The sequence below is a fragment of the Ochrobactrum sp. PL_is483 genome, from assembly GCF_055816855.1.
Map to the genome: position 1 here is coordinate 1 of NZ_JBVPGS010000024.1, position 115,343 is coordinate 115,343.

At 56.7% G+C, this 115,343-nt stretch carries 99 protein-coding genes, 1 tRNA gene and 6 pseudogenes (1 of these 106 running past the window's edge); 69 read left to right on the forward strand and 37 right to left on the reverse strand.

Going from position 1 to position 115,343, the window contains the following annotated elements:
* Positions 1–325: 325 nt before the first annotated feature.
* Both AC0TNJ_RS03540 and AC0TNJ_RS03545 read left to right on the forward strand, forming a co-directional pair.
* Positions 326–493 (forward strand): annotated as a pseudogene (locus AC0TNJ_RS03540) (transposase); the annotation flags it as partial.
* A gap of 105 nt (positions 494–598) precedes the next feature.
* Positions 599–703: pseudogene (locus AC0TNJ_RS03545) on the forward strand (IS110 family transposase); the annotation flags it as partial.
* 898 nt (positions 704–1,601) lie between these two features.
* Here the strand turns inward: AC0TNJ_RS03545 and AC0TNJ_RS03550 are convergent.
* On the reverse strand, positions 1,602–2,390 hold the full coding sequence (locus AC0TNJ_RS03550; protein ID WP_473770251.1) for a cyclase family protein: 789 nt from the start codon (positions 2,388–2,390) through the stop codon (positions 1,602–1,604).
* Positions 2,391–2,863: 473 nt separating this feature from the next.
* Here AC0TNJ_RS03550 and AC0TNJ_RS03555 point away from each other — a divergent pair, with 473 nt between their 5' ends.
* The 6 genes from AC0TNJ_RS03555 to AC0TNJ_RS03580 all read left to right on the forward strand — a co-directional run bounded on the left by AC0TNJ_RS03555 (position 2,864) and on the right by AC0TNJ_RS03580 (position 8,606).
* Positions 2,864–3,355, forward strand: a complete 492-nt coding sequence (locus AC0TNJ_RS03555) for a MarR family winged helix-turn-helix transcriptional regulator (RefSeq protein ID WP_473770252.1) — start codon at positions 2,864–2,866, stop codon at positions 3,353–3,355.
* A 353-nt stretch (positions 3,356–3,708) separates the two neighbouring features.
* Complete coding sequence (locus tag AC0TNJ_RS03560) at positions 3,709–4,878, forward strand: pyridoxal phosphate-dependent aminotransferase (RefSeq protein ID WP_473770253.1); 1,170 nt, start codon at positions 3,709–3,711, stop codon at positions 4,876–4,878.
* Positions 4,879–5,034: 156 nt separating this feature from the next.
* Positions 5,035–5,832: an ABC transporter substrate-binding protein gene (locus AC0TNJ_RS03565; protein ID WP_473770254.1), complete on the forward strand. Its 798-nt coding sequence runs from the start codon at positions 5,035–5,037 to the stop codon at positions 5,830–5,832.
* 114 nt (positions 5,833–5,946) lie between these two features.
* Positions 5,947–6,621: an amino acid ABC transporter permease gene (locus tag AC0TNJ_RS03570; RefSeq protein ID WP_473769150.1), complete on the forward strand. Its 675-nt coding sequence runs from the start codon at positions 5,947–5,949 to the stop codon at positions 6,619–6,621.
* A 54-nt stretch (positions 6,622–6,675) separates the two neighbouring features.
* The gene (locus AC0TNJ_RS03575; protein WP_473770255.1) at positions 6,676–7,794 is read left to right on the forward strand and encodes an aminotransferase class V-fold PLP-dependent enzyme; all 1,119 of its coding nucleotides are present in this window, start codon (positions 6,676–6,678) and stop codon (positions 7,792–7,794) included.
* A gap of 128 nt (positions 7,795–7,922) precedes the next feature.
* Positions 7,923–8,606, forward strand: coding sequence for a GntR family transcriptional regulator (locus AC0TNJ_RS03580; RefSeq protein WP_473770256.1), 684 nt, complete (start codon positions 7,923–7,925; stop codon positions 8,604–8,606).
* 78 nt (positions 8,607–8,684) lie between these two features.
* Here the strand turns inward: AC0TNJ_RS03580 and pcaF are convergent, their stop codons facing one another.
* From pcaF to AC0TNJ_RS03615, 7 genes are read right to left on the reverse strand one after another with little or no spacing between them, the layout of a single operon-like run.
* Positions 8,685–9,890 carry a 3-oxoadipyl-CoA thiolase gene (gene pcaF, locus AC0TNJ_RS03585; RefSeq protein ID WP_473770257.1) on the reverse strand — a complete coding sequence of 402 codons (1,206 nt, stop codon included), beginning with the start codon at positions 9,888–9,890 and terminating at the stop codon, positions 8,685–8,687.
* Positions 9,887–11,866 carry a 3-hydroxyacyl-CoA dehydrogenase NAD-binding domain-containing protein gene (locus AC0TNJ_RS03590; RefSeq protein ID WP_473770258.1) on the reverse strand — a complete coding sequence of 660 codons (1,980 nt, stop codon included), beginning with the start codon at positions 11,864–11,866 and terminating at the stop codon, positions 9,887–9,889. Before AC0TNJ_RS03590 ends, pcaF begins: the two co-directional genes overlap by 4 nt.
* A 7-nt stretch (positions 11,867–11,873) precedes the next feature.
* Complete coding sequence (locus tag AC0TNJ_RS03595; protein WP_473770259.1) at positions 11,874–12,269, reverse strand: RidA family protein; 396 nt, start codon at positions 12,267–12,269, stop codon at positions 11,874–11,876.
* A gap of 36 nt (positions 12,270–12,305) precedes the next feature.
* Positions 12,306–13,481, reverse strand: a complete 1,176-nt coding sequence (locus tag AC0TNJ_RS03600; protein ID WP_473770328.1) for an acyl-CoA dehydrogenase family protein — start codon at positions 13,479–13,481, stop codon at positions 12,306–12,308.
* A gap of 2 nt (positions 13,482–13,483) precedes the next feature.
* Complete coding sequence (locus AC0TNJ_RS03605; RefSeq protein WP_473770260.1) at positions 13,484–14,335, reverse strand: enoyl-CoA hydratase family protein; 852 nt, start codon at positions 14,333–14,335, stop codon at positions 13,484–13,486.
* Positions 14,332–15,132, reverse strand: coding sequence for an SDR family NAD(P)-dependent oxidoreductase (locus tag AC0TNJ_RS03610; RefSeq protein ID WP_473770261.1), 801 nt, complete (start codon positions 15,130–15,132; stop codon positions 14,332–14,334). The genes AC0TNJ_RS03605 and AC0TNJ_RS03610 overlap by 4 nt, the downstream gene beginning before the upstream one ends.
* Positions 15,133–15,159: 27 nt before the next feature.
* Positions 15,160–17,484, reverse strand: coding sequence for a bifunctional salicylyl-CoA 5-hydroxylase/oxidoreductase (locus AC0TNJ_RS03615; RefSeq protein WP_473770262.1), 2,325 nt, complete (start codon positions 17,482–17,484; stop codon positions 15,160–15,162).
* 266 nt (positions 17,485–17,750) lie between these two features.
* Between AC0TNJ_RS03615 and AC0TNJ_RS03620 the strand changes: the two genes are divergently transcribed.
* Genes AC0TNJ_RS03620 through AC0TNJ_RS03630 form a run of 3 tightly spaced genes read left to right on the forward strand, consistent with a single transcriptional unit; the run spans position 17,751 to position 22,817 of the window.
* Positions 17,751–19,904 (forward strand): thiamine pyrophosphate-dependent enzyme, encoded by a 2,154-nt coding sequence (locus tag AC0TNJ_RS03620; protein WP_473770263.1) that lies wholly within the window; start codon positions 17,751–17,753, stop codon positions 19,902–19,904.
* Between the two features lie 10 nt (positions 19,905–19,914).
* The gene (locus AC0TNJ_RS03625) at positions 19,915–21,465 is read left to right on the forward strand and encodes an indolepyruvate oxidoreductase subunit beta family protein (protein WP_473770264.1); all 1,551 of its coding nucleotides are present in this window, start codon (positions 19,915–19,917) and stop codon (positions 21,463–21,465) included.
* 44 nt (positions 21,466–21,509) lie between these two features.
* Positions 21,510–22,817: an MFS transporter gene (locus AC0TNJ_RS03630; protein WP_473770265.1), complete on the forward strand. Its 1,308-nt coding sequence runs from the start codon at positions 21,510–21,512 to the stop codon at positions 22,815–22,817.
* A gap of 54 nt (positions 22,818–22,871) precedes the next feature.
* Here the strand turns inward: AC0TNJ_RS03630 and AC0TNJ_RS03635 are convergent, their stop codons facing one another.
* The 10 genes from AC0TNJ_RS03635 to AC0TNJ_RS03680 form a co-directional block, all read right to left on the reverse strand.
* Positions 22,872–23,378, reverse strand: coding sequence for a MarR family transcriptional regulator (locus AC0TNJ_RS03635; protein ID WP_122002269.1), 507 nt, complete (start codon positions 23,376–23,378; stop codon positions 22,872–22,874).
* 205 nt (positions 23,379–23,583) lie between these two features.
* A complete protein-coding gene (locus AC0TNJ_RS03640; protein WP_473770266.1) occupies positions 23,584–24,399 on the reverse strand; it encodes an alpha/beta hydrolase in 816 nt (271 codons plus the stop codon).
* 34 nt (positions 24,400–24,433) lie between these two features.
* Positions 24,434–26,062: a benzoate-CoA ligase family protein gene (locus tag AC0TNJ_RS03645; protein ID WP_473770267.1), complete on the reverse strand. Its 1,629-nt coding sequence runs from the start codon at positions 26,060–26,062 to the stop codon at positions 24,434–24,436.
* Between the two features lie 128 nt (positions 26,063–26,190).
* The gene (locus tag AC0TNJ_RS03650; protein ID WP_473770268.1) at positions 26,191–26,889 is read right to left on the reverse strand and encodes an ABC transporter ATP-binding protein; all 699 of its coding nucleotides are present in this window, start codon (positions 26,887–26,889) and stop codon (positions 26,191–26,193) included.
* On the reverse strand, positions 26,889–27,644 hold the full coding sequence (locus tag AC0TNJ_RS03655; RefSeq protein ID WP_122002069.1) for an ABC transporter ATP-binding protein: 756 nt from the start codon (positions 27,642–27,644) through the stop codon (positions 26,889–26,891). The genes AC0TNJ_RS03650 and AC0TNJ_RS03655 overlap by 1 nt, the downstream gene beginning before the upstream one ends.
* The gene (locus AC0TNJ_RS03660) at positions 27,634–28,647 is read right to left on the reverse strand and encodes a branched-chain amino acid ABC transporter permease (protein ID WP_473770269.1); all 1,014 of its coding nucleotides are present in this window, start codon (positions 28,645–28,647) and stop codon (positions 27,634–27,636) included. Before AC0TNJ_RS03660 ends, AC0TNJ_RS03655 begins: the two co-directional genes overlap by 11 nt.
* Positions 28,644–29,570, reverse strand: coding sequence for a branched-chain amino acid ABC transporter permease (locus AC0TNJ_RS03665; protein ID WP_473770270.1), 927 nt, complete (start codon positions 29,568–29,570; stop codon positions 28,644–28,646). The genes AC0TNJ_RS03660 and AC0TNJ_RS03665 overlap by 4 nt, the downstream gene beginning before the upstream one ends.
* A 120-nt stretch (positions 29,571–29,690) precedes the next feature.
* The gene (locus AC0TNJ_RS03670; RefSeq protein ID WP_473769164.1) at positions 29,691–30,860 is read right to left on the reverse strand and encodes an ABC transporter substrate-binding protein; all 1,170 of its coding nucleotides are present in this window, start codon (positions 30,858–30,860) and stop codon (positions 29,691–29,693) included.
* A gap of 115 nt (positions 30,861–30,975) precedes the next feature.
* Positions 30,976–31,422, reverse strand: a complete 447-nt coding sequence (locus tag AC0TNJ_RS03675) for a cupin domain-containing protein (RefSeq protein WP_473770271.1) — start codon at positions 31,420–31,422, stop codon at positions 30,976–30,978.
* A gap of 20 nt (positions 31,423–31,442) precedes the next feature.
* Positions 31,443–32,711: a flavin-dependent oxidoreductase gene (locus AC0TNJ_RS03680; RefSeq protein WP_473770272.1), complete on the reverse strand. Its 1,269-nt coding sequence runs from the start codon at positions 32,709–32,711 to the stop codon at positions 31,443–31,445.
* 214 nt (positions 32,712–32,925) lie between these two features.
* On the opposite strand from AC0TNJ_RS03680, the gene AC0TNJ_RS03685 reads away from it, so the two are divergent.
* Positions 32,926–33,882 carry an AraC family transcriptional regulator gene (locus tag AC0TNJ_RS03685; RefSeq protein ID WP_473770273.1) on the forward strand — a complete coding sequence of 319 codons (957 nt, stop codon included), beginning with the start codon at positions 32,926–32,928 and terminating at the stop codon, positions 33,880–33,882.
* Positions 33,883–34,232: 350 nt separating this feature from the next.
* Here the strand turns inward: AC0TNJ_RS03685 and AC0TNJ_RS03690 are convergent, their stop codons facing one another.
* The gene (locus tag AC0TNJ_RS03690) at positions 34,233–34,724 is read right to left on the reverse strand and encodes a GNAT family N-acetyltransferase (RefSeq protein ID WP_473770274.1); all 492 of its coding nucleotides are present in this window, start codon (positions 34,722–34,724) and stop codon (positions 34,233–34,235) included.
* 444 nt (positions 34,725–35,168) lie between these two features.
* Between AC0TNJ_RS03690 and AC0TNJ_RS03695 the strand changes: the two genes are divergently transcribed.
* From AC0TNJ_RS03695 to AC0TNJ_RS03705, 3 genes and pseudogenes are all read left to right on the forward strand, one after another.
* Positions 35,169–35,699 carry a DUF2087 domain-containing protein gene (locus AC0TNJ_RS03695; protein WP_473770275.1) on the forward strand — a complete coding sequence of 177 codons (531 nt, stop codon included), beginning with the start codon at positions 35,169–35,171 and terminating at the stop codon, positions 35,697–35,699.
* Between the two features lie 122 nt (positions 35,700–35,821).
* The gene (locus tag AC0TNJ_RS03700; protein WP_473770276.1) at positions 35,822–36,553 is read left to right on the forward strand and encodes an alpha/beta fold hydrolase; all 732 of its coding nucleotides are present in this window, start codon (positions 35,822–35,824) and stop codon (positions 36,551–36,553) included.
* 82 nt (positions 36,554–36,635) lie between these two features.
* Positions 36,636–36,785: pseudogene (locus tag AC0TNJ_RS03705) on the forward strand (IS3 family transposase); the annotation flags it as partial.
* An 83-nt stretch (positions 36,786–36,868) separates the two neighbouring features.
* Here AC0TNJ_RS03705 and AC0TNJ_RS03710 read toward each other — a convergent pair.
* Positions 36,869–37,723, reverse strand: a complete 855-nt coding sequence (locus AC0TNJ_RS03710) for a MurR/RpiR family transcriptional regulator (protein ID WP_473769171.1) — start codon at positions 37,721–37,723, stop codon at positions 36,869–36,871.
* 153 nt (positions 37,724–37,876) lie between these two features.
* Here AC0TNJ_RS03710 and AC0TNJ_RS03715 point away from each other — a divergent pair, with 153 nt between their 5' ends.
* From AC0TNJ_RS03715 to AC0TNJ_RS03750, 8 genes are read left to right on the forward strand one after another with little or no spacing between them, the layout of a single operon-like run.
* On the forward strand, positions 37,877–39,460 hold the full coding sequence (locus AC0TNJ_RS03715; RefSeq protein ID WP_473770277.1) for an ABC transporter substrate-binding protein: 1,584 nt from the start codon (positions 37,877–37,879) through the stop codon (positions 39,458–39,460).
* A 3-nt stretch (positions 39,461–39,463) separates the two neighbouring features.
* Positions 39,464–40,390, forward strand: a complete 927-nt coding sequence (locus AC0TNJ_RS03720; RefSeq protein WP_473770278.1) for an ABC transporter permease — start codon at positions 39,464–39,466, stop codon at positions 40,388–40,390.
* Entirely contained in the window at positions 40,387–41,241 is an 855-nt protein-coding gene (locus AC0TNJ_RS03725; RefSeq protein ID WP_122002056.1) for an ABC transporter permease, read from the forward strand. Before AC0TNJ_RS03720 ends, AC0TNJ_RS03725 begins: the two co-directional genes overlap by 4 nt.
* A 2-nt stretch (positions 41,242–41,243) precedes the next feature.
* Positions 41,244–42,197: an ABC transporter ATP-binding protein gene (locus AC0TNJ_RS03730; protein WP_473770279.1), complete on the forward strand. Its 954-nt coding sequence runs from the start codon at positions 41,244–41,246 to the stop codon at positions 42,195–42,197.
* Positions 42,194–43,156, forward strand: coding sequence for an ABC transporter ATP-binding protein (locus AC0TNJ_RS03735; RefSeq protein WP_473770280.1), 963 nt, complete (start codon positions 42,194–42,196; stop codon positions 43,154–43,156). The genes AC0TNJ_RS03730 and AC0TNJ_RS03735 overlap by 4 nt, the downstream gene beginning before the upstream one ends.
* The gene (locus AC0TNJ_RS03740; protein ID WP_473770281.1) at positions 43,153–44,634 is read left to right on the forward strand and encodes a M81 family metallopeptidase; all 1,482 of its coding nucleotides are present in this window, start codon (positions 43,153–43,155) and stop codon (positions 44,632–44,634) included. The genes AC0TNJ_RS03735 and AC0TNJ_RS03740 overlap by 4 nt, the downstream gene beginning before the upstream one ends.
* Before the next feature lie 52 nt (positions 44,635–44,686).
* The gene (locus AC0TNJ_RS03745; protein ID WP_473770282.1) at positions 44,687–45,949 is read left to right on the forward strand and encodes an NAD(P)/FAD-dependent oxidoreductase; all 1,263 of its coding nucleotides are present in this window, start codon (positions 44,687–44,689) and stop codon (positions 45,947–45,949) included.
* Between the two features lie 58 nt (positions 45,950–46,007).
* Complete coding sequence (locus AC0TNJ_RS03750) at positions 46,008–47,102, forward strand: serine hydrolase domain-containing protein (RefSeq protein ID WP_473770283.1); 1,095 nt, start codon at positions 46,008–46,010, stop codon at positions 47,100–47,102.
* Positions 47,103–47,175: 73 nt separating this feature from the next.
* On the opposite strand, the pseudogene AC0TNJ_RS03755 reads toward AC0TNJ_RS03750, so the two are convergent.
* A pseudogene (locus AC0TNJ_RS03755) lies at positions 47,176–47,453 on the reverse strand (integrase core domain-containing protein); the annotation flags it as partial.
* 479 nt (positions 47,454–47,932) lie between these two features.
* On the opposite strand from AC0TNJ_RS03755, the gene AC0TNJ_RS03760 reads away from it, so the two are divergent.
* The 6 genes and pseudogenes from AC0TNJ_RS03760 (at position 47,933) to AC0TNJ_RS03785 (ending at position 57,679) form a co-directional block, all read left to right on the forward strand.
* The gene (locus tag AC0TNJ_RS03760; protein ID WP_473770284.1) at positions 47,933–48,859 is read left to right on the forward strand and encodes a helix-turn-helix domain-containing protein; all 927 of its coding nucleotides are present in this window, start codon (positions 47,933–47,935) and stop codon (positions 48,857–48,859) included.
* A gap of 278 nt (positions 48,860–49,137) precedes the next feature.
* Positions 49,138–49,425, forward strand: a pseudogene (locus tag AC0TNJ_RS03765) (BapA/Bap/LapF family prefix-like domain-containing protein); the annotation flags it as partial.
* A 30-nt stretch (positions 49,426–49,455) separates the two neighbouring features.
* Positions 49,456–52,647: a beta strand repeat-containing protein gene (locus tag AC0TNJ_RS03770; protein WP_473770329.1), complete on the forward strand. Its 3,192-nt coding sequence runs from the start codon at positions 49,456–49,458 to the stop codon at positions 52,645–52,647.
* Positions 52,648–52,979: 332 nt separating this feature from the next.
* Positions 52,980–54,203 (forward strand): TolC family outer membrane protein, encoded by a 1,224-nt coding sequence (locus tag AC0TNJ_RS03775; protein WP_473770285.1) that lies wholly within the window; start codon positions 52,980–52,982, stop codon positions 54,201–54,203.
* 35 nt (positions 54,204–54,238) lie between these two features.
* Complete coding sequence (locus tag AC0TNJ_RS03780; protein WP_473770286.1) at positions 54,239–56,407, forward strand: type I secretion system permease/ATPase; 2,169 nt, start codon at positions 54,239–54,241, stop codon at positions 56,405–56,407.
* Between the two features lie 81 nt (positions 56,408–56,488).
* On the forward strand, positions 56,489–57,679 hold the full coding sequence (locus AC0TNJ_RS03785) for a beta-barrel domain-containing protein (RefSeq protein WP_473770287.1): 1,191 nt from the start codon (positions 56,489–56,491) through the stop codon (positions 57,677–57,679).
* A 252-nt stretch (positions 57,680–57,931) separates the two neighbouring features.
* Here the strand turns inward: AC0TNJ_RS03785 and AC0TNJ_RS03790 are convergent, their stop codons facing one another.
* On the reverse strand, positions 57,932–59,413 hold the full coding sequence (locus AC0TNJ_RS03790) for an amidohydrolase family protein (RefSeq protein ID WP_473770288.1): 1,482 nt from the start codon (positions 59,411–59,413) through the stop codon (positions 57,932–57,934).
* Between the two features lie 179 nt (positions 59,414–59,592).
* Here AC0TNJ_RS03790 and AC0TNJ_RS03795 point away from each other — a divergent pair, with 179 nt between their 5' ends.
* The 9 genes from AC0TNJ_RS03795 to AC0TNJ_RS03835 all read left to right on the forward strand — a co-directional run bounded on the left by AC0TNJ_RS03795 (position 59,593) and on the right by AC0TNJ_RS03835 (position 71,250).
* Positions 59,593–61,173 (forward strand): ABC transporter substrate-binding protein, encoded by a 1,581-nt coding sequence (locus AC0TNJ_RS03795; protein ID WP_473770289.1) that lies wholly within the window; start codon positions 59,593–59,595, stop codon positions 61,171–61,173.
* Positions 61,174–61,254: 81 nt separating this feature from the next.
* The gene (locus AC0TNJ_RS03800) at positions 61,255–62,745 is read left to right on the forward strand and encodes an amidohydrolase family protein (protein WP_473770290.1); all 1,491 of its coding nucleotides are present in this window, start codon (positions 61,255–61,257) and stop codon (positions 62,743–62,745) included.
* Positions 62,746–63,029: 284 nt separating this feature from the next.
* Positions 63,030–64,598: an ABC transporter substrate-binding protein gene (locus tag AC0TNJ_RS03805; RefSeq protein WP_473770291.1), complete on the forward strand. Its 1,569-nt coding sequence runs from the start codon at positions 63,030–63,032 to the stop codon at positions 64,596–64,598.
* A gap of 66 nt (positions 64,599–64,664) precedes the next feature.
* A complete protein-coding gene (locus AC0TNJ_RS03810) occupies positions 64,665–65,633 on the forward strand; it encodes an ABC transporter permease (RefSeq protein WP_122002617.1) in 969 nt (322 codons plus the stop codon).
* Positions 65,634–65,654: 21 nt separating this feature from the next.
* On the forward strand, positions 65,655–66,605 hold the full coding sequence (locus AC0TNJ_RS03815; RefSeq protein WP_473770292.1) for an ABC transporter permease: 951 nt from the start codon (positions 65,655–65,657) through the stop codon (positions 66,603–66,605).
* A 5-nt stretch (positions 66,606–66,610) separates the two neighbouring features.
* Complete coding sequence (locus tag AC0TNJ_RS03820; protein ID WP_473770293.1) at positions 66,611–67,804, forward strand: amidohydrolase family protein; 1,194 nt, start codon at positions 66,611–66,613, stop codon at positions 67,802–67,804.
* A complete protein-coding gene (locus AC0TNJ_RS03825; RefSeq protein WP_473770294.1) occupies positions 67,804–69,297 on the forward strand; it encodes an amidohydrolase family protein in 1,494 nt (497 codons plus the stop codon). Before AC0TNJ_RS03820 ends, AC0TNJ_RS03825 begins: the two co-directional genes overlap by 1 nt.
* Complete coding sequence (locus AC0TNJ_RS03830; protein WP_473770295.1) at positions 69,290–70,273, forward strand: ABC transporter ATP-binding protein; 984 nt, start codon at positions 69,290–69,292, stop codon at positions 70,271–70,273. Before AC0TNJ_RS03825 ends, AC0TNJ_RS03830 begins: the two co-directional genes overlap by 8 nt.
* Positions 70,270–71,250: an ABC transporter ATP-binding protein gene (locus tag AC0TNJ_RS03835; RefSeq protein WP_473770296.1), complete on the forward strand. Its 981-nt coding sequence runs from the start codon at positions 70,270–70,272 to the stop codon at positions 71,248–71,250. Before AC0TNJ_RS03830 ends, AC0TNJ_RS03835 begins: the two co-directional genes overlap by 4 nt.
* Positions 71,251–71,292: 42 nt before the next feature.
* Here AC0TNJ_RS03835 and AC0TNJ_RS03840 read toward each other — a convergent pair whose 3' ends face one another.
* Entirely contained in the window at positions 71,293–71,970 is a 678-nt protein-coding gene (locus tag AC0TNJ_RS03840) for a GntR family transcriptional regulator (protein WP_473770297.1), read from the reverse strand.
* A gap of 133 nt (positions 71,971–72,103) precedes the next feature.
* Between AC0TNJ_RS03840 and AC0TNJ_RS03845 the strand changes: the two genes are divergently transcribed.
* From AC0TNJ_RS03845 to AC0TNJ_RS03860, 4 genes are all read left to right on the forward strand, one after another.
* Complete coding sequence (locus AC0TNJ_RS03845; RefSeq protein ID WP_122002612.1) at positions 72,104–72,730, forward strand: flavin reductase family protein; 627 nt, start codon at positions 72,104–72,106, stop codon at positions 72,728–72,730.
* A 30-nt stretch (positions 72,731–72,760) separates the two neighbouring features.
* Positions 72,761–73,495: an aspartate/glutamate racemase family protein gene (locus AC0TNJ_RS03850; protein WP_473770298.1), complete on the forward strand. Its 735-nt coding sequence runs from the start codon at positions 72,761–72,763 to the stop codon at positions 73,493–73,495.
* Between the two features lie 100 nt (positions 73,496–73,595).
* The gene (locus AC0TNJ_RS03855; protein WP_473770299.1) at positions 73,596–74,273 is read left to right on the forward strand and encodes a GntR family transcriptional regulator; all 678 of its coding nucleotides are present in this window, start codon (positions 73,596–73,598) and stop codon (positions 74,271–74,273) included.
* Positions 74,274–74,519: 246 nt separating this feature from the next.
* On the forward strand, positions 74,520–76,271 hold the full coding sequence (locus AC0TNJ_RS03860) for a thiamine pyrophosphate-binding protein (protein ID WP_473770300.1): 1,752 nt from the start codon (positions 74,520–74,522) through the stop codon (positions 76,269–76,271).
* Here AC0TNJ_RS03860 and AC0TNJ_RS03865 read toward each other — a convergent pair.
* Positions 76,262–77,188 carry a LysR substrate-binding domain-containing protein gene (locus AC0TNJ_RS03865; RefSeq protein WP_473770301.1) on the reverse strand — a complete coding sequence of 309 codons (927 nt, stop codon included), beginning with the start codon at positions 77,186–77,188 and terminating at the stop codon, positions 76,262–76,264. The genes AC0TNJ_RS03860 and AC0TNJ_RS03865 overlap by 10 nt on opposite strands.
* Before the next feature lie 114 nt (positions 77,189–77,302).
* Here AC0TNJ_RS03865 and AC0TNJ_RS03870 point away from each other — a divergent pair, with 114 nt between their 5' ends.
* The 8 genes and pseudogenes from AC0TNJ_RS03870 to AC0TNJ_RS03905 all read left to right on the forward strand — a co-directional run.
* On the forward strand, positions 77,303–77,767 hold the full coding sequence (locus tag AC0TNJ_RS03870) for an Lrp/AsnC family transcriptional regulator (protein ID WP_473770302.1): 465 nt from the start codon (positions 77,303–77,305) through the stop codon (positions 77,765–77,767).
* Positions 77,768–77,846: 79 nt separating this feature from the next.
* Positions 77,847–78,629 carry a transporter substrate-binding domain-containing protein gene (locus tag AC0TNJ_RS03875; protein WP_473770303.1) on the forward strand — a complete coding sequence of 261 codons (783 nt, stop codon included), beginning with the start codon at positions 77,847–77,849 and terminating at the stop codon, positions 78,627–78,629.
* 46 nt (positions 78,630–78,675) lie between these two features.
* Entirely contained in the window at positions 78,676–79,356 is a 681-nt protein-coding gene (locus AC0TNJ_RS03880) for an aspartate/glutamate racemase family protein (protein ID WP_473770304.1), read from the forward strand.
* A complete protein-coding gene (locus tag AC0TNJ_RS03885; protein WP_473770330.1) occupies positions 79,356–80,012 on the forward strand; it encodes an amino acid ABC transporter permease in 657 nt (218 codons plus the stop codon). The genes AC0TNJ_RS03880 and AC0TNJ_RS03885 overlap by 1 nt, the downstream gene beginning before the upstream one ends.
* Before the next feature lie 39 nt (positions 80,013–80,051).
* Positions 80,052–80,822, forward strand: a complete 771-nt coding sequence (locus AC0TNJ_RS03890) for an amino acid ABC transporter ATP-binding protein (RefSeq protein WP_122002603.1) — start codon at positions 80,052–80,054, stop codon at positions 80,820–80,822.
* A gap of 26 nt (positions 80,823–80,848) precedes the next feature.
* Complete coding sequence (locus tag AC0TNJ_RS03895) at positions 80,849–82,105, forward strand: NAD(P)/FAD-dependent oxidoreductase (protein ID WP_473770305.1); 1,257 nt, start codon at positions 80,849–80,851, stop codon at positions 82,103–82,105.
* Positions 82,106–82,123: 18 nt separating this feature from the next.
* A complete protein-coding gene (locus tag AC0TNJ_RS03900) occupies positions 82,124–82,849 on the forward strand; it encodes an aspartate/glutamate racemase family protein (protein WP_473770306.1) in 726 nt (241 codons plus the stop codon).
* A 75-nt stretch (positions 82,850–82,924) separates the two neighbouring features.
* Positions 82,925–83,104 (forward strand): annotated as a pseudogene (locus AC0TNJ_RS03905) (transposase); the annotation flags it as partial.
* Positions 83,105–83,382: 278 nt separating this feature from the next.
* Here AC0TNJ_RS03905 and AC0TNJ_RS03910 read toward each other — a convergent pair.
* Entirely contained in the window at positions 83,383–84,522 is a 1,140-nt protein-coding gene (locus tag AC0TNJ_RS03910; RefSeq protein ID WP_473770307.1) for an AraC family transcriptional regulator, read from the reverse strand.
* Positions 84,523–84,648: 126 nt separating this feature from the next.
* Here AC0TNJ_RS03910 and AC0TNJ_RS03915 point away from each other — a divergent pair, with 126 nt between their 5' ends.
* From AC0TNJ_RS03915 to AC0TNJ_RS03955, 9 genes are all read left to right on the forward strand, one after another.
* The gene (locus AC0TNJ_RS03915; protein WP_473770308.1) at positions 84,649–84,855 is read left to right on the forward strand and encodes a hypothetical protein; all 207 of its coding nucleotides are present in this window, start codon (positions 84,649–84,651) and stop codon (positions 84,853–84,855) included.
* Between the two features lie 106 nt (positions 84,856–84,961).
* Positions 84,962–85,975, forward strand: coding sequence for a UDP-glucuronic acid decarboxylase family protein (locus tag AC0TNJ_RS03920; protein WP_473770309.1), 1,014 nt, complete (start codon positions 84,962–84,964; stop codon positions 85,973–85,975).
* Positions 85,976–86,105: 130 nt separating this feature from the next.
* Positions 86,106–87,092, forward strand: a complete 987-nt coding sequence (gene galE, locus AC0TNJ_RS03925) for a UDP-glucose 4-epimerase GalE (RefSeq protein WP_473770310.1) — start codon at positions 86,106–86,108, stop codon at positions 87,090–87,092.
* Between the two features lie 44 nt (positions 87,093–87,136).
* A complete protein-coding gene (locus AC0TNJ_RS03930) occupies positions 87,137–88,936 on the forward strand; it encodes a glycosyltransferase family 2 protein (protein ID WP_473770331.1) in 1,800 nt (599 codons plus the stop codon).
* Between the two features lie 13 nt (positions 88,937–88,949).
* Positions 88,950–90,377 (forward strand): UDP-glucose dehydrogenase family protein, encoded by a 1,428-nt coding sequence (locus AC0TNJ_RS03935; RefSeq protein WP_122002596.1) that lies wholly within the window; start codon positions 88,950–88,952, stop codon positions 90,375–90,377.
* Between the two features lie 34 nt (positions 90,378–90,411).
* On the forward strand, positions 90,412–90,918 hold the full coding sequence (locus tag AC0TNJ_RS03940) for a DUF995 domain-containing protein (protein ID WP_473769476.1): 507 nt from the start codon (positions 90,412–90,414) through the stop codon (positions 90,916–90,918).
* A gap of 13 nt (positions 90,919–90,931) precedes the next feature.
* Complete coding sequence (locus AC0TNJ_RS03945; protein ID WP_473769202.1) at positions 90,932–91,873, forward strand: glycoside hydrolase family 26 protein; 942 nt, start codon at positions 90,932–90,934, stop codon at positions 91,871–91,873.
* 120 nt (positions 91,874–91,993) lie between these two features.
* The gene (locus AC0TNJ_RS03950) at positions 91,994–92,542 is read left to right on the forward strand and encodes a DUF995 domain-containing protein (RefSeq protein ID WP_473770311.1); all 549 of its coding nucleotides are present in this window, start codon (positions 91,994–91,996) and stop codon (positions 92,540–92,542) included.
* A gap of 96 nt (positions 92,543–92,638) precedes the next feature.
* Positions 92,639–93,208: a DUF995 domain-containing protein gene (locus AC0TNJ_RS03955; protein ID WP_473770312.1), complete on the forward strand. Its 570-nt coding sequence runs from the start codon at positions 92,639–92,641 to the stop codon at positions 93,206–93,208.
* 124 nt (positions 93,209–93,332) lie between these two features.
* Here the strand turns inward: AC0TNJ_RS03955 and AC0TNJ_RS03960 are convergent, their stop codons facing one another.
* Genes AC0TNJ_RS03960 through AC0TNJ_RS03990 form a run of 7 tightly spaced genes read right to left on the reverse strand, consistent with a single transcriptional unit; the run spans position 93,333 to position 101,657 of the window.
* A complete protein-coding gene (locus AC0TNJ_RS03960; RefSeq protein WP_473770313.1) occupies positions 93,333–94,127 on the reverse strand; it encodes a carnitinyl-CoA dehydratase in 795 nt (264 codons plus the stop codon).
* A 1-nt stretch (position 94,128) separates the two neighbouring features.
* Positions 94,129–94,917 (reverse strand): enoyl-CoA hydratase-related protein, encoded by a 789-nt coding sequence (locus AC0TNJ_RS03965; RefSeq protein WP_122002590.1) that lies wholly within the window; start codon positions 94,915–94,917, stop codon positions 94,129–94,131.
* The gene (locus AC0TNJ_RS03970) at positions 94,917–96,974 is read right to left on the reverse strand and encodes an acetate--CoA ligase family protein (protein WP_473770332.1); all 2,058 of its coding nucleotides are present in this window, start codon (positions 96,972–96,974) and stop codon (positions 94,917–94,919) included. The genes AC0TNJ_RS03965 and AC0TNJ_RS03970 overlap by 1 nt, the downstream gene beginning before the upstream one ends.
* Positions 96,971–98,131: an acyl-CoA dehydrogenase family protein gene (locus tag AC0TNJ_RS03975; RefSeq protein WP_473770314.1), complete on the reverse strand. Its 1,161-nt coding sequence runs from the start codon at positions 98,129–98,131 to the stop codon at positions 96,971–96,973. Before AC0TNJ_RS03975 ends, AC0TNJ_RS03970 begins: the two co-directional genes overlap by 4 nt.
* A gap of 37 nt (positions 98,132–98,168) precedes the next feature.
* Positions 98,169–99,818, reverse strand: coding sequence for a 5-guanidino-2-oxopentanoate decarboxylase (locus AC0TNJ_RS03980; protein ID WP_473770315.1), 1,650 nt, complete (start codon positions 99,816–99,818; stop codon positions 98,169–98,171).
* Positions 99,815–101,011 carry a pyridoxal phosphate-dependent aminotransferase gene (locus tag AC0TNJ_RS03985; RefSeq protein WP_473770316.1) on the reverse strand — a complete coding sequence of 399 codons (1,197 nt, stop codon included), beginning with the start codon at positions 101,009–101,011 and terminating at the stop codon, positions 99,815–99,817. The genes AC0TNJ_RS03980 and AC0TNJ_RS03985 overlap by 4 nt, the downstream gene beginning before the upstream one ends.
* A 1-nt stretch (position 101,012) precedes the next feature.
* Positions 101,013–101,657: a TetR family transcriptional regulator C-terminal domain-containing protein gene (locus tag AC0TNJ_RS03990; RefSeq protein WP_473770317.1), complete on the reverse strand. Its 645-nt coding sequence runs from the start codon at positions 101,655–101,657 to the stop codon at positions 101,013–101,015.
* Positions 101,658–101,844: 187 nt separating this feature from the next.
* Here AC0TNJ_RS03990 and AC0TNJ_RS03995 point away from each other — a divergent pair, with 187 nt between their 5' ends.
* From AC0TNJ_RS03995 to AC0TNJ_RS04020, 6 genes are all read left to right on the forward strand, one after another.
* The gene (locus AC0TNJ_RS03995) at positions 101,845–102,618 is read left to right on the forward strand and encodes an ABC transporter ATP-binding protein (RefSeq protein ID WP_473770318.1); all 774 of its coding nucleotides are present in this window, start codon (positions 101,845–101,847) and stop codon (positions 102,616–102,618) included.
* 22 nt (positions 102,619–102,640) lie between these two features.
* Entirely contained in the window at positions 102,641–103,423 is a 783-nt protein-coding gene (locus AC0TNJ_RS04000) for a transporter substrate-binding domain-containing protein (RefSeq protein WP_151660699.1), read from the forward strand.
* A 64-nt stretch (positions 103,424–103,487) separates the two neighbouring features.
* Complete coding sequence (locus AC0TNJ_RS04005; protein ID WP_473770319.1) at positions 103,488–104,210, forward strand: ABC transporter permease; 723 nt, start codon at positions 103,488–103,490, stop codon at positions 104,208–104,210.
* Between the two features lies 1 nt (position 104,211).
* Positions 104,212–105,021 carry an ABC transporter permease gene (locus AC0TNJ_RS04010; protein ID WP_473770320.1) on the forward strand — a complete coding sequence of 270 codons (810 nt, stop codon included), beginning with the start codon at positions 104,212–104,214 and terminating at the stop codon, positions 105,019–105,021.
* Positions 105,022–106,194, forward strand: coding sequence for a M20 aminoacylase family protein (locus tag AC0TNJ_RS04015; RefSeq protein WP_473770321.1), 1,173 nt, complete (start codon positions 105,022–105,024; stop codon positions 106,192–106,194).
* Positions 106,195–106,199: 5 nt separating this feature from the next.
* The gene (locus AC0TNJ_RS04020) at positions 106,200–106,985 is read left to right on the forward strand and encodes a dimethylarginine dimethylaminohydrolase family protein (RefSeq protein WP_473770322.1); all 786 of its coding nucleotides are present in this window, start codon (positions 106,200–106,202) and stop codon (positions 106,983–106,985) included.
* Positions 106,986–107,077: 92 nt separating this feature from the next.
* On the opposite strand, the gene AC0TNJ_RS04025 is transcribed toward AC0TNJ_RS04020, so the two are convergent.
* The 4 genes from AC0TNJ_RS04025 to AC0TNJ_RS04040 form a co-directional block, all read right to left on the reverse strand.
* Positions 107,078–108,049, reverse strand: coding sequence for an amino acid ABC transporter permease (locus tag AC0TNJ_RS04025; protein WP_473769215.1), 972 nt, complete (start codon positions 108,047–108,049; stop codon positions 107,078–107,080).
* A 13-nt stretch (positions 108,050–108,062) separates the two neighbouring features.
* Complete coding sequence (locus tag AC0TNJ_RS04030) at positions 108,063–109,346, reverse strand: NAD(P)/FAD-dependent oxidoreductase (protein ID WP_473770323.1); 1,284 nt, start codon at positions 109,344–109,346, stop codon at positions 108,063–108,065.
* Between the two features lie 74 nt (positions 109,347–109,420).
* On the reverse strand, positions 109,421–110,248 hold the full coding sequence (locus AC0TNJ_RS04035) for a transporter substrate-binding domain-containing protein (RefSeq protein WP_473769217.1): 828 nt from the start codon (positions 110,246–110,248) through the stop codon (positions 109,421–109,423).
* A 197-nt stretch (positions 110,249–110,445) separates the two neighbouring features.
* Complete coding sequence (locus AC0TNJ_RS04040) at positions 110,446–110,832, reverse strand: RidA family protein (RefSeq protein WP_473769218.1); 387 nt, start codon at positions 110,830–110,832, stop codon at positions 110,446–110,448.
* 268 nt (positions 110,833–111,100) lie between these two features.
* Here AC0TNJ_RS04040 and AC0TNJ_RS04045 point away from each other — a divergent pair, with 268 nt between their 5' ends.
* On the forward strand, positions 111,101–112,564 hold the full coding sequence (locus AC0TNJ_RS04045; protein WP_473770324.1) for an MDR family MFS transporter: 1,464 nt from the start codon (positions 111,101–111,103) through the stop codon (positions 112,562–112,564).
* A 321-nt stretch (positions 112,565–112,885) separates the two neighbouring features.
* Here the strand turns inward: AC0TNJ_RS04045 and AC0TNJ_RS04050 are convergent.
* A tRNA-Gly gene (locus tag AC0TNJ_RS04050) sits at positions 112,886–112,960 on the reverse strand.
* 387 nt (positions 112,961–113,347) lie between these two features.
* Between AC0TNJ_RS04050 and AC0TNJ_RS04055 the strand changes: the two genes are divergently transcribed.
* The 3 genes from AC0TNJ_RS04055 to AC0TNJ_RS04065 form a co-directional block, all read left to right on the forward strand.
* Positions 113,348–113,869: a prolyl-tRNA synthetase associated domain-containing protein gene (locus tag AC0TNJ_RS04055; RefSeq protein WP_473770325.1), complete on the forward strand. Its 522-nt coding sequence runs from the start codon at positions 113,348–113,350 to the stop codon at positions 113,867–113,869.
* A gap of 192 nt (positions 113,870–114,061) precedes the next feature.
* The gene (gene trxA / locus AC0TNJ_RS04060) at positions 114,062–115,024 is read left to right on the forward strand and encodes a thioredoxin (RefSeq protein WP_122002635.1); all 963 of its coding nucleotides are present in this window, start codon (positions 114,062–114,064) and stop codon (positions 115,022–115,024) included.
* A 99-nt stretch (positions 115,025–115,123) separates the two neighbouring features.
* Positions 115,124–115,343, forward strand: partial view of an LON peptidase substrate-binding domain-containing protein gene (locus AC0TNJ_RS04065; protein ID WP_473770326.1) — the 5' end (the start) only. The gene runs 476 nt beyond the window's last position; 220 of the gene's 696 nt are visible here — the first part of the coding sequence; the start codon lies at positions 115,124–115,126; the stop codon falls past the right edge of the window.

The following is a 115,343-nucleotide window of genomic DNA, read 5'->3' on the forward strand; positions in this document are numbered from 1 at the left end:
CGCAACACTGACCCCGCGCTCTCGCACCAACTTCACTGCCTCAAGCTTGTACTCGCGGCTGAATTTCCTTCGTTGCATTCATGCGCTCCAGTTTCATCGGAAACACCTTAACTCGGTGTCCACGAAACCGGCAGCAGGCCATATCGCCGCTCAAGGCCCAGCCAATCTCTCGGCTGTAGTGGGCATTCTGGCCGATGAGACCAATGACCTCCCTGCTGGCGTGGGAGAGATTGGTCAGCTTTACCTCGACCAGATCAGGCTGCTAACCGAGAAGATCGACGGGCTGATGCTGAAGCTTCGAGACGCAACCAAGGCAAATGAAGACATGCGTCGCCTTTGCACCGTTCCCGGCGTCGGACCCGTAACCGCCAGCGCGATCCTCGCATTTGCTCCAGATCTTCGCGCATTTAAGAGCGGTCGGAATTTGCTGCCTGGCTTGGCCTTGTGCCCAGGCAGCACTCCACGGGGGCCGCGTCTGGGTGGTGTCAGCAAGATGGGGCAAACCGATATCCGAAAGCTACTCATCGTCGGAGCCATGAGCCTGATCCGCTGGATCGTGCGCAAGGGCGTGTTACCGGACAACTGGTTAGGAGGCATTCTGGGCCGAAAGCCTCGAATGGTGGCTGCTGTCGCGCTCGCCAATAAGATGGCGCGCATCATTTGGGCAATGATGACCAGGCAGCAGAATTACAGAATGGCGTGATCCGCTGCCTTTCGCGAAAGACAATGTGGTGATGCCGGGGGCCAAAAGCCCCGGTAGGAAGATCGACTGACGGGACGATGCGGAAAGGACTTCGATGTTCACAATGGGGTAAACCAGTCCCGGCGCTCGAGCAAGAAGCTCTCTGAACCGATGTGGTCCCTATTCTTCGAACTGCATCCCGGCCTGTGGCTAATCCGGCCACATCGAGAGGCCTGGCACACGACCGATAGAATTCCTCGTTCGCGGACAGCCGTCAAAAAATCTTCTTACCAAACCGAGGGCATCCACACACGCCCCGCCGCGATCCGTTCCACAGACTTGGAAGCTCCGCTTCGCGAGGTCGATCGCAAGGATTTGCACTTGTGTCATCTGCCTTTCCTCCGTGAGCGCTACCATGCGCTGGGCAGGCATCATACCCCGATGCCAACCGGAGGGGCATCCACCCCATCAGTTCATACTGTTGGCGCTATCAACAATTTCACTCAATGTCCGGCTTCCCCATTGGTCAATGCGCGGAGCGCAGTGGAGGCAACGATCTGTTTCGTTCTGCCTATCGATATGCCCAAGGCCGTCCAGCGGACATTGGAAACCAGACTGATCGAGGCAGCGAAGGAAATCTCCTTCGCTGCCCATGGATGAGGCAGCCCGTCTTTACAGGGGTATTGTCAGAACTCCCATGGGAGAATGACATTGAGCCAAACAGGGTTGCGCCGCCGCTGTACCGTCCGTGGTGGGGCCAAGGTATGGGAAAAGACGATTTCGTCTCCTCCCTGCGTGCTCGCGGTTTGTCGGGTCAGCAAGATGACAAAAGCATGTGCTTTCCGTGCAAAACGCTCGGAAAGTCGGACGTGCTTCATACTCCTGTGGCTTTATCTTTCGCGGTGATCGTTCTCTACTTTCATCCAGCAACAAGTGCGAGCGCACGGACTGGCGAGCCAGTGCCTTTTACGAACTTCAAAGGGGCTGCGATCAGGATCGCGCCCTTGGCCGGTAGTTGGTCAAGATTGCTCAGGCTTGCCAGACCGTATCGGTTTGCCTTATGCATAAGATTGTGTGCTGGAAACGGTGGGGTCATATTTCCCGCCGATCCCGCATCTGTACCGATCGTTTCCTGACCCCAGCCAACAATGCCTTTGGAAAGCAGATACTCGATTGCTTCGGCCGTTGGTCCTGGAGAATGCGGGCCGTTTTCATCGGCATTCAGAAATGTATCAGTCGAACTATTGCGCTTGTACCAGTCGGTGCGCATCAAAACCCATGATCCGGCTTCAATTTCTCCGTGCTCGGCTTCCCATTCCTTGATGCTCTCCACCGTTAGAAGATAATCGGCGTCGGCGGCAGCCTGTGCGGAACGGTCAATTACGTTTACGGGAGCAACGAAGTTCTGCGGCGGGATCGTATCGGTGGTGTTGTCGGCGTGATCTTTGCCGGTAATCCAGTGACAGGGAGCATCGAAGTGGGTGCCGGTATGCTCGCCAAGCTCTATCCAGTTCCAGGCCCAAAACGGCCCGTTTTGATCGTATTTGCTTATAGTGTGAACTTTAACATTCGGCGTGTTCTTGCCGAACTGGGGGGGAAGGTAAAGGACAGGCGTATCCGGGCCAAGTGGGGCCGTGATATCAACGACCTTGACGGCACCAGACAGTAGCCCAGATGCAAGGCTGGAAAGAGCAGATGTATCGTTCATGAAATCCCCATTTCGTCCTGAGCCGGCGCCGGCATTATTGTGCGGTCGTTGATGAACCGGTCTCTTTCGGACGTTCGCTCGAAGCCTATGGCAGAGAATATGCTCTTGCAAGTATCCCTTTGTGAAAATCTTCTTGGAACATCCCGTGGAACGGAGGAGTAAGGGTCTGAAAGGCAATTATCTGGACTTTTTGTAAGAGGGGGGACAGTCCGGCTGACAATAAATCCCTGGCGGAGGTGGGTGTCATTATATGCATTCAAGTATAATAGCGGTCGCCGGTGGAAACTTCGCGTGCGTGTCCAAGGCTTGCATATTGTATCCTCACAGTTCGATTGCTTTTCAGGAGGATTGCGTCCCGACCAGCGGACCAATAAAAGGCGCGGGGTGGGGCACTCAGGTTTATTTAGGCTTGAAATATCGGCTGGCTGGCGCAATTCTCGTGACTGCAGCGCAATAATATCACCGGGCGGGTAATGGATCTTGAATTTATAGTCACTGAAGTTGATGAGGGCGAGAAGCAGGAATTGCGCCTCTGGCTTCGTATGCTGGCAACAACGAGACTGGTTTCACAGGAAATTCGCCGCCGTCTGCGTAATGAATTTGGCGTGACACTGCCACAATTCGACATTCTTGCCCAGCTTTACCGGGAGCCGGACGGATTGAGGCTGGGGGAGCTGTCGCGCCGGACCATGGTGACGAACGGCAACATAACCGGCCTGATTGAACGGCTGGAATCCGATGGACTGGTGCGCCGTGAGACACCCGGAGCCGACAGACGTGTTACTGTCGCGCAGTTGACCGAAACCGGGCAAGCGGTATTCGCCAGAATGGCACGGGTCCATGAGAGCTGGCTACGGGACCTTATGGCTGAGCTCGACCGCGAAACGATCGCTTCGCTGCTGAGAGATATGAAACATCTCAAGGAATCGGTCGGTAATCACCTTATCGATGATAATGAAGAATAGTATCCTCTTCTGCCTGTTCCATATGAACTGCATTGCTCTATCTTCTTCTGCCTTCGTGTGGATTGTTGAATAAAACAGAAATAATAACAAATAGATAGAAGATAAATCATGTTCCCATGAGGGCAAGGGCTTCATGAAATATTCTTCTTGCTTATTTGATCAAATGATCGTTAGATTGGGTGTGCGGGGATCGTTTCGGTTGGAGCGGCGTTTCTGCGCACCCCTCAAAACAAGTGCCAGCAGAGGAACGGCGGTGCTGGCATTGGTCCGCCTGCCGATCATTTCACGGCAACGTCGCTTTGGCCGTCGTCTCAGGGCGGGCCAATGCCGACAACAACAGGAGAGATAGATTCATGGCCCGCCTAGCCAAACGTATTACCGAAAGCTCCCGCAAATCCTTTGGTATGTATGCTCGGGCGGCAGCGCTTGGCGCGAATGCCGGTGACCTCATTCACATGGAGCTTGGCAGCCCCCATTCGGATACGCCAAGGCATATCAAACAAGCGACGGTCGACGCATTGATGTCAGGCGATGTTCACTATTCGCATTTTCAGGGAATTCCTAAATTGCGGGAAGCCTTGGCGGTCCGTCTGCGGGAAAAGAATGATATGGATGTTTCAGCCTCCGATATCGTTGTCACCAATGGGCTGACCCACGGGTCCTTTGCCGCTTTCATGGCGCTGCTTGATCCAGGAGATGAGGCAATCCTGTTGGAACCTTATTATCCTCAGCATATCGGCAAGATAGAACTCGCTGGAGCCAAACCCATTCTGGCGCCGCTGGATGCCAGCGATCGGTTTTCAATCAAGGCGGAACTGATCGAACCGAAAATCACGGCCCGCACAAAGGTGATTGTGCTGATCAATCCGTGTAACCCGACGGGTCGGGTCTATAGTCGTGAGGAACTTGAAGTCCTGGCGGATATTGCCCGTCGTCACGATCTGGTGGTGGTTTCAGACGAGGTTTACGAAGAGATACTGTTTGATGGCGCACGTCATATTTCGATTGCTTCTTTGCCCGGCATGAAGGAGCGAACGATTTCAATGTTCGCCTTTACCAAGAGTTTCGCCATGGATGGCTGGCGCCTCGGCTATCTCGCAGCGCCTCCGCATATGATCGAAGGCATTTTGAAGATCACGACCAACGACGTCACTCACGTGAACACATTCATTCAGGCGGGGGCACTGGCCGCCGTATCCGGTCCGGAGGAGATATTGGCCGAACTGGTGACGGAAGACAAAGTGAAGCGCGACATTGTCGTATCGCGGTTAAACCAGATGTCTGGTGTCACATGCGACTGGCCAGAAGGCACGATTTACGCATTTCCCAAAATCGCTTCGTTGGGTCTTAAGTCCCAGGATATGGCTGAACGCATCATGACCGAGGCAGGCGTGGTGGTGGAAGCGGGGAGTTTTTACGGAGCGGGCGGCGAAGGACATCTGCGTGTCTGTTTCGGTTCGCAATCGGTTGCACGCGTCAATGAAGCCATGGATCGCTTACAGCGTTTTTTTGGTTCCATTTGAGCCGTTGGAAAGCATCTTTGCTACAGCACGATTGTTCAAGCCGACGCGTTTTTAGTTGAAACTTAAAATTCAGTGTGATCAAATAATCAAATAGGTCGACACAAGTAGAACCTGGACTTCTACCGAAAAGAAACGACCCATAGAGGGAACAACAATATGATGATCTGTCGCCGTACATTTCTGGCTATGGCAGGCCTTGTGGGCGCCTTTGCCATAACAACCGCATCTCTGGCTGCCGACACGCTTAGTATCGGTGCATATCCCAGTAATCCTCCTTTTGAATTGAAAAACGCCGATGGGACATTTGAAGGGTTCGAAGTTGATATCGCTAAGGAGGCAGCAAAGCGGGTCGGTCTGGAGCCGGAAATAGCTGATTACGGGTTTCAGGCACTGTTTGCCGCGACCACTTCTCGCCGTATCGACGTGGCCGTTTCGTCTATCACGATCACGCCCGAGCGCCTGAAATCGCAGTCCTTCACCCAGCCTTATTACGATTCAGACATTGGGGTTGCCACCAAGGCCGATAGTGCTGTTACAGGACTGGGTGATCTGAAAGGCAAGACGGTTGGCGCACTTTCTGGCTCTACCGGCGAAAAATGGGTCAAGGAAAACAAGGGGACCAGAGGTTTCGCCGATATCAAGGGCTACAACTCGCAACAGGATCTGTTTCTCGATCTCGGTGCAGGCCGTATCGACGCCGTCATCTCTGACATACCCGGCATGGAGCATCTCTTTCTCAAGATGAAGGGTTTTGCCGTGAAAGACCGAATTCAGACCGGCGAACAATATGGTCTGATGATGGCGAAGAACCATCCGTTGCTTGGCAAGCTCAACGATGCAATTACCGCGATGAAGCAGGACGGTACCACTGCGGCTATTCATAAAAAATGGTTTGGTACAGACCCAGCAGCCAGTTCTTCGACAGTAACCGTCGTACCGATCCCGAAGTCGTAGTCTTTTGACGTTGATGGCAGATGGGCCACATTTGCAGGATTGGCCCATCTTCGACCGTTACTGCTTCAACTGACCGGTCGTGCGCTCCCGGGATTGCCTGCGAAGGACGCCAATATGACATTCGTCGAAACCTTCCTGAATGCCGATGTTCTCGCTTCGAGTCTGCCAGCGCTTGGACGCGGCCTGCTCAATACGTTTCTTATCGGTATCGCCAGCATTTTCTTTGGTGTTCTATCAGGCTTGCTGATCAGTATTGTGCGCATATACGGGCCGAAGATACTTCGTTATCTCGCCATCGCCTATATTGATGTATTCCGCGCCATGCCGGTTTTGGTGGTGCTGATCCTCATCTATTATGCGCTTCCATTCATCGGCATACGTTTTTCGGCCTGGACTTCAGCCATCTTGTCTTTTTCCATGGTCATGGCCGCATATTCGGCGGAAGTGTTCCGATCCGGCATTGAAAGTGTGCCGCGCGGTCAGTTTGAAGCCGCTTCGGCTCTTGGAATTTCATTCCCGGTTACTCTTTGGAAAGTGGTTTTGCCACAGGCAATCCGTATCATCATTCCGCCGACTACCAGCAATTGTGTTTCCATGTTCAAGGACACTGCACTGGCGTCTACCGTAGCTCTGCCCGAGCTTTTGAAGGAAGCGCAGGACGCACAGGCGCTTTATGCCAATCCGACACCATTGATTGGCGCGGCACTGATTTATCTCATCCTTTTGCTGCCGCTGGTGCGCCTTGTGGCGCTCCTTGAGGCACGCTTCAAAAAAGAGAAAGTCCGATAGATCGCCTTCCGGTTTCACCGGCGGCATCGGCAACAGCAATATGGCAGACAGAACATGAGCGGCTATTTTCTCTATCACTCGATCGGCACCTTTCCGGGTAAAGCGGAAAAAGTGAGAACGGCACTCGATCGTTACTCGGATATATGGTCGGCGGAAAATGACGCTCAGTGGCCGGCAATGCTGGAGGAGCGGGGCCATTTTATCCGAAGTTGGGAAAGCCTGATTGGCGCTCCCGCTGGATCCATGACCACTGCGGAGAATGTGACGCTGGCCCTTTACAGCCTGATCGGTGCTTTGCCGGATGAATTATTGCGCGGCCGTCGGATTTTAACGGCTGCCGATTGTTTCCCCAGTCTGCATTTTCTACTGGCCGGGTTGCAGGCTCGGTTCGGATTCACGCTTGAAACGGTGCCCATGAGACCGGGCGAGAGTTTTGTACGTGATGAAGACTTCATCGACGCCTGGGGCAGCGACGTTGCGGTTGCGTTGGCAACATGGGTGTCATCCACGACGTCGAAGCGTGCAGACATGGACCTGATCTGCAAATACGGCAAGCAACACGGCACGATCATCGTGGCGGACATCACTCAGGGTGTTGGTATTCGTCCCTTTTCCGTCGGTGAGATAGACGTGGTGGTAGGGTCGTCTCTCAAATGGTTGTGCGGAAGTTCGGGAGCAGGGGCGATCTACGTCCGTCCTGGACTATTGGCTACATGCAAGCCGGAACTGCGCGGCTGGTTTAGTCAACCCAATCCGTTTTCCTGGAATCTCGATACGTTTGCCTATGCCGAGGATGCGCGGCGCTTTGACCATGGCACGCCTGCCGTTCTGGCGGCTATCGCCTCACAACCCGGTCTTGATTTTGTTTCCGCGATGGGTGTCGATGCACTGGCCCGGCACAATGAACTGTTGACCTGCATAATTGCGGAACGGATAGCTGCCAACCCAGCACTGACACTGGTCTCTCCAGAAAAGACTGAAGAGCGGGGCGGCAGTGTAATGGTGCAGGCGGCTTCTGTTGAAAAGGCGGCGGCGATCGCGACCGCCTTGAAGGAAGAAAATTTCTATTGTGATTGTCGCAGTCGCATTCTGCGGTTTTCACCGGGGTCGGTGACCTCCCGTGCGGAAACAGAAGCATTGTGCGACGCGCTGGATAGTCTGGCGATTGGTTAAGCATTGCAGTTAAATGCCGATTTCTACTCGAACCCGTTGTTTTCACCGTATTTATGCGGCACCCGGTGATCCTATCGGCCGTTAAAATGCTATAGCTAAAGAACACGGAGACAAGGGATTTGAATCAAATGATCGGTGAAACCCGTCTGTTGAAAGTATCCTCACGCGTAACTGTACAGGACGGTGTCTACGAACAGCTTCGCCAGGCTTTGATGTGGGGCTCATTCGAGCCATCACAGGCAGTGACGATAGCTTCGCTTGCCGCGGAGTTCGGTACAAGCCATATGCCGGTACGCGAGGCGCTGCGACGGCTGGCGGCGGAAAACGGACTGGAAATTGCCCGCAACGGATCGGCACGCGTTCCCGATATTTCACGTGAAAGGCTGGACGACATTTCTCGAGTTCGCGTCGCTCTTGAAGGGCTTGCCACTGAACTTGCAACCCCACGGATGGGAGCTGCAGACATTGACCGCTGCCTGACGCTGGCGCGAGAGCATGAGGCTCTCGGGCATGAAGGCAAGATCTATGACATGCTGCGCAAGAATCACGAATTTCATTTCACGATCTATGAACTGTCGGGATCGGAAACGTTACCTCAGATGATTGAAACGCTGTGGCTGCGACTTGGACCCTATATGCGTCTTCTTTCCAATCATGTTCGTCAACAGGTTGATGATGGCATTGTCCATCCTTATTCAGCCTATCATTACGAATTGCTGGACGCCGTCCGCGCTGGCGACGCAAAGAGGGCGGGCAGCCTGATGATCAAGGATATAGAAGCTACGCAAAAGCTCTTGCAGAAACTCTGCTAGGCGCAGATGTGCTCAATCTTGCAAAATGGCGTGGGCGAAGCCGTGCATGTGCCAAACGCCAGATCGTTGTCATAAGCGCTAAACCTTTTCGAGTGCGATGGCGATACCTTGTCCTACTCCGATGCACATCGTGGCAAGGGCAAGGCGACCGCCACCAAGTTTCAGTTCCAGCGCTGCGGTGCCAGTGATGCGCGCTCCAGACATGCCGAGCGGATGTCCGAGAGCGATGGCACCACCATTCGGATTGACGCGGGTATCGTCGTCGGCAATTCCAAGAAGGCGCAACGTGGCCAATCCCTGGCTGGCAAAGGCTTCATTCAACTCGATTATATCGAATTGCTCCTGTCTCATTCCCAGCCGTGTCATCAATTTCTGACTGGCCGGCGCTGGACCAATACCCATGATGCGTGGAGGAACGCCGGCCGTCGCGCCGCCCAGAACGCGAGCGACAGGTGAAAGGCCGAATTTGCGGGCAGCAGCTTCCGAAGCGATGATGAGCGCGGCTGCACCATCGTTGACGCCGGACGCGTTGCCAGCCGTAACCGTGGCACCTTCCAGCCGGTTGATTGGTTTCAGTTTGCCCAATGCATCGAGGGTAGTTTCACGCGGATGTTCGTCTGCGCCGACAATCACGGGGTCGCCTTTGCGCTGAGGAATGGAAACAGGCGTAATTTCTTGTGCCAGTCGACCGTTGCCTTGTGCTGCTGCAGCCTTCTTCTGGCTTCGCAAGGCGAATTCATCCTGATCGGCGCGTGTGACCGCGTAATCGACAGCCACGTGATCCCCGGTCTCTGGCATGGAGTCGATGCCGTATTGAGCTTTCAGTACCGGATTGACGAAGCGCCAGCCAATTGTCGTATCGTGGATTTCCGCGCGACGCGAGAAGGGGCTGTCTGCCTTGGGTAAAACGAAGGGTGCGCGGCTCATGCTCTCCACCCCACCAGCAATCGTAAGTTCTGCTTCGCCTGCACGGATGGCTCGTGCGGCGGCGAGCACTGCATCCATTCCGGAACCGCACAGTCTGTTGATTGTCGTCCCTGTAACAGCAACGGGAAAGCCCGCAAGCAATGCTGCCATGCGCGCAACATTCCGGTTATCTTCCCCCGCTTGATTGGCGCATCCGAAAATCACGTCGTCAATTGCGTCGCAATCGAGTGCCGGATTACGCTCGACGAGTGCCTTGAGCGGTGTAGTGGCAAGATCATCCGCGCGGACGCTGGACAACGCTCCGCCAAAACGCCCTATTGGTGTGCGGATGTAATCGCAGATGAAAGCCTCTGTCATCGTGTTTCTCCAATCTGGCGTATCGCAAACATGGGGCCGCCCTTGATCGACGGGAAGCCGTATCCGTTGACCAGAACCAGATCAATGTCGTCGGAATGACGCGCAATGCTTTCTTCCAACAACGATTGCCCTTCAAGCGCCATGGCGGCGAGCAGGCGCTGCATGATCGTTTCATCGCTGAAACCGCGTGCGACAATGGCATTGCGTGCGCGGTAATCATCGATCAATGCGTGGACTTCCGGATCGTTTGTGCGAACACCATCCGCATAGCGATACCAGCCGAGACCGGCCTTGCGGCCAAAACGTCCGGCTTCGCATAATTGGTCGGCAACGTCGAAATAGGGAAGGTTCGGATCGCGGCTTGCCGCCGCTCTCTTGCGCCGCGCCCAGGCAATTTCCAGGCCAGCCATGTCGTAAACAGCGAAGAGCCCCATCGGAAAGCCATAAGCTTCCATGGCGCGATCGATATCTTCGGGATAGGCGCCTTCGGCCAGCATTTTCTCTGCTTCGGTGCGATAGGCCGAAAACATCCGGTTGCCGATGAAGCCTTCGCAAACACCGGTGACGATGGGGAGCTTCTTGATCTTGCGGGCGAAGGCGATGCCGGTTGAAAGCGTCTCGTCGGATGTTTCCGCACAGCGCACCACTTCCAGGAGCCGCATGATATTGGCTGGCGAGAAGAAATGCAGGCCCAGCACCCGGTCGGCGCGGTTTGTGACAGCGGCCAGTTCGTCCGGGTTGAGATAGCTCGTATTGGTCGCCAGAATGGTTGCCGCAGGCAGCAACGCGTCAAGCTCGCGGAACAGCGAGGCCTTGACGGTGAAATCATCAAAGACGGCTTCGATGACGAGATCGGCATCGGCCAGTGCGGCCATGTCGGCGCTGACGGAGAGCTTCGCGCGTTGCGCGTCAGCGGCCTCAGCGGAAAGCCTACCGGTATCGACAGCTTTCTGGATCATATCGCTGATCCGCGCATGGCCCTTGGCGGCGGCTTCCACCGTCGTTTCATAGCCGATGACCTTGTAGCCAGCAGCAAGGCAGGCAACGGCAATACCTGACCCCATGAGGCCGGTGCCGGCAATGCCGACGGTGGAAAGCGCCAGAGGCTTCGCTTCCATGCCTTCCATTTTTCCAGCGGCGCGTTCGGCAAAGAAAAGGTGCCGCAAGGCGGCCGCCTCTTCGCTGTCGCGCAGGCGGAGGAACGTTGCGCGTTCTTCGGCCAGACCTTCGGCAATCGCGGTCGTTATGGATAGCTGCACCAGCCGCGCGGCTTCGCCGGGGGCGGTCGCGCCGCGTGCATTCTTCAGTATTTTCGCCTTGGCCTGTTCAAAGGCGGCAGCATCGGGTGCGGTAACGGCCAAATCGCCCGTCCGGCGCAAGGGTTTGCCGACCAGCGCATTGGCAAGCGCGATGGCGTCGGCCACAAGCTCGCCGCCCGAAATCTGGTCGATCAGGCCCAATTGCTGCGCTTCGTCCGGGGCGATCTGGCGTCCGGTGGCGATCTTGTCCAGGGCGGCAAGCGGCCCGATCAATCGGGGCAGGCGCTGTGTGCCGCCAGCGCCGGGCACGATCCCAAGCTTGACTTCGGGCAAGGCAAAAGTGGCGCTGGTCGATGCGATCCGCGCGTGAGCGGCAAGTGCAACCTCAAGTCCGCCGCCCAAAGCAGGGCCGTTAATCGCTGCCACCACGGGCTTGCCGGCGCTTTCGATGATCGCGACGACATCCGGCAATGTCGGTTCGACCGGCGGCTTGCCGAATTCACGAATATCCGCCCCGCCGATGAAGATCTTGCCTGCGCCGCTCAGCACGGTGGCGCGGATCGCCGCTTCTGCGGAAGCATGGCGAATGGCTGCGGCAAAACCTTTGCGTACCTCGGCGGAGGTGGCATTGACCGGCGGGTTGTCGATCGTGACGACAAGAATGCCATCGACAACAGTGCCGGTTACAACGGGGGAGAATTCGCGTCTATCGGCCATCGCGGTCTCAGTCCGGTATAACGGCAAAAGCCTGTATTTCGATCTTGGCCCGATCTTCGACCAGCGCGACCACCTGCACCGCCGCCATGGCGGGGAAGTGCTTGCCGATCACATCGCGATAAGCGCGGCCGATGCCTTTCAGATTGGCGGTATATTCAGCCTTGTCGGTGAAATACCAGGTCATGGAGGCGATATGCTCCGGCCCGCCGCCAGCTTCCGCCAGAATGGCGACGATGTTTTTCAGTGTCTGCTCGGTCTGCTCGACGAAATCGTCGGTCTCGAACTGTTGTTGTTCGTTCCAGCCGATCTGGCCGCCGATATAGACGGTACGTCCACGCGCCTCAACGCCATTGGCATATCCGATGGGGCGGGCCCAGCCTTGTGGCTGAAGTGTCTTAAGCATGTTGTATCTCCAGAAAATGCGCGCGGGAGGCGGGCTTTAATTCGCCTTCAGCAGTTCGCGCGCGATAATGAGTTTCTGCACTTCCGTTGCGCCCTCATAGATGCGAAGTGCGCGTATCTCGCGATAAAGCCGCTCGACGATTTCGCCGCTTTTCACGCCGCGACCGCCAAACATCTGCACGGCCTTGTCGATGGTTTGCTGGGCGTTTTCCGTCGCAACCATCTTGGCCATTGCGGCCTCCTTGGTTGTGTTTAGCTTCTGAACGTCGCGGCGCCATGCGGCGCGATAGGTCAAAAGCGCTGCGGCGTCGATATCGGTCGCCATGTCGCCAAGCGTGGCTTGGGTCAGCTGTAGGTCGGCCAACGCGCCGCTGAACATCGGACGCGACCGCGCATGCGACAGCGCCTCGCTGGCTGCACGGCGCGCAAAGCCAAGTGCTGCCGCCGCAACCGATGCGCGGAAAATATCAAGCGTGCGCATGGCGATCTTAAAGCCCTCGCCTGGCGCGCAGAGGCGGCGAGAGGCCGGGATGCGGCAATTGTCGAAGCGGATCGTCGCCAGCGGATGCGGCGCGATCACATCGATGCGCTCCGCGATTGAAAAGCCGGGATCAGTGGCGAAAACGACAAAGGCCGAAATGCCCCGTGTTCCGGGCGCTTCGCCTGTGCGGGCAAAGACGGTATAAACATCAGCGATGCCGCCATTGGAAATCCAGGTCTTTTCGCCGTCGAGCACATAGTGGTCGCCATCGGCTCTGGCAGCGCAACTCATCGCTGCCACGTCAGATCCCGCCAGTTTTTCCGACAGGGCAAAGGCTGAAATCCATTCGCCGCTTGCCACTTTCGGCAGCACGGCCTGCTTGAGCTCGTCCGATGCGGTGAGGCTGATCGCGCCGGTGCCAAGGCCCTGCATGGCAAAGGCGAAATCCGCCAGACCATCGTGATAGGCCAGTGTCTCGCGAGCAATGCAAAGCTTGCGGGAATCGATCCCTTCGCCGCCCGTCAGGCTGACGGCTGCTTCCAGCAGCCCGGCTTTGCCCAGTGCTTTCACCAAAGCGCGGCAGGCATTGTCCGTGTCGCTGTGATCGACATCGGCCAGTACCGGGCTTTGAGCAAAGGCATCCAGTTTTGCGGCCCAATCGGCATGGGCTTTGTCAAAAAACGGCCAGTCGAGGTGCTCCCGCGTCAGCGGCAGTGCTGCGGAACTTTCCATCATCAGTTCCCCTCGAAAACGGGCTTCTGCTTGGCGGCGAAAGCCTCGAAGGCACGGCGAAAATCCTGCGTCGCCATGCAGATCGCCTGCGCTTGCGCTTCCGATTCCAACAATTCTTCAATGCCCATTGCCCATTCCTGATTGAGCATGGTTTTGGTCATGCCATGCGCGAACCATGGACCGTCGGCGATATTGCGCGCCAGCGCCTCGGCCTTGCCAAGCAGGTCGCCCTGGGGGTGAAGCGCGTTGAAGAAGCCCCAGCGTTCGCCTTCGTCAGCGCTCATGAAGCGTCCGGTATAAAGCAGTTCCGATGCGCGGCCCTGACCGATCAGTCGCGGGAGAATGCCGCATGCGCCCATATCAGCGCCAGCAAGGCCGACGCGGGTGAAGAGGAAGGCTGTCTTTGCTTCCGGCGTGGCGATGCGCAAATCCGATGCCATGGCCAGAATGGCGCCAGCGCCTGCGCAAATGCCATCAACAGCGGCGATGATCTGTTGCGGACATTTGCGCATGGCCTTGACGACATCGCCGGTCATGCGCGTGAAAGCGAGAAGATCGGGCATTGTCATATGGGTCAGCGGTTCGATGATTTCGAACACATCGCCGCCCGAAGAGAAGTTTCCGCCAGCGCCGGTCAGCACGATGGTCCGTACGTCGGAGGCATAGGCGAGATCGCGAAACAGATCGCGAAGCTCGGCATAGCTTTCAAACGTCAGCGGGTTTTTCCGGTCCGGGCGGTTCAAGGTCAGCGTGGCCACGCGACCGTCTCCGCTTGTCTGCCATAGAAAATGCGTGGCCTGATAGTCCTTGAAAGGCTTCAGATTGCTGGCCATCGAAACAGTGCCGTCGTTCATCCTGCCATTACCTCCCCACCGGCGATTGCAATCGCCTGTCCAGTTATCGATTGCGCGCCGGGCGATGTGAGCCACAGCACGGTTTCAGCTACTTCCTCGGGCTGTATCAGGCGTCCCTGTGGGTTCGCTTTGACGAATTCTGCCAGAACATCTTCCTCCGACCGTCCGGTCTTGGCGACAATGGCCGCAATCGAGCGGGAAATGATCGGCGTATCGGTGAAACCGGGGCAGACGGCATTGACGGTCACGCCCTTGCGGGCGAGTTCCAGCGCCAGCGCGCGGGTCAGGCCCACGACGCCGTGTTTTGCAGCGCAATAGGCCGAGACATAAGCATAGCCGCTGAGGCCCGCCGTGGAGGCGATATTGATGATGCGCCCGCCTTTGCCGCCCGCCTTGATGTCATCAAGGGTCGCCTGCGTCACATTGAAAACGCCGGTCAGATCGACATCGAGAACGCGGCTCCACATATCTAGGCTGGTTTTCTCGAAAGGTGCGCTCGGTGCTTCTCCGGCATTGTTGACAAGAATGCTGACCGGCCCGAATGCGGCGCGCGCGCTGTCCAGCCCGGTTGCAATGGCTTCGCGGTTGGTCACATCGAAACCATCGGCAATGAAGCACCGCTGACAGCCCAAAAGGTCGGCGGTTGCTTCCAGCGGTTCGCGACGGCGACCCGCCAGGGTCACATTCGCCCCGGCGCGCGCAAGACCAACCGCGATAGCGGCGCCGATGCCGCTACCGGCGCCGGTGACCAACGCATGCTTGCCGGAAAGGGCAAGCCCAACAGCGGCATCGTTCATCGCAATCTCCCCGTTCTCTCGCCGGCTCTATTTCGCGCCTTGCGGCGTAGCTGCGGCGCGGGCGAGATTGGCTTCATATTGATATTTGGCGGAGCGATATTGCTTCGGCCATGCGATGGAGTTGATGCCGATTTTCGCGGCCTCATGCAGCGTCCAAGACGGATCGGCAAGATGCGGACGGGCCACGGCGCAGAGATCGGCGCGCCCAGCCGCGATGATCGAATTGGCATGATCGGCTTCCGAAATCGCACCGACGGCAATGGTCGGAATGTGGATTTCGTTGCGGATCTTGTCGGAGAATGGGGTCTGGAACAGACGGCCATAAACCGGCTTTTCTTCCTTCCAGACCTGTCCTGACGAACAGTCGATCAGATCGGCGCCAGCAGCCTTGAACATGTCGGCAAAGATCGCCGCATCTTCCGGCGTGTTGCCGCCTTCAAACCAGTCGTGACAGGAAAGACGAACCGAGATCGGTTTGTCCTGCGGCCAGGCTTCGCGGATTGCATGGAAGACTTCCAGCGGATAGCGCGCGCGGTTTTCGTAAGTGCCGCCATATTCATCCTCGCGCCGGTTGGTGAGCGGCGAGAGGAAGCTCGACAGAAGATAGCCGTGTGCACAATGCAGCTCCAGCCAATCGACGCCCGCTTCTGCGGCGCGTTTGGTGGCGGCGACAAAGTCGGCTTTCACCCGGTCCATGTCGGCGCGGTCCATCGCCTTCGGCGTCTGGCTGTGCTTGAGATAGGGTAGGGCGGAAGCAGACAGAAGCGGCCATGAACCCTCTTCGAGAGGCTGATCGATCCCTTCCCACGCGAGCTTGGTTGCGCCTTTACGTCCGGCATGACCGATCTGCATGCCAACCTTGGCATTGCTGTTGCTGTGAATAAAATCCACAACGCGTTTCCAGCCTTCGGCCTGCGTATCGTTCCAGATGCCAAGACAGCCGGGGGTAATCCGCGCATCGGGGGACACGCAGGTCATTTCGGCAAAGACCAGTCCTGCGCCGCCCATGGCGCGGCTGCCGAGATGTACCATATGGAAATCGTCGATCAGGCCATCGGTTGCGGAATACATGGCCATTGGCGACACGACGATGCGGTTCGGCAGTGTCACGCCGCGCAGCGTATAGGGAGTGAACATCGGCGGCAGGCAACGTTCGTCTTCTGTTACGTTCAGCCCCTGCTTGCGAGCGAACCAGCGCTCATAGCCTTCGAGCCAGTTCTTGTCGCGCAGACGCAGGTTTTCGTGGCTGATGCGCTGCGAACGCGTGAGCATGGAATACATGAACTGTTCCGGCTCCAGCGTGTCCGCATAGCGTTGGCCTACCACCTCGAACCATTCCATGGCGTTGCGCGCAGCGTTCTGGATACGAGCGACATCGACCCGGCGGATTTCCTCATAGGCATGCAGGACTTCAGGAATGCCTTCCTTGCCGTGTCCGAGCTTCTGGAACTGATTGGCCAGTTCAATCGCGTCGTCGATGGCGAGTTTGGTGCCCGAGCCGATGGCGAAATGCGCGGTATGGGCTGCGTCACCCATCAAGACGACATGGGAGTTGCCGTTGAAGTGGCTCCATTTTCCGCAAATCAGACGGTTGAAGTTCAGCCAGGCAGAGCCGCGCAAATGGCGCGCATTGGTCATCAGCGGCGCGCCTTCCAGCGTTTCCGCAAAAAGCTTTTCGCAGAAATCGATGGAGGCGGTCTGGTCCATCTGGTCCAGTCCATGCGCCAGATAGGCTTCCTCGGTGGTTTCGATGATGAAGGTCGAGGTCTTGTCGTCGAACTTGTAGATATGCGCCTGGAACCAGCCGTGATCGGTCTTGCGGAAATCGAAGGTAAAGGCGTCGAACAGCTTTTCCGTGCCGAGCCAGATATAGCGATTGGGGCGAACGATCAGATCAGGTTCAAAAACTTCCTCATAGCGATTGCGGATACGGGAATTCAGTCCATCCGACGCAATGATAAGATCGGCGTCGGGGAAATCGAGATCGCTTTCTACCTCAGTTTCAAACTGAAGCTTCACGCCCAGCGCTTCGCAGCGCGCTTGAAGAATGTTGAGCAGGCGTTTGCGTCCGATGCCGACGAAGCCATGGCCGCTGGTGCGCTGGCGAGTGCCTTTGAATAGCACCTCGATATCGTCCCAGTGATTGAAGGCGTCCTGAATTTCAGCCGCACTTTCCGGGTCCCAGAGCTTCATCGATTCCATCGTCGCGTCGGAAAATACCACGCCCCAGCCGAACGTGTCATAGGGGCGGTTTCGCTCCACGACCGTGATGTCATGCTCTGGATGAAGCTTCTTCATCAGAAGGCCGAAATAAAGGCCGGCCGGACCTCCTCCAATACACACGATACGCATGTTGAGTTCCCTTCCCGATATGCTGCCAAACGGCGCCGGTTAATTATTTTAAGTTTAAAATATAATTGGCGACTTCGATGCGTCAAGCGAAAAAAACGCTACCATTTTTCAAATGGCTTCGAGGGCGAGGAGTTTGGTGATGCGGAAAAATATGCAAATGCAATAATTATCATTAGTCTGAAAACCACTATTGACATGTTTTGGAATTGGAAAATATGCTGATGCAAATGAATTGATATTCCGGCAAACGGAAAAGGGGAACTATCATGGCGGAGCGGTCATTCGCCCGCGAGGTCGAGGATCTGAAGCTCGGCGAAGGCGATATTTTCAGCGGCGAAGGCATTCTCGCCGTTACCAAAGCGCTGTTGCAGTCAGGCGTGTCCTATGTCGGCGGCTATCAGGGCTCGCCGATTTCGCATCTCATGGACGTTCTCGCTGATGCGAAGGATGTGATGGAGGATCTGGGCGTCCATTTCGAATCGTCCGCATCGGAAGCTGCAGCAGCGGCCATGCTTTCCGCCTCGGTGATGTATCCGGTGCGCGGCGCGGTCACCTGGAAATCGACGGCTGGCACTAATGTGGCGTCCGATGCCCTGTCCAACCTTGCCTCTGGCGGTGTGACCGGCGGCGCGCTGGTCATTATCGGCGAAGATTACGGCGAAGGCTCCTCCATCATGCAGGAGCGAAGCCACGCCTATGCGATGAAATCGCAAATGTGGCTCTTGACCCCGCGGCCCAACCTGCCTTCGATTGTGGAAGCCGTTGAAAAGGGCTTTGAACTGTCGGAAGCCTCCAACACGCCGGTCATGTTGCAGGTGGGCATTCGCAGCTGCCATGTGCATGGTCAGTTTGTGGCGAAAGATAATAAGAGACCCGCCCACACGCTGGCCGAAGCGCTGGAAAATCCGAGGCGCGACGTCAATCGCATCGTTCTGCCGCCCGCATCTTTCCTGCACGAGAAGGAAAAGCTCGAAAAGCGCTGGCCTGCAGCCGTCGAGTTTGTCAAAGCCAATCGTCTCAATGAATATTTCGGCCCGAAAGAGGGCGATGTCGGCATTATCCTGCAAGGCGGGCTTTACAACAGCGCCATGCGTGCCCTGCAGCAAATGGGGCTGGCCGATGTTTACGGCGAAAGCCGCGTTCCGCTTTATGTGATGAATGTGGCCTATCCGATGATAGACGACGAGGTCATCGACTTCGTTGCCGGCAAAAAAGCCGTGGTGATGCTGGAGGAGGGCGCGCCTGAATATATCGAGCAGGCGTTGCATACGCTGCTGCGCCGCCGCGATATCCAGACAAAACTGTCCGGCAAGGATGTGCTGCCGTTGGGCGGCGAATACACAACGCCCGTGCTTTTGAAGGGCCTGACGGCATTCTTCGATGCACATGCGCCCCAATTGCTCGGCAACCGTCCGCCGCTGCCCGATCCATCGCCGGTTCTAGCTGATGAGCGCGTCAAGGCGCTGGCAGAAGTGGTGCCGCCGCGTCCCGCCGGTTTCTGCACCGGCTGTCCAGAGCGACCGATCTTCGCCGCCATGAAACTGGTGGAAAAGGAGCTCGGCGAGCATCACGTGTCTGCCGATATCGGCTGTCATCTCTTTTCCATTCTGCCGCCGTTCAATATCGGCGGCACCACGATGGGCTATGGCCTCGGTCCGGCCTCGGCTTCCGCTTTCAACGTGCCTGCGGGCAAGCGCTCCATTTCGGTGATGGGCGATGGCGGTTTCTGGCACAACGGCCTTGCCACTTCGGTCGGCAACGCGGTCTTCAACAAGCAGGATGGCGTCATCCTCGTGGTCGACAATTACTATTCGTCGGCGACGGGTGGTCAGGACATCATGTCTTCCAGAGCGATCAATCCGCGCCGCAAGACCAACAATTCCATCGTCGATGCGGTCAAGGGAATTGGTGCGGGCTGGGTTCGCCAGATCGACCACACCTATGATGTTGCAAAGATGCGCGACACTTTGAAGGAAGCGCTGACGACGGAAGAAAAAGGCCCAAAGATCATTGTGGCGTCGTCGGAATGCATGCTCAACAAGCAGCGCCGCGTGAAGCCGCAATTCGCCAAGGCCGTCAAGGACGGCAAGCGTATGGTCAAGCAGCGTTTCGGCGTCGATGAGGATGTGTGCACCGGCGATCACGCCTGCATCCGCCTGTCGGGTTGCCCGTCGCTTTCGGTGAAGCACACCGACGATCCGCTGAAGGACGATCCGGTCGCGGCTATCGACAATTCCTGCGTCGGTTGCGGCAATTGCGGCGAGGTTTCGGAAGCGGCGGTTCTGTGTCCGTCCTTCTATCGCGCCGATGTCATCCACAACCCGACGGGATGGGACAAGTTCATGCATCGCCTGCGCTCCGGCATCATTAGCTGGCTGCAAAAGCGCCGCCGCGCGTCGCGCATCGTCTTTGCGGATTGAGGAACAGGCCATGGCCACACTGAATGTATCGCCGTCCGTTCTTCTTTCGCAGGATAAACCACTGTCGATTGCCATCCTCGCCATGGGCGGTCAGGGCGGCGGCGTTCTGGCCGACTGGGTCGTGGCGCTGGCGGAAACCAATGGCTGGGTCGCGCAGACAACCTCTGTGCCTGGCGTGGCGCAAAGAACCGGCGCGACGATCTATTATCTTGAGCTGTTGCGGGCCCGCGAAGGTGCGCACCCAATCCTGTCGCTGATGCCCACGCCTGGCGATGTCGATATCGTCATCGCAGCGGAATTGATGGAAGCGGGGCGCTCGGTGCTGCGTGGCCTCGTGACGCCGGACAAGACCTTACTCATCACCTCCACCCATCGCTCTTTCGCGGTGGGCGAAAAGGAAAAGCCGGGCGACGGCACCGGCAATCCCGTGGTCGTCGAAGATGCGACAGCCTTTGCCGCGCGCAAGACCATCGCTTTCGACATGGAAGCATTGGCAACCAAAAGCGGCAGCGTGGTGTCATCAGCCTTGTTCGGCGTGCTTGCGGCATCCGGCGCTTTGCCCTTCGACAAAGCCGCCTTTGAAACGACTATCAAGTCTGGCGGCAAAGGCATTGAAGCTAGTCTCAGAGCTTTTGAAGCTGCCTATCAGCGCGCGCTTGGCGGCGCGAATGACAAGCTGGCGGCAACGCCCGCAAAGCGGCTCGACCCTCTGCCCGAACGGGCCGATCACCCAGCACTAGACGCGCTTATCACGCGCATTCGCAGCGAGTTTCCGGTTGAATGCCATCCCATGCTTTTTGCGGGCATCAAGAAACTGACCGAGTTTCAGGACCCAGCCTATGCGGATGAATATTTGACCCGTTGCGCCGCCTTGCTCAAGGCGGATCGCGATAATGGCGGTGCGGCGCATGGCTTTGCCTTCGCCGAACAGGCGGCAAAATATGTCGCTGTCGCTATGGCTTATGACGATGTGGTCCGGGTGGCGGATATCAAGGTGCGTGGTTCGCGGTTCGAGCGGGTGCGCAAGGAAATCGGGCTCAAGAAGGACCAGATCGTCTATACGACCGAATATATGCATCCGCGTATGGAAGAAGTGTGCGGCACCTTGCCGAAAGGCATCGGCGCATGGATTGAAAATCGCCCGAAACTCTTTGCGTGGCTCGACAAGCGTGTCAGCAAGGGGCGCCGGGTAAACACGGGAACGCTGTTCTGGTTCACAGGGCTTTGTGTTGTGTCTGGCCTGCGTCGTTTCCGGCGCGGTAGCCTGCGTCATCAGCGTGAAGTCGAACACCGCGAAGCCTGGCTGGCAAAGGCTTTGGCCGCATTGCCCAAGAATTATGATCTAGCGGTTGAGGTTCTCGGCTGCCGTCGTCTGGTTAAGGGCTATTCCGATACGCATTCACGCGGCCTGTCGAAATTCGATCGCGTCCTATCTGCTCTTCCTCTTCTGTCCGAGCGGGAAGACGGCGCGGCCTGGTTGCGGCGCTTGCGGCAAGCAGCCCTGCTTGATGAGGAGGGCATCGCGCTCGATGGCGCTCTGAAAACAATCGCGACGCTCTGATCAAAACGCGCGCCTCGCCAATTCAAAATAAAAGGGGAATGACTATGTCTCAAGTCCAGAGCATAGATGCGCCGGCTGTTGCCGGGAAGGAAATATCGGCAGGTAAAAGCCTGCTCGTCGTTGGCCTGTGCTGGCTTGCGATTTTTGCGGAAGGCTATGACGTCGGTGTCATTGGGGCCATTCTGCCCGCCTTGTCTGTCGATCCGGTCTGGCAACTGACACCGATAGAGCTTGGCGCCATCGGCAGCTATACTGTGATCGGCATGCTGATCGGCGGTATTCTTGCGGGCACGCTGAGCGAACTCCATGGACGCAAGCCGCTCTTCATCGCCTGTATCACTTTGTTTTCGCTGTGCATGATCGTCAGCGCCATGGCGCCGTCCCCGTTCATCTTCGGATTGAGCCGTTTTATTTCCGGCATCGGTCTTGGTGGGATCATTCCTGTCGCGGCGGCGCTAACGGTTGAATATTCCCCGATCAAGAAGAAGAGCTTCAATTACGGTCTCATGTATTCGGGCTATTCGATGGGATTGCTTGCCGCAGCTTTGTGCGGTCGCGGTTTTCTTGAAGTCCATGGCTGGCGCACCATCGTGCTGATCGGCGCGATCCCACTGCTGTTTATCCCGGTCTTCCTCGCATTCCTGCCTGAAAGCGTGGAATCGCTGGTCCAGCGCGGCAAGCATGATGCGGCGCGTAAGACGGCAGCGCGCATGGGCGTCGGCGTTCCGGCGGCGATTGTCCGCAAGCATAGCAAGGTTGGCTGGCGCACGGTTTTCAGCGAAATCTTCTCCCCGAAAAAGGCATTTGAAACGGCCTGTTTCTGGAGTGCGCTCTTCATGGGCCTGCTCTTGGTCTATGGCCTCGCGCAATGGCTGCCGCAGATCATGCGCAAGAACGGTTATGATCTCGGCAACAGCCTGCTATTCCTTGCCGTATTCAGCCTTAGCTCGGCAATCGGGGGTATTGTATTGGGTACATGGGCGGATCGCTTCGGCGTGCGCCGTACGGTTACCTGTTCCTATGCGCTGGGTGCGCTTGGCATTGTGGCGCTTGCCTTTAAGGGCTCGCTGCTGATGAACTATGTTTTTGTCGCAATTGCTGGTTTTGGCACGGTGTCAGCATCGCTGGTTTTGACAGGCTTTCTGGCTCAGCGGCTCGATTCCTCGATCCGCTCCGCCGGAACCGGCTGGGCGCTGAGCTTCTCCCGCATCGGCGCTCTCTCGGGCCCGCTCCTGGGCGGACTGATCGCAAGCCTCAATGTCGGTCCGCAGTGGAACTTCTACATCTTTGCTATTGTCGCCGCTCTCGCAGCTGTGGCAACCGCGCTGATCCCGTCTAGCTCGACGGATTGAGTCACAAAAAGGCCGATCCGCCCATGGCGGATCGGCTTGTTATTCAACATAATATCAAAGGTCGTTTTTACGGATATTGCGCAGCATTTTCTGCAAGGTGCCGACAAAGGCGCGATGTTCGTCTTCATCGATGCCTTCAAATAATTGCAGCAGCAGATCATACATGACCGGCCAGGCTTCGTTGAAGATGTTGCGACCTTCCTCGGTCAGCGAAATATCGCGGATGCGCATGTCTTCAGCGCGCGCCTGACGGCGGATGTAACCCTGTTCTTCAAGGGAATCGAGCGTACGGCTCATCGTTGATTGTTCGGTCACGGTAAAGACCGCAAGCTCATTGATCGTGGCCGAAGGGGTGACACTCAAGACGGCTAGCGTGCGCAATTTGACGGTCGTGATCTGACGGTCCTTCAGCGCTTCGGCAAGGTTGGCGTTATAGCGCGCCATCAGGCGGTTCATCAGGTAGGGCGCAAAACTGTTCAGGCCGATTTCGCCCAGCGAACGCGCGGGGTTCTCCTCCTGATGCTCGGAAGCCAGAACCGTACCTGAGAAGCGTTCCTCCATGAATTCCCTCGTCATTGATCATGGTTGCGATAGCCATATGCCCGACGCGTTTCAGCATCAGGCGCAACAAGGCGCTCTCATCGGTGTTAATATCGGTTGCGCAAAGATGCCAGTGAAAAGCGAGCCTGAAGCGACAATCGCACCGACCCTCCCGTCCAGATTTCTGAAAACACCGCCGGTCTGGTCGCCTGATCGCAGGTTGGTGTCAGGGGCAGAGAAATTGAATGGCACGGCCTTCGGGATCGCACAGCGTATCGATCACGTTGCAATGATGCGTGCCGTCGATTTCCCAAGCGCTGGTCTCGATCCCCAATCCGTACCAGATGTTTGCCAGCAGCATATTTTGCCGCCGGAATTCCATGAGCTCGCCGCCGCCGACACAGCAATGCACGGCGATATCGGCGCGCGGGGGCTGGAGAGCGGCGCTTTCCGCGACCGCTTCCGCCGCATCCATCTGGAAAATATCGTTCATCGTGGTTTTGAGGAGCGGGCGCAGATCATGCAGCCCGCTGATGGAAAGAACACGCCTGATCCGTTTTGCCGTTGCGGCAGCAATGGGCGCGCTTTCGCAAGCCATGCGGCTGACCAGATGCCCCCCGGCTGAATGGCCGGTCAAGGCAATGTCGCCGTCCACTTCCTGCGCCAGATGGTCGATGAAGCGGCCAATTTCCCGCGTGATGCCGGAAATCCGAGTTTCGGGGCAGAGTGTATAGCTTGGCATGGCCACGCGATAGCCGCGCGCAAGCGCTCCTTGCGCCAGATGCGACCAGAAGCTTTTGTCCAGTCCCTTCCAATAGCCGCCATGGACATAAACGAGTGTGCCTTTGGCCGAACCTTCCGGCAGAAAGAGATCGTAATGGCTGCGCGCGCCGTCGCCATAGGCAATGTCGGGTATCAAACGGCCTTGATCGCGCATTTTTTCGCGAAAGCTGGAGGCCAGTTCCGTCCAGCGCGGGGGATAACTGACGGAATCGCTGATGGCGCTCATATTGTCATAGGCGGTATCGAAGTCGCGAAGCACTGAATTCTCCTGCATATCCATGCGTGAAGCCGCGTCAGGCGCGGGCTTCGCTCGCCGCCTGCGCGCGCAGGGCTGATCGCTGTAATTTTCCGGATTCCGTCTTGGGCAGGCTGGAAACCCAGCATATCACGCGTGGATATTTATAAGGTGCGAGTTCGCTTTTGACGTGGCTTTGCAGTGCTTCCTGCAAATTCGCATCGCCATTATAGCCCTCGTTCAGCACTACATAGGCTTTCACGATGCAGCCCCGTTCGTCATCGGGTGCCGCCACTACACCGCATTCCGCCACCGCTGGATGCGCAAGTAGGCTGGCTTCGACCTCCGGTCCGGCAATGTTGTATCCGGCCGAAACGATCATGTCGTCATTGCGCGCCTGATACCAGAAATAGCCGTCCTCATCCATGACATAGGTGTCGCCTGTGATGTTCCAGCCGTTCTCGACATATTTTGTCTGGCGCGGGTCGGCCAGATATTTGCAGCCGAGCGGTCCGCGAACAGCAAGGCGTCCAGGCGTCCCGGGCGGGCATTCCTGCCCATTGTCGTCGATCACACGCGCTTCATAGCCAGGGATGGGTTTGCCGGTCGCGCCGGGGCGGATATCTTTTTCCGGTGCGGAGATGAAGATATGCAGCATTTCCGTTGCACCGATGCCGTCTGAGAGCGACAGCCCAGTTGCGCGTTTCCACGCTTCAAAAGTGGGAAGCGGCAGGGCCTCACCGGCTGAAACACATTTGCGCAGCGAGGAAAGATCATATTGTTCGATCTTCGAAAGCATCGCGCGATAAGCCGTCGGCGCGGTGAAACAGACGGTCGGCTTGTATTCGCCAATGGCTAGCGCCAGATCATGCGGCGTGGTCTTTGCGGGCAGTACTGTGGAAGCCCCAATCCGGAATGGAAAGAGGACCAGCCCGCCAAGGCCGAATGTGAAAGCCAGCGGCGGCGAGCCGATGAAGATATCGTCTTCCGTCGCATCCAAAATGTGATGCGCATAGCAGTCACAAACGATCAGCAGGTCGCGGTGGAAATGGATCGTCGCCTTCGGCAGGCCGGTGGTGCCGGATGTGAAGCCGAGCAGGCACGGATCGTCCCCGCGTGTCGCAACTGGCTCGAAATCGCTGGAGGCGTCGGCCAGCAATGCGCCAAGCTCTCCGCCAGCATTGCCTTCCCATGTCACCAGTGTCTTGACGAAACCTGTCTGCGCCACGGCATTTTGCATCTCGCCGATCAGTGCGTGATCGCAAAAGGCGATGCTGATTTCGGCCTTGTCGATGATTTGAACCAGCTCCTTGGCGCGCAAGAGCGGCATGGTCGCGACTACAACGCCGCCCGCCTTGATGATCGCCATATAAAGCGCAATCTTGGTCGGGTTGTTGCCTGAGCGGATCATCACGCGATTGCCCGGTTTCATGCCAAGCTTGTCGGTCAGCACATTGGCGATCTTGTTGATCATGGCGGCAAGATCGCGATAGGTCCAGCGCACGCCCGGCGCCTGCAAGGCGATGCGGTCGCCCTTGCCGTTCGCCAGATGTGCATCCACCAGTTCGCTGGTCGCGTTCAGCTGTTCCGGGTAACCGAGCTCTTCGAGGTTGATGATATCCGGCAGAAGTTCCGCAGCCGGCAGATTATCCAGTACGAATGTGTCCACATGAGCGCTGGGATGCATGCTCGTCTCCTGTCAAAGCCAGTCATTTGCGTTCGACTGTCCAATCGATTCAGTGAAAGCTGAACCGTTGGAACCGTCCTAACTATTTGTTTTTCTGCCCATCTTCTCGGAGGGCGATGTGCTCTTGGTCAAACGTGCAGGTAACGTTCCTTGACTTCCGGGGTGTTCAAAAGCGCGGCGTTGTCGCCGCTCCACACCACACGGCCTTTCTCGATGACCACGTGACGGTCTGCGAAGCGCGCCAGCGCATCGACATTCTTGTCGATGACAAGGATCGCTTCGCCCTCATTCTTGATGTTGCGCAGGCAGGACCAGATTTCCTCGCGCATGAGCGGTGACAATCCTTCCGTCGCCTCGTCCAGCACAACCATTTTCGGATTGGTCATCAGGGCGCGACCAACTGCCAACATCTGCTGCTCGCCGCCGGAAAGCTGATTGCCCATATTGCGCCGCCTTTCTTTCAGGCGCGGGAACATCCGGTAGATGCTCTCCAGTGTCCATTTGGACGAGCGCGCATCTGAGCGTCGCGTGGCCAAGAGGTTTTCCTCGACACTGAGCGTCGGGAATATCTGCCGTCCTTCGGGCACCAGCCCCAGCCCCTCGCGGGCAATCGTATGGGGCGGCTTGCCGGTCACGTCATGACCATTGACGAAAACCTTGCCGCCCTTGGGCGGTAGCAAGCCAAAGATCGATTTGATAGTTGTCGTCTTGCCCATACCGTTTCTGCCGAGAATGGTAACAACCTCTCCCGCACCGACTTCAAAATCGATGCCAAAGAGAATGCGGGACTGGCCATAGGCGTTCTGGAGCCCTTCGACTTTCAGCATCAGGCGGCCTCCTCTTCACCGAGATAGGCGGCGCGCACGTCCGGGTCGGAGCGCACGGCGGCGGGAGTTCCCGATGCGATGACGCGCCCGTAGACGAGCACGCTCACCTGATCGGCCAGCGAGAAAACGGCGTCCATGTCGTGCTCGATCAGAACCAGCGTGTGGGTCTGGCGCAGTGAGCGCATCAATTCGACCAGCACCACGGATTCCTCGTGGCTGGTGCCCGCCAGAGGCTCGTCCAGCAACAGCATCTGCGCCTGCGTGGCGAGCGCGATGGCAATCTCTAGCTGGCGCTTTTCGCCATGCGACAGCGCTCCGGCCCGGCGATGAGCGCGGTCGTCCAGCCGCACCCGGGCAAGTGCCGCCATGGCTTGCTCGTTGATTTCGGCCTCCTTGCTTGCGGCCTGAAAGAAGCGGAAGCTTGAGCCGGATCGCGCCTGAACGGCCAGCGCAACATTCTCCAGCACGCTGAAACCTTCCAGAACCGAGGTGATCTGAAAGGAGCGCGCAAGGCCCAAGTGAACACGCGCGGGCATGGCTAGACCGGAAATGTCACGACCATCAAACACGACCGAGCCACGGTCACTTTTCAGATTGCCCGAAAGCTGATGGATCAGCGTCGTCTTGCCAGCGCCATTCGGGCCGATCAGCGCGTGAATTTCGCCGCGTTTGACGGTGAGATTGACGCCGTCTGTCACCTTGAGCGCGCCGAAGCTCTTGTGCAGGTCATGGACCTGAAGCAGTTCATCCGACATCGGAACCTCCACGCAGCTTGCGGATCAGCCCGCCAATACCGTCGCGGCTGAAAAGCACGACGAGGACGAGGAAAAGGCCGAGACCGAGTTTCCAATGCTCGGAGAAATGCGCCAGCACTTCTTCCAGCACGATGAAGGCGGTTGCGCCGAGGACCGGCCCGATCAGCGTGCCCATGCCGCCCAGCACCACCATGACGATCAGCTCGCCGGAACGCTGCCAGCTCATGAAAGCAGGCGAAACGAACTGGATCTGGTTGGCGAGCAGCACACCGGCAATCGCCGCCGCCACACCGGCAATCACATAGGCGGTGAGCTGAAACGAGAAGGGCGAGAAGCCGATGGTGCGCATGCGCACCGGATTGTCCCGCGTTCCACGCAGCACGCGACCGAACCTTGAATGTACCAGCATGCGGAAGGTGAGAAACGCGCCAACCAGCAGTGCCAGCACAAAATAGAACAGCACCAGATTGCTGGAAAGCAGCGTATTGCCGAACAGCGTGGAACGGGTCGGCAGCGTCATCCCGTCGTCGCCGCCAAAGGCCGACAGAGAAACCATGAAGAAGAAGGCCATTTGTCCGAAGGCCAGCGTGATCATGATGAAATAGACGCCGCTGGTTCTCAGCGAAATATAGCCGGTGACAAGCGCGAAGAGCGCTGCAGCAATGATGGCCGCGACCAACTGCAAGAGCAGATCGTCAATGCCATAGCTGGACAGGATGCCGACGGCATAAGCGCCGATCCCGATATAGGCGGCATGACCAAAGGAAACGAGCGCGCCGTAACCCATGATGAAGTTGAGCGAAAGTGCTGCTAGCGCGAAGATCATGATACGGGTCACGATCACCAGAAGGAAGCTGTCGCCGAGAACGGAGGCAAGAAGAGGTACGATTGCAAAGGCGGCGAAAAGCAGCCACGGGCCTGCATCCAGCAAAGGCGAGGTTCGGCCCTCTGCCTTTTCCGGCATGGCGGTATCGCGCGTGTTGTTATGGGTAATCTCGCTCATCGCGTTCCTCCCTGTACCGGGAAGAGGCCTGTCGGGCGGAAATAGAGCACGGCTGCCATCAGAATATAGGTGAGCATCGGCACGAGCGTGCGGCCCATTTGCGAGGCGGCGGCGGGATCGAGCAGATTGCGCAGCAGCATCGGCCCGAAGGTGCGGCCCAGCGTATCGACGAGGCCAACGGCAATGGCCGCAACAAAAGCGCCACGAACGGAACCGACGCCGCCGATCACGATGACGACGAAGGTAAGGATCAGGATGGAATCGCCCATGCCGGGATCGACCGAGAGGATGGGGGAGACCATGCCGCCGGCAAAGCCTGCCAGCATTGCGCCCAAACCGAACACCACCATGAACAGGCGGCGGATATTGATGCCAAGAGCCGACACCATGTCGCCGTTTGTGGCACCGGCGCGCAGCAGCATGCCGATGCGCGTGTGATTGACGAGGACATAGAGACCTGCCGCCGTGATAAGGCCAGCTGCGATGATCAGCAGGCGATAGACGGGATATCGCAGGTTTCCGAAAAGCTGGATGGAACCGGAAAGCGATTCCGGCATTGGCACGCTGAGCGGTGCGGCACCCCAGATGATCTTCACCAATTCATTCACGATCAGGATGAGCCCGAAGGTTGCCAGAACCTGATCGAGATGGCTTCGTTCATATAATCGTCGAAAGACCAGCACTTCCAGCACGATGCCGATGACCAGCGTGACGGGAAGCGCGATCATGATGCCATAGAAAAAGCTGCCGGTCATGGCAGTGAAACTCGCGGTCAGATAAGCGCCGACCATATAAAGCACGCCATGCGCCAGATTGATCAGGTCCATGACGCCGAAGATCAGCGTCAGCCCGGCGGCGACGAGAAAAAGCAAAATGCCGAACTGAATCCCGTTAAGGGATTGCAGCAGAAAAAGATTGAGCATGGGGGACGTCCGGAACTCGTTGTACTGAAGACGGCGTCACGCCAGATCGGCTGGCGTGACCTGTTTCAGACTTGGAAATTGAGAAGACTGGGCTCATCGGAGCACCCTTCTTCCACCGGGTTACATCTTGCATTCAGCTGCGTAATTGTCTTTGTAGTCGTTGAAAATCGTTTCAACATAGGACGTGGCGAACTGGCCGTCGTCACGCTTGACGACTTTGGTCAGATAAAAATTCTGAACCGGGAAGTGATTGTCGCCGATGCTGAATTCACCACGCGGCGAGGTGAATTTCGCGTCTTTCATGGCAGCGCGCAACGCGTCCTTGTCGGCGATATTGCCCTTGACCTGCTTGACGGCCGCATCGATCAGCATGGCGGCGTCATAGGCTTGCACGGCATATGTTGCCGGTACGCGCTTGAACTTCGCCTCATAGGCGGTAGCGAATTCCTTGGCGGCAGGTGAATCGAGATCAGGCGCCCAGTTCGAACCGGCGAAGAAGCCGACGGCTGCATCCTGCTGCGCGGGCAGGGTCGTTTCATCCACGGTGAATGCGGAGAGGAACGGCGTGCCTTCAAGACCAGCCTGACGATATTGCTTGACGAAATTCACGCCCATGCCGCCGGGCAGGAAAGCATAGACTGCGTCCGGCTGTTCAGCGGCGATCTGCGCCAGTTCCGCCGAATAATCCAGCTGGCCGAGCGGTACATAGATTTCCTGCGCGACTTCGTTCTTGTAGGAATGCTTGAAACCGGCCAGCGCGTCCTTGCCCGCCTGATAGTTCGGGGCGATCAGGAAAACGCGCTTATAGTTCTGTTTTTCGGCATACTTGCCGGAAACCTCATGCATCTGGTCGTTCTGATAGGAGGTGACGAACAGATTGGCGTTGCAATCCTTGCCAGCCAGATTGGACGTGCCTGCATTGGTCGAGATCAGGAACGCGCCGGAATCGGTCGCAGGCTTGACGATAGCGTTGAGGACGTTGGAGAAAATCGGCCCGACCACGAAATCCACCTTGTCGCGCTGGATCATCTGCTGGACCTTGTTGACGCCGATATCCGGCTTCTGTTCATCGTCCTGAATGATGATTTCCGCATCGAGGCCGCCGAGCTTGTTGCCCAGCTTCTCCATGGCAAGCAGGAAGCCGTCGCGGGATTGTTCGCCCAAAAGGGCGGACGGTCCGCTGAGTGTATAGATCAAACCGATCTTGATCTTGCCATCCTCGGCCTGCGCGGTTCCGGTTAGCATGGTTGCGGCGAGCAGCGCGAAAGCCGCTTTCGTCGAAATTGTCATAGTTCCACCTCGATTGCAGATTTTTGTTTTGTTTTCTTATTCTTTCGCATTGTCCGACGCTGGAAATGCTTATTCCCCTGCAGATGTACTCCCATACGCCTGCCGGGCGGATGCATTATTCTTCTGGCGCGGGCAAAAATTCAACCTCATGTGTCGGCGCAACGCGAACTATTTCAGCGGGATCGCCGACATTGTTGATGCGAACGAACAGGTCCCAGAGTTTTGCGGTGGGCGAAACCCAGAAAACGCACTTCACCGGCTGTTCGGTCTTGTTGAAAATGCCATGTGACACGTTGCGCGGCAGGCAGACGAGATCGCCAGCCTCTGCAACGGCTTCCTTGCCGTCGAGAAGCAGGTCGAAGCGTCCTTCCAGCACATAGATGATTTCTTCCTGCGTGGTGTGGATATGCGGCGGTACGAAGGTGCCGGGAGGAAAGGTTGCGTGCCACGACATGGAGCTTTCGCAGACGTGCTTGGGCACATAGGTCTGGCCCAGGATATGCCAGACAACACCGTCCACGGAGGAGCCGGATTTGGTCACGCCAGCTGGAAGATCAGTCACTCTAATTTCCCTTCACAATATTAAAGATGCGAATTTTCAGGCAGAAGCGGGGTCACTTTCCGGTTGACTTGCAGTGTTGAAAAGCCAGCCTTCGCGGCATAGCCGCGAACGATTGCTTCGCGCTCGGCAAAGCTGATGATGCCGTCCAGATCGGCAACGCCGGACGGTGCGCGACGTTCGACCTCATCGATGACGCCTTCCGGGCCACCCAGCCGGTTAAGCCTGACGATTTCCGCCGTCGCGGGCAGGCGGATGGACTGATAGGCGGCAAGTGCTGCGCGGCCATGCTCAGCGGTGGCAAGATGATCAGCCAGCGTGCGCGCGTCGATGATCGCCTGGCTCGCGCCATTCGACCCCACCGGATACATCGGATGGGCGGCGTCGCCGATCAGCGCCACGCGGCCATCCGTCCACCAACGGGCGGGATCGCGGTCGCACATCGGATATTCGAAGAATGTATCGGTTGCCCGCACCAGAGCGGCGAGGTCCACGACATTGATGCCGAATTTTTCGACATGTGGCATAAGCTCTTCATGCGTGCCGCGACGGCTCCAGTCCTCGCGCTTCGGGGCAGGTGATCCGTCGGTGCCGGGACGATAGGTCACGACCCAGTTGTTGAGAATTTTGCCGGGCGTGGTGCCCCTGGCTATAGGATAAAGCACCAGCTTATAGGTAAAGCCGCCAGCGACGATCATGGTGCGACCGTCAAGGAACGGGTCGCTTTCAACAGCGCCGCGCCACATCATGACGCCATTCCATTTGAGACCGGCTTCGTTCGGGAACATCTGCTGCCGGATAACGGAATGGATACCGTCCGCGCCGATGATGACATCTGCAGTTGCAGATGCGACTTTCGACCCTTCGGCAAAGTGAATGTTCGCCGAACCTTCGTTCTGTGCATAGCCGACGCAGCGCTGGTTGGCGACGATGGCGTCTGGTCCAAGCCGCTGGATCACTGCGTCATAAAGCAGTTTCTGCAAATGTCCGCGATGGATAGAAAATTGCGGGACGTCATAGCCCGCATCCATGCCGCGCGGTTCGCGCCAGATTTCCTGGCCCTGCCGTGTGGCGTAGATCAACTCATGAGTGCGGATGCCGGTGGCGTCGAGCGCGGGGAGCAGGCCGATTTCGGCCAGTTCGCGGATGGCGTGCGGAAGAACATTGATGCCAACGCCCAATTCGCGGACTTCCGGCGCCGCTTCGAAAATCTGGCAGTCAATGCCCCGTGCATGCAGCATCAGTGCCATGGTGAGGCCGCCAATGCCTCCTCCAACGATAATCGCTTTCATTCGCGGTTCCCTTTTTTCTGGCTGCTCTCTGGCGCCTAGGCCCAACGATAAAAGCGGGAACGACGCTGTCTATCACCAAAACGCCATGCCTGACAGGAAACCGCCAGAAACACGCTTTCTGGCAAAATATTCGCGATGCTTGCGCTCTGGACACAGCGTGATACTTTAATCTTAAAATAAAATGCTCTCTAAATGAGATACGGGGAATATCGTGATGCTGACTACGAGCTATATGCACCGGCTTTCGCCGTCCATTGATTCGTTCCAGGATACTATGTCCGGGCTGCTCCGGCCTTGCCGCATCTCGAAGAAATCCAGCCGGACCTACCGCACGGAAGTCGCACACGGGCGCATGCGTCCCTTCGGCCTGACGGCGATCCGCATCGGCGGTCATGCACGCATCGAGGTGGACGCGCATAACGATATGACCTTGTTGCAGGTTCCGTTGCAGGGCATCTTCGTCTCACGTGACCGGCGCGGCGACGAGCTTTTGTATCAGTCGGGCATGAATGCCCAGCTGGTCGATGCGCATTCGGCCATCGACCTTGAGTTTCACCCGTCCACGCGTATGTTGATCTTCAGCCTTAACGATGCCCAGATCGACATTCTGGGCGGCAAGGAGTTCATCGAGCAGTTTACCCATAAAAGGCGGGTCGTGTCCTTCGACACGCCAGTGGGGCATGCCTTCTATCATCTGGCGCATTTCGTCATGAACGAGATCGAGAAGGACAAGGAAGCATTTTTCCATGGTGGTTTGTCGGAGCGGCTGGAAGACAGTCTGATGGCGTCACTTGCGGCGGCGCTCGATACACAGCTCTATGCAAGACCGCTGGCGAGCGTGGTTCCAAGCTATATCCAGCGTGCCGAAAAATTCATGCTCGACAATCTCGACAAGCAACTGACCTTGCAGGAGATTGTCGACGCAACAGGCACCAGCGCCCGCACCTTGCACCGCACCTTCCGCAGTATTCGTGGCAACACGCCGCTCGGCGTTTTCAAGAACATGCGGCTGGACAAGGTGCATGCGGAGCTTACCCGTGGATATGCCGGGCCCGGTGATATTACGCGTATCGCCATGGCCTGGGCTTTCAACCATATGGGCCTGTTCTCGGCCGATTATCGCCAGCGCTTTGGCCATCTTCCGTCCGAAACCGTGCGCCGCGCGCGATAATCTATTAGTACATCCTGGGACCAAACAGCTAGACACGGCACTGCTTTTGGGTGTCATGTGACTGTCGATTTCAGGGAGCGGACAGGCGGCTTCTTGTTAGGATGAAGTTGGTGCTGGTTTAATTATTTGGAGAATGGCGCAAAGCAAGAAAAGGCGACCGTTCGGTCAATTTGGACTACTCGCGCCTTTCTCTTGGATGCCTTTGGATGGTGCAATTCAGAAACGCTCACGCCAAGCGCCGTCAAATTGCACTTCGCGAGAACTGTCTTCCTTGTCGTAAAAGACGTAGATGGGAAACAGAACGATAAGGCCGGGAGCCCGGCCTCCAAGGTTCGTCAGTGGATTGAGTCTCAGTTGCTGAAATTCAGAACTGCTTCAAGCTCGTCATCGTAGGTGTCTCCAGTCGGAGTGAAACCAAGACGCTTATAGAACTCTTCCGGACTGCCTTCTCCCAAGCCGTAGCTCGTATAGAGTTCCTTGAACCCTCTTACTTTCAGGTCTCGGACCAGCAAGCTGATTGCCTTCTTTCCGAACCCCATCCTCTGATAGGGGCCGGCGATCATAAACCGCCATAGAAAGACGCCGGGGCAGTCGATACCGTCGTCATGATCAGCTCCAATGTGCAGCATGATGAAGCCGATCAAAGTCTCATCGGCATAGATGGCGCGGAACCACGCGTTCTCTGAAAAATGCGCTTCAGCGATGGACGTACCATTGTCTGCGACCACATTTCGTTGGGCGTCCGACAAAGTTTCGCTGAGAGCGCAAACATCGGTGACGGTCAAAGCGGAGATACGCCGAAACGAAATCTCGGCATCCCGCGAGACGACTATCTCACTCATAACACTTCCCTAGATTTTGAGAGAAAGCCGACAATAAGTCAGCGCGGTTTCGAAATCGTCCGCCAACGACGTGGGCTATTGTACCCAGATTTTAGTTGAAACAAAATTCTGACGAAGGTCAAGAGGCGCTTGCCTTGCGGCAGAGCTTCCTGTCCATGATACGTTCCCAATCGTTCTCAAGCTGGGGTGAATGTCCTGCAGGCGGGCGGCGCACTGACGCAAGCCCTTCATGAGGTGATGGCCGGACGGACTGCATCCGCTCTTGCTCGCTGTTCGCATTGCTGCTATACGGCTGACCGGTCAGCAGTTCACCTAGGCATCGCCGCCCTTGGGCAAGCTAAACCTGCATTATTTGTTTCCTTGACGCATACACCTTCCTCGTGCCGCGTCGGAATGGCGATCACCGATTTTCTATTGAACGGCACGCCTTGAGGATCAGGGATCATGCCTAGGGAATTGATACCATTTCATGTCAACGACATTTCCAGTTTAGCTCGCAGTTTACGCAGTGCGTTGGCCGAGCGGGATAAACCGCTCTCTCATGTCGAGGTTCTGAATATCCTCGCCAAAGGTGCCGGTTATAAAAATTTCCAGCATTTGCGGGCCGGCGTCGAAAAATCGGAAAAGATCGCGGAAGATCAGCAGCCTGTCATTAATCAGGTGCATGTCGAGCGCGTAGGTCGCTGCTTTGACAAGCAGAAGGTTCTCACACGTTTCCCCAGCAAGCGGTCGGATCAGATACTGGTACTATGGATCTTGTGGTCACGAATACCCGCCCGAACCGATCTGACAGAGGGTGAAGTAAACGCGCAGTTGAAATCATGGCACAGCTTTGGCGATCATGCTCTGCTGCGGCGCGAACTATGCGATACGGGATTGGTTTCGCGGACCCGCGACGGCCGTGTCTATCGTCGCATCGAACAGCCGATGCCTGCCGAAGCGCAGGCTGCCGTGCGCCTCGTCGCTTTAAAATAAGCCGACATCCATCGCCTGACGAAAGCAGCTATCGCTGCTGAGGAAACATCATGACCAATTTTCAAACCGGCTTTCTGCTTGCCAAAATTCCCTATATTCGCACGGGAGATCAAACTGACCCTGTGATCGTCATCAATGGCGGACAGGGATTTGTGCGCAAGCACAGCTTTGAAAGAATGCAGCGGGATGCAACACGAGTTGCGCGCATGCTTCCGGCGAAGCGGGGCTTCATTCTAATCGGTTACGATCAGCAACCCCATCCAGATGCAACCATCGAGACGATCGTTGCGGATATTGAACTGGCAATCCGTTCAGTAAACCCCGAGGCCTCTACCCTTATGGGAATATCCTATGGCGGGTTGCTGGCGACGCGGCTTGCCGCCAGACAGACAGGATGGATCAAGAACCTTGTTCTGGTGGCGAGCGCTCACAAATTCAGCAAAGAAGGCGAGAGGCGCATCCGTCGGCAGGAACAGTTCGCCGCACGAGAAGAATACCGCCAGCTGATAGACGACTTTACCACGATATTCCGCAATCCGTTGCTGAATCTTCTCCTGAAGATGAAGCTTTGGATCGACCGCAAAAAGCTTGCTGAGAAAATGAATTCAGGCCAAGTCATTGTCCGATACCTTCAAATGATAACAGAGGCGCGGCCAGCCGATTTGGCCTCGATCACAGCAAGAACGCTGATAATCGGTGGCGAGCGGGATCAGTTTTTCGGGGACGGTACGATGGAATCCGCCAGAAGCGGCATTCAAAATGCCCAACTGCGGGTTCTGAAAGGCCAAACCCATATGGCCCCAGTGGAATGTGCCCGGCAAGTTCGGTTCTGCCTGACGGAATTCCTCGCATAGGGATACAGTCGATTCTCCACGAAGGCGTTGGCAGCGGGCGGCGTTTCAGACCTTCCCTGAGCAAGATGGCCGAGGGCATCAAGGGAAACTTCCGAGCTCCGTTCGTCGCCGCGCTTGCGTGGATCGTGTCATCGAGGAACCGGGTGTGTCCGAGAGACGGGCATGCCGGGTCTGGGTCAGCATCGTTCCACAGCGCAAGATCGCCAAGACCCCGGACGATGAAGCGGCGTTGCCCCCCCGACATCACGGCGTTTGCACTAACATTCCAAACGGATCACCTCATGGGCGTAGACCAAGCGCTTGGAAGGAGGCCGTTCATTTCACGTGGCCGGTAAAGTGATTGTAGAGAGCCGATATACTGTTCATCCGCTCCTCCACCGAAGGGCCGATCTGGTTGACCACCTCGTTCAACAGCAGATTACCCAGAACACCCATCATTGCGGTCGAGTCCCAGAAGGTCCCCAGTTCAGTCGGTACATTGAACGTTTCGCTAGCAACGCCTCTGCACCAGTGGCAGTAAGGATCGGTAAAAAGCGTGATCGGAATATTCAGTTCCTTTGCCTTCCGGGCAAGCAGCATGGCAAGGTTGGAATATTTTCTCGCCTCGAACATGACGAGCGCGGAATCGGCGTGGTCCGCCAGAAATATTTCCTGAAAATTACCACTGGATGTGTCGACGAGGAAAACGCCGTCCCGTAGATATTGCAATTGGTTTGCGAAATATTGCGCCAGACCGCGCTCGGTCTGAAACCCGACGACGAATATCCTGTTGGCGCTCGCGAGGCGACTGGCCGCGCGGGTCCATTCGGGCTTGCGGGTAAATTCGTGAATATGAACCAGGGCAGCGATTTCCTTTTCAAGTATCTTTGCGGAAGCATCGCCCTGATTGCTCTGTTCGGTGAACTCCTTGAGACGGTCGCCCACCAGCCACGGCTGGTCTCCGATGGATTCACCCAAATCCTTCTTCAAGTCCTTGAAATGCCGGTATCCGAGCTTGCGACAAAACCGTCCGATCGTGACTTCGCCGACCCCGATTTTTTCCGCAAGCGTCGCCGCGTTCTCGAAGGGGAGCGTGTTCAGATTGATAAGCATGTAGTTCGCTATCAAGCTGTCGGCGGCGGTGCCCGCTTCCAGGCTGGCCTTGAGACGCTCACGGATAGATTCGGACATTGACTCTCCCTTTTTGCAGTCATGGTATTTTTCTGTCATAAATGTATTGACGATAGAAATATACCAAAATACCATCAGCCCTAATATGACGCGTCAAGGCATCGCCAAACAAGACGCGCAATCCGGAACATATGAACGGTCAGTGGAGGAGTTATGAACCGTCGCGTATTTCTGCTGTCATCGTCAGCCCTTGTGCTGGCAACGGCGGTCTCGTTTTCCGCACTTGTGCCTGCGCAGGCAGCGCCCTCGGAAGCCACGATCATCCTCTCGAGCGATGAAACCGGTGCGCCGCATCTTGATCCGATTCGCGCCACGCTTTTGAGCGTCGCCGCTGATCTGATCTATGACCGGCTTGTCGCCATGTCCAATGAGCACACATTTCATCCGCATCTGGCACAGTCCTGGCAGGAGAGCGATGACGGTCTCAGCTGGACATTCCAGCTGAAGAAGAACGTTCGCTTCCATGACGGCGAACCTTTCAATGCCGATGTAATCGCCTGGTGGATACCCCGGTTCAAAGGCACTGCGAACGAGCATGTGGCTGGTGCAATCGAACGGGTCGTCGTGTTGGATGAGCATAGCGTGCGTTTCGAGATGAAGCGGCCCGATCCGAATTTGCTCTATAACCTGGCCTCCTATTTCATGGGTATTCCATCTCCCAAGGCCTATGACGCAGCGGGAGAGAATTTCGGCGTTATGACAGCGGTTGGCACCGGGGCCTACAGGCTGGAGAGCTTCGTTGTCGGACAGGAGACGGTCCTTGTCGCCAACGAGGATTATGCCTGGGGAAGCGAGCTTTCGCAGAATAAGGGAGCGCCTGCGATCCAGAAATTGGTGCTGCGTGAAATACAGGATTCCTCGACGGCGTTTCTGGAACTGAATACGGGCGGCGCAGATATATTGCTCGGCGTTCCAACGGAATTCGTTCCCCAGTTGAAAGCGAACGGCGATATCGAATTGCGTAATATGCCAGCGACCGGCGTTTCCTATTTGCAGTTCAATACGAGTACAGCGCCGTTCTCCGATCCGGTCATCCGGCAGGCGGTGGCGCTTGCGGTCGATCAGGAGCCCATTCTCAAGGCGATATTCGGCGGTTCCGGCGCGGCGGCGCATCAGTTTCTCGCTTCTTCGCTGGAGGAATCGAAGGTGAACCCGGCGCTTCTGATCCAAAAGGATGTTGCAAAAGCAACGCTGCTGCTGGATCAGGCGGGATGGAAGCCGGGGGCGGATGGTGTTCGCAGCAAGGACGGAGCGCCGCTGAAGATACAACTGTGGTCGTCTTCCGAAACGGCCTACAAGCGCATGGCCGAAATCATTCAGGCCCAGCTGCGCGCTGTGGGGTTTGTGGTGGACATCACTCTTTACGACAGCGCAAGCCTGCGGGACGCCTTGCGGCGAGGCGAGCATCAACTGGTCGTCAGCCATTACGATTGGGACAATGCCGATATCCTTGGCTGGTTCTTCAGTGCGCAGAACATTCCGCATCCCAACAGCACGCGCTGGGATGATCCCCAGTCCGAAAAACTGCGCGAAGATGCTGAAAGCGGCGCCCTTAACTGGAAGGAGCGGGTCGCCAAATATACGAAATATCACGAAAACCTGTTGCAGAATTTCGTATTTGTTCCCCTGCACGAATTCGAGAAAATAAACGCCATCAATCGCAGGCTCGTTCTGCCGCCGAACATTCGTGAGGTCGCTATCGGGAGCATGACGCTTCTCGACGCGAAGTGGCAGTAGGCCATGACGGCATTCATATTGCGGCGGCTTCTCGGCGTTATGCCGGTCTTTTTCGTCGTCTCCGTCATAGTTTTTCTGCTGATCCATCTGGTTCCGGGAAATCCGGTCGACAACCTCCTGCGCGCCGGTTCATCACCGGCGCTGCGTGAGCAGATGACCGCCCGATACGGTCTCGATAAGAGCCTGTTCGAGCAGTATGTCATCTGGATGGGGAATGTCCTGAAGCTGGATTTCGGGACCTCGATCATCCAGTCGCGGCCTGTCGCGGTACTCATCGCGCAGAACCTCCCGGATAGCCTGCTTCTTGGCGGCGCGGCGTTTCTTTTTTCAACGATCGCTGGCATCGGCGCCGGTGTGGTGGCGGCAAGATATTACGGAACGCGTATCGATAGCGGCATCACCACCGGCATTCTGCTCGGCTCGACCATTCCGGGCTTCTGGCTGGGACTTCTGTTGATTCTGGTATTTGCAGTATGGCTGGGCTGGGTTCCGGTTTCGGGTGCCCGCGGGTGGAACTCGCTGATCCTGCCCGTCATTGCCACGGGACTTGGCGGCGTGGCGCTGGTGGCGCGCGTGACCAAGGTCGCGATGATCGAGATTGCCCGACAGGATTTCGTCATGCTGCTGCGCGCAAAAGGCGTTTCGGAGCATGCGATCCGCCTGCGCCATGTGCTGCGTCATGCCCTTGTGCCTGTCATTTCCATTCTTGGCCTGCGGATCGGCTGGATTCTGGGCGGAGCAATCACTGTGGAAGTGGTTTTCGCCCGCCCGGGTCTGGGATCATTGCTGATCCGGGCATTGAATCAGCGCGATTATCCGCTTGTTCAGGGATGCCTGCTGATGCTCGCCATGGCGGTCATCCTTGGTACTCTTATGGGAGACATCGCCCAGGCGGCCATGGACCCAAGGCAGCGTGAGGTTTCAAAATGACCGATACGGTCACCTTGCCGTCGCGGTGGCGGCTTTCCATTTCGATGCCCGTGGCTCTGGCCGCAAGCTTCATCGTCCTCCTAGTGTTTGCGGCGATTTTCGCTCCGTTCGTTGCTCCCTATGCCTATGATGCGCAGAACATCTCGATAATGAATGAGGCTCCCTCACTCGCCCATCCATTCGGCACGGACGAGTTCGGTCGAGACGTCCTGTCCCGCATAATTGTCGGGGCGCAGACTTCCTTGTCCGTAAGTGTCACGGCGGTTGGTTTCTCCGTTCTGCTCGGCCTGGTGCTGGGTGCCGTCTGCGGTTATTTCGGCGGTTTCATCGACCGCTCGCTGATGACGGTTATCGATCTCACCTGGTCCTTTCCGGAAATACTCATCGCTCTCATGCTTGTCGCCGTGGTCGGCGCGGGGCTGCATGGCGTGATCATCGCGGTTGCCATCGCCTATCTTGCACAGTTTGCGCGGCTGACCCGCACACAGGTCATGCAGATCAAGAAAGAGGCTTATGTGGAGGCGGCGGTCAATCTGGGGGCGGGAAGCTTCCATATCCTGTTCCGGCATCTCTTGCCGAATGTGCTGGCGCCAGTCCTCGTCGCGGCCATGCTCGCCACAGGTGACGCCATCATTCTCGAGGCGACGCTTGGCTTTTTCGGCCTTGGCGCCCAGCCGCCGACACCGAGCTGGGGAGCGATGATGAGTTCGGGAACTGCGCAGCTCTTTGTGGCTCCATGGGTGATCATCATACCCGGCTGCGCTGTAGCCTTGACGGTCATCGCGCTCAACGTCGTCGGCGACGCGATCATTGGAGCGCTGGATTTCCGCACCAGGGCGAGGGAAGGGTGAATATGCTGCTTTCCATTGAGAAACTGCAGATAGCATTCGGGGCCTTCATACCCGTGCGCGACGTTACAATCAGCGTTGACCGTGGCGAAATCCTAGGCCTGGTCGGGGAATCGGGATCGGGCAAGTCACTTACCGCCACTGCAATCATGGGCCTGCTCGGCTATGTCGGGGGCCGCTTTGCAGGGGGCCGGATTATCTTCGATGGAAGCGATATAACCGGCTTGCCGGAAGAGGGGATGCGTCGGCTGCGTGGCGGCCGCATAAGTCTGATCACGCAAAATCCGATGACATCGCTCGACCCTATGGTTCCTGTCGGCAGGCAGATAGAGCAGGCTGCCCGCCTTCATCTCGGGCTGGATGGCAAGGCGGCTTTCGCAAAGGCACTGGAGCTTATGAAGGATGTGCGCATTCCCGATCCCCAAAGGGTGCATCGGCTTTATCCTCACCAACTGTCCGGAGGGATGAAGCAGCGGATCGTTATCGCCATGGCTCTGGCGGGTGAGCCCGACCTGCTGATCGCCGACGAGCCAACGACGGCGCTCGATGCGACGGTTCAGGCGCAAATCATCCGCATTCTCGTGGAATTGGTCCGGCAGCGCGGCTTGGCGATGATCCTTATCACCCATGACATGGGCGTGGTCGCGCAAACCTGCGATCATGTCGCGGTCATGTATTGCGGTCGTATCGTGGAGCGCGCGCCGGTCCGATCCATTTTCGCAGCAGCCCGCCATCCCTATACGGAGGCGCTTATTCGCTGCATTCCGCGCAGTGACATGCAGAGAGGCAGCCTCGTGGGAATTCCCGGCATGGTGCCCAGCATGGCTGCGCTGCCGCCAGGGTGCAATTTTCATCCCCGCTGCGCAAGGGCGCAGCCCGTTTGTGGTGAAGGCGTTCCGGAGTTCCGGCAATGCGGAAATCATGCTGGCGTCGCGTGCCATCTGGTGGAATCGATATGACCGAAATTCTCACTGTCAGCAATCTGAGCCGTCGTTTCGTGACGAAACGCCTGTGGCGCAAGCCGGAAATCTTCTCTGCCGTGCGGGACGTGAGTTTCGATGTCGCCCGTGGGGAAATCGTCGGCGTAGTGGGAGAATCCGGTTGCGGCAAGTCGACCCTGGCACGATTGATCCTGCGGCTGCTGGAACCAAGCGAGGGTGGCGTCGCCTTCGAAGGTCGTGACCTTGCTTCGCTTTCCAAAAGGGAAATGCAGCGCTCGCGCCAGAAGATGCAGATGGTCTTTCAGGACCCTTACTCCTCCATAGACCCCCGCTTCACCGCGCGCGAGGCATTGCTGGAGCCCTTCAGGGTCCAGGGGATGCAGGCGGTCGGAACGGAAAAGCGCATTGCGGAGCTTTTGACCATGGTGGGGCTTGATGCCTCTCTTGCGCGCCGTTATCCCCACCAGCTATCTGGAGGGCAGAAGCAGCGTGTCGGTATCGCGCGTGCACTTGCGCTGAACCCGTCACTGATCGTGCTCGATGAGCCGACTGCGTCGCTGGATGTCTCCGTGCAGGCACAGATTATAAGCCTGCTCGATCGGCTGCGCAGCGAACTCGGCCTTACCTATATTTTCATTTCCCACGATCTGAGCCTCGTCCGCTATTTCTGCGACAGGACAATCGTCATGTATGCGGGCCGGATTGTCGAGGTGCTCCCGAAGCAGGGAGTGCCGGTGCACCCCTATACGCAAATGCTGATGAGCAGCGTTTTCGAACCGGACCCGGAAAATCGGCGCGAGATTACCAAACTGGCTGGCGAAGCGCCCAGCGGCTACGCCTTGCCCGCAGCTTGCGCCTTCGCGGCACGTTGCGCTCAGGCAAACGGAATATGTCATCAGGCCGACCCGGCGCTGGAGCAGTACGCCGTCGGCCATCAGGTTGCCTGCCATCACGCCCAAAGAGAGGAAGCGCAATGAGCTATTGTGTCCTGACAGCTGAATTCGCCCATGAAACGAACACCTTCAACAGAGTGAAAACCGGTTATGAAGCATTCGCTTCGGTCGGTATTCTTGAAGGTCGGGCGGCGATTGCAGCTCGTGGCGATGCGAATACCGAGCTTGCCGGATTTCTCGACAAGGGGCGCTTATATGGCTGGGATGTCGTGCATACGGTCAGCGCCGAGGCGGAGCCGGCGGGGCCGGTGACGCGCGATGCGTTCGACCGGATTGCGGGCAGGATCATCGACAAGGTGCGTGAACTGGGAAACCGTCTCGATGGCATTTTGCTTGGCCTTCATGGAGCGATGGTGACGGAATTTTCGCCGGACGGGGAGGGCGAATTACTGGAACGGTTGCGTCACGCAATGGGGCGTCGCATTCCCATCGCCGTAACACTGGATCCCCACGCGAATGTCACCGCCAAAATGTGCGAGTACGCGGATATTCTCATCTCGTTCAAGACTTATCCCCATGTCGACATACGCGAGACGGCGCATCATGCCGGCGAACTTCTACAGCGCGCCATGGCAGGCGCCGTCAAACCCCGAACCCTTCTCGTTCGCCGCCCCATGCTTGAGGAAGCCAATTCCGGTCGCACCGATATAGGCCCGATGGTCGAATGGATCGCCGAGGCAAGGGCGCATGAAAAGACACCCGGAGCGCTCGCGGTCAGCATCAATGGCGCTTTCGCCAGTGCAGACATTCCCGAAATGGGTCCGACGGTTCTGGTGACCTATGATGGTGATGCAACGCCGCACAGGGTTTTCGCCGAGCGGATCGCCGACAGTATGTGGGACAATCGCGCCAACATCCTCAACAGGTTTCATACGCCGGAAAATGCCGCCCGGCTCGCCACGCATTATTCAGGAACACGCCCGCTCGTCATCGCTGACTATGCCGATAATCCCGGCGCAGGCGGTTACGGTGATTCAACGGCGCTTCTGGCTGCTTTGCTGGAAGCGGGCGTCAAGGATGCCTGTTTCGGTCCCATGGTCGACCCGGAAGCGGTGGATAGTCTGTCCCGGACGGAAATTGGAGATACGGTATTCCTTTCGCTGGGCGGCAAGATGGACCCTCGCTTTGGTGGCACCCCGCTGGATGTGAACGCGAAGCTGATGCATCTGAGCGACGGCAGGCTGGTGGGGACGGGCCCACAGATGGGCGGTCTTGAGTTCAGCTTCGGGCCGACCGCCGTCGTGGCAATCGGTGGAGTGAACGTATTGGTCGTGAGTGAGCGCTCGCAACTTCTGGATCAGCAGCAGTTCAGGGCGTTCGGGATCGAGCCGACCGCACATCGCGTGATCGTGGTCAAATCCATGCAGCATTTCCGTGCTGATTTCGAGCCGATTGCCGGAGAGGTTATCGTTTGCGATAGCGGTGCACTGTGCACGATGAATTACGCGAAGCTTCCATACCGGAACGTGCCCCGGCCCATTCATCCCCTCGATCGGATGTAGGCACTGATTCAGCCGGGGATTTCCGCAGTCTTTGAAAGTGGAGAATATAATCATGACAGGCGCTGCTGCGGCGACACGGGCGGATGTTCTGGTGCTTGGGGCGGGCATAGTCGGCGTTTGCGTCGCGCTTCATCTTCAAAAGCGCGGAAGGTCCGTCGTGCTTGTCGATCGCAGGGAACCAGGAGAAGAGACCAGCTACGGCAATGCAGGGCTGATCGAAAGATCGAGCGTGGTGCCCTATGGGGTGCCGCGCGAGTTCGGGACCTTGCTGCGTTACGGATTGAACCGCTCGGCAGACGTGCGTTTCGATTGGTCGTATCTGCCGCGTATTGCGCCGTGGCTCTGGCGCTTCTGGCGGGAATCCTCGCCCAGGAAATTGGCGAGGGCCACGACCGACATGTGGCCCCTCATTCGCCGTTCGGTCTCAGAGCATGAACTGCTGGCGCAGGAAGCGGGCGTATCGCTGGAATTGCGCAAGACGGGCTGGATCGAGGCATTTCGCAGCGAAGCCGCATTTGAAAAGGCCAGAACATCTACCGAGGCGCTGGTTCCCTATGGGCTGCGCTATGAATTGCTTGATGGCGCCGCGTTGCGGAAACGGGAACCACACCTTTCTTCAGAACTGGTCGGTGGTATTCATTGGTTGGACCCTGCCACCGTGCGCGATCCCGGAGCACTCGTGAAAAGCTATGCGGCCTCGTTTCTGCAACAGGGCGGCCGCTTTTGTCAGGCGGATGTATCGAAACTGGAGCGGGATGGCGAGGTGTGGCGTCTGAAAAACGAGAGAGAAGAATTCCATGCCGGGGAGGCGGTGATCACGCTCGGTCCCTGGTCGATCGATCTGGCTGCGAAATTGGGATACAGCATGCCGTTCGCGGTCAAGCGCGGCTATCACGTGCATTTTTCAGCGCAAGGCGAAGCTATCCTAAATCGTCCCATTGTCGATGCCGATGGCGGCTTTGTGTTGTCTCCCATGCGTCAGGGCGTCCGGCTTTTAACGGGAATCGAATTCGCGCCTCGCGACAGCCGTCCAAATTATAGTCAGTTGGAGCTCGTGGAGCCGCTTGCACGGCGCGCCTTTCCGCTCAATAAGCGCATCGAACCCGTGCCGTGGATGGGTGCGCGGCCCTGCCTTGCCGATATGCGCCCTGTCATCGGCGCGGGCACTAAGCACAAGGGCTTGTGGTTCGGCTTCGGCCATAATCATCACGGCCTGACCTTGGGGCCTGTCACGGGTCGGCTGCTGGCCGAATTGATGACGGGGGAAGCGCCGTTCACCGATCCGGCCCCCTATGCTATATCCCGGTTTTCATAGGCGCCGACCATTCGAGGCGAGGGTTCCAATGTTGTTGACATTCGTTTCAGGAGTAATCATGGCATCCATTTCCACCAGTGACCTGTCGCACCTTGATGCTGAAAAAGTCCAGACCATCGATCGATATGTAGCCGCAGAGATGAAGCGCCAGCGCATTCCGGGGTTGGCGCTCGGGATTTACAGGAACGGCTCCATCGTTCTGGCAAAGGGTTATGGTCTGGCAAATGTCGAGCTGAATGTGCCGATGACGGCGGACAGCGTTCTGCAATCGGGTTCTGTTGGCAAGTCCTTTACTGCTACTGCTATCATGATGCTGGTGGAGCAAGGAAAAATCGGGCTGGATGACAGCATCGCGCAGTATTTTCCGGAAGCGCCGGAGAACTGGAAACCAATCAAGATTGCCAATCTGCTGTCGCACACTTCGGGGCTTTCATCCTATGACACGCCCGAATTGCAGAAACCGGGCGGTCCGTTCGATATCCGTCGCGATTATTCCGAAAATGAGCTGGTGGCGGCGATCACCCGGCTGCCCATCGATTTTCAGGCGGGCGAAGACTGGGCATACGAAAATACGAATTTTGTCCTGCTCGGTGTCCTCATTCACCGCGTTACCGGGATGCCCTACGGCGAATTTCTCAAACAGAATATTTTTGCGCCGTTGAGCATGAAATCGACACGCATCGTTTCGGACACCGACATCGTTCTCAACCGGTCGTCCGGCTATGAAATCGTTGACGGCAAACTCCAGAACCAGCAATGGGTCTCGCCAACCTTCAACGCGACCGCAGACGGCACGATGTATTTTACTATCCGCGACATCGAACATTGGGACCGGGCGCTTTACGGCGAAACTCTGCTAACGGCGGAATCGCTGGAGAAGATGTGGACGCCTTACCCCCATCAGGGACAATGTCCGAGAGGAGGATATGGCTTCGGCTGGGAAATCCATTTTGTCAATGGGCATCGCGTGATTGAGCACGACGGCGCGTGGCAGGGCTTTACAACCTCCTTCTCGCGCTATGTGGATGACGGGTTGACGGTCGTTGTGCTGACCAATCTCGCCTCCGAGCATAGCGATCCCGGCATCTTCGTACGCGAAGTGGCCGGGTTGATCGAGCCAGCCCTGGCCGTTCGACCTAGCAGCAACCCCTGATGACGTGGGCAGGAGCGGTTAGAGATGAACACGAATGTGGGTTCGCTTCGGAAAAGCGGAGAGACATTTGCATTTAGTCGGTCATTCGCTCGAACTGAGCCGGGCTCAGATAGTCAAGAGAAGAATGACGGTGGACTGAATTGTAGAAGCCGTCGATATATCGGCAATGGCTATTTCGACGTCGTGCCTTATCTGGAATGCCGTCCTCCAGATCAGCTCTGATTTCAACCTCTTGAAGGATGTTTCAACCCTTGCGTTATCGTAGCAATTTCCCTTTTCAGACATGGAAATCGCGATGCCATTCGCCTTCAGATTCGCCCGGTAGTCAAGGGAGCAATATAGACTTCTGCGGCCCCAATATTGGTAAGCCTGATCACCGCTGATAATAATGAAAACAAAAAATTAGCAATAATGATCTTCCTCATGCATCACTATATATCCTTGCCATTCCTGTTCATTTGATTGCCATTTAATTGCTGGCTTACAACTATGCCGTGTAACTCAAAGCATTACGCTTCTTTTGAGGCAATCCAGCATCTGAGCCAAAGAGAATCCTGGTTATTCAAATAAAAGCCCAACCATCACATGCTGGGACCAAACACTTAGCCCAACCCGGTGACCGAAAAACCGGGAGCAGGCCATTTTGACATGTCTTTTCCATGCTCGGTTCGTATTGTAGACTTCCATTTTTTAGGGAGATGTTCTGGTCTCCGGCTTGCAGCGCTCTATTTCGAGAGGGAGAGGTTTTGCTATCATAGTAAACTACACAAAATAACATCATTTCAGATGACATTCAGTCTAACTTACCTGTTCTCGAGGCTGGAGGGGAAATGAGTAGCTTAAATTTCAGTATGGTGGCTACACACAAGGTAGAGGATCTAGATGGAATTGAGGTGATTAAAACCAGTGCGGCGTTGGGTTCGCCTAATACATATGTTTATACTTCCAGAGTTTGGCCCTTCAAGGCAAGATTTCCGGCGGTGCCGTCTCTGCTGGTGGGAATGGCTACCAGAGGATACGTCAGAGGTAGATTTTCAATTAGAAACACTCTTTCTCAACTTTCCTTGGCGCCAGGGTCAATTTTTGTAATACCGCCCAACACAACTTTTGATGCCGAGATTGAATCCAATGCGGAAATCATTCAAATATATGTTTCCGACCGTCTTTTTAAAAACATAGAACAAGAGTTTTTGGCGGCGAATGAAGGTCTTTTTAATCTAGGCTCCAGATTCTCTATTTCAGACCAGTTTCTGACCCAGACGATCCTATCGATTAAGGAGATAGTAGAAAGGGGAGGGACGTTCGCGCGAATAGAACTTGAATATTTGACCAGGGTGCTAACCGCACGATTGATCGCCAAATATTCAAATAGCCGCGAGGAAGAATATGGTGGAGAGGGCAGTCTGCCAGCAAACATCCTGCGTGATGTGATTGATTTTATAGATAAAAATATCGGCCGTCGTATCACTGTAAATCAGTTGTCGGCAATGGCGGGACTAGGCCCGGCACAGTTTGCTCGATTGTTCAAGCGATCAACGAATGTGACGCTGCATCAATATATTATAATGCGCAGGATAGAACGCGCGCGGGCTTTGCTCGAGGAAACCGATCTACCCATTGTGGAGATCGCCCAGGAATGCGGTTTTTCCGATCAGGTGCACCTCTCCCGATTTTTTAGCCGCATTATTGGGACCAGCCCGGCTTCTTTCAGAAGGAAGGCGCGAAATCGATTGCCGGGTCAACGTCATAGTTCGTGAGCAATGTCAATTTTGTGCAAACGTGTCGATATCTGCATAGAAATTAATTTAGACATCTATACTTCTTTGTCAGACAGGTCTGGCAATGAATAAATGGATTTGCAGTCAAATCTAGAAGAGAGTGTGACATAAGCGCCAATTGAAAAATTGATGAGTTTTTTACTCAAAGTAAAAATAGTCTCATCATGTCGTTAGACTCATCAGTTAAAATGAGTCTCTCTCTTTGTGACTGCAATTCTTCTCTCTTTGCCGGTCGTATTGCCGAGGAGGGGCTCATTATGGTTGTTGTCACGAACAAAGCGACCGGTTCATCCAGTACAGTCGCGGGTAATAGCATTGTTCTTTCGTCTCCAAGTGTTGTTAGGCTGTCATTAAGCCCCCGCGCAATTGCTGATTACCAGAAGGTCGGCGACGATCTCGTCATTCGACTTCACAACGGCGAGACAATCCGAATTGTTCATTTTTACGCTCATTATCCGAATGGCGATGATAATGATTTGGTCCTGCAAGATGAGGACGGGAAACTATGGATTGGTCAACACGGTGACGGATTAGCAGATTTCAACTTTACAGAAATTCAGTCGGTTGACCAATTGATGGGTGGCGCAACGGGCGGTGTAAGTCCCGTTCTCCTCGGACTGCTTGGCCTTGGCGCGGTTGGTGGGATTGTTGCTGCGGCCTCGGGTTCCGATGGCGACGACGACAATGACAACGGCGCAGGTGTTGATAGGGATCCCCCGGCAGCGCCCGCCGCAGCCCTGGAAAATGATACCGGCGTTCCAAATGACGGTATTACTGGTGATGGAACGGTCATTGTAAGTAATCTCGAGGAAGGCGCAACCTGGCAGTATAGCACAGATCGGGGCAAGGCCTGGCATGACGGGAACGGCGCCAGCTTTGAACTTCAGTCTGGCGCCTATGGTGCTGGGGATATTCTGGTTCGCCAGATAGACTCTGCAGGGAATGTTGGCCCTGCGACTTCACTCGGACCTGTAAATGTCGACACAACCCCACCGACGACCACGGTCGCCATCACCGATCCGGAAGGCGACAATATCCCGACGGCTTCCGGCACGACGGAACCGGGTTCGACGGTTGTGGTGACCTGGCCGGGCGGCACCACGTCTGAGGTGGTGGCCGATGGTGCGACCGGCAACTGGACGGCGACGGCGCCAGGTGCACAGCCCAACGGCAATGTGACGGTGGCGGTGACCGACCCTGCGGGCAATCCGGGAACGGGAAGCGGCACGTGGACCACCGACACGACCCCGCCGGATACGAGTGCCACCACGGTGACGGTTGGTGCGATTGCCGGTGACGGTGTGGTCAATGCCGCCGAGGCATCGGGCAATGTTCCGGTGACGGTGACGATCACCAATCCGCCTTCGGATGCTGCGACGACGACGGTGAACGTGGTTGTCGATGGCGTGCCTTATGCGGCGGTCGACAATGGCGACGGGACGTGGACGGCGCAGGTTCCAGGCAGTGCGCTTGCCGGTGCGGCGACACCGACGGTGACGGCGGAAGTGGTGTTTGCGGATGCAGCCGGCAATGATGCCGCGCCTGTGACCGACACGCAGACCTATACGGTCGATGTCACGCCACCGACGACCACGGTTGCCATCACCGATCCGGAAGGCGACAATATCCCGACGGCTTCGGGCACGACGGAACCGGGTTCGACGGTTGTGGTGACCTGGCCGGACGGCACCACGTCTGAGGTGGTGGCCGATGGCTCGACCGGCAACTGGACGGCGACGGCTGTCTTGGCCCAACCGGCTGGCACTGTGTCGGTTGCCGTGACCGATCCGGCAGGCAATCCGGGAAGCGGTTCTGGCGGCTGGACGCCGAACACCACAACGCCGGGTGCGGCTGATGATCTAGCCACCGCAAGTGTGGACGTCGTGCCGACAGAAACGGCAGTCGATAATGGATCTACGACCTATCTGCTGGGCATTGGTATCGGTCTGGGTCTGATCGATCTCCAGGCTACGGTCCTCGGTGTCCCCTCCGTCGGGTTCACGATCGCGGACGGACATACCCAGGACCTGACCTTCGCTTTCGGCGGTCTGGCCGATGTCGGGGTGCTGGGCGACTATCAGGTTGTTGTCCAGAAATGGGATGCCTTGACGGGAAAGTGGACCAATATCGATGGTTCCGCCACAGGCGGGTCTATCCTCAATATCGGTCTTCTCGATGGGGGCGCGAATGGCGTTGTGATCCCCGACATGGATGCGGGCCAATATCGCGCCTTCATGGTCTATAATGGTGTGGGACTGTCGGTACTGACCACCATGACCGTAAGCGGCCTGGATCACGACTATATCAACACGAGCATCGTAACCGGCGAAGCCAGCGGCAATGTGCTCGACAATGATGGCGGCGCTGCCGCTGCCGGACATATCGTGACTAGCGTGAACTTCAATGGCACCGATTATCCGGTGGCAGCAGGACCAGCTGGCACCACGATCATCGGGCAGTACGGACAACTCGTCATCCATCAGGATGGCAGCTACACCTACACGCCGAATGCGGACGGTACCGCAATCGGCAAGGTGGATCATTTCGTCTATACGCTCCATGATCCGGTAGCGAACACGGATACTCAGGCGAACCTTTATGTTCGTATCGACAGCGAGGGTCAGGGCTTGGTGTGGAGCGAGACCGATCCCGCTGCGGATGCGACCTACAGCGTTGCTGCTACCAATGATGCGGCGGAAATCGACATTACGTGGGTCAACCCGACGGATACCGCGTACTTCGACCAGTCGCAGTCTTTGACTGGGCCGCTCGTGTTTGGAAGCACGGAGGCCAACAGTAACCAATTCGTCATCGATGCCAACATGGCGGTAAGCGGTACTGTGACCGTCGCGGCCACTTTGGCGGTGCTCTCGAACGGGACGGTTACACTTCAGGAATTCGTTGGTGGCGTATGGCAGGACGTTCCAAACAGCCAGGTTGCGTTCCCTATTCTGGCCGGTGTTTTGGGAACGGTCGCGACCATTGATCTCGGAAGCTTGGGTCTCGATGCCGGGACTTATCGGGTTCATACAACGCTTAGCGGCGCGGCATCCATCGTGTCGATTACCACAGACGTGAACGTTACCCATCTGGATCAGCACGTGATCTCCGGCGATCCGTCGATCAGCGGTAGCCTGGTCGCCAATGATGGTATCGTGCCGGAAGGATCGAGACTCGAGGTTTCAAGCGGCGGCACTTTTGTCGACGCGACCATCACGGGAACCGTCATTCATGGACTGCACGGCGACCTGACCGTCTATAGCAACGGCACATACAAGTATGAGCCGCTGGACACGCTCGCTTATGCCGACCGGGAAGCGACGGACACCTTCACATACAAAATCGTGCTCCCCGGCGGTTATGAAACCACGGCGGAACTGGTTGTCCAGCTTCATGACGGTGCGGCCGTAGCCTTCACAACCGCGTCGGCTGAGCCAGTATCGGCAGAGAGCTTCTCGGCAGATACATCTGGCGATGTCGTGGCGCTTGACGGCCTCGCCGGATCGGATGCTTCGGATAGCTCGCCCGAACCGGCGCAGCAAAATCTGTCGGAAGCTCTTCTCCTCGATGACGGTGGCGGCGAAATCGTTCTGCCTTCCAGCGATAGCGAAGCGGGCGGGGGCAGCTCTGCCGATACGGCGGTAAGCAGCACCGGTGCCGATTTGATAACGGTCGACGATAGCAGCGCGGTCACCGATCCGTTGGCTTATCTGACGCCCGATCCGCTGACGCAGGAGGACCCGCTCCACTCCACACATATGGTTTGATCGATCCACCCTGCCGCCGGTTGGTCGGCGGCAGGGTTTCATCCGATAATTTTCAGGCTTCGGCCGGTCATAACGGATATTAGATGCGCAAAAACCGGGTCTTAAATCATTCACCGATCATATTGCTCAGTTCATGCCTTCTGGCTGCATGTCAGACCACTGCAATTGACCCAGCCCCGGAAAACAAGCTTTCTGCACGGCCAATGAAGAAAATCGAGGCTCCCCAGCCCCTGTCAACAGCGCGTTCCGTTCCCCCAGGTCCTGCTGTTGACGGGGGCAGTCCGGCTCGAAATGATGCGTCCCGGATGCAAGCCTCCAACGGGTCCCTGACGATGGAAACCGCCGTTCGGCGTGCCATCGGATGGCACCCCGCAGTGGACGAGGCGACAGGCCGGATTTATCAGGCCGATGAACGCATTCGGGCTGCACAGGCAGGTTATTATCCCAAGCTCAATGCGGGTGTTGCTTCCGGTTATCAGAGTAGCAACCGGGAGGGCTGGCGGCCGAATTTCAATGTTTCCGCGTCGCAGATGCTCTACGATTTCGGTAAGGTTTCCAGTTCGGTCGAGATTGAACGGGCCGTGAAGGGTATAAGCAATGCTCGCCTCCTTCTCGCTATCGATGACCTATCGCGCGATACTGCGAACGCCCTTGTCGAGGTGCAGCGCTACAAAAGGCTTTCGGCGCTGGCGCAGGAACAGGTGGCAGGAGTTAAAGTCATTGCCGGTCTTGTCAATCAACGTACGGACAAGGGGGCGAGCACCATGTCCGACAAGGTGCAAGCCGATGCGCGCGTCGAGTCCGCGCTGGCTACGCAGTTGCAATATCAGTCCGAACTGAGCCGCTGGCAGGTAGCTCTCGGCGCTTTGATTGGTGGCGGTTCTCCGAACCCCGTTTCCGGTGAACCCGGATGGCTCGGCAAAGCCTGTGAAGCGGCAACCCCGGACTGGGAAGAAGTGCCTGCAATGCTGCAGGCCAAGGCAGAGAAGGAGGAGGCTGAGGCGCAACTGGCAGCCAGCCGCGCCGAGGCTCTCCCGACCGTATCCCTTGAGGCGATGACCGGATACGATCTCAACGCGTCGCGGGACGATACAAGAAGCAATGACCGTCAGCCGGAATATTCCGTAGGTTTGAATGTTTCGTCGAACCTTTACAACGGCGGCCAGACGGCTGCGCGCAAGAGAGCCGCCGCCTATGCGCTCCAGTCGGCAGAAGCGGCCATCAGTACCGCTCGCTACGATATTGAGCGCAATCTCATGGAGGCGAGAAGCCAGATTGGTACATTGGGCCGATTGATGGGGTCACTGGAATCGCGCGCCGACATGATGGTCAAAACGCGCGATCTTTATCGCGAACAATATTTGGAACTGGGCACCCGAACACTTCTGGACCTGCTCAATGCGGAGCAGGAATTGCATGAATCGCGGTTCCAAATAGCCAATACGGTCCATGACCTGCGACGGCTCAACGTAAGCTGCCTTTATAATTCCGGTAAGATACGTCGTGAGTTCGGCATCAATCCGGCGATGGTGCGAGGAGGCGTGGTCAACCTATGAAACACGGCGAAATCCCTCCCGAAATGGGGTCAGTCTTGACCTTTGAACCAGCAGAACACGCGCAGAAGCCAGAGTTTCGTCAGGAACGCTGGCTGGAAGCCTTGCGGCTCGTTGCACAATATTACCGACTTCCGCTTTCTGTTCATGGGGTAAAACTCGCCGCCGCTTCCGTAGACCCCAAAGCCACCGACCAGATGAAGCTTCACGCGATGGCCCGGCGCATGGGGCTTGGCATCAAGCTGGTCGATCCACAAAGCATCAGTCTTTCAAACTGGCATGTGCCTTTCATTCTTGAATTGACGGACGGGCAATTGGCTGTCGTTCACAAGATTTCAAAGGACCGGGAGGCTGGTGTCTGGCTGAGCGACGAACAGGGGCTGGAACATGCATTTCCCCTCGATGAACTTGCGGCGCAAACCCGTCATGTGTTGCTGGCTCGTCCGGCGCGGACCGTTCCTGATGCGCGCGTCGATGCTTATATCAAGCCTTTCGAGGAAAATTGGCTAAGGCGGATCATCTTTCATGATCTTGGGTCCTACAGCCATGTGCTGGTCGCTTCGCTGATCGCCAATGTACTTGGGCTGACGGGCATCATTTTCTCGATGCAGGTCTATGACCGGGTGATCCCGGCGCAGTCGTTCAATACGCTATATGTGCTGTTCAGCGGTGTCGTGCTGGCGATCTGCTTCGATTTCATGATGCGTCGCGCGCGGATGGGCATCATCGATATGCTTGGGAAGCGCACCGACCTGCAAATGTCAGATGTCGTTTTCGGTCACGCGCTGCGGGTGCGAAACCGTGCCCGCCCGACCTCCACGGGTTCTTTCATCGCGCAGTTGCGCGATATTGAACAGGTACGTGAATTGTTGACCTCAACGACCGTTGCTGCGATTGCCGATCTGCCGTTTTTCCTTCTGTTTCTGGTGCTGTTCTGGTGGCTGGCGGGGCCGTTGGTCTTTATCCCGCTGGCCGCGATCGCAGCCCTGATCTTGCCCGGTGTCTTTCTGCAACGGCGCCTGCGCCAGCACGCCAATGAGGCCATGCGCGAGTCATCCTTGCGAAACGCCATGCTGGTGGAAACAGTGCAGGGCATAGAGGACATTAAAAGCCTGCAGGCAGAGGATCGCTTCCAGCAGCAGTGGAACCATTTCAATGCTGTTACGGGCGAGGCGCAGATCAGGCTTCGCTCGGTCACAAACGGATTAAGCGTTTGGACCCAGAATGTGCAAACCGGCGTTTATGCGCTCACGGTTTTTATCGGTGCGCCAATGGTCATCAGCGGCGACATAACCACCGGCGCGCTTGTGGGCGCGTCCATTCTTGGCTCGCGCATGCTGGCGCCGATGGCGCAGTTTACCCAGATTGCCGGGCGTTTGCAGCACGCGAGGATCGCGAAACAGGGCCTCGACCGACTTATGCAGATGCCGGTCGACCATCCCGACAGCGAAACCCGGATTCACTGCCCGCATATCAAGGGCTCGTATCTTCTGAAGAATGCGCTCTTCCGCTATGGCGATGAAAGCTCGCCTCCCGCGCTGCTGGTGCGCGATCTCAAGATCGAACACGGGGAACGGATCGCGCTTCTCGGGCGAAATGGGGCAGGCAAGTCCACACTCCTGCTCGCCTTGTCGGGGCTTCTGGATGCAAGTGACGGGGAGGTTCTGCTGGACGAGCTTTCCTTACCGCAAATTGACCCGGCGGACGTACGACGCGATGTCGGCCTTCTGACACAGAATTCGCGCCTGTTCTTCGGTACGCTGCGCGACAATATCACGATGGGCGCGCCAGACGCTTCCGACGATGAGATTCAGCGTGTTCTTGCCATGGTCGGAGCTGACGGCTTCATCCGCAAACTGCCGCAAGGGCTGGAACATCTTGTTCAGGAAGGCGGAAGCGGTCTTTCGGGCGGTCAGAAGCAGGCGATATTGCTGGCGCGTCTGCTGATCCGCGACCCTTCGGTTGTGCTGCTCGATGAGCCGACATCCACAATGGATGAGGCAACCGAGCGCCATTTCATCCAGCAATTCGCACAGTGGAGCGCGGGGCGCACGGTGGTCATCGCGACACATCGCACGCGGGTACTTGAACTGGTCGATCGGCTTATCGTCGTCGAGAACGGACAGATCGCACTCGATGATGCGAAAGAACGCGGGCTGCAAACCCTGCTTGGCGTAAGCAAGGTCGAAGCCCCCAAAAAAGCATAGATCATCGAGGCTCTGTCTTTTGTTTTAACGCGCATCTTGTTCCGGAAACTTCTGGGGATGCGCTAGCCGGAGGAAAGGAACATGGCGGCCCTTGGCGAAGATTTCGGCGACTGGGTGAATGGAAGTGCCGACGGGGCACGGCTGAAACGTTCGAAGCGTTTTGTCCGGCTTGTATTCTTGTTCTTCGCGGTTCTGCTGGTCTGGGCTTATCTGGCGATGCTTGATGAGGTGTCTACCGGCACCGGCAAGGTAGTTCCGACATCGCAAGAGCAAGTGATCCAATCGCTGGAAGGCGGTGTTCTTGCAAAGCTTTATGTTCGCCAGGACGATGTCGTCGAACCGGGCAAGATACTGGCTCAGCTCGATCCGACAGTCACTGAAGCGACGGTTCAGGAAAGTTCTGCCAAATACCGCGCCGCGCTGGCCAGTTCGGCTCGTCTGACAGCGGAAGTCAATGGGAGCGAACTGGGGTTTCCTGACGAACTGGATGCATTTCCCTCGCTCAAGGCATCCGAGACCCGGTTATATGAAGCGCGCAAACGCAGCCTCAAGGAGTCGCTCGATTGGCTTGCGGAGTCTAAAAAGCTTGCGCAGGACGAACTCGCGATCAGCCAGTCCCTGACCAAGATGGGGGCTGCCAGCAATGTGGAAGTCATCCGGCTGAAGCGGCAGCTTGTCGAGCTTCAACTCAAGGAAACGGAGATCCAATCCGACTATATCGTCAAGGCGCGCGAGGAACTTGCAAAAGCCAACGCGGATGTTGAATCGCTCTCTTCTGTGATCCGGGGCCGTGCAGACGCGCTCGCGCGACTGACACTGCGGTCTCCTGTCCGTGGCATCGTGAAGAACATCGAAGTCTCGACAATAGGCGGCGTCGTTCCTCCCAACGGCAAGTTGATGATCATTGTCCCGCTCGATGAACAGCTTCTTATCGAGGCTCGCATCTCACCGCGCGACATTGCCTATATTCATCCTGACCAGCCAGCAACGGTCAAGGTAACGGCCTATGATTATGCTATATATGGTAGCTTGAAAGGGAAAGTTGTCAGTATTTCACCGGACACAATTCAGGACGAAGTTAAACCGGAAGAGTTCTATTATCGTGTTTTCATAAAAACCGAAGCGGACGCGCTTTTCAATAAAAGTGGCGAGCGCTTTCCAATCGTGCCCGGCATGGTCGCCACTGTCGATATACATACGGGTAGCAAGACCGTTATGGATTATCTTATCAAGCCGTTCAACAGGGCGCGGGAAGCGCTGCGGGAAAGATAGTTGGCCTGGAGTTTCCCTGTCCGGATGATCGAAGCGGCTCCCATGGTCCGCAACCCGTTCGCCTGTGACAACCGCTCGTCTTTCCAGGCCTTTGCCGAACTCGTAGCATAGTTGCGCAGAAAAATTTGCGACAGAACCCTTTCTCGGAAAGGATTGGCGCCGCTCCAACTATTTGTTTTGTCGCATTTTCCAGCGCAAAGCCGTTTCACACTTTTGCTGGAAATGCGCCAGCGGCGCGCTGAAATATGTCAGCTATTGCTCGACCTCAGGCAATGAGGGCAGGTTTACAGGCTCGCGAAAGGTTCGTTGCAGTTGGCCCCAAGCGGGATCATGCATATGGTTTTGCAAGCCCGCTCTCGCCACCAGTGCACGCGCTTCTGCTTCGCCGAAAGCCAGCGCTTCATGCATATTGGCGGTCAGCACCTTGCCGTCCTCCATGAGAATTTTCCTGTCCACGATAACGGTATCCACATCGCTCCCCAATACCTGATGGATCAGCCGGTGAACCGGCATCCAGTTGGGTGTCAGATGGGGCTTGCGCATATCGATGATGGCGATATCGGCTTTCTTGCCCTTTTCGAGAGAGCCAATCTCGTGATCCATGCCAATCGCGCGCGCCGCGTCGATGGTGATCATTTCGAAGACCTTGCCCGGTGGCAGGAGATAGCGGTCGTGATTGTGCAGGATATGCTGCGTCGACTGGGCAATGCGTGCGATCTGCAGCATGTCGAAATGGCGGCTGGGAGCGGCGCCGTCCGAAGTAATGGCGACCGGCACGCCGCGCGCCATCATCTGCATGATCGGCGTAGATCGACCGGGAGGGGCATGAGTGACATGCGTGCCTGTTTCAGCGAGGATATCTATTTCCTCATGCGAAATGCCCCAGCAATGCTGGAGGTGAACGTCAGGCCCGAGCAGGGCATTCTCCTTGTCCTGCGCGGCCATGCGGATCTGTCCGGCGAAGGCATCGGAATGAATGCGCACGCCCCATTTGCGGGCTGTTTCGCGGATGCGCCGCGCCTGCATCCGGTCGTCCTTGGTCAGGTTTACGGCGAAGTCTGGCGTCGAGGCATTCGACGGCTCAACCGAGGGGACGATGGTGAATGGAGTCAGAAACACCTTGATGCGTCCGTTGGCAGTTCCGTTCAGGCTTTCGATAACGGCCTCTGCACCCTCAATCATCTCCTCGAAGGAAACGCTGTGCCGCTCCGGCTTGCCGCTTTCCCAGCGTGTAACCGATTGCGGCCATGGCAGGCCGGCAGGGCCAACGCAGATGATCTCCCGCAAGCCGAGTTCCGAATAGGCGCGGGCATGATTGATTGCGAAGGCCGGATCGTCGCTGCGCGGCATGGAGGTGATGATGCTGGCAGACGTCGTTACGCCAGCGCATAGTCTTTCGAGGCCGGAAACGAGACCATCCGCGTACCAGTAGTCTCGCGTGACATAGTGATAGTAGGTTGGCGTGACGATCCGCATCCACAGCGAATTGGTGTCGGCACCAATGCTGCGGATCAAGGCATGACCCGCATGCCCGTGGGCGTCAATCAGCCCGGGGATGATCAGTTTTCCCGTGCAGTCGATTACTTTTTTTCCGGCATGTCGGGCGTGGAGTTCTTCGGCGGTACCGATATCAACGATCCTGTCGTTTTCTATCGCCAGACCGCCATCCTCGATAATCCGTCGGCCTTCATCAACGGTGACGATTGTACCGTGCAGTAAAAGAAGTCCACCCATTTCCATTCCCTTATTGTTTTGAATTGCGCGGTTCGCGCATGTTCAACATTGAACTGTCGATGTTTTGAATTATAATTGCCAACAATATCGTTGACAATAACATAAGCGATTACGATACTAACCAAAAATCGGACCCAAAAAGGCCGGTAGGGCTCATCATCCGCGAGGGGAAAAAAAGCATGACGCGTCTCAACAGATTTCTCATATCGGCATTGACCGCAGCGGCTATTGCCGCTCCACTCGCGGTCTCATCGGCAGGTGCTGCGACATTGCGGTGGGGCAGCCGCGCGGACATCTACTCCCTTGATCCGGATTCGGTTCCTTCGACGTCCAATCTCGCTTTTCTGAACCATATTTACGAGGGATTGATCCGCTACGGCCCCAATTTCGAGATTGAGCCGGCGCTAGCCACCGAATGGAAGCTCATCGACAACAAGTACTGGCGCTTCACCTTGCGCAAAGGCGTGAAGTTCCACAACGGAGCGGACTTCACCGCTGACGATGTAGTCGCCTCGATGAACCGTGTATCGGACCCGACCTCGCCCCTGCGCGGCAACATTCCGCTCTATGTCGGTGTCAAGAAAGTCGATGACTTCACAGTCGATATCGAGGTTTCGGCGCCAACCGCATTGTTCCTGAACGATATGACCAATATCTTCATGTTCAATGCGAAATGGCTCAAGGATAACAATGCCGAAAAGCCGACCGATATTGCCTCCAAAACCGAAAACTATGCCACCCACAACACCAACGGCACCGGCCCGTTCAAGCTCGACAGCCGCGTCCCGGATTCAAAGACGGTTCTGCTGGTCAACGACCAGTGGTGGGATGAGAAGAAACATAATCTCGACCGTATCGAGTATGTTCCAATCTCCTCTGCTGCAACCCGCGTTGCCGCATTGCTTTCCAACGAAATAGATCTGGTCGATTCCGCTCCTATTCAGGATCTTCCTAGGCTGGAATCCTCACCGGGTATCAAGGTGAGCAAGCGTACCGAATTGCGCACGGTCTTCATTGGTTTCAACGGCAAGGAAAAGCTTGAGGATGGGCGCCCGAACCCTTTCCTGGACGTTCGCGTTCGTCAGGCTGTGGAAGCGAGCCTCGACCGCGATCTCATCAACAAGAAGATCATGCGCGGTCTGGCCCGGCCTTCCGGTTCTCTCATTGCACCGGAAATCGCTGGTTATGCCAAGTCGCTCGACACCTATCAGCCAGCCGATCCCAAGCAGGCCCAGAAGCTGCTTGAAGACGCCGGACAGAAGGGGCTGGCCTTCAACTATCTGTGCATGAATGACGAGAGCATCAACGAGGAAGATATCTGCTCGGGCATTGCAAACATGCTGAAGCGTGCCGGTTTCGCGCCGACCATTGATATGGGCCCGCGTGCAGTGCAGCAGCCGAAGCGGACCAATGGCAAGGCCGATATGTTCAACCTGAGCTGGGCCAACGAACCGACGCTCGATGCCTATTCGCTACTTTCGCAGGTTCTCTCCACGCGCAGCGGCTCGACCGGGGTTTCCAACTATGGCGGGTGGTCCTATCCAGAACTCGATGAGCTGGTGAAGAAGGCTGCGCAGGAAGCCGACACCACCAAGCGTCTTGCGCTGGAAGAACAGGCATTGAAGATCGCCAAGGACAACGCGATCCTGATTCCGCTCCACCAGCAGCCTATTGCATGGGGCATGCTTGATAAGGTCCAAAGCGTGGACTTCCGCGCCGACAACAAGCCGCGCCACTGGCACACGATGATGGCGGAATAATCTCATATTTTCAGTAGGTTAACAAATGGGGCGTTTCATTCCGGTGAAACGCTCTTTTGATATGCAACGCGGAGATATGCGATGAAGCCTGAACTGGCACATGAACTCGTTTTGGGTGAGCGGCCACAGGGGCGGACCCTGTTGACAGCGGAATGGGTTCTTGCCTGGCGCGACGAAGGGCATTGGCTCATTCCCAACGGCGAGATCGTCATCGAAGGCAATCAGGTGCTTTATGCCGGGCCGCATTTCGAAGGCGAGGTGGCGCGGCGCATCGATTTTGGCGCGGCACTGGTCAGCCCCGGTTTGATCGACCTCGATGCATTGTCGGATCTCGACACGTATCTGCTGGTTCATGACAATCAGCCGGGCTGGGCGAAGGGGCGCATCTGGCCGCGTTCCTATGTGGAGCGGGGGCCTTATGAAATGTATTCGGAAGAGGAACTGGCATTCCAGAAGCGCTTCGGCTTCGGCCTTCTTTTATTGAATGGCATTACGTCAGCCGCTCCCATCGCCTCGCTCTATTATCGAGAATGGGCGGAAACGGTGGCGGAGTTCGAGGCGGCGGCAGACGCGGCAGGCGACCTTGGCTTGCGTGTTTTTCTTAGCCCAGCCTATCGCTCCGGCGGCATGATATTGGAGGAACCGGGGCGCATCGAGCCGATGTTCGATGAAGAGCACGGACTCAAGGGTCTCGCTGACGCCATCGATTTCATCGGGCGCAATCACGGTCGTCATGGCGGACTGGTCAACGGGCTGCTCGCGCCCGACCGTATCGAAACCTGCACATTGCCCTTGTTGCAACGCACCATGGCGGCCGCACGCGATCTCGACTGCCGGGTTCGGATTCATATGGCGCAGGGCAAGCTGGAGCTGGATACGATGCACAAGCTGCATGGTGTTTCCGGGCCGCAATGGCTGGCGGATAACGGGCTGATGAGCGAAAGGCTCTATGCGCCGCACGGAACCTATGCCTCGGCGCAGGACTTGCAGCTTTATGCGCAGCATGGTGTTTCCATTGCGCATTCACCGCTGGTTTCGGCGAGGATGGGCAGCATCCTGCAATCCTTTGCTTCCTGTCGCAAACTCGGCATCAATATCGGTATGGCCACCGACACGGCGCCGCCCGATATGTTGATGAATATGCTCGTGGGATTGATCGCCTGCCGTATCGGCGAAAAAGCGTCAGACGCGGTTTTCTCGAAAGACCTGTTCGACGCGGCCACGCTGGGTGGGGCCAAAGCGCTCGGACGCCAGGACATCGGAAGGCTTTCCGCAGGCGCAAAGGCGGATATTGCCGTCTTCCGCCTCGATGATCTTTACATGACGCCGAGTATCGATCCCATCACGACGCTGGTGGTTGGCGGTTCCGGCAAGGTCACAAAGGCGGTTTTTGTCGATGGGCGCTTGTCCATGCTGGATGGCAAGGTTGCCGGAATCGACATGGCGGCTGCGCGGGAGCGGGCGCAGCGGCAATATGAAGGACTGATCGCCAAATATCCCGACAGGAGCTGGCAACACCCGCCAGTCGAAGAGATATTTTCGCCAAGCTATCCGGTATGGAAGTCGGAATAAACCGACGGCTCTGCGGCTCCGTTTGTCGACATGCCGGACGCGCAAATATAATAATATTGTCAACAATCGAGTTGACAACTTTTGACCAATAGACATACTGTTCCCATGGCCGAGGAAGAAGCCGGAAAGGCGGGGCCATATTGGAGGGAGGAAATCACACTCAATTTTGAAGCGCGCCGAAAAGGGCGCGAACCACCGACATCACCGCGCGAGCGATGGTTGCGGCGATAAATGAAAACAGACCCCGAAAAAGGGGCGCAAATTTCCAGAAGCGGAGCAAATCAATGTTTAAAAAACTGGGCCTTGCGGCCACGCTGTTGGCTGGCCTGACGAGCTTGACCTCACCGGTACAGGCTGCAACGCTGAAATGGGGGGCGGCACATGATATTTACTCGCTTGATCCCTATTCTTACGGCGACAGCTACACGCTGGCTTTCCTCAATCACGTTTATGAAGGTCTGGTGCGGTATGACGCCAACCTGAAGATCGAACCGGCACTGGCCGAATCCTGGGAAAATGTTTCCGAGACGGTCTGGCGTTTTCACCTTCGCAAGGGCGTAAAATTCCACGATGGCGCGGAATTCACGGCCGATGACGTGCTTGCTTCACTGAAGCGTGTCAGCGATCCGGTTTCGCCGCTGCGCGGCAATCTGCCCGCGTATAAGTCGTCCCAGAAAGTGGACGATTACACCGTCGATATCGAGCTGAGCGGCCCCTATCCGCTGCTGCTCAACGATCTGACCAACATTCATATTTTCGATGCCGGATGGCTCAAGGCCAACAATTCGGAAAAACCGACCGACGTCGGCGCGAAAATCGAAGGTTACGCCACTTATCACACCAACGGCACGGGACCGTTCAAGCTGGAAAGCCGCACGCCGGATTCCAAGACGGTTCTGGTGAAAAACGCGAACTGGTGGGACAAGTCGAAGTCGAATATCGATCGCATCGAGTTCACACCAATCGTTTCGGCGGCGACGCGTGTGGCAGCGCTTCTGTCGGGCGAGATTAATTTCACGGAAAATGCGCCGTCGCAGGATTTGCCGCGCCTCCAGGCTCAGCCGGAGCTGAATGTGATGGAGCGTACTGATCTGCGCACCGTCATGATCGGTTTCAATCGCAAGCCGAAGCTTGCCAACGGTTCGGAAAACAAGTTCAACGATCTGCGCGTGCGTCAGGCTTTTGCTCATGCTCTCGACCGTGACCTGATCCAGAAGCGCATCATGCGCGGCAAGTCGCGCACGGCAGGCGCGGTGGTTGCACCGGAAATTCCGGGCTACACGCCTGACCTCGACACGACGTTGAAATACGATCCGGAACTTTCAAAGAAGCTTCTGGCCGAAGCCGGAGCCACTGATTTCCCCTTCACGCTGGTCTGCACGACCGACGCCTATGTGAACGAGGAAGAACTCTGCCAGGGTCTCGCCAACATGATGAGCCGTGCCGGTTTCAAGCCGCAGCTTGATATCGCGCCAGTGGCCGCGCAGACCCCGAAGCGTACGGAAGGCAAGGCTGACGTCTATCTGATCGGCTGGGCAACGGAGCCGATGCTCGACAGCTATTCGATCCTGTTGCAGATGATGGAAACCAGAACCGAGAAGGCAGGCGTGTTCAACTGGGGTGGCTGGAGCTATCCGGAGATCGACAAGCTGACCGAGCAGGCTTCGACCGAGATGGATCGCACCAAGCGTTTGGCGTTGCAGACCGAGGCGCTGAAAGTGGTGAAAGACGAAATCGTGATGCTGCCTCTGCACCAGCAGCCGATGGCGTGGGTCATGTCGAAGAAGATCGACCAGATCGTGCAACTGCCGGACAACAAGCCGCGTCACTGGCTGACGCAGTTCGCCGAATAATTCAATCATGATGCTCCGGGGGAATCCAATCTCCCGGAGCGCCCTGCTGTTACCGAGGGAACCCCAATGCTGGTTTTTATCATTAAGCGCCTGGCAAACGCCGTTATGGTGATGTTGGCCGTCGCTTTGCTTGCCTTTCTGATTTTCCGGCTGGCGGGCGACCCTGTCGAAATGATGGCCAACGAGCAGATGACGCAGGCCGACCGCGATAATCTGCGCGAGCGTCTTGGTCTTAACGATGGCCTGATGACGCAATATACCCGCTTCGTGGTCAATGCGGCGCAAGGCAATTTCGGCATATCCTACCGAAACGGCCAGGATGTGCTGGGCCTGATCGGCGAACGCTTTCCCGCGACGCTGGAGCTGGTGCTTGTCGCCACGCTGATTTCGCTGCTGGTTGGTCTGCCATTGGGCGTGCTGACAGCAATCAAGCGCGGCAAATGGTATACGGAGGGATTGCAATTCCTCTCCATTGTCGGTGTCTCGCTGCCGAGTTTCGTGGTCGGCATTCTGCTGATCCTGGTCTTTTCAGTCTCGCTCGGCTGGTTCCCGGCCTTCGGGCGCGGTGACGTGGTCCAGCTTGGCTGGTGGTCAACGGGCCTGCTGACGCCTTCGGGACGCGCCGCGATCCTGCTGCCTTCCATTGCGCTTTCGCTTTATCAGGTCACGCTGGTCATGCGTCTCGTGCGTGCCGAAATGCTGGAAGTGCTGCGATCCGATTATGTCAAATTCGCCCGCGCTCGCGGCATTCCGCGCTGGCGCATCTATTTCCGCCATGCGCTGCGCAACTGCCTGATGCCGGTCGTAACGATGACCGCCATGAATGTCGGCTCGCTGATCGCCTTCGCGCTCATCACCGAGACGGTGTTCCAGTGGCCGGGCATGGGCATGCTGTTTATTCAGGCTGTCACCTTCCTCGATATTCCGGTGATGGCGGCCTATCTCTGCATCATTTCCTTTATCTTCGTCGTGCTCAACACGCTGGTGGACATTGCCTATGCGGTAATCGATCCCCGCTTGCGCACTGCTCGCTGATCCAACGGGGAGTCCATATCAATGAGCACCCAAACCTCACAGGCCACACCCGTCGTGCGGCAGTCGCTTTTCCAGCGCATTCGTAAAAGCGATCTCTGGTGGTCTTTCACGCATAGCAAGACGGCCATGTTCAGTGCAGCACTTCTGGCCCTCCTTATCCTCACGGCCCTTTTCGCGCCGCTGATCGCGCCGCAAAACCCTTATGACGGCGCTGCGCTCGATATGTGGAAGGCAGAACTGCCGCCGGTATGGGAGGAGGGCGGTGAATGGCCGTATCTTCTCGGCACCGATACGCAGGGTCGCGACATGCTGTCGGCCATTCTCTATGGCACGCGCATTTCCATCGTCATCGGCATCGCCTCGGTGGTTCTCTCGCTTGTGATCGGCATGAGCGCGGGGCTTGTGTCCGGCTATTTCGGCGGGTTCATCGACAATCTTTTGATGCGCTTCGGCGACATTACCCTGTCGATCCCGACCATTCTGGTTGCCATTCTGGTCTCGACCGTCGTGCGCCAGATGCTACCCGTCAGCCTGCGCGAAATTGGTGCTTCTGCGGTTCTTATTTTGGCGATCGCGCTTTCAGCATGGGTGCAATATGCCCGCACGGTGCGCGCGCAGGCCATCGTCGAAAGCGGCAAGGATTATGTGTCGGCAGCGCGACTGATCGGCGTGCCGGCGCGGCGCATCATGGCCAAGCACATCCTGCCCAACACGCTGACGCCGATCATGGTGGCGGCGACGCTCAATTTCGGCATGGCCATCCTCACCGAAGCGACGCTCTCGTTTCTCGGTATCGGCATGCCGCCGAGCCAGCCGTCTCTGGGAACGCTGATCCGCATCGGCAACCAGTTCCTGTTCTCCGGTTCCTGGTGGATCGTGCTCTTCCCCGTCATTCAGCTCTGCCTGCTGGTCGTGGCCGTCAATATGCTCGGCGACTGGCTGCGCGATGCTCTCAATCCGAAACTGAGGTAAGTCTTATGAACAATCTTTTGCTCCGCAACGTCCGCCCGATGGCAGGTGAAACCTGCGATATCCTCATCAGGGACGGAAAGATTGCCGGTTTCGGACAGTTTGAAGCAGAGCCGGGAATGGCTGTGGAAGATGGCGGCAACGCCATCGTCGCACCCGGGTTGATCGACGCGCACACCCATCTCGACAAGACCACCTGGGGCATGCCCTGGCATGTCAACAACCGCGCTGCGATCCTGCGCGAGCGCATTGATTTCGAACGCGAGCATCGGCTGGAAATCGGCATTGATCCGCATCGCCAGTCGATGCGCCACGCCATCGGTCTGGTCGCACATGGCAGCACGCATATCCGCAGTCACGTGGATATCGATCCGACCCACGGCCTGTCGCTGGTTGAAGGCTTGTGGGAAACGCGCGAGAAGCTGAAAGGCATCATCGATATTGAAATCGTGGCCTTCCCACAGTCCGGCCTGATGGTCATGCCGGGCACAAAGGAGCTGCTGGATGAGGCGCTCGGGCAGGGCTGCGAAGTGCTGGGCGGCATCGATCCGTGCGGCATCGACCGTGATCCGAAGGGCCAGCTCGATATCCTGTTCGCCCTTGCCACCAAGCATGGCGTTCCGATCGATATTCACCTGCATGAAACGGGTGATCTCGGTGCCTTCACGATGGAGCTTATTTTCGAGCGCATCCGCGCCAATGGCATGGAAGGCAAGGTGGCGATCAGCCACGCCTTTGCGCTTGGCATGAACGACTATCTGCGCGTCGGTCAATTGATCGAACAGCTTGCTCTTCTCGATGTTGCCATCCTCACCACCGGCGCGCCTTCGGCCACGGTGCCATCGATCAAGCGGCTCAAGGAAGCAGGCGTGCGCATCGGCGGCGGCTGCGACGGTATTCGCGATACATGGGGTCCGTGGGGCCAGCCGGACATGCTCGACCGCGCCAAGATTATCGGCATGAAGAACGGCGTGCGCTCCGATCACGATCTGGAGCATCTGCTGCACATTGTTTCGCAGGGCGGCGCGGACGTCATGCGACTTGAAAATTACGGGCTGAACGTCGGCTGCAATGCCGATTTCACCCTTCTGACCGGCGAGACGCTGGCCCATGCGGTGGTGGATGTCGCCCCGCGTCCGCTGGTGGTCAAGGGCGGTCGCGTTACGGCCCGTCAGGGCGTTGCCGTGGTGGAGATGCCATGATGAACAAGGCATTGGAAACCCTTCCGCTTGGATCGAGGCCGGAAGGCCGCACCCTGATCACCGCAAGCTGGGTGGTCGGGCACAAGGACGGTAGCCACCGGCTTCTCCGCAATGGCGAGGTCGTCTTTGAGCACGGCGAAATCCTGTTCGTCGGTCATGGTTTCTCCGGCGAAGTGACCCGCCGCATCGATTTCGGCAATGCGCTGATCAGCCCCGGCTTGATCGACCTAGACGCGCTGTCCGATCTCGACACCACTATCCTTGGCATCGACCATCATCCCGGTTGGGCCAAGGGCCGCGTCTGGCCGCGCTCTTACGTCGAGGCTGGTCCCTATGAAATGTATAGCGAGGAAGAACTCGCTTTCCAGAAGCGGTTTGCTTTCGGCCAGCTTTTGCTGAACGGCATCACCACTGCCGCGCCGATTGCCTCGCTGTTTTACCGCGAATGGGGCGAAACAGTTGCCGAGTTCGATGCTGCTGCGGAAGCCGCAGGCGATCTCGGCCTGCGCGTCTATCTCAGCCCCGCCTACCGTTCGGGCGGCATGGTGCTGGAAGCACCGGGCAAGATGGTGCCGGTCTTCGACGAGGAACGCGGTTTTCAGGGCTTGAAGGACGCCATCGCTTATATCGAACGCCAGAATGGCCGTCATGGCGATCTGGTTCGAGGCATGCTGGCGCCGGATCGTGTTGAGACTTCAACGCTCGGATTGATCCAGCGTACCGATGCCGCCGCGCGCGATCTGGGCTGCAAGTTCCGCCTCCACATGGCGCAGGGCGCGATGGAAGTCGATACGGTGCGGGCGCTGCATGGTTCGACCGCACCGGTCTGGCTTGCTAAAAACGGCCTGCTGAGCGACCGTCTCATTGCGCCGCATGCCACCAACGCCACCGACGAAGATCTGGGCCTTTATGCGGAACATGGCGTTTCCATCGTCCATTGCCCGCTGGTTTCAGGCCGTGGCGGTTCGATCCTCAAGTCGTTCTCCGACTGCCGCGAGCGCGGGATCAACATTGCCATGGGCACGGATACGACGCCGCCTGACATGCTGATGAACCTGCTGGCCGGTCTCATCACCGGTCGTGTGGCCGATGGCGCACCAGATCGTCTGCGCGCCAAAGACCTGTTCGATGCCGCGACAATCGGCGGTGCAAAGGCGCTGGGGCGTTCCGATCTCGGCCATCTGTCGCCGGGTGCCCGTGCGGATATTGCGGTTTTCCGTCTTGATGACGTCTTCATGGCGCCATCCATCGATCCGATTACCACCATCGTCACAGGCGGTTCGGGCAAGATCACGGAGGCCGTTTTTGTTGACGGTCGTGTCTCCATGATGAACCGACAGCTGGCTGGTTTCGACATGCAGAAGGCCCGTGATCAGGCGCAGGCGCAATATGACGGGCTGATCGCCAAATATCCTGAACGGAGCTGGAACAACCCTCCGGTCAGCGAAATCTTCCCACCCAGCTATCCTATAGAGGAAAATGAAAATGGGTGACATGCAAGAACCAGTCGTTGAGGTGCGCAATCTGCGCGTGGATTTCCCGGGCCGTCGCGGCACGGTAACCGCGCTGTCGGATGTCAGCCTGTCGATCCGCCCGGGTGAAATCCTCGGCGTGGTCGGTGAATCCGGTGCAGGCAAATCCATGACAGGCCTCGCCATTCAGGGCCTGCTCGAAGCGCCCGGCCATATCGCTGGCGGCGAGGTCTGGCTTGGCAAAACGCGCATCGACACGCTTGATGATCGCGCCATGGAAAAAATCCGCGGGCGCGAAATCGGGGCCATTTTCCAGGACCCGCTCACCTCGCTCAATCCGCTGTTTACGGTGGGTGCGCAGCTTGTTGAAACAATCCGGCGGCATCTGGGGCTCGGCAAGGCGGAAGCCCGCGCCCGCGCCGTGCAATTGCTGCGCGATGTTGGTATTCCCTCACCGGAAGAGCGGGTCAACCAGTATCCGCACCAGTTTTCCGGCGGCATGCGCCAGCGTGTAGTGATTGCGCTTGCGCTCGCCGCTTCGCCAAAGCTTGTCATCGCCGACGAGCCGACCACGGCGCTCGACGTGTCGATCCAGGCGCAGATCATCTCGCTCCTGCGCAAGTTGTGCAAGGAAAAGCACACCGCCGTCATGCTCGTCACTCACGACATGGGCGTGATCGCCGAGGCGGCTGACCGCATCGCGGTCATGTATGCCGGGCGGCTGATCGAGATCGGGCCGGTGGCGCAGGTGCTGCACCAGCCGCGTCATCCCTATACGCAAGGGTTGATGGCCTCGATCCCGTCGCTTGGCGCACGTGTCGAGAAGCTCAACCAGATTGACGGTTCCATGCCGCGTCTCGATGCGATCCCCCAGGGCTGCGCCTTCAATCCGCGCTGCAAGATGGCGGGGCCGCGCTGCCTGCGCGAGCGCCCGGAACTCGTATTCTCCGACCAGACCGCCAGCGCCTGCTGGCTGAACGCGGGAGGCATCGCATGACGAAACCGTTGCAAAAAGCTCCGGCCCTTACCGTTAATCGACTGGTCAAAACCTTCGATGTGTCGGCGCCATGGCTCAACCGGGTGGTTGAACGCAAGCCCCGGCAATATCTGCAAGCCGTCAACGACATCAGCTTCACGGTGCCTGCGGGCGGCTGTCTGAGCATCGTCGGTGAAAGCGGCTGCGGAAAATCCACCGTTGCCCGCCTCGTCACCGGTTTGCATCGTGCGACGAGCGGCGAAATGCGCTTTGCGCCGGGCAAGAGCGGCAAGCCGCTTTCAGCGCAGATGATTTTTCAGGATCCCTATGCCTCGCTCAATCCGCGCTGGCGGGTGAAGAACATCATCGCCGAGCCGCTGCGTGAACTGAAGCTGCGCGACACCGCCGCCGAAGTGACCGAGCGTGTGGAGGAACTTTTGCGCACGGTCGGGCTTTCGCCCTCCGATGGCGAAAAATTCCCGCATGAATTTTCGGGCGGCCAGCGCCAGCGCATCTCGATTGCCCGCGCATTGGCGAGCGAGCCTGAATTCCTCGTCTGCGACGAGCCGACTTCGGCGCTCGACGTGTCGGTGCAGGCGCAGGTTTTGAACCTGATGCGTCGGTTGCAGGACAAGCTGGGCCTGACCTATCTCTTCATCAGTCACGACATGAGCGTCGTCCGCCACATGTCGGATCGCATTGCGGTGATGTATCTGGGCCGCATCGTGGAGGAGGGCGACACGGAAGAGCTGTTTGCCGCGCCGCGTCACCCCTATACGCAGCTCCTGTTGCAGACCATCCCGAATATTGAGGCCCCGAACCGCAACCGCGAACCGGCCAGCGGCGAAGTGCCAAGCCCGCTCAAGCCTCCGTCCGGCTGCACTTTCCATCCGCGCTGCCCATTCGCCATGGAGCGCTGCTCAAAGGAAGTGCCCGCAATGCAGATGCTGCCGAACGGCACTCGCGTCGCTTGTCATCTGGTCGAAACGGAAGCTTGAAGAAGAAAGCCAGCGAAGAAGCCGGTATCCGGCTTCTTCGCTTCACGCCAATGCTGCTCGCAGATCGTGGGAAAGATCGCGTATCTCGCTCAGATCCAGTTCGGATTCCACATGTTCCAGATGATGCGCCATAAGATGCACGGCCTTCTGCACCTCTTTTGCCGAAATCGCTTCCACGATCTCGGCATGTTCGTCGGGGCCGCAATTGAACCGGGCAGTGTTTCGATAAACGGCGGTGATAAGCGAGCTGCGGGCAATAAGGTCTCGCATCGTTGTGAACAGGAAATCGGAACCGGTCAGTTCTGCCAGCAAAAGATGGAAGCCACCGGACAATTTGATGATGTCGGTGGTGCTGTCTTCGGCGTTTGCAACCCGCTCCTGATTGACGTGATCGCGAAGCCTTTTCACGCTGTCTTTCAGCGTCGAGGCGCAGAGCCTTTCAACGATGCACCGTTCCACGGCCTGTCGAACAAAGAAAACATCTCGCGCCTCTTCCACGGACGGCTTGCTGACGAAAGCGCCGCGATTGGGAATGATGGTCACAAGGCCATCGCGTTCAAGGACCGTCAATGCCTGACGGACACGGGCGCGACTGACGTGAAAGATCGAGGCCAGCTGTTCTTCTTTGAGTTGTACGCCAGGACGCAATCGCCGTTCAGCGATCGAAAGCCAAACCCTTTCAACTATCTGCTCGACCGACATTGCGGCTGGTGCGTTCATCTGTGGTTTCTCCTTGTTGACGCAGACAATCGCCATATGCGTGAAAAAGTCAACTCGCGGATTTAATTGCTTGCAGTATTGTCGACAATATGAAACATTATTGTAGATAATAGCGCTAATATCTGGACCGCCCATGGAATTCGATTTCGAAGCGATTGAACCGCAGAGCCGTTATAGACTGCTAACGAATTTCATTGGTCCGCGTCCGATTGCGCTTGTGACGACACGATCGGAAGCGGGGCATAACAATGCTGCGCCGATGAGCTTTTTCAATGTGTTTTCCCATGATCCGGCCATCGTCGTATTGGGTATTCAGCCGCGTCTGACAGGAGAGCAGAAGGACACGATGGTCAACATACGTCGGTCCGGTGAGTTCGCCATCAGCATGGTCGATATGGCTTTGTCTCAACAAATGCTGATTTGCGGGCTCGGTTTCGACAGCGAGGTGGACGAACTGGAAGTTGCAGGATTGAGCCCCGTTCCGTGCCGCAAGATCAATGTCGCTTATCCTCAGGAAGCGCCATGCGTTTTCGAGTGCAGGGTCGAACGTCTGATCGAATACCCGCGCCGGACCCTGGTTCTGGGCGAGGTGGTGCAGATGCACGTGCGCCGCAATTGCCTTGATGCCGAGGGCCATTACGTGGATCCGGAAGCCTATCAGCCCATAGCCCGGCTTCATGCCGACAATTATGTGACATCAGACCGCCAGTTCGTTTTGAAAGCTCCGCCGATTGGCGATTTCAAGAAGCCGAAACAGTAGGTTTAGAGCCAGGTAACAGAGAATACCATTATGCATATTCATCTCATCAATCCCAATTCCACCGCTTCCATGACGGCGCAGGCGCTGGAAAGCGCCTTGCTGGTCAAGCATGATCATACGCATATCTCCGCCGCAAACCCGAGCGACACGCCTGTCAGTATCGAAGGTGGCGCGGACGAGGCGATGGCCGTGCCGGGAATGCTGGCAGAGATCCGAAAGGGTGAGGTTCTGGGGGTGGATGCCTATGTCATCGCCTGCTTTGACGATCCCGGCCTGCATGCCGCGCGCGAAGTGGCGAGAGGGCCCGTGATCGGCATTTGTCAGGCCGCGATACAGGTGGCCATGACGATCAGCCGCCGCTTTTCAGTGATAACGACGCTTCCTCGCTCGGTGGCTATCATCGAGGATCTCGTGAGCGATTACGGTGCTGATCGGCACTGCCGCAAGGTGCGTGCGATCGACCTTCCGGTGCTGGCCCTCGAGGAAGATTCGTATAAAGCGGAACAATTGTTGCTGAGAGAAATCGAACGCGCGAAGGCCGAGGACGGAGCAGAAGCTATCGTGCTGGGTTGCGCAGGAATGTCATCCCTGTGTGATCGTCTGAAGGAGGCGACTGGTGTGCCGGTGATCGATGGCGTAACGGCTGCGGTCAAAATGGCGGAAGCGCTGGTTGGCGCCGGATACGCAACCTCCAAGGTGAACAGCTATGACTATCCTCGGGTCAAAAGCGCGCCCGGTTGCAAGGTGTTTACTCAAGAGGGATAACCTTCAATCATTGTTGACAATATTGTCCTCTTTTCCCGGTGATGATGGTTGACTTTTATTGTCGCATCAAGCTTGGTGACAAGGAAGGGGAGTATGGCTCATGGCAGAGCAGAGGGGTGCATCGGCACAGCAGATTGTTGAGAAAGTCTGGCTGTCTATTGCAGAAAGGCGTTTGCGTCCGGGCGTGCAGCTCAAGGAAGAGCAGATGGCGGAGATTTTCAATGTCAGCCGCGCGCGCATCCGGCAAGCGCTTGCCGCCCTCAAACGGGAGGGGCTTGTCGATATCTTTCCCAATCGCGGTGCATTCGTCTGCAAGCCCACAGTTGATGAAGCTCGGGATGTGTTCTTTGTACGGCGCACGGTTGAGAGTTGCGTCGTGGAGCGCCTTTGCCGGTCAGCAACGCGCGGCGATCTTAAGCGGCTCAGCGATCACGTTGCCAAGGAACGGGTTGCCAACGCGAAGAATATCACGACTGACATCATCAAATTGTCGGGTGGTTTTCATCTTCTTCTGGCTGAACTGGCATCTTCGGATTTTCTGTTCACGATGATGCGTGATCTCGTATCTCGAACATCGCTTATTACCGCAGTCTATCGCAAGGCAGATTACTTCAATTGCGGACCGGACGAACATGCCGAGATCGTGGATGCGATATTGCAGAAAAATGTGGCGAACGCGGTCCGTCTCATGGCGCATCACCTCGACCATGTGGAAACTCAGCTCGATCTTCGCGAAGTTAATGAATATTCGCATGATTTGAGTTCCGTCTTTGCGTAGATGGTGGCTCCGAAACCGGAGACCCGATGATAGCGCGTTCATAATCTGGATGACGTAAAGACACTCGTATCAAACATTATTTGTGCCTGCGTGACTGACGATTTTCTGCCGCTGCGAGCAGTCAGATCATGCCGACCCCCACCTGCATTTCGTCGGCCTGGATATGATCTGGCCACCGATCCGCCGGTGCAGCTCGAAATCGACTGCAACTATTCTCGTTTCATCGAATTCACATGGAGCAGTGGAATGCGCGGCGCAGATATTTTGGTGCAAATGCTGATTGGCTACGGTGTGGAGACAATCTTCGGGGTGCCCGGTGATACGAACGTACCTTTCTATGAAGCGCTCCAGCAACGGGAAGGCGAAATTCGCCATATCATGGCGCGTGATGAACGCTCCGCTGGTTACATGGCCGATGCCTATGGCCGCTTTTCCAATAAACCGGGTGTCTTCGAGTGCCCATCAGGCGCGGGCGCTATGTATTCCCTGCCGCCAGTTGCTGAATCTCATGGTTCATCTGTCCCGGTCATCCTTTTGACCATCGACATTCCATTGCCCGGCGAAGGACGTGGTGTGCTTACCGAGCTTGACTGCGCCAAACTGTTTGAGCCGGTAACAAAGCTTTCGGTGCAGGTGAAGTCGGCGGAGAAGCTTCCTGAAATTATCCGCCGTGCTTTCCGTGTCGCTTGTTCGGGAAAACCCGGTGCGGTGCATCTCCAAATTCCTGAGGATATCCTGCTCGCGGAGATCGATCCAACGTGCATTTCGCTCCATGTTGAAGAAGAGTGCAAAACCTTTCCGGCTTTCCCGACCCTTCCGCCCAAACAGAAACTCAACGAATTGCTGGAGCTGATTGCGAAGGCTGAGCGGCCTTTGATCGTTGCAGGTGGTGGCGTCAATCGCGCTCGTGCCGGAGGATTGATTACCAAGCTCGCCGAGCGCTTTGATATTCCAATGTGCACGACAATGACCGGGCAAGGTGCGATTGATGACGATCATCGTCTTGCTATCGGCGTGATCGGAGACAACGGATATCATCCCCATGCCAACTGGGCGCTGGAGCATTCTGACTTCACATTGTTCGTTGGATCGCGGATTGGTTCGGTTGTTACGATTGGCTGGACGTTTCCGAAGATTACACTCAATCGACGTCTCGCGCAGATCGACATCTCGCCTGAGATAATGGCCAATAATTACGAGAATCTTCTTTCTATTCAGGGCGACGCGTCGCTGGTCCTGGAGGAGTTGTTGCAGATCGAGCAAACGTCTGAACCAAGAAAGAACAACGATTGGATTGAGCGGCTGAATGCGCATCGTCGAGAGTTCTGGGAACATGCCGAAGAAGCTTTGAGCGATGAACGTGTACCGTTACGCCCTGAACGTGTTGTGCGTTCCTTCAACAATGCTCTCAGCCAGTCGGAGCAGCCTGCATTCATTTATTCAGATGCGGGCACGCCAACGCCCTATATGACCCGTTTTTTGAAAATCAACGATAGTGAAACGCATTTTGCGATCCCGCGTGCTTTCGGCGGTCTGGGTTCGGCTTTGCCAGCAACGGTTGGTGCCTGGCGTGCTGGTCCCGATAAGCGACCAATTGGACTGTTTGGCGATGGCTCATTCGGCATGACGGTGGGTGAGCTGGAGACATTGGTGAGATTGCAAGTGCCGGCCATTCTGATCTTGTTTAACAACGGGACTTTCGGCTGGATCAAGGGTCTGCATCGTCTCAAAGGACATAACCAATGTTTTGGTGTCGATTTCCTGGCCCCAAAAGGGCAAGCAATTGCTGAAGCCTATGGTTTGAAAGCATGGACGGCTAAGACTGCAGACCAATTAGATGCTGCGATGACAGAGGCCTTTGCATGGAAAGATGGACCATGCTTGATTGATGTCCATGTTGAATCGATTGCTGATCGCGTACCGCCTGTCTATTCGTGGCTTTTAACGCGCGGTGAAGACCCGCTTAATCTCAAGCCAGTCGAACATTCCTATATCTGATTGACAGACGCCACAGACAGATGATGCCTGTGGCGTTTTGCTTCTGCAATGAACCCGTCACGAAACAGGCGTACATTCTTTGATCCCTGACGGGCTTGCGCAGTGCAGAGAAAATAGCTTTCTCCCGATGTTTGCACGCGATCCAGCGCAAGCTTGAGTTTTCCCGACCGCAACTCGTCTTGAACGAAAATTCTGGGGGCAATGGCTAGCCCCATGCCAGCGATGGCGCATTCAATAATAACGTCATGCGTTGGCAGGCGCGGACCAAAAATACGTTTATTGTAATGGATGCCGGCGCCGCGCAACCAATGCAGCCAAAGACTTGGTCTGTTTGAATTCTGAATTAGCGGAAAGTCGAGCAATTCGACATCTCCGGCCAACCCATTTTCAGGCACGATGTCCGGTGAGCCGATGACGACAAGCTCTTCCGGGAAGAGCAGATGGCTTCGAACATGGGCCCAATTGCCGATTCCGCGCAACACGGCTAGATCAAGGTCGGACTTGCTCCAATCAAGATCATGAGAGCAGGGAAACACTTCGAACCATATTTGTGGATATGACCTGGCAAAAATACTGATGATGCCCGGCGCCCATTTTCGCATCAATGTTGGCGGTAGCCCGATCTTGAGCAGGCTTTGGGTTTTATAGCCACGCACGGCATCCATCGACACTTCTTCAAGTTTTGCGAGAATACGCGAGACTTCCTCGTAATAGCTCTGTCCTTCTTCTGTCAGAACCAGGCGCGGTCCCGCACGCTCAAACAGCTTAAGACCGAGAAAGGATTCGAGATTCTGAATCTGACGGCTTACGCCACTTTGCGTCATGCCGAGATTTTCTGATGCCCGCGTGAAGCTCAGGTAACGCACTGAAGCATCAAACGCATGGAGTGCAGAAAGCGATGGAAGAAAGCGGCGCATCGGGCTCCCCTTACGTTTCATCATGAGTTTAAGTCATGCATAATCCAATTTTCAATGCTTTTATTTGATGAGAAAGCGCCGCATGCTCATTAAAAATAAACATAAGGGAACACGATGGACTACGGTGATAGTATCGACCGCAATCTGGTCAGTATCCTGGAAGAAAACGCGCGGATGCCTGCGAGTGAATTGGCGCGGCGGGTAGGTCTTGCCCGGTCGAGCGTTCAGGAACGGATAGGTCGGCTTGAGCGGCGCGGCGTTATATTGGGTTACCGTGCCATCGTGCGCCGGGCAACGGACGATAACAGCATTTTCGCCTATCTGTTCATCACCGCCTCGCAGCGCCTTGTGCAACGCTTGTTCGCAACATTGCGTGCCTATCCGGAAATCGTGACTGCTGATGCCATCAGCGGCCCGGCCAATATATTGTGCCGGATTCATGTGGGTTTTCTTGAGGACCTGGAGGCTTTGATTGAAGAGTTGGCGCAGATCGAGGGGGTCGAAAACGTCAGTTACTCGGTAGTACTTTCCAATAAGTTCAATAGAGAAAGCAGCCTGGCGCATTCCAGCGCACAGTAAAGCTTGCTTCAAAAAGAGGGAAACAACAATGAATAGACGTGAGTTTATCCAGACAACACTTTTCGGTAGCGCGGCGGTCATGTTCGCACCTGGATTATCCTGGGCTGTTGACGGGGGCGCGACGCTGAAAGCCATCAAAGAGCGCGGTGTTTTGCGCATCGGCGTGTTCAACGGCACAGCCCCATACTATCAGAAAAATCTTGCGACCGGAGAATGGGCCGGCTTTTGCGTATCCATGGGCAAGGACCTTGCAGAATATATTGGTGTGCAGCTGAAAATGGTCGAAACCACCTGGGGCAACTCGGTCATGGATCTTCAGGGTGACAAGATCGACATCATGTTTGCATTGAGTAACAATCCTGAGCGCGCAAAGGCTGTCGATTTCACTCAAGCGATGATGGATAACGTCTTCACCATCATTACCAGCAAGGATCGCGAGATTAAAAACTGGGAAGATCTGAACAAGCCCGAAATCCGCGTTACGGTCGATCTTGGTTCGACCCAAGACCTTTTCGCCCGCAGAACCTTGCCGAACTGCACACTCGTTGCGCTCAAAGGAGCCGACGAAACGATCATTGCGCTGCAGTCTGGCCGCGCCGACGCAATCTTGCAGGTTGCGCTCATGTCGGTTGTCACGACGCATAAACTTGGTGGCAAATACAAGGTCTTCATTCCTGAGCCGCAGGATAGTCAACCTACAACGATCGGCGTCCGTAAAGACGCAAATGGTGAATTCCGAGACTACGTTGATGTCTGGCTTAAAAGGCGTCGTGAAGAGGGGAAGGTCAATGAATGGATCGTCGGCAGCCTGTCGCTGGTGGGTGTCCAACCGTCTGACCTGCCACCGACTTTGAAGTTCTGACCCGTCGACCGTCATGCAGCGTCAGCCAGGATCACTCGGTATCATCATGCTTGACACTGACTTTCCGCGTCCGCCCGGAGATGTCGGCAATCCGGCGTCATGGGAGATGCCGGTAAAGTTCAAAAAGGTAAGCGAAGCTTCGCCTGAGAGGGTCATTCGTCAGGGTGGTGCCGGGTTGATCGAAGACTTCGTCATCGCGGGCGAGACTTTGATCGGCGAAGGATGCAGCTCGCTCGTTACGTCTTGTGGCTTCATGGCGCGTCACCAGAGCACGCTGAGCAGGAAGCTGTCGGTACCCATTGCGACCTCCAGCCTGCTTCAGTTGCCAATGGTCAGCGCCTTGATTGGCCCGCAGCGGAAGGTGGGAGTCATCACCTACGATGAAACAAGCCTTGACGATGCGATCTTTACTGCTTGTGGTGCCGACATCAGCACACCCAGAATTGGCATGCCAGTCGGCGGCGCCTTTCGTGAGTTGATCGAAGGCGGTGGAATTTACGACCGCCCGGGGCTCGAAACCGAAGTCGTACACGCGGCACGGGAACTGAAGACACGGAGGCCTGATCTTGGCGCCATCGTCCTTGAGTGCACGAACATGCCGCCATTCGCGCAAGCGGTCACAACAGCATGCGGCGTGCCGGTGTTCGATATTCTGTCGCTGGGACATTGGCTGTTCAATTCGACCTATTGCGGAGCCTTCGCCGGGAAGTCAGAAAGAGTGAAGTAATGGATTATCAATGGGACTTTTCCGGCCTTTGGCAATATCGGGGATTATTCCTTCAGGGTCTGGCCTATACTGTCGGTTTCACGATCATAACCGTATTTTCGGGAATTTTCGTCGGGACAGTCTTCGCTTTGGGCAGGCTTTCCGGCAACAAAATCATCACCGTGCCCATTATGGCGGTTGTTGAGATATTCCGCTGTACGCCGGTGCTGGTGCAACTGGTCTGGTGCTATTACGCACTTCCAATGTTGATTGGTTTTGAAATTTCGCCGGCCATGGCGGCTTTTATCACACTTACTTTTTACGGCGCTGCATTTTATGCGGAAATCATTCGTGGCGGCATCGTTTCCATCGAGGCAGGCCAGTGGGATGCAGGACGCGCAATCGGAATGCGCCGCGGCCAACTCATGGGGAAAATCATATTACCGCAGGCCCTCCGCCGCATGGTGCCGCCATTGGTCAACCAGTCCGTGCTTCAGCTTAAGAACACATCGCTTTTGTCGGTTCTCGCCGTGCCGGACCTTCTTTACCAAGGCCAGCTTGTTACCTCGGCCACCTATCGGCCGCTCGAAACCTACACCTTGATTGCACTGCTTTATCTCGCAGTTCTTTTCCCTCTGACACGGCTCGCCCATGGGCTGGAGGGGAGGTTGAAATGACGGACTGCACGAGGCAAGCAATTCTTGGGGAGAGAAGCTATGACTGCTGAACCGATGATCGAAGTACGCGGGCTGAAAAAGTCTTTCGGCGAAATCGTGGTGCTTCGCAATATCAGCCTCACGGTTGAGCGCGGACAGGTGGTTGCGCTTATCGGGCCAAGCGGCTCGGGCAAATCGACACTGTTGCGCAGTCTTAATCTGCTTTCATTGCCAGACGCGGGTTACATCTCAATTGGCGAGCAGAAGATAGATTTCTCGTCCGGGCGTGTGTCTCTAAAGGACAGATATCTGGCGGCATTTCGCGCCAATACCGGGATGGTGTTCCAGAACTTCAATCTGTTTCCGCATATGAGCGTTCTCGATAATGTCATGATCGGGCCTGTGACCGTTCTCAAACAAGACAAAAAGATTGCCAGCGAATTGGCTATGGAATTGCTGGATAAGGTCGGACTCGCAACCCGCGCGGATTCCAGGCCGGAGCAGTTGTCAGGAGGTCAGAAACAGCGCGTTGCGATTGCAAGAGCGCTCGCAATGCGTCCGGATGTGATGCTGTTTGATGAGGCGACATCGGCTCTCGACCCGGCCCTCGTCGGCGAAGTCCTCGCGGTTATCCGGCAATTGGCCGAACAGGGCATGACAATGATCCTCGTTACCCATGAAATGGCCTTCGCTCGTGATGTCGCTGACAAGGTCATTTTCATGCAGGATGGCTATGTCGTTGAAACCGGTGATGCTCGCCAGGTGATAAATGAGCCGCGCGAAGCCGCAACGCGAGAGTTCCTGAGCCATTTCCATGGCGGCCTCGCATAAATGCACGTACAGAACGGATAAATGTCATGACAGGCAATGTCATTGTCGTCGGAGCTGGCATTATCGGCTCCACCACCGCCTTGCGGCTCGCTGAGGCAGGCATGAAGGTAACGCTGTGTGATGGTTCGGAACCCGGTGGCGAACAAAGTGCCAGCTACGGCAATGGGGGCTGGATTAGCCCTGCTTCGATCATTCCGATGAGTATGCCGGGACTGTGGAGGCAGGTTCCTGGGTTCCTTCTGGATCGCAACGGGCCGCTGACCCTTGACTGGAAATCGGTTCCTCGGCTGACGCCGTGGCTTTTGCGCTTCCTGCTTGCTGGTGCCACCAGATCACGAGTTACAAAAACTGCTGCGACGTTGAACTGGTTGCTCAATGACGCTCCGAAACGGCATCTTGATCTGGCTAGCAAGACCGGGCAGGCACATCTCATCGTGCAGAGGGGCCTGCTTTACGCTTACCCTGATCGTGCTGCTTTTGAGGCTGAAGCGCTGAGCTGGCAGTTGCGTCGCGATAACGGCATTCTGTTCGACGAGTGGGAAGAGGTGGAACTGCGTGAACGTATCCCGGCGCTTGGAAACAATTTTCGCTTTGCCATTCATGTGCGGGAAGGTGCGCATTGTCTCGATACCGGGAGCTATGTTGCCGGTATCGCCGCGCAGGCGGAAAAAGTGGGCGTTCATCGCATCCGCAAGAATGTCATCAGGGTACTTACCGGTGTCTCTCCTCGTGTCGTCTTCGACAATAATGAAAGTATTGCCGCGGACTATATCGTGCTCGCGGCGGGCATTCATTCCGGTCGCATCATGCGGGATCTTGGCTTCTATGTGCCGATGCAAAGCGAGCGCGGCTATCACGTGACGTTGCCGATGAATGAACTTCCCTTCGACATACCGATCATGCCGAGTACCGGCCGTATGGGCAATACGCCGACCAACATGGGTTTACGTTTATCCGGTCAGGTCGAACTTGCAACGGTGGAGAAAGCTCCCGACTGGCGACGTTCGGAGGTACTGCTTAAGCACGCATTGGCGAGTTATCCCAACCTGGCAAAACAGGATCTCCAGCATCTCAAACTCTGGATGGGGCATCGCCCGTCACCCGCAGATGGCGTTCCGGTGATCGGCAAACTTTCCCGCCATCCCGGGATTATTGCTGCCTTCGGTCACGGTCATATCGGGATCGCGGCGGCCCCCAAAACAGCCGATATGGTTTTCGAGGAAATCAACAATGTTGCCTCCGAACGCGCTCGCGATTTTTCCCCGGCGCGTTTCGGCCACTAAATTTCAAAGGAAGAAGCAATGATGCTCAAAGGTGGCTTCACAAATTATGGCCAGCAGATCGGCGTGCTTATGCTGGACACGATTTTCCCACGTCCGATCGGCGATATCGGCAATGCGCTCTCCTATGATTTTCCGGTTCGCTACAAGACGGTGAAAGGAGCTCATGCTACGCGGATCATGGGTAGCAATCCTGATCCAAAACTAATCGAACCATTTATCGAAGCCGCTCGTGAACTGGAAGCGGAAGGTGTGCGTGCCATCACCACGAGTTGCGGTTTTCTGGGGCCGTTCCAGCAAGACATAGCGGCGGCGGTTAATATTCCAGTCTTCACGTCCGCATTAATGCAAGCGCCGATTATCCATGCCATGCTGGCTCCAGACAAAATCATCGGTATTTTTACCGAGCGAGCGCATCACATGAATGAGGCGCATTTTAAAGGCGTTGGCTGGTCATCCGATGTGATCCCGGTGCAGGTGCAGGGGATGAAGGCAAATGCGGAGTTTCCGCAGACGTACATCGAGGGCCGCGATTATCTCGATACAGAAGTGCTTAAAGAAGAAATGCTGGAAATGACGCGCGAGTTCATGAAAAGCTGCGAAAATCCCGGCGCTATTCTGTTTGAATGCACGAATATGTGCCCTTTTTCATCCCATGTTGCGGCTGAATCCGGTTTACCGGTGTTCGACATCAACACGCTGATCAGCACTTTCTATCTGGCCGCAAATCCACGTCGTTATCTGTAAGCTCAATCCGACAAACTGAATAGCCCCGAGATTTGTAGACGCCTTCTTTCCTAATTTTGAGGCAAGAAGAGCATCATGAGCAAATCGAATTTCAGCGAAGATTTTAAACGCGATGCTGTGCGTCAGATCACTGAGCGGGGCTATCCGGTTGCGGAGGTTTCTCAACGGCTGGGCGTTAGCCAGCATTCGCTCTATGAATGGAAGAAGAAGTTTGCTGCCTCGAACGCGAAGGGCAGCGATGAGGCCGAGAAGATCAGTCTGTCGTTTGTCCTCGCTGGCTCGTTCGCTCAGCGGAGTCATCAGCCAGGCGTAAAATCCACTCGGATAAACTTGCAAAAGGCGGCACAGAGGTGGCTCGGTTTGTTTGAACAACTTTGTGCGGATTCTAAGTGGCTTCCGGCACTGGTTAAGCCGTCGTAGTCTCGTCTGATCACTTGCGTTGACCGAGCTGGTCGAATGGCTAGGTGTTCCAGTCTGCCGCACATCCAATTTGCGTAAGGTTATATGATACAAGACTATGCAATGATTCACGATCAGAAGAGACCGAGGGTCCTCAACAAGCCTTCAAATGTATGTTGATGATAATCTTTTATAATTCCCCGCTCCGCAGGAGGAATTTGATCTACAATAGAATTTTTCCTGTATACGCTACTCGGGCTATAACCGAAATATTGTGTAAAAGTGCGGCTGAAATTGGCCGAGGATTCGATGCCAATCGCCAGTCCGATGTCCGCAATTTTCTGGCTACCCGTAGGATCTGCCAGCATGGCATGAGCAGTGAGAAGGCGACGTCGGCGGATATAGTTGGCGACACCGCCGGTAACTTCAAATAACTCATAAAGCCGCGTCCTGGAAATCGCCAGTTCCTTGCAGAGCCTGTCGATGTTCAGATCCGGTGAAGAAATATTGTTTTGGATGAAGCGTCTGGCCCGGGTCATTAATCCGACTTGAGAAAGCTGATCTTTGCTCTCAGTCCGATCTACCAAGGCAGTAACAGCATCAAACACCATTTCTTGCAGGCGGACTTTCACAACTGCCAAATCGTCATGCGTGAAACGTTCGAGGTTGGCTTCAACGCTTGAAAGATAGTCCAGAAGCAGACTAACCCGATGCCCTCCTATAACGGCATTGTTGCTGGCTGGCGGTAAACCACCCTGATCAAAAAACAGGTCAACGGGGATAACCAGGCTTATCGTTGTCACAGCCAGGCTTCGCCCACGAAACGGTCGGCCGAGCGAACGAACTTCCATCATGCCCGGCTCATTTTGTGCAACATGGCCGTCCACTTCGGTCCAAGTGCGACCTGAGCGGAGGAATGCGATGCGCCAGTGATCAATCGGACTGAATCGAATCTTTTGGGGCGAGCGCTCGTATCCATAGGCCGGAACGGTCTCCTGAACGACTAACATGCCTCCCAGATTCCACACCGTCTGCTGGACAATAAACCCGTTCTGAATATCTGCGCCGTCCGGCAACCGGCAATCCAGTACGGGGGCCATATGCTCCTGCCAGGCAGGAAACTGCTGGGATTTTGGAAGCTCTGCTGTTCCAAATCGTAATGGAACCAGAATGCCCTTCCTCTCCTTATCGATTCCAAGCGGAGCATTGGACACGCGTGGATGACGGCGGCGTTCAACAAATCCCGGTTGTAACAGATCCTCCTTGCCACTCATAATCCTACCTCCAACTTCATAGTTCCAATGAGTGCGTCCATTTCTGGAACGCATTCTGCGACATCCAATGGATGGTGTAGTCAGTCAGTCATTACTTACCCAAGCTGAATGGCTCATGAATGGTTTGTGTCGCCGCTGATCAGCCCTCCAAAGCCCAATGCATGGGGTGCGATTGTCCAGAACACATCTGTGATTTACGAAATCACTCGCTTGTCCGTCTCCTCGCTGACATTTTCTATTGCCCGCAAAAATGGACGTTTTGAAAACTTTTCCGGACAAGTTGATATCGCCATGCTGAGTTGTAACGGATATCTAGATGGCCGTCAAAGTTGATTTCAAGAAAAATGTCTGAACAAGAAAATACGTTTTGAATCGAAGAAAGTATCTTCGTCCATCTGTCAATGGCGACCAACAATCCTTCCTGCCATCGGAGGCTTTCGTGGGTAAAGTAACTAATTCAGCAAGCGGTAATTCTCATCAGAAATCGGTGAGACGCATTCTTGTGGCCGGTGGTGCTGGTTTTCTTGGCTCACATCTTTGCGAAAGGCTTCTGAACGAGGGGCATTCAGTTGTCTGCGTGGATAATTTCTCCACCGGCAGGATGGAGAACTTGCAATACCTTCTGAGCTTTGACACGTTCAGCTTCGTGCGCCACGACATTGTGGAGCCTCTCGATCTCCCCGTTGACGAAATCTATAACCTTGCGTGTCCGGCTTCGCCGCCGCACTATCAGGTAGACCCTGTTCATACGATGAAGACGAATGTGATTGGCTCGCTCAATCTTCTGGAATTGGCTGTTCGCTATCAGGCGCGGATTTTCCAGGCCTCAACGTCGGAAGTCTATGGTGATCCCCATGTGCATCCGCAGCCCGAGAACTATTGGGGCAATGTCAATTCTTTCGGTCCTCGCGCCTGTTATGATGAGGGCAAGCGATCCGCTGAGACCCTGTTCTATGATTTTCATCAACAATACGGAGTCGATACCCGTATTGTGCGCATCTTCAATACGTATGGACCGCGTATGCGCCCGGACGACGGTCGCGTCGTGTCAAACTTTATCGTACAGGCACTGAAGTCCCAGGATATCACCGTCTATGGCGACGGTTCGCAGACCCGTTCCTTTTGCTATGTGGATGATCTCATCGAGGGCTTCCATCGACTAATGTATAGCCCCCGGGCGATCCATACGCCGGTCAATATCGGCAATCCCGGTGAGTTCACCGTCGGCGAACTGGCGAGGCAGATCATCGATATGACCGGTTCACGCTCGAAAATCGTCTATCGCCCGCTGCCGATAGACGACCCGCGCCAGCGCCGCCCCGATATTGAAGTGGCGCAACGGGAACTCGGATGGGAACCCGCCGTGGCGCTTGCCGACGGTCTGACGTCAACGATCGCTTATTTTGAGCGGCAACTGACCAATCCTATCGGGAAGTTCGCGGAGGCAGCGTAAGTCACCTCCGAACGGGCATGGCGTTGCGACTGACAACGCCATCCAACCACCAGACCCGCAAATGTGAAACTGATGAACACTGCGCATTAGCGTGCGCAGATACTTCTATGCGTTCCAGGAAAAGACAGCGATGACTAAGAAAACGGTGTTGGTTGCCGGTGGGGCAGGCTTTATCGGCAGCCATACGGTCAAGCTTCTTGCCAGGCAGGGTTATGAGCCTGTTGTCTATGATAATCTCTCGACGGGACATCTGGCATCCATCCGCTGGGGAGACTTTGTCGAGGGCGACATCCTCGACACACGTTTGCTGATCGACACGATCGAAGAACACGATCCCGCTGCCGTCATTCACTTCGCCGCGTCCGCCTATGTCGGTGAGTCTGTCGAAAACCCCGCCAAATACTATCAAAACAATGTCAGCGGGACGCAGTCTTTGCTGGAGGCATGTCGCAGAACCGGCGGACGCAATGTGATTTTCTCTTCCAGCTGTGCGACCTACGGGATTCCAGATCAATTACCGATATGCGAAGGCGAAGTGCAGCGTCCCATCAATCCTTATGGGCGGACAAAGCTGATCGCTGAGGAAATGCTGGCCGATTATGCGGCCGCTTACGGAATGCATTATGTTGCCTTGCGCTATTTCAACGCCTCCGGCGCAGACGTAGAAGGCGAACTGGGCGAGGCGCACGATCCGGAAACACATCTGATTCCGCGTGCCATGATGGCGGCGGTCGGATGTATTGATGTTCTGGAAGTCTATGGCGACGATTACGATACAGCGGATGGTACCTGCATTCGCGACTATATTCATGTCACCGATCTGGCACGTGCGCATGTGCTCGCTGTTGAACATCTGATCAACAATCGTGGCAACCTTGCAGTCAATCTCGGCAGCGGGCGGGGCACCTCCATCAAGGAAATCCTTGATGCCATCAGCCGGGTGACCGGCCGCGAAGTGCCGGTTGCAATGCGCGCGCGGCGTGCGGGCGATCCGCCCGTGCTCTATGCTGATCCGTCGCTTGCTGCGGAGAAGCTTGGCTTCAAGACGATTTACTCCGATCTCGACACGATCATTCGCACAGCTGCTCCCTTCTTCGGTCTGGAGGTACTCTCTTGAGAACTTTCAGGAAAGACGACGGCGCTGTCCACACAGTGCCGTTGATGGTGCCGATTTTTACCGGCTGGCAGCGGGCTGAATACCTGTTCGGCGCGGGACTTTGGATGGCGGCGCTGCTGTATTTCTGGAGTTGGTGGCTTGAACCTGCCAACCATATTCAGCTTGGCGGCACCGTTGTGGTTACGGCGATCCTGATGTGGGTGACGCTGTTGCCAATCTATTTCATCGTGCTCTTCTTTCGCGCGACCCGTCCGAACGGGCCGCTGAACCTGCCGAAAGGCAGCCGGATCGCAATGGTCGTGACGAAAGCTCCGTCAGAACCATTCCTCGTGGTAGCAGAGACCCTGCATGCCATGCTGGCGCAAGACGTACCGCACGACACATGGTTGGCCGATGAGGATCCGTCTCCCGAAACGATTGCCTGGTGCAGGGCGAACGGGGTTTTCATTTCTACCCGCAAGGGACGCACCGATTATCATCGACAAACCTGGCCGCGTCGTACTCGCTGCAAGGAAGGCAATCTGGCCTTCTTCTACGATCATTACGGTTATGAACTTTATGATTTCGTGGTGCAGCTCGACGCCGATCACGTTCCTGAACCGGGTTATCTGTTCCAGATGCTGCGCCCCTTTGCCGACCCTGCGATCGGTTATGTTTCAGCTCCCAGCATTTGCGACCGCAATGCTGCAGAGAGCTGGTCGGCGCGAGGGCGCCTTTATGCAGAAGCCAGCATGCATGGTTCGTTACAGGCTGGTTACAACAACGGTCTCGCACCGCTTTGCATAGGATCGCATTATGCCGTCCGCACCATTGCCTTGCGTGAGATTGGTGGTCTTGGGCCGGAACTGGCGGAAGATCATTCCACCACGCTCATGATGAATTCTTATGGGTGGCGTGGAGCACATGCTCTCGACGCCATCGCTCACGGTGACGGGCCGCGCACCTTTGCTGATCTTGTGACCCAGGAGTTCCAATGGTCTCGCAGCCTGGTGATGCTCCTGCTGCAATATTCTCCGAGGTTCGTCCGCACTTTGCCCCCGCGACTGAAGTTCCAGTTCCTGTTCTCTCAGTTCTGGTATCCGCTATTTTCGTTCTTCATGGCATTGATGTTCATCTTGCCTATAGCGGCCTTGGTGATGGGCGAGAATTTCGTCGGCGTGACCTATCCCGATTTCTTGAGCCACTTCCTGCCACAGGCGATCATATTGATCCTTTTGGCATACCGCTGGCGCAATTCGGGAACTTTCCGTCCTTACAATGCGAGGGTTCTCAGCCTTGAAATGACGTTTTTTTTGTTCGCACGCTGGCCATGGGCGCTGGCTGGCACGCTTGCTGCCGTGCGTGACTGGGCAACGGGTTCCTTCGTGGATTTCCGCGTGACACCGAAGGGCGCAGCCGACGTGGATCCACTTCCATTGCGTGTGCTAGCCCCGTATGGCTTCCTCGCTATCACCTCGATCATGCCGGTATTGCTCATACCCGACGCCAGCGATGAATCTCGGGGGTTCTACATCTTCGCGATCATCAATGCGCTGATCTACACGGTGCTCCTATTCGTCATCGTCGTACAGCATGCAGGCGAGAACACGGTTCGCTACAAAACACGCATCTATCGCCCAGCTCTCGCAGCAAGTCTTGTTGCTCTCGTCGCGCTGCCGGCCCTTGCATCTGTCGAGCGTGGACGCGAGGGCATCGAGGCGCTTGCATGGGGAACTCGGAGCTTTTCTCTCTTCGATGATCGCTTTGCTGTGGCCGGTGCAGGGGTCGGGGGGCGTAGCATTCGTCAAAGCATTTTCAACCCACGCTGGCGCACCGATGCCGGCAACAATTCAAATCGCAAGTAAGAGACAATTACATATGAAGATTGCTGTTATTGGAACCGGCTATGTCGGATTGGTCAGCGGGACTTGTTTTGCAAGCTGGGGCCACGAAGTCGTGTGCGTCGACAAAAACCAACAAAAGATTAATAGTCTTAAAAGCGGAATCTTGCCGATCTATGAGCCAGGCCTGGATGAACTCGTTGAATTCAACGTGGCCGAAGGGCGTTTGAGCTTCACTGGTAATCTGGCAGAGGCAGTGAAGGGTGCAACTGTCGTCTTTATCGCTGTTGGTACGCCGCCACGGCCCGGTTCCGGAGATGCAGACCTTTCCTTCGTTTACATGGCGGCACGCGAACTGGCGCCGTTGATCGACAATCACACGGTTGTGGTGACGAAATCCACCGTGCCTGTCGGCACCGGCGACGAGGTGCAGAAAATCATCGGCTCGGTCCGCAACGCTAGCACTTTCTCGGTGGCGTCAAATCCCGAATTTCTGCGCGAGGGCGTTGCCATCCGTGATTTCCTGGAGCCGGACCGCGTCGTTATCGGCGTCGAGGACGAGCGCGCCCGCAAGGTCCTCATGGAACTCTACAGCGCACCGCTTGAAGCGCAAAATGCTCCGATCGTTGTAACGCAGCGCCGCACTTCGGAATTGATCAAATATGCCGCCAACGCGTTTCTGGCGACCAAGATCACCTTCATCAATGAGCTGGCTGATCTCTGTGAACAGGTTGGCAGCAATGTTCGTGAACTGGCGCTCGGAATGGGCCTCGACAAACGGATCGGAACGAGTTTCCTCAATGCCGGACCCGGCTATGGTGGCTCCTGTTTTCCCAAGGACACAATGGCGCTTTTGCGCACGGCTCAGGATTATGGTGTCGCCGTGCGGATCGTACAGGAAACGGTTACAGCAAATGAAGCGCGCAAGCGCCGCATGGCTTTGAAGGTCATGGATGCGCTCGACGGCGACATCGAGGGGCGGACGATTGCTGTTCTGGGGCTCACCTTCAAGCCGGATACCGACGATATGCGTGACGCGCCGTCGGTCCCGTTAATTGAAACATTGCAGCGTTTCGGCGCAAGCGTTCGGGCGTACGATCCCGTGGGGATAGAAAACGCAAGCAAAATTCTCACCGATGTGGAGTTTTGTGATGACGCCTACGAATGCGCCCGCGATGCCGATGCAATCGTCGTCATCACGGAGTGGGACAGCATCCGCAGGCTTGACCTGTCGCGTTTGAAGAAGCTCGTGCGCCGGCCGGTTCTGGTGGACCTTAGAAATGCTTTCGAACCCGGTGCAGCTGAAGAGCTCGGCTTTCATGTTTCGGCAATCGGACGCCCAACACCGGTCCGGCATCTTAGCGATGCGAAGATCGCATTACCGCAAAAGGTCAGGCGGACCCATTCAGAACGAGCAAACGGTACTCACATCGAACTGGCTGGAGGTTCCATTGACAATCCTTAAATCGGAACGCTCGCAGAACCGCAGCGGTATTCGAATGATGATGGCTATTGTTACAGCGGTATTTACGCTTGCGGGGCCGGCTTATGCAGAGGTGCCGCAGAATGTTGTGTTGCCCGCTGGAGCCCGCGCCATGACGGCGATCGAGATATTCAAACTCTATAGAAACAAGAGCTGGCAGTGGGAGAATGGTGCAGGCCGGATGAAGGTTGCAGGGCGCCACTTCAGCGCATGGATCGACAGTGACGAGGGCAAATCGTGGGCTGAAGGCCGATGGGTTATCACCCATACCGGCCAGATGTGTCTCAAGGCGACATGGCATTCGGCAAATGGCGCGGCTCCGGGCAGCGTTTGTTTCTCGCATAGGGTCCATGATGGAACTGTCTATCAAAAACGAGAACCCGATGGTGGGTGGTATGTCTTCCGGCATTCCAAGCCCCAGGAAGGTGACGAGGCCAGCAAGCTCATGACGTCCGATCTGGTGTCCGAACGGCTGGAAGGTATGAAGGCTGTGCTTTCTTCGACACAAACATCCGAACAATAGAAGGGAGGGGGCTATGAAAGGTCTCTTGAAAGTCATCGCGGGATTGCTCGGGAGTGCGGTTGTTTGCGGTGCAGTCTTTGCTGCCAGCGGCGTGTCGGGTGCCAGCGTCGACGGGCGCCCGTTTCATGACAAGCGCCCTGTAATAACGGAGCGATCAATCACGCCCGGTGCCTATGATCCGCACGGGGACTATACCAATGATCCGAATTCGAAGATCGAGCACCTGTTCCTTCCCTGGGAGGACGTGGATCTTGCGACACTTAAGACGGCAGACGAATATGCACGTCAACGCGGGCGCTCCTTGCTGATTACTATTGAACCCTGGTCATGGGCCCGCGACTGGCGTGTCAGCCCGGAGGACCTCCTGAGTGGAATTCTGGCGGGGCGGTACGATTCCAATATGGCTGCGGTCTGTTCTGAAGCAGCAAAGTTGAAGAGCCCGGTCACCATCCGCTGGGCACAGGAAATGGACGACAAGGAGGGACAGTTCACCTGGGCCTACTGGAAACCGGAAGGCTACGTGAAGGCCTACCGGCATGTCATCGACATCTGCCGCAAGCATCTTCCAAACGCGCAATATATGTGGTCACCGCGAGGAGATGCCCAGTTGGAAGCCTATTATCCGGGTGACGAATATCTCGACATCGTCGGTCTGTCGGTGTTCGGCTACCAACCCTATGACAAGCTGGTTGTCGGGCGAGACACGACATTCGTCGAGCGCACCAAGCCGGGATATGATCGTGTGGCAGGTTTTGGCAAACCAGTTGCCATTGCCGAGCTCGGTTATGAAGGCAGTGATAGCTACGTACGGGACTGGGCGGCGGAAGCCAACAAGCCCCACGCCGAGTTTCCGGCCCTGACCGCCGTCATCTACTTTAACGACCGTGAAGTCTACCCATGGCCGCGTGGTGTCGGACGCCCGGACTGGCGCGTTGCAAACCATCCGCTCGATTGATCCGTGTAATTCAACCGGAGCGGCTTGTTATTTGTGAAAACGCCGCCGCTCTTTTCTTTGCATTCTTGCAGTTCCGCCAAGCCAGCTTGCTGGAATTGCTCGATCAACAGGAAGAAGAAAATGCGATTGAAGCATTTCATCATTGCGAGCGCTGCGATGTTAGCGCTCTCCCTGGCAGGCAACGCCAGTGCAGCGCCAAAGCCGGCGACGGATAATACCGTCACCCAACTGGCGGCCGCGGCCTCACCGATGAAAGGCCATGCGCTTGAAAAGCTCTATGCCGGTCGCACCTGGAAATGGAAAACCGGCGGCGGATTCTTTTCCAGTGAGAAAGCCCGTGGCTGGCTTCTTTCTGGGGAACAGAAACAATTCTCCGCTTGGTCCGGCAAAGGCGCGGCCACAACCCATGCTACAGGCTATTGGTATGTGACCGATGGCGGAAAGCTCTGCTTGCGCGCGCTCTGGAGCAGCCAAGGCGATAGCAGCGGCGCAGTCACCTGCTTCCTGCACCGCGAGAAAAATGGCGTGATCTACCAGAAACCCGCTCTTGGCGGAAAATGGTATGTCTTTGCGCACAATCCAGTTCGGAAAGACGACGAAATACGCAAACTGGTCAAAGGTGATCGGGTAGGCGCAGAAGTGGCGCGGCTGAAGGCTAATCGCCGATAAAGAACGATAGTGCGGGGGCTTCTCGAGCGTTGCTCGGGAACTCTGGCCTGTCGTTAATTTAACAGATGAAAAGTTTCACGTAGAGGGCGAAAAACGATGTTAAAGACCAACGAATTCCCACATTTTAAATCACGTATCGGAAAGACCTGCATGACAATCATGGCGGCGTCGGTGGGCGTGATGATGGCGTGGTCCTCAGCAGTGGCTGACGAATTAACCTGTAGCGCTCCAGAAAATGGCGAAGCGCGGGTCAGCCTGCGTTTGCCGGAGAATGCACGGCCAATGACGGCAGTGGAACTTCATGAACTCTACCGCGACAAGAGCTGGAAATGGTGCGATGGCGCCGCTTACATGCAGGACAAGGATCGGATATTCAAGGGATGGGCAGGGTCGGGTGCCCGTGCTTCCTGGGCCTTGGGACATTGGACCGTGGCCGACACCGGAAGGATGTGCCTTGAGGCCGACTGGCATGCTCCAAATGGCACATCCAGCGACAGGACGTGTTTCGAGCACATGATCGATGGCCAGACCATCTACCAGAGGAAGGAACCGACCGGCGGCTGGTACGTGTTCAAGCATTCCGAACTGCAGGATGGCGATGAATTCACCAAACTTGTCCCTGAGGACCTGGTTTCGGAGAAGCTGGAGAAACTCCGCAGTCAATAATTGCGGGACATATTCAACGTAGAAAAAGCTGCCGGACTTTCTGATCGGCGGCCTACGATAAAAAGCCGGTTTGGCGGATGGTATCTGCCACCGGCAGCGTGTCTGCTCCTTGATACGACGATGGCTATTTCCCCTTCCAGACAGGATCGCGCTTTTCGGCGAAAGCTCTGGCGCCTTCCAAATTATCCTCCGATCCATAAAGAATGTCGACCGTCGCCAACTTGCGCCGCATAATGAGGTTCATCATGGTTTGGAAGTCCTCGCTTTCTGCGCGCCGAACAGTCTCCTTGATCGCGGCGTAAACGAGTGGAGGACCGGAGGCGAGCAGACGGGCGATCTCCCAAACGCGTTCCTCGAGCCTCTCCTGAGGCAGGACTTCGTTGACGAAACCCCAGCGATGAGCTTCTTGAGCGTCGACCCACCGGCCGGTCAGCAAAAGTTCCATGGCTATGTGGTATGGAATGCGTTTCGGAAGCCGGATACTTGCTGCGTCTGCAATGGTTCCGGAGCGAATTTCGGGAAGCGAAAAGGTCGAATGGTCCGAGGCATAGATCAGGTCACAGGACAGCGCCAGTTCGAAGCCCCCGCCTGCGGCCATGCCACTGACACATGCGATGACAGGTTTGTTCAGGTCTCGCAGTTCCTGGATGCCGCCGAAACCGCCAATTCCGTAGTCGCCATCGATAGGCGCGCCTTCTGCCGCGGCTTTCAAATCCCAACCGGCAGAAAAGAAACGGTCGCCAGCGGTCTTGAGGATGGCGACACGTAATTCCGGGTCATCGCGGAAGGCTGCAAAAATTTGACCCATCGCGCGCGATGTCGGCAGATCGATGGCGTTGGCCTTCGGCCGATCCAGCGTAACTTCCAGAATAGCACCGTCCCGGCGGGTTGTTATGGCGCCTTCGGCATATGTGCTCATTTCATCTGCCTTTCCATACGGGATCGCGCTTTTCGACCGCTGCGCGCGGTCCTTCCAGCGCGTCTTCGCTTTCGATCAGCGATTTGAACAGTGGGAAATTACCAGCCCGCATGGCGGCGTAGCTTTCGGTCAGGCTCATATGTTCGGCCATACGCGCTGTCTGTTTGGCTGCGGCAACAGAAAGCGGTGCGGAGCGCAGGATACGGGCAGCGAGCCTACGGGCAGCACTCATCAGCTCTGCCTGCGGCACCACGTCATTGACCAGACCCCAGCGGAGGCAGTCCTGCGCGCTGAAACGCCGCCCTCCATAAAGAACTTCGTTCGCTATAACCTTGGGCAGGAGCTTGGGCAGAACGAATGAGCCGATATCCGGCAAAACCCCGAGCGAAGTTTCCGGCAGCCAGAATTGCGCGTGGTCGGCGGCAATGACGAAATCGGCAGTCAGGAGAATTTCGAAACCCGCGCCGATGGCATAACCGTTGATCGCGCAGATGACAGGCTTCTCCAATCCGGGCAATTCGGAAAAGCCATAGATTCCACCCTGACCATAGTCGGCGATATACCCATCTCCGCCGGTTGAAGCCGCTTCGTTCAGATCCCAGCCGGCGGAAAAAAACTTCTCGCCCCCACCTGTGAAAATAGCAACGCGCAGATCCGGGTCGTCTCGAAACATGGCGAAGACATCGCCCAGCTTTCGGCTGGTTGGCTGGTCGATGGCATTGGCCTTTGGCCGGTCGAGCGTAATCTCCAATATCTGACCGTTGCGAACGGCCTTCACCTCGTCAGTCATCAAGCTCTCCTGTTGCGTATCAGGGCATCGACGGCGATTGCATCATCCGCTGTGACGATGAGTGGGTTGATGTCGAGCTCCTCAAGTTTCCCTGCCTGTTCGAGCGCATAGTTGCCAATCTGCCATGTGGCCTCGACAGCGGCTTCGATATTGGCTTTTGGCCTGCCGCGAAAGCCGGTCAGGAGGGGGGCGGAGCGCAGGGAAAGAAGCGCCTCGCGGATTTCATCGCGGCTCGCAGGTAAGAGCAGCGAACGTGTATCGTTCCAAAGCTCAACCATCACGCCGCCCGCGCCAATGGTCAGATAAAGCCCGAATTGCGGGTCGCGCGCGATGCCGATAATCAGTTCAGCTACACCGCCCTGAACCATTTTCTCGACCAGAAAATCGCATTTCAAAGCAGTAAGCGAAAGAGCGGCAGCGCGTACTGCTTCGGCATTCGCCAAATTGAGGCACACCGCCGCCATTTCCGTTTTGTGGAGCAAGTTCTCACCAACACCCTTGAGAACGACGGGGTAACCCAGCTTTTCGGCAAGGGCGACAGCATCGTCGATAGTCGATACTACGCCGCCTGTTGGGGTTATCAGGCCGATTTCGCGCAAGGCGGATTTCGATGACCACTCGTCCATTGCGGTGGCTGCAGATGGCGACGCTGGCGCTTGGTCAGCCAGCATTGGAGATTGCGGTTTCGACCAGATTTCGCCAATCCAGGCAGCATTGGCTGCTGCCGCAAGCGCAGTTGCAAGCCCCATCATCGGGGCTATTCCTGCTGCTATCAGACGTTCGGCATGGGCTTCCGTCATGTTCTCCGGCAAACTGGCAACCAGCGCAAAGCGACCGCCTCCAGCTTTGTGCGCCGCTATCGCGGCTTCGAGCGATGTTTCGCAACCATTATCAACACAGCGGTCCCCACGGGGAAAATCGAGCACCAGTATGGTCAGGCCGAAATTGCCGTCGAGCATGGCGCGATAGGTCTCAGTCAGCGACGGTCCGTTTCCCCATGTAAAGGTGTGATAGTCGAGGGGGTTCGAGATGGTGACCATCTCGGGCAGGGTGGCGCGAAGCCTGTTTGCCTCGTGCGGCGCCAGCGGTCTGAGATCGAGACCCGCGGCGTTTGCGAGATCGCCGACGAGTGAGGCTTCGCCGCCGGAACAGCTCATAGAGCCGAGACTGTTGTCCGGTGAGGGGCCAAGCACATGCAGAAGCTTCAGCGTTTCGATAAATTCGTCGAGCGTTCCAACACGGACGACGCCACACCGCGCAAAAAAAGCGTCGGCAAGCGTGTCGGCTCCAGCTAGCGATGCCGTGTGTGAAAGGGTCATCGCCTGTGCAGCGACGGAAGTTCCGACCTTGATGGCAACAACGGGCTTTTTCATCTCACGCGCTCTGGCGAAGACACGTTCCAACCGTGAAATATTGTCGAAGCCTTCTATATGCAAACCGAGAACAGTAACCCGCGGGTCTTCGAGCGCGGCTTCCGCCATTTCGGAAAGACCGGTCTGTGCCTGATTTCCGGCTGTCAGCACATAGGCAATGGGAAGACCTCGGCGCTGCATCGTAAGATTGATAGCTATGTTGGACGATTGAACGACGATGGCGGCGCCGCTTTCCACCCTCTTGCCGCCATGCTGGTCAGGCCAGAGCAGGGCTCCATCAAGGTAGTTGATGAAGCCGTAGCAGTTGGGGCCGAGGATCGGCATTTCGCCTGCTGAGGTCAGCAGGGCCTGATTGCGTTCGGCGCCGTCGGATACTTCGTTGAAGCCAGAGGCAAAGCACACTGCGCCGCCACTTCCCCGCGCTGAGAGCTGGCGAACAATATCGATTGTTCCGTCGCGGTTGACGCCGATGAAGCTTACATCCGGTGCGCCGGGAAGGTCGGCGACAGATCGATAGCAGGGAATGTCGTCGATAGTATCGCGGGTGGGGTGGACAGGCCAGAGTTCTCCCTCAAAGCCCATTTTACGGCATTGCCTGAGGACAGCCGTAGACCATCCTCCGCCAAAGATGGCGATGGAACTGGGACGCAAGACACGAGACAGGTTCTTTTTGCTCACGATCAGGCTCCGAGCGGGCGAAGGAGGTCGCGGGCGATGATATGGCGCTGGATCTCGCTTGTGCCGTCCCATATCCGCTCGACACGGGCATCACGCCAGAAGCGTTCCAGCGGGAGGTCGTCCATCAGGCCCATGCCTCCATGCACCTGGATAGCCCGATCAGTGACGCGAGCCAGCATTTCGGAGGCGTAGACTTTCGCCGAGGCGATCTCGCGGTTTGCCGGCAATCCCTGATCGAGACGCCAGGCCGCTGCCAGCGTCAGCCAGTCGGCTGCGTCGATTTCGGTGACGGAGTCGGCAAGCTGGAAGCCGACGCCCTGAAAGCGGCCGATAGGCTGGCCAAATTGCTTGCGTTGGGCAGCGTAGTCGACCATCAAGTCGAACACGCGGCGCGCGCGCCCCACCGCCATCGTCGCAACTGTTATGCGGGTCGCGTAAAGCCACTCATTCATGACCGCAAAGCCGCCATCCACCTCTCCGAGAACCTGCGTATCGGGAAGACGGCAGTCGTCGAATTCAAGTATCATGTTCTTGTAGCCGCGATGGCTGACGGATTTGTAACCCTCGCGGATGGTGAAGCCCGGTGTTCCTCGGTCCACCAGAAAGGTCGTGATTTTCTTCTTCGTTCCGGCGGAGGACTGTTCCTCGCCTGTCGCCATGAAGACAATGACGAAGTCGGCGTGCTCGGCGCCGGAAATGAAGTGCTTGGTGCCGTTCAGAACCCAGTCGCCACCATCGCGACGCGCACTGGCTTTCATACCGCGAATGTCGGAGCCGGCATCGGGCTCGGTCATGGCAAGTGCATCCATCCTTTCGCCGCGCACCGCTGGCAGGAGGTAGCGCTCGATCTGCTCACCCTTGCAGGCCATCAGGATATTTTGTGGGCGTCCGAAAAAATGAGTGAGCGCCATCGACCCGCGCCCCAACTCGCGTTCCACCAGCGCGAACTCAAGATGGGAAAGTCCGGGGCCTCCCGCCGATTCCGGGAAATTGCTGGCATAGAAACCAAGTTCGACGGTCTTCCGCTTGATTTCGTCGCCGATCTCCACCGGCACGTAACCAAGCCGCTCGACGGTCGTTTCATGCGGATAAATCTCGTTCTCGACAAAGCTCCGAACTGTCGAGACGATCATTTCCTGTTCTTCAGTCAGTCCGAAATGCATAGCGTTCCTCCCAGTCGCTTTGCCAGACCGTCCCGGCCTATGGCGTCGTTATTTCTATAAGTGCGGGCCCCTCGACAGCCTGGGCGCGGTGAAGCGCCCCGGCGAGTTGCGTAAGGTCGAGTGCGCCTGGATGAAGCGCATCCTGATTGTCTTGATTGGTCAGGCGGATATGTTCACCCGGTATGCCATAGGCCTGCGCGAGCTTGAGAAAATCGGGAGGTGTCGGGCGAACGCCCACGGGCTCGATATCCCGAGAAAGCATGTAATCTTCGATTTCCTGATAACCATGATTGTTCCAGACGACGAAAATCACCGGCGCTTTCTCGTCTGTGGCAGTGCCGAGGGTGCCGAGACAGAACTGGAAACCGCCGTCTCCCACTAAGCAGACCACCGGTGTGTCGGCCTGCGCAAGACTGGCGCCCACTGCGGCCGGGGGACCAAATCCGAGCGCGCCGTACCCCGTCGAAGCATTGAACCAGCTTCGTGCGCCATCGGCTTCGAAGAAAAGGTTGCCAGCATAGGCGAGCTGCGTGGAATCCCCGACTATGATACAGCCGGGCAGGGCATTCCGAATGGTGTCCAGAACTTCGGTCAAAGCCTGCATCTTGGGTGAAAGGAAGTCGTATGCCGCAGCCTTAGCCGCCGTTGCGCGCTCCTTTCCGTCCTCACGTGGTGCCTGAGGAAGAAGCTGCAGAACAGAAATGAGTTCTGCCGTTATTGGGGCGGCATCGCCCACGATCATCAGGCCAGCCGGAGCGCTGGTTGCCTCCGCATCCGGGTCGATGTCGATGCGGATCATGTCGGCAGGAGGCTCGAAACCTCCGTCTACATACATGTCGTAATCGGTCGGACCGAACTGGGTTCCTATCGCAATGACTAGATCGGCATCGGCGATCAGCTGGCGGATAGGCGGCAGGCTAGGGCTTGCCTGCACCGCGAGCGGATGACGGCCAAGCAAACCACGGGCGTTCGTTGTGGTCACGACCGGGGCGTCAAGCATCTGCGAAAGGACGAAAACGGCATCACCCGCCCGGTTGGCGCCTCCACCTGCGAGGATCAAAGGACAGCGGGCTTCGGCGCAAAGTGTTGCAGCGGCTTTGATTTTGTCGACATTGGAATCCACAGCCGTAGCGCTCGCAACTGCCGGGGACCTGCGCAAGTTTCCTTCAAACGGGGCTTCCATAAGGTCCGTCGGGATTTCAATATGGACAGGGCCCGGACGTCCGGATTTCATCCGGGCGAAGGCACGGCCAACCAGTTCTGCAAGATCGCCGGGCTGTTCCAGTCGTTCTGACGACAGGGCGATTGTTCGCATGGTCGCGGACTGGTCGGGAAGCTCGTGCAGGTGCCCCTTATATTGTCCAAGCGTGTGGCGCGCGTTGACGCCTGAGATGACGAGCATCGGTATGGAATCGGCTCGCGCCTGGGCCATCGGGGTTATCGCATTGGTAAGCCCCGGTCCCGTAATCAGCAGGCAGATACCCGGCTTGCCCGAAACCCGCGCATAGCCATCTGCCATGAAGCCCGCATCCTGTTCGTCGCGCGGGGTAACATGCCGGATGCTCGATCCGGCAAGGCCACGATAAAGTTCGGCTGTGTGCACGCCCGGAATGCCAAATACTGTATCGACATCGTATGCTTCCAGAAGGCGGATCAGCGCTTGCCCGACCGTTATTTTGCTGCTCATGAAACCAGACTTTCCGCTCTGTAGTTCAGGCTGCGGGCAAACCGGGCAATGCGGTCACAAGCCTCGATTATGCTGTCTTCAGGAACGGTGACGCTCATGCGGACCAGATTCTTCGCGACCTGGCCGAAAGACGTGCCGGGCATCGTCGAGACGTAGTGTTCTTCAAGCAGCCGGCTGGCGAATTCCTCACCATTGAGGCCAGTGCCGCCAATATCCAGCAGCACGAACATGCCAGCTTCCGGCATCAGGGGCTTGATACCCGCAACGCCTTGCAAACGCTCTACGATCAGCTCGGACCGCGCCTTATACTCCGCGCGCATGATTGAGGCCGTCGGCAGATCATGTGTCAGCGCATAGGCTGCCATGTCGGCGATGAAAGGCTGTCCACCGAAGAGCATGGATTCGGAGAAAGGCAGCAATCTCTGGCAAAACTCCTCCGAACCCACAGCCCAGCCTGCACGAAAGCCGGGAGCTGCGTGTGACTTCGATATGGAGGAGACCACGATGGTGCGGTCCGCCATTTCCGGAAGATCGAGCGGCGACGCAAATGCGGCGCCGAAAGTAAGCTCTTCATAGACCTCATCGCAAACGATCCAGAGATCGTGCTTGCGGCAGACTTCGCTGATCGCAGCAATTTCGGGTTTTGTGAGAACCGCTCCGGTCGGATTGTGCGGGTTGTTGAGAAGCAATACCCGGCAGCCGGGTGTGATTGCCGCTTCCAGTATTTCCGCTCGAAGATGAAAGCCATCTTCGGCCCGCAGTGGCACCGGGACGATATCGGCTCCGGGCGCCCGTACCACGCCTTCATAGGTTGCATAATAGGGATCGGGGACGAGAACCTTGTCGCCACTCTCGACCAATCCTGTCAAAACGGCATAAAGCGCTGTTTGGGTTCCAGGAAAATAGAGGACATTGTTGGTCGTGATGGCACGGCCGGTGCGCTTTGAATATTTTGCCGCCAGCGCCGCCAGCACCGCCGGTTCGCCGCGACCGTTGGAATAGCGGGTGCGTCCGGCGCGCATGGCGTTATTGCACGCTTCGAGCAGCGAGGAATCCGGGGCAACGTCGGGTTCGCCGATCGTAAATTCTATGACGGGATGGCCAAGCGCGCGCAGTTCCCTGCCTCGTGCATGGACCCGCCATTTGTCCGAACCCAATCCTGAGAGTCTATCGGTGATGGAGGCGTAATGCATGTCAATTTCTCGGAAGTGGTGGCGCAGCGGGAAGCTCGATGCCGAGAAGAGCGCCGATTGAGCTTAGTCCGATGCCAATTTGCGTGGTTTCGTCGATTTCAGCCGCGCTGAGACAGCCTTCGATCCAAAGGCCGTCAATCAGGGCGTTGACTGCGATGGCAAGGTTTCGGCACGATTGCGGGGCCGGTTCCCGGCCTTCTGCCGATAACACCTCGGCAATCAAGGTCTCTGTCGCCCGCCGGAAAGCGAGATAGCCTTCGCGATGTTCGTGCTCCAGATCCGGATCAAGATGAACCTGGCTGACGAAAGTCGCCCAGAGCGAGAGCATCCGCGGATCGGCCACAGCTCCGCCGAGGCTAGCTGCGATGAACCGCGTCAGCCGGTCGTGGGGCGTGCCGCCATCCGATTCCAGAACGCTCAGCGCGGGCAGGGTCATCATTTCGATCATGCGCTGGTAGGCGGCGGCGATGAGATTGGCCTTCGATGCGAAATGATGGCGGATCAGGCCATTGCTCACGCCTGCACGCGCCGCAACGGCACGAACCGTTGTCGCCTGTATTCCGAGATCGGCAATGCAGTCGAGCGTAGCCTCTATCATGTCCGTGCGACGATCGAAGTCCGGCGCACGTCGAAACGATGCGGTCATCCTCTCCTCCCTCGATGTCTGACTATGCACTTGCGCAATACTTATTCAAGTGTATAGTCAACGTCAAGGGAACGGTTGGCCGCTTGTCGAGAAGTCAAAAGAACTCCGAAGTGGCTGATAATAAAGCAATATCCAGGTGGCTTGCGACAAACCGCAAGGGTGTCGGGCCAAGGGAGGTTTGTGCCGCATGAGTCAAGGCGAAGAGGCGATCTCCGTCGTCGACCTTCACAAGCGTTTCGGTGATCTCGAGGTGCTTAAAGGCGTTTCACTCAGGGCGCTCGAGGGCGATGTCATCGCCATTATTGGCGGATCTGGCTCCGGCAAATCGACATTTCTTCGCTGCATCAACATGCTGGAACTGCCAACATCGGGGGCGGTCACCATCCACGGTGAAACCATCGCCATGCGAAACACTGGCAATGGTGGCCAGATACCTGCGGACCGAAGGCAGATTGAGCGTATTCGCACGCGGCTTGGAATGGTCTTCCAGAGCTTCAATCTCTGGCAGCACATGACCGTCCTGGAGAATGTGATCGAAGCGCCTGTGCATGTGCTGGGTGTGCCCAAGGCCGAAGCGACAGAGCGGGCCGAAGCGCTTCTAAGGCGCGTCGGGCTTTACGAGAAGCGAGACGTCTATCCCGCTTTCATGTCCGGTGGCCAGCAGCAGCGTGCCGCGATTGCGCGGGCGCTGGCGATAGAGCCATTGGTGATGCTTTTCGACGAGCCGACATCTGCGCTGGACCCTGAACTGGTCGGCGAGGTACTCACTGTTATCGGCGATCTGGCCAAGGAAAAACGCACGATGATCCTGGTTACGCACGAGATGAAGTTTGCGCGCAAGGTCGCCAATCATATCGTTTTTCTGCACAATGGCAGGATTGAGGAAGAGGGACCTCCCGAAGAGGTCTTCGGGGCGCCCAAATCCGAGCGATTGAAGAAGTTTATCAGTTCAACACACTGAAATGGGAATGGGAGGAGTACCAATGAAGTGTCTTTTGGCTAGTCTGTGCGTGGGTGTAACATTTGCCGTTGCGGGAGTGGGGGCGGCAAGTGCCGAACAGGTGAAGCTCGGTATCGCAGCAGAACCTTATCCCCCTTTCACGGAACCTGACGCCACGGGAAAATGGCACGGCTGGGAAATCGATTTTGCGGATGCAGTCTGCAAAGAGGCCAAGCTTGATTGCGTGATAACGCCGGTCGCCTGGGATGGCATCATCCCCGCACTTACCACCGGCAAGATCGACATGATCGTCGGCTCAATGTCGATGACGCCTGAACGTCTCAAGACCATCGATTTCTCTGACAAATATTATAATACACCGACGATCGTCATCGGCACCAAGGATCTCAAATTCGACGCGACGCCGGAGGGGCTGAAGGACAAGACGATTGGCGTGCAGGTTTCGACCATCCATCAGGCCTATGCGGTGAAGCATTTCGCGCCCGCCGGTGCCACGATCAAGGAATATCAGACGCAGGACGAAGCCAACAACGACCTCACCGCCGGGCGCATCGATGCCGTGCAGGCGGATTCTCTGGCTCTGCGGACGTTCCTTGCGACGGATAACGGCAAGGCATGCTGCGAGGAAAAAGGAACCGTCGCTCAGGATGTGGAGGTTCTGGGGCCGGGCGTGGGCATCGGATTGCGCAAGGGCGATACGGAACTCAAGGACAAGCTGAACGCCGCGATCAAGGCCATCCGCGCGAATGGAACCTACGATACCTTCACCAAAAAATATTTCGATTTCGACATTTACGGCCAGTGAGTTTCCTGGCCAGCCGGTTTCTCTTCGGCTGGCCTCCCCGATTTCAGCATGAACGGAACTGCCCATGGATGCACCACTGATCAACTGGAGCCTGCTTGCTCTCAATCCTCCGGGATGGGGAGGGGTGCTTCTGCAGGGTTTCTGGCACACGCTGCAAATTGCCGTTGGCGGTTATTCGCTCGGTCTGTTGATCGGCATGTTCGGTGCGCTGGGCAAGCTCTATGGCGGTCCGATCATTCGCGACCTTCTGGAAGTGTATACGACAGTGGTCCGCGCCGTGCCGGAGCTGGTGCTGATCCTTATCCTGTACTACGCAGGCACCGACCTGTTGAACCAGTTGCTTGCTCTGCTTGGCCACGGCAAGGTCGATATCAGCGGGCTTGCGGCCGGTATTTTCGTCATCGGTGTCGTGCAGGGCGCATATTCGACGGAAGTCCTGCGCGGTGCGATCAATGCGATCGCGCCCGGCCAGATCGAGGCAGCGCGCGCATTCGGCATGCCCCCGTCCAAGATGCTCAGACGCATCACGATACCGGCCATGTTGCCCTTCGCCACACCTGGCCTTGCCAATCTGTGGCTTATCTCAACCAAGGATACAGCTCTTCTGGCGGTTGTCGGCTTCAGCGAACTGACCTTGGTGACGAGACAGGCAGCGGGCACGACCAAGCATTATCTACTGTTCTTCATGGCCGCTGGCGTGCTGTATCTCGGGCTTACCCTGATTTCGAATGTCTTCATCGGCATTGTCGAGCGGCGCGCGCGCCGTGGTTTCGCACGGATTGACTGAGATGAGCACATCTTCAGCAGTATTGGAAAACCGGATATCCGTCAGAAACTGGCTCGAACCGCACCGCCTTGTGCTGATTGTCATCGCGATAGCGCTGTTTGCCTCGGCGGTGGTGCTTGGCCGCTGGGACTGGCTGCCGCAATACCTGCCTCGTCTGGGTTCCGGCATCGTGGTAACTCTGTTCATGCTTTTCGGGTCTGCAATTCTGGGGTTTATGCTGGCTCTTCCCCTCGGATTGCTTCAGGTGACTGGCCCATGGTGGTTGAGCTGGCCAGCGAAGGCGTTCTGCACTGTCATCCGGGGGACGCCGTTGCTGTTGCAGCTGTGGCTGCTCTATTACGGCCTTGGGTCGCTGTTTCCCTCCATTCCCGGCATTCGCGGCTCGTTTATCTGGCCTTATCTGCGCGAGGCATGGCCATATGGACTTGCCGCGCTGACGATCTCCTTCGCGGCCTATGAGGGGGAGGTCATGCGCGGTGCGTTTGCTGGCGTGCCATCCGGCGAGCTGCAGGCCGGTCGTGCCTTCGGCATGTCACCCTGGAAAGTGTTTCGCCGTATCTGGCTGCCGCGCGCGATCCATCGCGCCCTGCCGACACTGAACGGCGAAACGGTCCTTCAATTGAAATCGACGCCGCTGGTGGCAACCATAACCGTCGTCGATGTCTACGGCGTCGTTTCGCGGGTGCGCCAGGAAACCTATCTCACTTATGAGCCCCTTCTGCTGCTGGCTTTGATCTACATGATATTGACCGCAGGCCTGGTCCTGTTCTTCCGGCGTCTTGAGAACCGAATTCCGACAAGAGGTGCTTGAATGCGCGATTTTTCGACTGCTATTCGCAACAACCTTCCAGAGCTGACAGCGTTGCGGCATGACCTTCATGCTCACCCTGAACTGGGGCTCGAGGAGAAACGGACTTCCGAGATCATTGCGCGGCGGCTCGAGGCCCTGGGATACAAGGTCACGCGAGGAGTTGCAAAAACCGGGGTCATTGGGACTTTGACGAATGGATCGGGCCGGAAGTCGGTCGGCATTCGTGCCGATATCGACGCGCTTCCCATTCATGAGCAGACAAATCTGCCCTATTCTAGCAAGTCCCCGGGTCTGATGCATGCCTGTGGACATGATGGCCATACGACGATGTTGCTCGGTGCTGCCAAGGCTCTGGCTGAACGGCGCAATTTCGACGGAACCATTCATCTGATTTTCCAGCCGGCGGAAGAGAATTTCGGCGGTGCCAAGATCATGATAGACGAGGGATTGTTCGACCGTTTTCCTTGCGATGCTGTTTTTGCCCTTCACAACGATCCCGGCATTCCCCTCGGCAAGTTTGCCTTCCGCGATGGGCCGATCATGGCGGCGGTCGATGAAGCATTTATCAGGGTGAACGGCTACGGCGGTCACGGCTCGGAACCGGAAAAAACTGCTGATCCCATAACCGCGGGCGCTTCGATTGTGATGGCCCTGCAGACCATCAAGTCCCGTAACGTGCCAGCGCTCGATCCGGCGGTTGTGACGGTTGCCGCATTCCATGGTGGTTCGGCCAGCAATATCATTCCATCGACGGCAGAAATCGTGGTCGGCATTCGCACTTTTTCGCCTAGCATTCGCGATCAGATCGAGCAACGCATCAAACGTGTTGCAGCGCATCAGGCAGAGAGCTTCGGGCTAACTGCTGAAGTGGAGTATCTGCGCAGTTATGATGCGACGATCAACCATACCGCGGAAACTGATTTCGCGCGCTCACTGGCGGTGAACTCGTTTGGCGCAACGAACGTGATCGATCTGGAACGACCTTTCATGGGCAGCGAGGATTTTGCCTATATGCTCCGTGAGCGACCCGGAACCTACTTCTTTTTGGGGGGCGGCAAGGGAGAAAACGATTTCCAGCTCCATCATCCGTCTTACGATTTCAACGATGATCTGATTCCCATCGGCGCGGCCTTCTGGACCGAGCTTGCTGAAGCCTATCTCAAACCCGAGTGATTTCCATGACCGCCGTTTATCAATTCAATGCAGCCATTGTCCGCACGCCGGGACAATCCGTCGTCAATGGTTTGCGCGCCGATGACAGGGGCAATCCGACCTACGAAGGTGTCAGGGAAGAACACGAAGCCTATGTGCAGGCGTTGCGAAACGCTGGTGTCGAGGTGACGGTTCTGCCGCCGATGGAGGATTTTCCGGATTCGATATTTGTAGAAGATCCGGCGCTGGTGTTCCACGAAGGCGCAGTTCTGCTGCGTCCCGGCGCACCATCGCGCATGGGTGAGACGGCTGAAATCGAACCGGTTCTGCGTTCGCTCTTTGAGAATGTCGTGTCGCTCCCTTCACCCGGTTTTGCCGATGGCGGTGATGTGCTGGTGACGCCCAAGGTGGTGATGATCGGCCTGTCGGCGCGTACCGACAAGAGTGGCGCCGAAGGGCTTCGGGCTGCACTGACGGCGCTCGGACGTGCCGCCGAGATTGTCGAGACGCCGAAGGGTGTACTGCACTTCAAGACCGACTGTTCGCTGCTGGACGAGGAGACGGTGCTTGCGACGCATAGGCTGGCGGGCTCCGGCTTCTTTCGAGGCATGCGTGAAATTGTGACGCCGGAGGGTGAAGAGGCAGCCGCCAATGCGCTTCGGGTCAACGATGTCGTTTTCGTCGGCGCGGACTATCCCCGCACGATCGATAAGCTTGATAAGGAGGGATATAAGGTTGTTGCCCTCAAGACAGGCGAAATCGGACGGATCGATGCAGGCCTGTCATGCATGTCGCTCAGGTGGCGGCGATAATCTGATACAGGTTTTACAATGGATCGGCGCGGTAATTCCGCGCCGATTTTCGTTTGAGGTTGCTCAGGCCCGACGCCTTAATGGTGACGCGTTCAACGCACGAGGGAACGTTTGAAGCGAGCTTCGAGCTTCGCCTGGCCATATTCCAGCACGACGGACAGTGCCCAGTAGATCATTGATGCCGTGATGAGCATCTCGATATGCCGGAACTCGGTTTGCCCCTGTGTGCGGGCAAGATACATAAGCTCCCATACGCCGATGACAGAGACCAGCGACGAGTCTTTGAGCATCGCGATGAACTGGTTGCCCGTTGGCGGAATGATGATGCGCATCGCCTGAGGAAGAATGACCAGCCACATCGTTTGCGACGGTCCCAGACCCAGAGCGGCGGCACCTTCCTGCTGTCCGCGCGGGATGCTTTCGATGCCCGCACGAAAGATTTCCGTCATATAAGCGCCGTAACACAGCGAAAGCGCCAGAATACCGGCGGGGATCGGCCCAATGACATATCCCACCTGCGGTAAGCCGAGGTAAATAATGTAAATCTGCATCAGCAAGGGCAGGCCGCGGAAGAGCGAGGTGTAGAACGTCGCCAGACCATAGACCAGACCGTTTTTCGAGAGTTTGGCCACAGCGCCGATCAGCGCCAGAACGGTTGCGAAGAAGATGGAAGCGGTGGAAATGTAAAGCGTCGTGACGACGCCCTGACTGATGAGAAATCCGATCTTTTTGGCGATGAATTCAAACGAGAGATTGAATGAATAGAAGAAGACCATCAGCAGCAGGAACAGTTCCAGCCATATGGCTATAATCTGCACCCAACGTGGAAATAGTCTCAAAAAGCTCCAATTGGCGAAGATCAGGAGGCTAAGCAGAACGGAGGAAAGCAACGTCGCTTTGGTGAAACCCGCCTTCGCGACCTTTGGATCTATGCCGAGCCAGTTCGTTATGCCCGAGAATCGGACATTCATGAAACAGAAGAGCGCTGTCAGGATAACAAAAAACGCTACCTGAACAGTTCGTTTAGCGGCCTCAGGCCGTGTCAGAAAAAACCTCCCGAGCATGTTCTCTCCCCTGTCAGCCTGCTTTTCGCTCGGCAAGCCAATCCTGCATCTGCAATTTCCAATAGGTCAACTGGGCGGCTGCGAGACCTGCGGCACCTCCCGCCCAGACCAGCCCGAATTTCTCGAAGAGCTTGTAGCGGTCACTTTGTCCGCAAATGGCTTCGGCGACGACCTTGCCGCCGATTGCGGTCGTGTTGAGCCCATGTCCGCCAAATGCCGTGCAGTACCAGGTGGCCCGATCGAGCTGGCCGATCTGGGGCATGAGATGTCTTGCGTAAGACATCAGGCCCGACCATGCGAGTTCCGTCTTCAGCGAAGCGAGCTGAGGGTAGGTCCCCACCATTTCGTTGCGCAGTTCCCGCACGACACCGGGCGTATCGGCTGCTCTTGTCGTGATGCGTCCGCCCCACAATAGTCTGCGCCCGCCATCAATCACGCGGTAATAGTCGCCCGCCCGGCGATTATCTCCAATCGCTGCGGTTGTGCGGATTGCCGATGCGATGAGTTCGGGCGCTTCTTCGCTGACCATCACATAAGTCGCGATGGGCAGATAGGCCCGCTTGATCCGACCAACCAGTCCATCGGTATAGCCTCCAGTGGTGATCAGAACTGCACCTGCCTTAACTTGTCCCTGTGCCGTTTTTATAAGCTTGCCATCTCTATCGTCGAGCAGCTGGACCACGCGGCTGTGTTCGAATATCCGCCCGTCAAGCCGTTCGATCTCGCGACCGAGCGCCCGCAGATAATTCAGCGGGTGGATATGAAACGCATTGGGGTCAGTGACAGACTGGAAATAACGCTTGGAATTCAAAATATTGCGGGTTTCGGCTGTTGTATGAAATTCGAGCTTGTAGCCGTAGTCGCGGTAGAGTTCGTCGGCGTAGTGTTTCAGGCTGTCGCCATCATCATAGCGACGAACGCTCATGATGCCGGGTGATAGCTGGGCTTCCTCGATGTTCAGCGAGGCAATGTTCTGGCGAACGAACTCGACGCCCTCGATCGACATTTCATGCAGCGTTCTGGCGACGGCATCGTTGGTGCGGGCGGCAATAGCATCGCCGCCGGTTGCAAAACCGGGGCTGACAAATCCGCCATTGCGCCCGGACGCGCCGAAACCGATGCTTTCGGCTTCAAGAACAACAACTTTCTTGCCTGCGCGCGACATTTGCAAGGCAGCCGACAATCCGGCAAGCCCGCCGCCGATCACCGCGACATCTGCTGTTATTTCACGCTCCAGCGTCGGACGCGCGAAGTCGTCCGCCTTGGTACGGCTGTAGTAAGTGACGGGATATGTCATCGTAACACCAAAATAAGGGTATCGGATGAGCCACCGCATGGATGGCTCATTTCAATATCGAAGCAAGAGACAGGTTAGTCGGCGCTGTAGTCCTTGCCGTACCACTTTGCGGTGAGGGTTCCGAGAGTGCCGTCGGACTTCATCTGCTTGATGATTTCGCCAATTTTGGCGGTCCAGTCGGGATCGTTCTTCTCGGCGATAACGACGAGCGGCTCGCGGAAGGCATAGTCGCCTTCAAGGATTTTTACGGGGTAGCCGTTCTTGATCGCGTTCTGAGCCGTCTGCTCCGGTGCGACAATCGCGTCGATACGAACGCCATCTCCCAGTCTCAGATCGTCGAACGGCAGCATGGAATCCGCGAAAGTGCGAATGTCGCCTGGTTCGAGCTTGTATTCGATCGGGGGAAGGCCGGGTGCGTCGATCTCCAACTGGTGACGCGCATAATCTTCCGAAGTGGTGGCCGTCTCGACGCCGATAACCTTGCCTTTGAGGTCTGCGACCGATTTCGCCTCACTATCCTTGTGCACGACATAGACGTATGGGCTGTAATAATAAATGCCCGCAAAATCGATGACATTGGCGCGCGCCTTGGTCGGCGTGACCGATCCGACGCCTACGTCATAGCGCCCTTGCCAGCGTCCGCCGGTCAAGGTTGCCCAGTCCGGTGTCTCGAAGGATACGGCGACGCCGAGACGCTTGCCGATCTCGTTGGCCACGTCGACGTCAAAGCCTACGAGCTGGTTGGAATCATCCAGAAAGCTTTGGGGAGGCCAGCCTGCATTGGTTGCGACTACCATGGCTTTCTTTTCCATGACGCGATCCAGCGTCTCTCCCGCATGAGCCGCGAATCCCGTTGCCAGAATGGCGCCTGCGATACCCATTATTGTTATGATTTTTCTCATCTTATCGACCCCTCCACTGGTCTGACGCACGAGCATGGCATAAACACGCAAGCATCGGCTAGGCTGCTCGCGGAAACGAATTATGAAATTAGCGTATGATTATATGCTAATCGCGCAGGAGTCAGGTCAGGACCGGACAAGTTCGGGGCCGTTCATATCCCACGGCCCCGAAGGCGAACTGTGCCGTGTGTCGGCGGCTACTGATTGCGGACGGCCATTGCCGTGACTTCAACCCGCATCTCCGGCGTTGCCAGCCCCGCAACGCCGACCGCGCAACGAACCGGAAAAGGTTTCTTGAAATAGCGCAGATAAACTTCGTTGAAGGCGGGGCGTTCGTTGATATCGGTCAGATAGATCGTCAGATGAATGACGTTCGCCAGGCTGCTGCCAGCCTTTTCAAGTGATGTTTTGAGGCTGTTCAGCGTGCATTCGCTTTGGGCGGTTATGTCGCCGGTTTCCATTGAGCCATCTGCCCGGATGGGAACATGAGTCGTTACAAGAAGATTGCCGATACCTGCGACATCGGAAGAAATCTCGCTTTCGTCCGTATCCTCAAGAAAATAGGGCATTGCGTTGTTTGTCATGGTCATTCTCCAAGCGGGCTCATCTGAATTTGCGAAGCGCTTGTCGAATAAATCGCGCGTTAAAACAAGCCGCCTGAACATCGTTACCGCTCAAACCGAACGCGAAACGTTTCCAATGGCAACATCTGAATGGCTCGAACGAGGTAGCAACATTGTGTATCCGCCATGCGGGCAACCTGTTGCGATGGGAAGCGGACAGGTCTAAGAAACGGGTCGGAAGCGAGGAGGCTTCCACTCAACGACGACCGTTCTGGTCTGAAAGCTATCCATGACAGAAAAACATTCTCATCGCGGGCTTGTTGTCGCTGCGATCATGGCAAGCATGGCCATGATCGCCGTCGAGGCAACGATTGTGTCAACTGCCATGCCGCAGATCGCAGCGCAGCTGGGGCAGCTCAATCTGTATTCCTGGGTTTTCTCGTCGTTCCTGTTGAGCCAAACTGCAACGACGGTGGTGTTTGGCAAGCTGGCCGACATATACGGACGCAAGCCGGTGCTTGTTTTCGGCATTGCGCTGTTCCTTTCTGCCTCGGTATTGGCCGGTTTCTCCTGGTCGATGCCTTCGATGATTGTTTTCCGGTTATTGCAGGGCATCGGGGCAGGGGCCATCCAGCCGGCATCCATGACCGTGGTCGCGGATCTTTTTCCGGGCGCGCAGCGCAGCAAGGTGCAAGGATATCTTGCAAGCGTCTGGGCGCTGTCAGCGGTTGTGGGTCCGCTGCTTGGCAGCCTGATCATTCATAATGTGAGCTGGGCCTGGGTGTTCTGGATCAACGTGCCGGTCGGCATCCTGGCGGCATCGGGTTTTCTTCTTTTCCTGCATGAAGAGAAGCGGACAAAGCCGGTTTCGGTCGATGTGCTGGGCGCGGCGCTTTTCGCCGTGTCCATATCTTCCCTGATGATTGCGCTCACTCTTACCGAAAGTGCAGTCTCGCTCGAAGCAATTCTGGCGTTCATTCTCTTCGGCTTGTCGCTGGTTGCCTTCATCTGGCAGGAGCGCCGTGCAAAGGAACCCATGGTTGCGCCCGGGCTGTGGCTGAAGCGTCCGATCGCATTCTCCAATCTGGCGGTCTTTCTGGCTAGCATGTCGATCATGGGGCTGACGACATTCCTGCCGATGTATGTGCAGACGGTTCTTGACCGGTCTCCGGTGGTAGCGGGATTTGCCCTGACCATGCTGCTGTTGGGTTGGCCTTGCGGAGCAACGATTGCTTCGCGGCAGTTTACGCGTTTCGGACTGCGCCCCATCATGATTGCCGGGAGCATTTGCATTCCCATTGGAACATCTCTGCTCGTCATGCTCACCCCATCAAGCTCGGCCATTTTGGCCGGAGCCGGTTCTCTTGTCATGGGGTTCGGCATGGGGCTGCTTAATATCGGGGCGCTGATCTTGACGCAGGACAGCGTAAACTGGTCAGAGCGCGGCAGTGCCACGGCATCGAACGTATTCTCGCGCAATTTGGGCAGCACCCTTGGAGCAGCCATTCTGGGAGCGATTCTGGCCTACGGCCTCGCAAATGCCAATCACGGTGAAGCGATTACCTCGGACCAACTCCGGGATCTTCTGAACGGCGCGGAGATGTTGATTGATCGGCAGGAGCTTCGGTTGGCGCTTCAACAGGCGCTGCATGCAACGTTTGTTGCGATGATGCTTATCGCCGCGTTGATCGTACCGGCCTGCCTCTGTGTGCCGGGGGTTAAAAAGACATACGAAGAAAACGTGGTGACCTGAGCGCTCTCGAATTTTTGCAGGCAAAGGGCTTGGAGCGGTTCCTATTTTTACGGAATCACCGGAACCGCTCTAACGATTTGTTTGTCGCATTTTCCAATGCATCGAAGCGGGATAAGAAATCAGTCCAGTGAACTGATTTCCCCGCGTAGACGTTTCACACTTTTGGCTCGAAAATGCTCCGGCCGATGATTGATTTCATGCCGGCTGAGCTTGCGCGGCTGCTGCAATCGCACCGGCGCACTTTGACGATGAAGAAAAAAGCCTGAAAAGCAAAAATCCCGGACAAAGCCGGGATTTTGTTGCCTATACTTAACGGAAAACTGGAGCGGGCGAAGGGATTCGAACCCTCGACCCCAACCTTGGCAAGGTTGTGCTCTACCCCTGAGCTACACCCGCTCGCGCCAGTCGTTTCCGTCAGGCAGGCGCTATATGAACCAACGCCCCGGAGATTGCAACAGGGAAATTGCAGGAAAATACAGTTTCAGTGAATTTAGCAGTCGGTTAAATCATAACTATCTGTAAATATTATCTTTTCCAGAGGTGTTTGTCAGGTTTTCGGCTGTGGTTTCTCCGCGAAACAGGAAAAAAGCACCTCTGCGGATGGCGGAATCAGGCGCTTGCGGCGCGAGTCAGCTCGTGGCGTTTCGAACGATCAATCCAATTTGCGTTGCATGGTTTCTAAGCATGCAGCCATGGTCTATAAGCGCTGTTGCGTGTCGCCGAACGTGAGGAGCGTGGTGACATGCCCAACATATCAGTGCCGAACAGAATGGGGTGGAAATCATGCCTTTGTCGCCGAGCGAGCTTCACGATTATCTTCAGAAACTTGGTATCGAAGTGAAAACGGTCGAACATCCTCCCTTGTTCACGGTCGCCGATTCCCAAAAACTGCGCGGTGAAATTCCCGGCGGCCATACGAAGAACCTCTTTCTGAAGGACAAGAAAGACAATTTCTTTCTGGTGACGGTAGAGGAAGATGCGGTTGTCGATCTGAAATCGATCCATCAATTGATCGGCGCGGCAAGCCGCGTATCGTTCGGCAAGCCGGAAAAGCTGATGGAATATCTGGGCGTGATCCCCGGTTCGGTCACCGTATTCGGTGCGGTCAACGATACCGCGCATAATGTGCAGGTCGTTCTCGACGCCGATTTGATGAAACATGATGTCATCAACGGGCATCCGCTGACCAACGAAGCCACGACCTCTATCAAGCGCGACGATCTTGTCGCTTTTCTGAAGTCCACGGGACACGAACCGCGTATTCTGGCCGTTTCCGAGGGTGCGAAGGTGGATGCTTCGGTATAAACTGATTTTCGAAACCGGTTGCCTTTTCACACATGGCGAACAGCGATTGAAGTGAGGCGCGGGAGCGCTAGATTACAGCGCAAATTGCCTGATCAACCGTCTTGAATTTCGCCGTTGAAGATACGAACTGAAAGATCGACACCGGCTTGCATGCGGACTTTGCATGGGGCGGAAAATACGAAGGAATTTCTCATGACCAGCCAGAACAATCCTTATGCCGGCGCAGGCGGCCAGATGACGGCGAATGTCTCTTTCGGTTCGGCGCCCGCAGCTTCGGGAAGCGCGGACCTTGTCAAGGACACGACGACGGCAGGCTTTCAGGCAGATGTGATCGCAGAATCCCGCAGGCAGCCGGTGCTGGTGGACTTCTGGGCGCCATGGTGCGGACCTTGCAAGCAGCTGACCCCGATCATCGAAAAAGCGGTTCGCGAGGCTGGCGGCGCCGTCAAGCTGGTCAAGATGAATATCGACGATCATCCGTCCATCGCTGGCCAGCTTGGCATTCAGTCCATTCCGGCGGTCATCGCTTTCGTCAATGGCCAGCCGGTCGATGGTTTCATGGGCGCGGTGCCGGAATCGAAGGTGAAGGAATTCATTGCCAAGATCGGCGGTCCGAGCGACGCGGAAACTGCGATTGCCGAGGCGGTCACAGCGGCGAATGAGCTGATGGAAGCCGGAGATTTCGTTCAGGCAGCGGAGATTTTCTCCTCCATTCTTCAGGCCGTGCCGGATAATGTCGATGCAGTCGTCGGACTTGCAACTTGCGTTCTGGAATCCGGCGATGCGGAAAAGGCGCGCGAAATTCTGGCCCAGGTTCCTGCCGACAAGCAGAATGCGCCTGCCGTTCGCGCACTGGAAGCGCGTCTTGCGCTCGCCGATCAGGTCAAGCTCATTGGCGATCCGATTGAGCTTGAAAAGCGAATTCAGGCCGATCCGAAGGATTATCAGGCCCGGTTCGATCTTGCGCAGGTGCGCAACGCGCAGGGGCGGCGTGAAGATGCAGCCAATGAGCTGCTTTTCATCATGAAGGCCAGTCGCGAGTGGAACGATGATGGTGCGCGCAAGCAGTTGCTCCAGTTCTTTGAGGCGTGGGGCAATGCCGATCCGGCGACGCTCGGCGCTCGGCGCAAGCTGTCGTCTCTTCTCTTTTCCTGATCGCATGCGGTCGGGATGTGGCGGGTAAATTGCGTTTTCCCGTCACACAGAATCCAACTGTTAGAACCACCCTGCGGTGGGCTCTAAAAGGAGGTTGCAATGCAGGTGGGCAATGCCCGTTATAGAACGGGCGCTGACATACCGGAAACCGTGCCGGTTTTTCCGTTGAAGGGGGCGCTGCTTCTGCCCGGCGGCCAGCTTCCGCTTAACATTTTCGAGCCGCGCTATCTGGCGATGGTGGAGAATGCCCTGGCGGGCAAACGCATCATTGGCCTGATCCAGCCGAAAATCGATGGCGACGATGACGAGAGGATCGACG

Bases quoted from the DNA above. Each gene is read 5' to 3' on its own strand.
- AC0TNJ_RS03685 (WP_473770273.1), top strand. From the start codon at position 32,926: ATGCTGACTACGAGCTATATGCACCGGCTTTCGCCGTCCATTGATTCG.
- AC0TNJ_RS03950 (WP_473770311.1), top strand. From the start codon at position 91,994: ATGCGATTGAAGCATTTCATCATTGCGAGCGCTGCGATGTTAGCGCTC.
- AC0TNJ_RS03775 (WP_473770285.1), top strand. From the start codon at position 52,980: ATGGAAACCGCCGTTCGGCGTGCCATCGGATGGCACCCCGCAGTGGAC.
- AC0TNJ_RS04040 (WP_473769218.1), bottom strand. From the start codon at position 110,832: ATGACAAACAACGCAATGCCCTATTTTCTTGAGGATACGGACGAAAGC.
- AC0TNJ_RS03590 (WP_473770258.1), bottom strand. From the start codon at position 11,866: ATGGCCGATAGACGCGAATTCTCCCCCGTTGTAACCGGCACTGTTGTC.
- AC0TNJ_RS03910 (WP_473770307.1), bottom strand. From the start codon at position 84,522: ATGAGTGGCAAGGAGGATCTGTTACAACCGGGATTTGTTGAACGCCGC.
- AC0TNJ_RS03935 (WP_122002596.1), top strand. From the start codon at position 88,950: ATGAAGATTGCTGTTATTGGAACCGGCTATGTCGGATTGGTCAGCGGG.
- AC0TNJ_RS03960 (WP_473770313.1), bottom strand. From the start codon at position 94,127: ATGAGCACATATGCCGAAGGCGCCATAACAACCCGCCGGGACGGTGCT.
- AC0TNJ_RS03750 (WP_473770283.1), top strand. From the start codon at position 46,008: ATGGCATCCATTTCCACCAGTGACCTGTCGCACCTTGATGCTGAAAAA.
- AC0TNJ_RS03850 (WP_473770298.1), top strand. From the start codon at position 72,761: ATGCATATTCATCTCATCAATCCCAATTCCACCGCTTCCATGACGGCG.
- AC0TNJ_RS03745 (WP_473770282.1), top strand. From the start codon at position 44,687: ATGACAGGCGCTGCTGCGGCGACACGGGCGGATGTTCTGGTGCTTGGG.
- AC0TNJ_RS03560 (WP_473770253.1), top strand. From the start codon at position 3,709: ATGGCCCGCCTAGCCAAACGTATTACCGAAAGCTCCCGCAAATCCTTT.
- AC0TNJ_RS03825 (WP_473770294.1), top strand. From the start codon at position 67,804: ATGAACAAGGCATTGGAAACCCTTCCGCTTGGATCGAGGCCGGAAGGC.
- AC0TNJ_RS04010 (WP_473770320.1), top strand. From the start codon at position 104,212: ATGAGCACATCTTCAGCAGTATTGGAAAACCGGATATCCGTCAGAAAC.
- trxA (WP_122002635.1), top strand. From the start codon at position 114,062: ATGACCAGCCAGAACAATCCTTATGCCGGCGCAGGCGGCCAGATGACG.
- AC0TNJ_RS03695 (WP_473770275.1), top strand. From the start codon at position 35,169: ATGCCTAGGGAATTGATACCATTTCATGTCAACGACATTTCCAGTTTA.
- AC0TNJ_RS03730 (WP_473770279.1), top strand. From the start codon at position 41,244: ATGCTGCTTTCCATTGAGAAACTGCAGATAGCATTCGGGGCCTTCATA.
- AC0TNJ_RS03785 (WP_473770287.1), top strand. From the start codon at position 56,489: ATGGCGGCCCTTGGCGAAGATTTCGGCGACTGGGTGAATGGAAGTGCC.
- galE (WP_473770310.1), top strand. From the start codon at position 86,106: ATGACTAAGAAAACGGTGTTGGTTGCCGGTGGGGCAGGCTTTATCGGC.
- AC0TNJ_RS03995 (WP_473770318.1), top strand. From the start codon at position 101,845: ATGAGTCAAGGCGAAGAGGCGATCTCCGTCGTCGACCTTCACAAGCGT.
- AC0TNJ_RS03580 (WP_473770256.1), top strand. From the start codon at position 7,923: ATGATCGGTGAAACCCGTCTGTTGAAAGTATCCTCACGCGTAACTGTA.
- AC0TNJ_RS04015 (WP_473770321.1), top strand. From the start codon at position 105,022: ATGCGCGATTTTTCGACTGCTATTCGCAACAACCTTCCAGAGCTGACA.
- AC0TNJ_RS04055 (WP_473770325.1), top strand. From the start codon at position 113,348: ATGCCTTTGTCGCCGAGCGAGCTTCACGATTATCTTCAGAAACTTGGT.
- AC0TNJ_RS03880 (WP_473770304.1), top strand. From the start codon at position 78,676: ATGCTTGACACTGACTTTCCGCGTCCGCCCGGAGATGTCGGCAATCCG.
- AC0TNJ_RS03965 (WP_122002590.1), bottom strand. From the start codon at position 94,917: ATGACTGACGAGGTGAAGGCCGTTCGCAACGGTCAGATATTGGAGATT.
- AC0TNJ_RS03655 (WP_122002069.1), bottom strand. From the start codon at position 27,644: ATGTCGGATGAACTGCTTCAGGTCCATGACCTGCACAAGAGCTTCGGC.
- AC0TNJ_RS03635 (WP_122002269.1), bottom strand. From the start codon at position 23,378: ATGGAGGAACGCTTCTCAGGTACGGTTCTGGCTTCCGAGCATCAGGAG.
- AC0TNJ_RS03805 (WP_473770291.1), top strand. From the start codon at position 63,030: ATGTTTAAAAAACTGGGCCTTGCGGCCACGCTGTTGGCTGGCCTGACG.
- AC0TNJ_RS03810 (WP_122002617.1), top strand. From the start codon at position 64,665: ATGCTGGTTTTTATCATTAAGCGCCTGGCAAACGCCGTTATGGTGATG.
- AC0TNJ_RS03830 (WP_473770295.1), top strand. From the start codon at position 69,290: ATGGGTGACATGCAAGAACCAGTCGTTGAGGTGCGCAATCTGCGCGTG.
- AC0TNJ_RS03710 (WP_473769171.1), bottom strand. From the start codon at position 37,723: ATGTCCGAATCTATCCGTGAGCGTCTCAAGGCCAGCCTGGAAGCGGGC.
- AC0TNJ_RS03555 (WP_473770252.1), top strand. From the start codon at position 2,864: ATGGATCTTGAATTTATAGTCACTGAAGTTGATGAGGGCGAGAAGCAG.
- AC0TNJ_RS03660 (WP_473770269.1), bottom strand. From the start codon at position 28,647: ATGAGCGAGATTACCCATAACAACACGCGCGATACCGCCATGCCGGAA.
- AC0TNJ_RS03795 (WP_473770289.1), top strand. From the start codon at position 59,593: ATGACGCGTCTCAACAGATTTCTCATATCGGCATTGACCGCAGCGGCT.
- AC0TNJ_RS03630 (WP_473770265.1), top strand. From the start codon at position 21,510: ATGTCTCAAGTCCAGAGCATAGATGCGCCGGCTGTTGCCGGGAAGGAA.
- AC0TNJ_RS03725 (WP_122002056.1), top strand. From the start codon at position 40,387: ATGACCGATACGGTCACCTTGCCGTCGCGGTGGCGGCTTTCCATTTCG.
- AC0TNJ_RS03615 (WP_473770262.1), bottom strand. From the start codon at position 17,484: ATGCGTATCGTGTGTATTGGAGGAGGTCCGGCCGGCCTTTATTTCGGC.
- AC0TNJ_RS03820 (WP_473770293.1), top strand. From the start codon at position 66,611: ATGAACAATCTTTTGCTCCGCAACGTCCGCCCGATGGCAGGTGAAACC.
- AC0TNJ_RS03870 (WP_473770302.1), top strand. From the start codon at position 77,303: ATGGACTACGGTGATAGTATCGACCGCAATCTGGTCAGTATCCTGGAA.
- AC0TNJ_RS03650 (WP_473770268.1), bottom strand. From the start codon at position 26,889: ATGCTGAAAGTCGAAGGGCTCCAGAACGCCTATGGCCAGTCCCGCATT.
- AC0TNJ_RS03740 (WP_473770281.1), top strand. From the start codon at position 43,153: ATGAGCTATTGTGTCCTGACAGCTGAATTCGCCCATGAAACGAACACC.
- AC0TNJ_RS03735 (WP_473770280.1), top strand. From the start codon at position 42,194: ATGACCGAAATTCTCACTGTCAGCAATCTGAGCCGTCGTTTCGTGACG.
- AC0TNJ_RS03860 (WP_473770300.1), top strand. From the start codon at position 74,520: ATGCGCGGCGCAGATATTTTGGTGCAAATGCTGATTGGCTACGGTGTG.
- AC0TNJ_RS03665 (WP_473770270.1), bottom strand. From the start codon at position 29,570: ATGCTCAATCTTTTTCTGCTGCAATCCCTTAACGGGATTCAGTTCGGC.
- AC0TNJ_RS03945 (WP_473769202.1), top strand. From the start codon at position 90,932: ATGAAAGGTCTCTTGAAAGTCATCGCGGGATTGCTCGGGAGTGCGGTT.
- AC0TNJ_RS03865 (WP_473770301.1), bottom strand. From the start codon at position 77,188: ATGCGCCGCTTTCTTCCATCGCTTTCTGCACTCCATGCGTTTGATGCT.
- AC0TNJ_RS03565 (WP_473770254.1), top strand. From the start codon at position 5,035: ATGATGATCTGTCGCCGTACATTTCTGGCTATGGCAGGCCTTGTGGGC.
- AC0TNJ_RS03875 (WP_473770303.1), top strand. From the start codon at position 77,847: ATGTTCGCACCTGGATTATCCTGGGCTGTTGACGGGGGCGCGACGCTG.
- AC0TNJ_RS04020 (WP_473770322.1), top strand. From the start codon at position 106,200: ATGACCGCCGTTTATCAATTCAATGCAGCCATTGTCCGCACGCCGGGA.
- AC0TNJ_RS03680 (WP_473770272.1), bottom strand. From the start codon at position 32,711: ATGAAAGCGATTATCGTTGGAGGAGGCATTGGCGGCCTCACCATGGCA.
- AC0TNJ_RS03900 (WP_473770306.1), top strand. From the start codon at position 82,124: ATGATGCTCAAAGGTGGCTTCACAAATTATGGCCAGCAGATCGGCGTG.
- AC0TNJ_RS03855 (WP_473770299.1), top strand. From the start codon at position 73,596: ATGGCAGAGCAGAGGGGTGCATCGGCACAGCAGATTGTTGAGAAAGTC.
- AC0TNJ_RS03940 (WP_473769476.1), top strand. From the start codon at position 90,412: ATGATGATGGCTATTGTTACAGCGGTATTTACGCTTGCGGGGCCGGCT.
- AC0TNJ_RS03605 (WP_473770260.1), bottom strand. From the start codon at position 14,335: ATGAACGACGGCACTGTTTCGATGGCCAGCAATCTGAAGCCTTTCAAG.
- AC0TNJ_RS04030 (WP_473770323.1), bottom strand. From the start codon at position 109,346: ATGACATATCCCGTCACTTACTACAGCCGTACCAAGGCGGACGACTTC.
- AC0TNJ_RS03770 (WP_473770329.1), top strand. From the start codon at position 49,456: ATGGGTGGCGCAACGGGCGGTGTAAGTCCCGTTCTCCTCGGACTGCTT.
- AC0TNJ_RS03645 (WP_473770267.1), bottom strand. From the start codon at position 26,062: ATGCATCCCAGCGCTCATGTGGACACATTCGTACTGGATAATCTGCCG.
- AC0TNJ_RS03790 (WP_473770288.1), bottom strand. From the start codon at position 59,413: ATGGGTGGACTTCTTTTACTGCACGGTACAATCGTCACCGTTGATGAA.
- AC0TNJ_RS03800 (WP_473770290.1), top strand. From the start codon at position 61,255: ATGAAGCCTGAACTGGCACATGAACTCGTTTTGGGTGAGCGGCCACAG.
- AC0TNJ_RS03760 (WP_473770284.1), top strand. From the start codon at position 47,933: ATGAGTAGCTTAAATTTCAGTATGGTGGCTACACACAAGGTAGAGGAT.
- AC0TNJ_RS04000 (WP_151660699.1), top strand. From the start codon at position 102,641: ATGAAGTGTCTTTTGGCTAGTCTGTGCGTGGGTGTAACATTTGCCGTT.
- AC0TNJ_RS03890 (WP_122002603.1), top strand. From the start codon at position 80,052: ATGACTGCTGAACCGATGATCGAAGTACGCGGGCTGAAAAAGTCTTTC.
- AC0TNJ_RS03610 (WP_473770261.1), bottom strand. From the start codon at position 15,132: ATGAACGATGCCGCTGTTGGGCTTGCCCTTTCCGGCAAGCATGCGTTG.
- AC0TNJ_RS03985 (WP_473770316.1), bottom strand. From the start codon at position 101,011: ATGCATTACGCCTCCATCACCGATAGACTCTCAGGATTGGGTTCGGAC.
- AC0TNJ_RS03670 (WP_473769164.1), bottom strand. From the start codon at position 30,860: ATGACAATTTCGACGAAAGCGGCTTTCGCGCTGCTCGCCGCAACCATG.
- AC0TNJ_RS03625 (WP_473770264.1), top strand. From the start codon at position 19,915: ATGGCCACACTGAATGTATCGCCGTCCGTTCTTCTTTCGCAGGATAAA.
- AC0TNJ_RS03975 (WP_473770314.1), bottom strand. From the start codon at position 98,131: ATGCATTTCGGACTGACTGAAGAACAGGAAATGATCGTCTCGACAGTT.
- AC0TNJ_RS04005 (WP_473770319.1), top strand. From the start codon at position 103,488: ATGGATGCACCACTGATCAACTGGAGCCTGCTTGCTCTCAATCCTCCG.
- AC0TNJ_RS04035 (WP_473769217.1), bottom strand. From the start codon at position 110,248: ATGAGAAAAATCATAACAATAATGGGTATCGCAGGCGCCATTCTGGCA.
- AC0TNJ_RS03575 (WP_473770255.1), top strand. From the start codon at position 6,676: ATGAGCGGCTATTTTCTCTATCACTCGATCGGCACCTTTCCGGGTAAA.
- AC0TNJ_RS03720 (WP_473770278.1), top strand. From the start codon at position 39,464: ATGACGGCATTCATATTGCGGCGGCTTCTCGGCGTTATGCCGGTCTTT.
- AC0TNJ_RS03835 (WP_473770296.1), top strand. From the start codon at position 70,270: ATGACGAAACCGTTGCAAAAAGCTCCGGCCCTTACCGTTAATCGACTG.
- AC0TNJ_RS03600 (WP_473770328.1), bottom strand. From the start codon at position 13,481: ATGGAAAGTTCCGCAGCACTGCCGCTGACGCGGGAGCACCTCGACTGG.
- pcaF (WP_473770257.1), bottom strand. From the start codon at position 9,890: ATGACAGAGGCTTTCATCTGCGATTACATCCGCACACCAATAGGGCGT.
- AC0TNJ_RS03895 (WP_473770305.1), top strand. From the start codon at position 80,849: ATGACAGGCAATGTCATTGTCGTCGGAGCTGGCATTATCGGCTCCACC.
- AC0TNJ_RS03840 (WP_473770297.1), bottom strand. From the start codon at position 71,970: ATGAACGCACCAGCCGCAATGTCGGTCGAGCAGATAGTTGAAAGGGTT.
- AC0TNJ_RS03990 (WP_473770317.1), bottom strand. From the start codon at position 101,657: ATGACCGCATCGTTTCGACGTGCGCCGGACTTCGATCGTCGCACGGAC.
- AC0TNJ_RS03715 (WP_473770277.1), top strand. From the start codon at position 37,877: ATGAACCGTCGCGTATTTCTGCTGTCATCGTCAGCCCTTGTGCTGGCA.
- AC0TNJ_RS03595 (WP_473770259.1), bottom strand. From the start codon at position 12,269: ATGCTTAAGACACTTCAGCCACAAGGCTGGGCCCGCCCCATCGGATAT.
- AC0TNJ_RS03930 (WP_473770331.1), top strand. From the start codon at position 87,137: ATGGTGCCGATTTTTACCGGCTGGCAGCGGGCTGAATACCTGTTCGGC.
- AC0TNJ_RS03955 (WP_473770312.1), top strand. From the start codon at position 92,639: ATGTTAAAGACCAACGAATTCCCACATTTTAAATCACGTATCGGAAAG.
- AC0TNJ_RS03845 (WP_122002612.1), top strand. From the start codon at position 72,104: ATGGAATTCGATTTCGAAGCGATTGAACCGCAGAGCCGTTATAGACTG.
- AC0TNJ_RS04045 (WP_473770324.1), top strand. From the start codon at position 111,101: ATGACAGAAAAACATTCTCATCGCGGGCTTGTTGTCGCTGCGATCATG.
- AC0TNJ_RS03550 (WP_473770251.1), bottom strand. From the start codon at position 2,390: ATGAACGATACATCTGCTCTTTCCAGCCTTGCATCTGGGCTACTGTCT.
- AC0TNJ_RS03980 (WP_473770315.1), bottom strand. From the start codon at position 99,818: ATGAGCAGCAAAATAACGGTCGGGCAAGCGCTGATCCGCCTTCTGGAA.
- AC0TNJ_RS04025 (WP_473769215.1), bottom strand. From the start codon at position 108,049: ATGCTCGGGAGGTTTTTTCTGACACGGCCTGAGGCCGCTAAACGAACT.
- AC0TNJ_RS03620 (WP_473770263.1), top strand. From the start codon at position 17,751: ATGGCGGAGCGGTCATTCGCCCGCGAGGTCGAGGATCTGAAGCTCGGC.
- AC0TNJ_RS03885 (WP_473770330.1), top strand. From the start codon at position 79,356: ATGGATTATCAATGGGACTTTTCCGGCCTTTGGCAATATCGGGGATTA.
- AC0TNJ_RS03690 (WP_473770274.1), bottom strand. From the start codon at position 34,724: ATGAGTGAGATAGTCGTCTCGCGGGATGCCGAGATTTCGTTTCGGCGT.
- AC0TNJ_RS03570 (WP_473769150.1), top strand. From the start codon at position 5,947: ATGACATTCGTCGAAACCTTCCTGAATGCCGATGTTCTCGCTTCGAGT.
- AC0TNJ_RS03815 (WP_473770292.1), top strand. From the start codon at position 65,655: ATGAGCACCCAAACCTCACAGGCCACACCCGTCGTGCGGCAGTCGCTT.